This window comes from Mariniflexile sp. AS56 (assembly GCF_030552475.1).
Taxonomy (GTDB): Bacteria; Bacteroidota; Bacteroidia; order Flavobacteriales; family Flavobacteriaceae; genus Mariniflexile.
In genome coordinates this window covers 115,343-230,685 of record NZ_JAUPED010000005.1, presented here as the reverse complement: position 1 = coordinate 230,685, position 115,343 = coordinate 115,343, and the positions used below count along the sequence as shown (strand labels likewise).

The 115,343-nt window shown below is 33.2% G+C and carries 108 protein-coding genes, 1 tRNA gene and 1 riboswitch (2 of these 110 running past the window's edge); of the genes, 25 read left to right on the top strand and 84 right to left on the bottom strand.

What is annotated here, in order from left to right; all coding sequences use genetic code 11:
- Positions 1 to 627, bottom strand: partial view of a rhodanese-related sulfurtransferase gene (locus tag Q5N74_RS08385; protein WP_304388321.1) — the 5' portion only. The gene continues 447 nt to the left of window position 1, outside the view; 627 of the gene's 1,074 nt are visible here — the first part of the coding sequence; its start codon is at positions 625 to 627; its stop codon lies off the left edge, out of view.
- Between the two features lie 287 nt (positions 628 to 914).
- Here Q5N74_RS08385 and recA point away from each other — a divergent pair, with 287 nt between their 5' ends.
- The 4 genes from recA (at position 915) to Q5N74_RS08365 (ending at position 4,479) form a co-directional block, all read left to right on the top strand.
- Complete coding sequence (recA, locus tag Q5N74_RS08380) at positions 915 to 1,925, top strand: recombinase RecA (protein WP_304388320.1); 1,011 nt, start codon at positions 915 to 917, stop codon at positions 1,923 to 1,925.
- 90 nt (positions 1,926 to 2,015) lie between these two features.
- Complete coding sequence (locus Q5N74_RS08375) at positions 2,016 to 2,429, top strand: hypothetical protein (protein ID WP_304388319.1); 414 nt, start codon at positions 2,016 to 2,018, stop codon at positions 2,427 to 2,429.
- 28 nt (positions 2,430 to 2,457) lie between these two features.
- Entirely contained in the window at positions 2,458 to 3,000 is a 543-nt protein-coding gene (locus tag Q5N74_RS08370) for an RNA polymerase sigma factor (RefSeq protein WP_304388318.1), read from the top strand.
- Positions 3,001 to 4,479: a hypothetical protein gene (locus tag Q5N74_RS08365; protein WP_304388317.1), complete on the top strand. Its 1,479-nt coding sequence runs from the start codon at positions 3,001 to 3,003 to the stop codon at positions 4,477 to 4,479.
- 70 nt (positions 4,480 to 4,549) lie between these two features.
- On the opposite strand, the gene Q5N74_RS08360 is transcribed toward Q5N74_RS08365, so the two are convergent.
- Complete coding sequence (locus Q5N74_RS08360) at positions 4,550 to 5,287, bottom strand: 1-acyl-sn-glycerol-3-phosphate acyltransferase (protein ID WP_304388316.1); 738 nt, start codon at positions 5,285 to 5,287, stop codon at positions 4,550 to 4,552.
- A 118-nt stretch (positions 5,288 to 5,405) separates the two neighbouring features.
- On the opposite strand from Q5N74_RS08360, the gene trpS reads away from it, so the two are divergent.
- Positions 5,406 to 6,374 (top strand): tryptophan--tRNA ligase, encoded by a 969-nt coding sequence (gene trpS / locus Q5N74_RS08355; protein WP_304388315.1) that lies wholly within the window; start codon positions 5,406 to 5,408, stop codon positions 6,372 to 6,374.
- A gap of 113 nt (positions 6,375 to 6,487) precedes the next feature.
- Here trpS and dprA read toward each other — a convergent pair whose 3' ends face one another.
- A complete protein-coding gene (dprA, locus tag Q5N74_RS08350; protein ID WP_304388314.1) occupies positions 6,488 to 7,591 on the bottom strand; it encodes a DNA-processing protein DprA in 1,104 nt (367 codons plus the stop codon).
- A 104-nt stretch (positions 7,592 to 7,695) separates the two neighbouring features.
- Between dprA and Q5N74_RS08345 the strand changes: the two genes are divergently transcribed.
- Both Q5N74_RS08345 and Q5N74_RS08340 read left to right on the top strand, forming a co-directional pair.
- Positions 7,696 to 8,643, top strand: coding sequence for an SPOR domain-containing protein (locus Q5N74_RS08345; protein WP_304388313.1), 948 nt, complete (start codon positions 7,696 to 7,698; stop codon positions 8,641 to 8,643).
- A gap of 69 nt (positions 8,644 to 8,712) precedes the next feature.
- Positions 8,713 to 9,222, top strand: coding sequence for an acyl-CoA thioesterase (locus Q5N74_RS08340; RefSeq protein ID WP_304388312.1), 510 nt, complete (start codon positions 8,713 to 8,715; stop codon positions 9,220 to 9,222).
- 139 nt (positions 9,223 to 9,361) lie between these two features.
- Here the strand turns inward: Q5N74_RS08340 and Q5N74_RS08335 are convergent, their stop codons facing one another.
- The 22 genes from Q5N74_RS08335 to Q5N74_RS08230 form a co-directional block, all read right to left on the bottom strand.
- A complete protein-coding gene (locus Q5N74_RS08335) occupies positions 9,362 to 10,597 on the bottom strand; it encodes a murein hydrolase activator EnvC (protein ID WP_304388311.1) in 1,236 nt (411 codons plus the stop codon).
- A complete protein-coding gene (locus Q5N74_RS08330; RefSeq protein WP_304388310.1) occupies positions 10,597 to 11,364 on the bottom strand; it encodes a DUF4292 domain-containing protein in 768 nt (255 codons plus the stop codon). Before Q5N74_RS08330 ends, Q5N74_RS08335 begins: the two co-directional genes overlap by 1 nt.
- Positions 11,364 to 12,725: a lipopolysaccharide assembly protein LapB gene (locus Q5N74_RS08325; RefSeq protein WP_304388309.1), complete on the bottom strand. Its 1,362-nt coding sequence runs from the start codon at positions 12,723 to 12,725 to the stop codon at positions 11,364 to 11,366. The genes Q5N74_RS08330 and Q5N74_RS08325 overlap by 1 nt, the downstream gene beginning before the upstream one ends.
- Before the next feature lie 121 nt (positions 12,726 to 12,846).
- Positions 12,847 to 13,866, bottom strand: coding sequence for a sugar phosphate nucleotidyltransferase (locus Q5N74_RS08320; protein ID WP_304388308.1), 1,020 nt, complete (start codon positions 13,864 to 13,866; stop codon positions 12,847 to 12,849).
- 59 nt (positions 13,867 to 13,925) lie between these two features.
- Positions 13,926 to 14,360, bottom strand: coding sequence for a dUTP diphosphatase (dut, locus tag Q5N74_RS08315; RefSeq protein WP_304388307.1), 435 nt, complete (start codon positions 14,358 to 14,360; stop codon positions 13,926 to 13,928).
- Positions 14,360 to 15,820, bottom strand: a complete 1,461-nt coding sequence (locus Q5N74_RS08310; RefSeq protein ID WP_304388306.1) for an oligosaccharide flippase family protein — start codon at positions 15,818 to 15,820, stop codon at positions 14,360 to 14,362. Before Q5N74_RS08310 ends, dut begins: the two co-directional genes overlap by 1 nt.
- Positions 15,821 to 15,902: 82 nt before the next feature.
- Entirely contained in the window at positions 15,903 to 16,388 is a 486-nt protein-coding gene (locus Q5N74_RS08305) for a hypothetical protein (protein ID WP_304388305.1), read from the bottom strand.
- 119 nt (positions 16,389 to 16,507) lie between these two features.
- On the bottom strand, positions 16,508 to 17,368 hold the full coding sequence (atpG, locus tag Q5N74_RS08300) for an ATP synthase F1 subunit gamma (RefSeq protein WP_304388304.1): 861 nt from the start codon (positions 17,366 to 17,368) through the stop codon (positions 16,508 to 16,510).
- A 70-nt stretch (positions 17,369 to 17,438) separates the two neighbouring features.
- A complete protein-coding gene (gene atpA, locus Q5N74_RS08295) occupies positions 17,439 to 19,019 on the bottom strand; it encodes a F0F1 ATP synthase subunit alpha (protein WP_304388303.1) in 1,581 nt (526 codons plus the stop codon).
- A gap of 27 nt (positions 19,020 to 19,046) precedes the next feature.
- Entirely contained in the window at positions 19,047 to 19,583 is a 537-nt protein-coding gene (gene atpH / locus Q5N74_RS08290; RefSeq protein ID WP_304388302.1) for an ATP synthase F1 subunit delta, read from the bottom strand.
- A 5-nt stretch (positions 19,584 to 19,588) separates the two neighbouring features.
- Positions 19,589 to 20,089: a F0F1 ATP synthase subunit B gene (locus Q5N74_RS08285; protein WP_304388301.1), complete on the bottom strand. Its 501-nt coding sequence runs from the start codon at positions 20,087 to 20,089 to the stop codon at positions 19,589 to 19,591.
- A 98-nt stretch (positions 20,090 to 20,187) separates the two neighbouring features.
- Positions 20,188 to 20,376 (bottom strand): ATP synthase F0 subunit C, encoded by a 189-nt coding sequence (atpE, locus tag Q5N74_RS08280; protein ID WP_004569351.1) that lies wholly within the window; start codon positions 20,374 to 20,376, stop codon positions 20,188 to 20,190.
- A gap of 40 nt (positions 20,377 to 20,416) precedes the next feature.
- Entirely contained in the window at positions 20,417 to 21,541 is a 1,125-nt protein-coding gene (atpB, locus tag Q5N74_RS08275) for a F0F1 ATP synthase subunit A (protein WP_304388299.1), read from the bottom strand.
- A gap of 135 nt (positions 21,542 to 21,676) precedes the next feature.
- Positions 21,677 to 22,048 carry a DUF6168 family protein gene (locus Q5N74_RS08270; protein ID WP_304388298.1) on the bottom strand — a complete coding sequence of 124 codons (372 nt, stop codon included), beginning with the start codon at positions 22,046 to 22,048 and terminating at the stop codon, positions 21,677 to 21,679.
- A gap of 1 nt (position 22,049) precedes the next feature.
- The gene (locus tag Q5N74_RS08265; RefSeq protein WP_304388297.1) at positions 22,050 to 22,286 is read right to left on the bottom strand and encodes an AtpZ/AtpI family protein; all 237 of its coding nucleotides are present in this window, start codon (positions 22,284 to 22,286) and stop codon (positions 22,050 to 22,052) included.
- The gene (locus Q5N74_RS08260; protein ID WP_304388296.1) at positions 22,249 to 22,665 is read right to left on the bottom strand and encodes a polymer-forming cytoskeletal protein; all 417 of its coding nucleotides are present in this window, start codon (positions 22,663 to 22,665) and stop codon (positions 22,249 to 22,251) included. The genes Q5N74_RS08265 and Q5N74_RS08260 overlap by 38 nt, the downstream gene beginning before the upstream one ends.
- A 9-nt stretch (positions 22,666 to 22,674) precedes the next feature.
- Positions 22,675 to 25,239, bottom strand: a complete 2,565-nt coding sequence (locus tag Q5N74_RS08255) for a tetratricopeptide repeat protein (protein ID WP_304388295.1) — start codon at positions 25,237 to 25,239, stop codon at positions 22,675 to 22,677.
- 181 nt (positions 25,240 to 25,420) lie between these two features.
- Entirely contained in the window at positions 25,421 to 26,128 is a 708-nt protein-coding gene (locus Q5N74_RS08250; protein ID WP_304388294.1) for an ABC transporter ATP-binding protein, read from the bottom strand.
- Positions 26,129 to 26,138: 10 nt separating this feature from the next.
- Positions 26,139 to 27,617, bottom strand: a complete 1,479-nt coding sequence (locus Q5N74_RS08245; protein ID WP_304388293.1) for a DUF5687 family protein — start codon at positions 27,615 to 27,617, stop codon at positions 26,139 to 26,141.
- Positions 27,618 to 27,620: 3 nt separating this feature from the next.
- On the bottom strand, positions 27,621 to 28,025 hold the full coding sequence (locus tag Q5N74_RS08240) for a DUF2059 domain-containing protein (protein WP_304388292.1): 405 nt from the start codon (positions 28,023 to 28,025) through the stop codon (positions 27,621 to 27,623).
- 72 nt (positions 28,026 to 28,097) lie between these two features.
- A complete protein-coding gene (locus Q5N74_RS08235) occupies positions 28,098 to 28,790 on the bottom strand; it encodes a hypothetical protein (protein ID WP_304388291.1) in 693 nt (230 codons plus the stop codon).
- Positions 28,790 to 29,128, bottom strand: coding sequence for a PadR family transcriptional regulator (locus Q5N74_RS08230; RefSeq protein ID WP_304388290.1), 339 nt, complete (start codon positions 29,126 to 29,128; stop codon positions 28,790 to 28,792). The genes Q5N74_RS08235 and Q5N74_RS08230 overlap by 1 nt, the downstream gene beginning before the upstream one ends.
- Positions 29,129 to 29,240: 112 nt before the next feature.
- Here Q5N74_RS08230 and Q5N74_RS08225 point away from each other — a divergent pair, with 112 nt between their 5' ends.
- Entirely contained in the window at positions 29,241 to 30,296 is a 1,056-nt protein-coding gene (locus Q5N74_RS08225) for a ferredoxin--NADP reductase (protein ID WP_304388289.1), read from the top strand.
- A gap of 24 nt (positions 30,297 to 30,320) precedes the next feature.
- Here Q5N74_RS08225 and Q5N74_RS08220 read toward each other — a convergent pair whose 3' ends face one another.
- The gene (locus tag Q5N74_RS08220) at positions 30,321 to 31,340 is read right to left on the bottom strand and encodes a glycosyltransferase family 9 protein (RefSeq protein WP_304388288.1); all 1,020 of its coding nucleotides are present in this window, start codon (positions 31,338 to 31,340) and stop codon (positions 30,321 to 30,323) included.
- 19 nt (positions 31,341 to 31,359) lie between these two features.
- Complete coding sequence (locus tag Q5N74_RS08215; RefSeq protein WP_304388287.1) at positions 31,360 to 31,965, bottom strand: DUF4254 domain-containing protein; 606 nt, start codon at positions 31,963 to 31,965, stop codon at positions 31,360 to 31,362.
- 162 nt (positions 31,966 to 32,127) lie between these two features.
- On the opposite strand from Q5N74_RS08215, the gene upp reads away from it, so the two are divergent.
- A complete protein-coding gene (upp, locus tag Q5N74_RS08210) occupies positions 32,128 to 32,787 on the top strand; it encodes a uracil phosphoribosyltransferase (RefSeq protein ID WP_304388286.1) in 660 nt (219 codons plus the stop codon).
- On the opposite strand, the gene Q5N74_RS08205 is transcribed toward upp, so the two are convergent.
- A complete protein-coding gene (locus Q5N74_RS08205) occupies positions 32,776 to 33,699 on the bottom strand; it encodes a DUF6427 family protein (RefSeq protein WP_304388285.1) in 924 nt (307 codons plus the stop codon). The two genes, upp and Q5N74_RS08205, sit on opposite strands and share 12 nt — an antisense overlap.
- A 71-nt stretch (positions 33,700 to 33,770) precedes the next feature.
- Here Q5N74_RS08205 and Q5N74_RS08200 point away from each other — a divergent pair, with 71 nt between their 5' ends.
- Positions 33,771 to 33,998, top strand: a complete 228-nt coding sequence (locus Q5N74_RS08200; RefSeq protein ID WP_304388284.1) for a uracil phosphoribosyltransferase — start codon at positions 33,771 to 33,773, stop codon at positions 33,996 to 33,998.
- Here Q5N74_RS08200 and purD read toward each other — a convergent pair.
- A complete protein-coding gene (gene purD / locus Q5N74_RS08195) occupies positions 33,993 to 35,264 on the bottom strand; it encodes a phosphoribosylamine--glycine ligase (RefSeq protein WP_304388283.1) in 1,272 nt (423 codons plus the stop codon). The two genes, Q5N74_RS08200 and purD, sit on opposite strands and share 6 nt — an antisense overlap.
- 36 nt (positions 35,265 to 35,300) lie before the next feature.
- On the opposite strand from purD, the gene Q5N74_RS08190 reads away from it, so the two are divergent.
- Positions 35,301 to 36,662, top strand: coding sequence for a phenylacetate--CoA ligase family protein (locus Q5N74_RS08190; protein ID WP_304388282.1), 1,362 nt, complete (start codon positions 35,301 to 35,303; stop codon positions 36,660 to 36,662).
- On the opposite strand, the gene Q5N74_RS08185 is transcribed toward Q5N74_RS08190, so the two are convergent.
- Genes Q5N74_RS08185 through Q5N74_RS08170 form a run of 4 tightly spaced genes read right to left on the bottom strand, consistent with a single transcriptional unit; the run spans position 36,646 to position 41,205 of the window.
- On the bottom strand, positions 36,646 to 37,425 hold the full coding sequence (locus Q5N74_RS08185; protein ID WP_304388281.1) for a glycosyltransferase family 2 protein: 780 nt from the start codon (positions 37,423 to 37,425) through the stop codon (positions 36,646 to 36,648). The two genes, Q5N74_RS08190 and Q5N74_RS08185, sit on opposite strands and share 17 nt — an antisense overlap.
- A 9-nt stretch (positions 37,426 to 37,434) precedes the next feature.
- Positions 37,435 to 38,787, bottom strand: coding sequence for an undecaprenyl-phosphate glucose phosphotransferase (locus Q5N74_RS08180; protein ID WP_304388280.1), 1,353 nt, complete (start codon positions 38,785 to 38,787; stop codon positions 37,435 to 37,437).
- Between the two features lies 1 nt (position 38,788).
- Positions 38,789 to 39,775, bottom strand: coding sequence for a UDP-glucuronic acid decarboxylase family protein (locus tag Q5N74_RS08175; protein WP_304388279.1), 987 nt, complete (start codon positions 39,773 to 39,775; stop codon positions 38,789 to 38,791).
- Between the two features lie 26 nt (positions 39,776 to 39,801).
- Entirely contained in the window at positions 39,802 to 41,205 is a 1,404-nt protein-coding gene (locus tag Q5N74_RS08170) for a UDP-glucose 6-dehydrogenase (RefSeq protein WP_304388278.1), read from the bottom strand.
- A gap of 540 nt (positions 41,206 to 41,745) precedes the next feature.
- On the opposite strand from Q5N74_RS08170, the gene Q5N74_RS08165 reads away from it, so the two are divergent.
- Entirely contained in the window at positions 41,746 to 42,846 is a 1,101-nt protein-coding gene (locus Q5N74_RS08165; RefSeq protein WP_304388277.1) for a glycosyltransferase, read from the top strand.
- Here the strand turns inward: Q5N74_RS08165 and Q5N74_RS08160 are convergent.
- The 13 genes from Q5N74_RS08160 to Q5N74_RS08100 all read right to left on the bottom strand — a co-directional run bounded on the left by Q5N74_RS08160 (position 42,816) and on the right by Q5N74_RS08100 (position 57,250).
- Positions 42,816 to 44,099 (bottom strand): O-antigen ligase, encoded by a 1,284-nt coding sequence (locus Q5N74_RS08160; protein WP_304388276.1) that lies wholly within the window; start codon positions 44,097 to 44,099, stop codon positions 42,816 to 42,818. The genes Q5N74_RS08165 and Q5N74_RS08160 overlap by 31 nt on opposite strands.
- Positions 44,074 to 45,138 carry a hypothetical protein gene (locus Q5N74_RS08155; protein WP_304388275.1) on the bottom strand — a complete coding sequence of 355 codons (1,065 nt, stop codon included), beginning with the start codon at positions 45,136 to 45,138 and terminating at the stop codon, positions 44,074 to 44,076. The genes Q5N74_RS08160 and Q5N74_RS08155 overlap by 26 nt, the downstream gene beginning before the upstream one ends.
- Positions 45,139 to 45,311: 173 nt before the next feature.
- A complete protein-coding gene (locus tag Q5N74_RS08150) occupies positions 45,312 to 46,346 on the bottom strand; it encodes a hypothetical protein (protein WP_304388274.1) in 1,035 nt (344 codons plus the stop codon).
- Positions 46,343 to 47,638: a polysaccharide biosynthesis C-terminal domain-containing protein gene (locus Q5N74_RS08145; protein WP_304388273.1), complete on the bottom strand. Its 1,296-nt coding sequence runs from the start codon at positions 47,636 to 47,638 to the stop codon at positions 46,343 to 46,345. The genes Q5N74_RS08150 and Q5N74_RS08145 overlap by 4 nt, the downstream gene beginning before the upstream one ends.
- A gap of 15 nt (positions 47,639 to 47,653) precedes the next feature.
- Positions 47,654 to 48,784, bottom strand: coding sequence for a non-hydrolyzing UDP-N-acetylglucosamine 2-epimerase (gene wecB, locus Q5N74_RS08140; protein ID WP_304388272.1), 1,131 nt, complete (start codon positions 48,782 to 48,784; stop codon positions 47,654 to 47,656).
- Positions 48,785 to 48,835: 51 nt separating this feature from the next.
- Entirely contained in the window at positions 48,836 to 49,630 is a 795-nt protein-coding gene (rfbD, locus tag Q5N74_RS08135) for a dTDP-4-dehydrorhamnose reductase (protein ID WP_304388271.1), read from the bottom strand.
- Positions 49,631 to 49,640: 10 nt separating this feature from the next.
- Positions 49,641 to 50,186, bottom strand: a complete 546-nt coding sequence (gene rfbC / locus Q5N74_RS08130) for a dTDP-4-dehydrorhamnose 3,5-epimerase (protein ID WP_304388270.1) — start codon at positions 50,184 to 50,186, stop codon at positions 49,641 to 49,643.
- A 5-nt stretch (positions 50,187 to 50,191) separates the two neighbouring features.
- Positions 50,192 to 51,046 (bottom strand): glucose-1-phosphate thymidylyltransferase RfbA, encoded by an 855-nt coding sequence (gene rfbA / locus Q5N74_RS08125; protein ID WP_304388269.1) that lies wholly within the window; start codon positions 51,044 to 51,046, stop codon positions 50,192 to 50,194.
- Positions 51,047 to 52,102: a dTDP-glucose 4,6-dehydratase gene (gene rfbB, locus Q5N74_RS08120; RefSeq protein ID WP_304388268.1), complete on the bottom strand. Its 1,056-nt coding sequence runs from the start codon at positions 52,100 to 52,102 to the stop codon at positions 51,047 to 51,049.
- The gene (locus Q5N74_RS08115) at positions 52,092 to 53,150 is read right to left on the bottom strand and encodes a hypothetical protein (RefSeq protein WP_304388267.1); all 1,059 of its coding nucleotides are present in this window, start codon (positions 53,148 to 53,150) and stop codon (positions 52,092 to 52,094) included. The genes rfbB and Q5N74_RS08115 overlap by 11 nt, the downstream gene beginning before the upstream one ends.
- Positions 53,151 to 53,162: 12 nt before the next feature.
- Entirely contained in the window at positions 53,163 to 54,848 is a 1,686-nt protein-coding gene (locus Q5N74_RS08110) for a hypothetical protein (RefSeq protein ID WP_304388266.1), read from the bottom strand.
- Positions 54,849 to 54,886: 38 nt separating this feature from the next.
- Positions 54,887 to 56,380: a GH3 auxin-responsive promoter family protein gene (locus tag Q5N74_RS08105; RefSeq protein WP_304388265.1), complete on the bottom strand. Its 1,494-nt coding sequence runs from the start codon at positions 56,378 to 56,380 to the stop codon at positions 54,887 to 54,889.
- Complete coding sequence (locus Q5N74_RS08100) at positions 56,381 to 57,250, bottom strand: M23 family metallopeptidase (RefSeq protein WP_304388264.1); 870 nt, start codon at positions 57,248 to 57,250, stop codon at positions 56,381 to 56,383. It lies immediately after the preceding gene.
- 115 nt (positions 57,251 to 57,365) lie between these two features.
- Here Q5N74_RS08100 and Q5N74_RS08095 point away from each other — a divergent pair, with 115 nt between their 5' ends.
- Positions 57,366 to 57,551, top strand: coding sequence for a twin-arginine translocase TatA/TatE family subunit (locus tag Q5N74_RS08095; protein ID WP_304388263.1), 186 nt, complete (start codon positions 57,366 to 57,368; stop codon positions 57,549 to 57,551).
- 75 nt (positions 57,552 to 57,626) lie between these two features.
- On the opposite strand, the gene Q5N74_RS08090 is transcribed toward Q5N74_RS08095, so the two are convergent.
- The 3 genes from Q5N74_RS08090 to pgk all read right to left on the bottom strand — a co-directional run bounded on the left by Q5N74_RS08090 (position 57,627) and on the right by pgk (position 61,623).
- The gene (locus Q5N74_RS08090; RefSeq protein WP_304388262.1) at positions 57,627 to 58,634 is read right to left on the bottom strand and encodes a DUF4837 family protein; all 1,008 of its coding nucleotides are present in this window, start codon (positions 58,632 to 58,634) and stop codon (positions 57,627 to 57,629) included.
- Positions 58,635 to 58,658: 24 nt separating this feature from the next.
- Positions 58,659 to 60,203 carry a LysM peptidoglycan-binding domain-containing protein gene (locus tag Q5N74_RS08085; protein WP_304388261.1) on the bottom strand — a complete coding sequence of 515 codons (1,545 nt, stop codon included), beginning with the start codon at positions 60,201 to 60,203 and terminating at the stop codon, positions 58,659 to 58,661.
- A 232-nt stretch (positions 60,204 to 60,435) separates the two neighbouring features.
- Entirely contained in the window at positions 60,436 to 61,623 is a 1,188-nt protein-coding gene (pgk, locus tag Q5N74_RS08080) for a phosphoglycerate kinase (RefSeq protein ID WP_304388259.1), read from the bottom strand.
- A 322-nt stretch (positions 61,624 to 61,945) separates the two neighbouring features.
- Between pgk and Q5N74_RS08075 the strand changes: the two genes are divergently transcribed.
- Entirely contained in the window at positions 61,946 to 63,100 is a 1,155-nt protein-coding gene (locus tag Q5N74_RS08075) for an ATP-binding protein (protein ID WP_304388258.1), read from the top strand.
- 69 nt (positions 63,101 to 63,169) lie between these two features.
- Here the strand turns inward: Q5N74_RS08075 and Q5N74_RS08070 are convergent, their stop codons facing one another.
- The 5 genes from Q5N74_RS08070 to Q5N74_RS08050 all read right to left on the bottom strand — a co-directional run bounded on the left by Q5N74_RS08070 (position 63,170) and on the right by Q5N74_RS08050 (position 70,664).
- The gene (locus Q5N74_RS08070; RefSeq protein ID WP_304388257.1) at positions 63,170 to 63,685 is read right to left on the bottom strand and encodes an OmpH family outer membrane protein; all 516 of its coding nucleotides are present in this window, start codon (positions 63,683 to 63,685) and stop codon (positions 63,170 to 63,172) included.
- A 227-nt stretch (positions 63,686 to 63,912) separates the two neighbouring features.
- Positions 63,913 to 64,773 (bottom strand): bifunctional 2-polyprenyl-6-hydroxyphenol methylase/3-demethylubiquinol 3-O-methyltransferase UbiG, encoded by an 861-nt coding sequence (locus tag Q5N74_RS08065; RefSeq protein ID WP_304388256.1) that lies wholly within the window; start codon positions 64,771 to 64,773, stop codon positions 63,913 to 63,915.
- A gap of 130 nt (positions 64,774 to 64,903) precedes the next feature.
- Positions 64,904 to 66,775 (bottom strand): tRNA uridine-5-carboxymethylaminomethyl(34) synthesis enzyme MnmG, encoded by a 1,872-nt coding sequence (gene mnmG / locus Q5N74_RS08060; RefSeq protein ID WP_304388255.1) that lies wholly within the window; start codon positions 66,773 to 66,775, stop codon positions 64,904 to 64,906.
- Positions 66,776 to 66,859: 84 nt separating this feature from the next.
- Positions 66,860 to 67,270 carry an rRNA maturation RNase YbeY gene (ybeY, locus tag Q5N74_RS08055; protein WP_304388254.1) on the bottom strand — a complete coding sequence of 137 codons (411 nt, stop codon included), beginning with the start codon at positions 67,268 to 67,270 and terminating at the stop codon, positions 66,860 to 66,862.
- The gene (locus Q5N74_RS08050) at positions 67,263 to 70,664 is read right to left on the bottom strand and encodes a DUF4175 family protein (protein ID WP_304388253.1); all 3,402 of its coding nucleotides are present in this window, start codon (positions 70,662 to 70,664) and stop codon (positions 67,263 to 67,265) included. The genes ybeY and Q5N74_RS08050 overlap by 8 nt, the downstream gene beginning before the upstream one ends.
- Positions 70,665 to 70,820: 156 nt before the next feature.
- Here Q5N74_RS08050 and gltX point away from each other — a divergent pair, with 156 nt between their 5' ends.
- Positions 70,821 to 72,332, top strand: a complete 1,512-nt coding sequence (gene gltX, locus Q5N74_RS08045) for a glutamate--tRNA ligase (RefSeq protein ID WP_304388252.1) — start codon at positions 70,821 to 70,823, stop codon at positions 72,330 to 72,332.
- Between the two features lie 75 nt (positions 72,333 to 72,407).
- On the opposite strand, the gene Q5N74_RS08040 is transcribed toward gltX, so the two are convergent.
- The gene (locus Q5N74_RS08040) at positions 72,408 to 73,091 is read right to left on the bottom strand and encodes an outer membrane beta-barrel protein (RefSeq protein ID WP_304388251.1); all 684 of its coding nucleotides are present in this window, start codon (positions 73,089 to 73,091) and stop codon (positions 72,408 to 72,410) included.
- A gap of 78 nt (positions 73,092 to 73,169) precedes the next feature.
- Here Q5N74_RS08040 and Q5N74_RS08035 point away from each other — a divergent pair, with 78 nt between their 5' ends.
- Positions 73,170 to 74,096, top strand: coding sequence for an SPFH domain-containing protein (locus Q5N74_RS08035; protein WP_304388250.1), 927 nt, complete (start codon positions 73,170 to 73,172; stop codon positions 74,094 to 74,096).
- A gap of 55 nt (positions 74,097 to 74,151) precedes the next feature.
- On the opposite strand, the gene Q5N74_RS08030 is transcribed toward Q5N74_RS08035, so the two are convergent.
- The 6 genes from Q5N74_RS08030 to Q5N74_RS08005 form a co-directional block, all read right to left on the bottom strand.
- On the bottom strand, positions 74,152 to 74,358 hold the full coding sequence (locus Q5N74_RS08030; protein WP_304388249.1) for a hypothetical protein: 207 nt from the start codon (positions 74,356 to 74,358) through the stop codon (positions 74,152 to 74,154).
- An 81-nt stretch (positions 74,359 to 74,439) separates the two neighbouring features.
- Entirely contained in the window at positions 74,440 to 75,597 is a 1,158-nt protein-coding gene (locus Q5N74_RS08025) for a GNAT family N-acetyltransferase (protein WP_304388248.1), read from the bottom strand.
- Between the two features lie 67 nt (positions 75,598 to 75,664).
- Positions 75,665 to 76,150, bottom strand: coding sequence for a DUF1761 domain-containing protein (locus Q5N74_RS08020; protein ID WP_304388247.1), 486 nt, complete (start codon positions 76,148 to 76,150; stop codon positions 75,665 to 75,667).
- Between the two features lie 48 nt (positions 76,151 to 76,198).
- Positions 76,199 to 77,719 (bottom strand): phosphoethanolamine transferase, encoded by a 1,521-nt coding sequence (locus tag Q5N74_RS08015; protein ID WP_304388246.1) that lies wholly within the window; start codon positions 77,717 to 77,719, stop codon positions 76,199 to 76,201.
- Between the two features lie 4 nt (positions 77,720 to 77,723).
- Positions 77,724 to 78,476: a hypothetical protein gene (locus Q5N74_RS08010; RefSeq protein WP_304388245.1), complete on the bottom strand. Its 753-nt coding sequence runs from the start codon at positions 78,474 to 78,476 to the stop codon at positions 77,724 to 77,726.
- A gap of 46 nt (positions 78,477 to 78,522) precedes the next feature.
- Positions 78,523 to 80,526 (bottom strand): glutamine--tRNA ligase/YqeY domain fusion protein, encoded by a 2,004-nt coding sequence (locus Q5N74_RS08005; RefSeq protein ID WP_304388244.1) that lies wholly within the window; start codon positions 80,524 to 80,526, stop codon positions 78,523 to 78,525.
- Positions 80,527 to 80,605: 79 nt separating this feature from the next.
- On the opposite strand from Q5N74_RS08005, the gene folB reads away from it, so the two are divergent.
- Together folB and Q5N74_RS07995 are read left to right on the top strand one after the other, a co-directional pair.
- Positions 80,606 to 80,968: a dihydroneopterin aldolase gene (gene folB, locus Q5N74_RS08000; protein ID WP_304388243.1), complete on the top strand. Its 363-nt coding sequence runs from the start codon at positions 80,606 to 80,608 to the stop codon at positions 80,966 to 80,968.
- Between the two features lie 50 nt (positions 80,969 to 81,018).
- Positions 81,019 to 81,089, top strand: a tRNA-Cys gene (locus tag Q5N74_RS07995).
- Positions 81,090 to 81,124: 35 nt separating this feature from the next.
- Here the strand turns inward: Q5N74_RS07995 and Q5N74_RS07990 are convergent.
- The 3 genes from Q5N74_RS07990 to Q5N74_RS07980 form a co-directional block, all read right to left on the bottom strand.
- Positions 81,125 to 81,805 carry a LysE family translocator gene (locus tag Q5N74_RS07990; RefSeq protein WP_304388242.1) on the bottom strand — a complete coding sequence of 227 codons (681 nt, stop codon included), beginning with the start codon at positions 81,803 to 81,805 and terminating at the stop codon, positions 81,125 to 81,127.
- Between the two features lie 128 nt (positions 81,806 to 81,933).
- A complete protein-coding gene (locus Q5N74_RS07985) occupies positions 81,934 to 82,608 on the bottom strand; it encodes a head GIN domain-containing protein (RefSeq protein ID WP_304388241.1) in 675 nt (224 codons plus the stop codon).
- Between the two features lie 120 nt (positions 82,609 to 82,728).
- Positions 82,729 to 84,957, bottom strand: coding sequence for a ribonuclease R family protein (locus tag Q5N74_RS07980; protein WP_304388240.1), 2,229 nt, complete (start codon positions 84,955 to 84,957; stop codon positions 82,729 to 82,731).
- Between the two features lie 625 nt (positions 84,958 to 85,582).
- Between Q5N74_RS07980 and rpiB the strand changes: the two genes are divergently transcribed.
- From rpiB to Q5N74_RS07960, 4 genes are all read left to right on the top strand, one after another.
- Positions 85,583 to 86,017: a ribose 5-phosphate isomerase B gene (gene rpiB / locus Q5N74_RS07975; protein ID WP_304388239.1), complete on the top strand. Its 435-nt coding sequence runs from the start codon at positions 85,583 to 85,585 to the stop codon at positions 86,015 to 86,017.
- On the top strand, positions 86,018 to 86,929 hold the full coding sequence (locus Q5N74_RS07970) for a cation diffusion facilitator family transporter (RefSeq protein WP_304388238.1): 912 nt from the start codon (positions 86,018 to 86,020) through the stop codon (positions 86,927 to 86,929). It abuts the gene before it with no gap.
- Positions 86,930 to 87,036: 107 nt separating this feature from the next.
- Positions 87,037 to 87,498, top strand: a complete 462-nt coding sequence (locus Q5N74_RS07965) for a GNAT family N-acetyltransferase (RefSeq protein WP_304388237.1) — start codon at positions 87,037 to 87,039, stop codon at positions 87,496 to 87,498.
- On the top strand, positions 87,491 to 87,811 hold the full coding sequence (locus tag Q5N74_RS07960) for a hypothetical protein (RefSeq protein ID WP_304388236.1): 321 nt from the start codon (positions 87,491 to 87,493) through the stop codon (positions 87,809 to 87,811). The genes Q5N74_RS07965 and Q5N74_RS07960 overlap by 8 nt, the downstream gene beginning before the upstream one ends.
- A gap of 44 nt (positions 87,812 to 87,855) precedes the next feature.
- On the opposite strand, the gene Q5N74_RS07955 is transcribed toward Q5N74_RS07960, so the two are convergent.
- The 16 genes from Q5N74_RS07955 to Q5N74_RS07880 all read right to left on the bottom strand — a co-directional run bounded on the left by Q5N74_RS07955 (position 87,856) and on the right by Q5N74_RS07880 (position 104,871).
- Positions 87,856 to 89,265 carry a T9SS type B sorting domain-containing protein gene (locus Q5N74_RS07955; RefSeq protein WP_304388235.1) on the bottom strand — a complete coding sequence of 470 codons (1,410 nt, stop codon included), beginning with the start codon at positions 89,263 to 89,265 and terminating at the stop codon, positions 87,856 to 87,858.
- The gene (locus tag Q5N74_RS07950) at positions 89,252 to 90,106 is read right to left on the bottom strand and encodes an OmpA family protein (RefSeq protein ID WP_304388234.1); all 855 of its coding nucleotides are present in this window, start codon (positions 90,104 to 90,106) and stop codon (positions 89,252 to 89,254) included. Before Q5N74_RS07950 ends, Q5N74_RS07955 begins: the two co-directional genes overlap by 14 nt.
- 110 nt (positions 90,107 to 90,216) lie before the next feature.
- Positions 90,217 to 91,851: a S41 family peptidase gene (locus Q5N74_RS07945; protein ID WP_304388233.1), complete on the bottom strand. Its 1,635-nt coding sequence runs from the start codon at positions 91,849 to 91,851 to the stop codon at positions 90,217 to 90,219.
- 77 nt (positions 91,852 to 91,928) lie between these two features.
- Positions 91,929 to 92,333 (bottom strand): ribonuclease P protein component, encoded by a 405-nt coding sequence (gene rnpA / locus Q5N74_RS07940; RefSeq protein WP_304388232.1) that lies wholly within the window; start codon positions 92,331 to 92,333, stop codon positions 91,929 to 91,931.
- A gap of 142 nt (positions 92,334 to 92,475) precedes the next feature.
- Complete coding sequence (locus tag Q5N74_RS07935) at positions 92,476 to 92,721, bottom strand: hypothetical protein (protein ID WP_304388231.1); 246 nt, start codon at positions 92,719 to 92,721, stop codon at positions 92,476 to 92,478.
- A complete protein-coding gene (locus tag Q5N74_RS07930) occupies positions 92,718 to 93,473 on the bottom strand; it encodes an HNH endonuclease (RefSeq protein WP_304388230.1) in 756 nt (251 codons plus the stop codon). The genes Q5N74_RS07935 and Q5N74_RS07930 overlap by 4 nt, the downstream gene beginning before the upstream one ends.
- A gap of 194 nt (positions 93,474 to 93,667) precedes the next feature.
- Positions 93,668 to 94,783 (bottom strand): 2-iminoacetate synthase ThiH, encoded by a 1,116-nt coding sequence (gene thiH, locus Q5N74_RS07925; RefSeq protein ID WP_304388229.1) that lies wholly within the window; start codon positions 94,781 to 94,783, stop codon positions 93,668 to 93,670.
- A 51-nt stretch (positions 94,784 to 94,834) separates the two neighbouring features.
- Positions 94,835 to 95,605 (bottom strand): thiazole synthase, encoded by a 771-nt coding sequence (locus tag Q5N74_RS07920; RefSeq protein WP_304388228.1) that lies wholly within the window; start codon positions 95,603 to 95,605, stop codon positions 94,835 to 94,837.
- Positions 95,606 to 95,607: 2 nt separating this feature from the next.
- On the bottom strand, positions 95,608 to 96,252 hold the full coding sequence (gene thiE / locus Q5N74_RS07915) for a thiamine phosphate synthase (protein WP_304388226.1): 645 nt from the start codon (positions 96,250 to 96,252) through the stop codon (positions 95,608 to 95,610).
- A gap of 125 nt (positions 96,253 to 96,377) precedes the next feature.
- The gene (locus Q5N74_RS07910; protein WP_304388225.1) at positions 96,378 to 97,202 is read right to left on the bottom strand and encodes a hydroxymethylpyrimidine/phosphomethylpyrimidine kinase; all 825 of its coding nucleotides are present in this window, start codon (positions 97,200 to 97,202) and stop codon (positions 96,378 to 96,380) included.
- A 44-nt stretch (positions 97,203 to 97,246) separates the two neighbouring features.
- A complete protein-coding gene (locus Q5N74_RS07905; protein ID WP_304388224.1) occupies positions 97,247 to 97,834 on the bottom strand; it encodes a thiamine phosphate synthase in 588 nt (195 codons plus the stop codon).
- Positions 97,835 to 97,919: 85 nt separating this feature from the next.
- Positions 97,920 to 99,779, bottom strand: coding sequence for a phosphomethylpyrimidine synthase ThiC (thiC, locus tag Q5N74_RS07900; protein ID WP_304388223.1), 1,860 nt, complete (start codon positions 99,777 to 99,779; stop codon positions 97,920 to 97,922).
- A gap of 76 nt (positions 99,780 to 99,855) precedes the next feature.
- Positions 99,856 to 100,059, bottom strand: a complete 204-nt coding sequence (thiS, locus tag Q5N74_RS07895) for a sulfur carrier protein ThiS (protein WP_304388221.1) — start codon at positions 100,057 to 100,059, stop codon at positions 99,856 to 99,858.
- A gap of 112 nt (positions 100,060 to 100,171) precedes the next feature.
- A riboswitch (TPP riboswitch) is annotated at positions 100,172 to 100,270 on the bottom strand.
- Positions 100,271 to 100,400: 130 nt separating this feature from the next.
- Positions 100,401 to 102,230 (bottom strand): M1 family metallopeptidase, encoded by a 1,830-nt coding sequence (locus Q5N74_RS07890; protein WP_304388220.1) that lies wholly within the window; start codon positions 102,228 to 102,230, stop codon positions 100,401 to 100,403.
- Between the two features lie 144 nt (positions 102,231 to 102,374).
- Complete coding sequence (locus tag Q5N74_RS07885) at positions 102,375 to 103,982, bottom strand: S8 family peptidase (RefSeq protein ID WP_304388219.1); 1,608 nt, start codon at positions 103,980 to 103,982, stop codon at positions 102,375 to 102,377.
- Between the two features lie 28 nt (positions 103,983 to 104,010).
- The gene (locus Q5N74_RS07880; protein WP_304388218.1) at positions 104,011 to 104,871 is read right to left on the bottom strand and encodes an MBL fold metallo-hydrolase; all 861 of its coding nucleotides are present in this window, start codon (positions 104,869 to 104,871) and stop codon (positions 104,011 to 104,013) included.
- 184 nt (positions 104,872 to 105,055) lie between these two features.
- On the opposite strand from Q5N74_RS07880, the gene Q5N74_RS07875 reads away from it, so the two are divergent.
- Together Q5N74_RS07875 and Q5N74_RS07870 are read left to right on the top strand one after the other, a co-directional pair.
- On the top strand, positions 105,056 to 105,394 hold the full coding sequence (locus tag Q5N74_RS07875; protein ID WP_369686020.1) for a DUF202 domain-containing protein: 339 nt from the start codon (positions 105,056 to 105,058) through the stop codon (positions 105,392 to 105,394).
- 30 nt (positions 105,395 to 105,424) lie between these two features.
- Complete coding sequence (locus Q5N74_RS07870; protein WP_304388216.1) at positions 105,425 to 107,200, top strand: SLC13 family permease; 1,776 nt, start codon at positions 105,425 to 105,427, stop codon at positions 107,198 to 107,200.
- A 27-nt stretch (positions 107,201 to 107,227) separates the two neighbouring features.
- Here Q5N74_RS07870 and Q5N74_RS07865 read toward each other — a convergent pair whose 3' ends face one another.
- Positions 107,228 to 109,432 carry a SulP family inorganic anion transporter gene (locus tag Q5N74_RS07865; RefSeq protein ID WP_304388214.1) on the bottom strand — a complete coding sequence of 735 codons (2,205 nt, stop codon included), beginning with the start codon at positions 109,430 to 109,432 and terminating at the stop codon, positions 107,228 to 107,230.
- Entirely contained in the window at positions 109,429 to 110,277 is an 849-nt protein-coding gene (locus Q5N74_RS07860; RefSeq protein WP_304388213.1) for a universal stress protein, read from the bottom strand. Before Q5N74_RS07860 ends, Q5N74_RS07865 begins: the two co-directional genes overlap by 4 nt.
- Before the next feature lie 191 nt (positions 110,278 to 110,468).
- Between Q5N74_RS07860 and Q5N74_RS07855 the strand changes: the two genes are divergently transcribed.
- Positions 110,469 to 112,310 carry a sodium:proton antiporter gene (locus Q5N74_RS07855; RefSeq protein ID WP_304388212.1) on the top strand — a complete coding sequence of 614 codons (1,842 nt, stop codon included), beginning with the start codon at positions 110,469 to 110,471 and terminating at the stop codon, positions 112,308 to 112,310.
- A gap of 5 nt (positions 112,311 to 112,315) precedes the next feature.
- Here the strand turns inward: Q5N74_RS07855 and Q5N74_RS07850 are convergent, their stop codons facing one another.
- Together Q5N74_RS07850 and glgB are read right to left on the bottom strand one after the other, a co-directional pair.
- Positions 112,316 to 114,718, bottom strand: coding sequence for a glycoside hydrolase family 31 protein (locus Q5N74_RS07850; protein ID WP_304388211.1), 2,403 nt, complete (start codon positions 114,716 to 114,718; stop codon positions 112,316 to 112,318).
- 142 nt (positions 114,719 to 114,860) lie between these two features.
- Positions 114,861 to 115,343: the end of a 1,4-alpha-glucan branching protein GlgB gene (glgB, locus tag Q5N74_RS07845; RefSeq protein ID WP_304388210.1), read on the bottom strand. Its footprint extends 1,425 nt past the window's final position; the window shows 483 of its 1,908 coding nt (coding positions 1,426-1,908); the start codon falls outside the window, past its right edge; its stop codon occupies positions 114,861 to 114,863.

Genomic DNA, 115,343 nt, shown 5'->3' with positions numbered 1-115,343 from the left:
ACTGGCTTTTTCGCAACGTATACCGCCTGTGCAGTACATCACTAAGTTTTTATCTTCTTTGTGATCTTTTAAATCTGCTTCAATAATATCTAAAGAATCTCTAAAGGTATCCACATCTGGAGTTATCGCATTTTTAAAATGACCTATTTCACTTTCGTAATGGTTACGCATATCAACCAAAACGGTATTTTCATCTTCTATATATTTATTAAAATCGTCTGCCGCCAAATGAACGCCTTTATTGGTCACATCAAACGTATCATCGTTTAAACCATCGGCCACAATTTTATTGCGCACTTTTACTTTAAGTTTTAAAAATGATTTATTGTCTTGCTCTACAGCAATATTTAACCGGATACCGTTTAAAAAGTCAATGCTATCTAAATGCGTTTTAAATTCGTTAAAACGATCGGCAGGCAAAGAGAGTTGCCCATTAATACCTTCGTGAGCGACATAAATTCGACCCAATACCTCTAAAGCATCCCAGGTTAAAAATAAATGGTCTCTAAAAATTTGAGGATTTTCAATGTTAGCGTACTGGTAAAAAGAAAGAGTTAAACGTTGTTTTCCCGCTTGATCGATTAATTCGGCTCTTTCCTTCGCGCTTAATTTATTGTACAGTTGCATGCTATACTAATGTTTTAAGTTAAAGATTATTTTATCATGCAAAAGTACAATTTTTAAAAAAACTAGCACACTAATCACAAAAAAAGCGCCCGTTTTATAAACAGGCGCTTTAAAGAATAGTTCGAGTTAGTCTACTTTAAAAGTATTCTTAAGATTAGTTTCATAGCAAAATCTTTCCTCTATTTATTAGTAGATGCAAAATGTTCATAAAGGTTGCGTCATAAAATTGTATGATGACGAAACTTATACTATTTTAGCATCCATTACTTCAGAAAATAAAAATAAAAATGAGCAGCGAAAAAGAAGCTAAATTAAAAGCACTAAAACTTACATTAGATAAATTAGACAAGGCCTACGGAAAAGGTACTGTAATGAAAATGAGCGACAAAGCAGTTGTTGATGTAGACGCTATTTCATCGGGTTCTCTTGGTTTAGATATAGCCTTAGGCGTTGGTGGTTACCCACGTGGACGTGTTATTGAAATTTACGGACCAGAATCTTCGGGTAAAACAACCCTAACCTTACATGCTATTGCTGAAGCACAAAAAGCCGGTGGTATTGCCGCTTTTATTGACGCTGAGCATGCTTTTGATAGATTTTATGCTGAAAAATTAGGCGTTGATTTAGACAACCTAATTATGTCGCAACCAGATAATGGAGAGCAAGCCCTAGAAATTGCCGATAATTTAATTCGCTCTGGCGCTATTGATATTGTTGTAATCGATTCAGTAGCAGCCTTAACACCAAAAAGTGAAATTGAAGGTGAAATGGGAGATTCTAAAATGGGATTACACGCACGTTTAATGTCGCAAGCCCTAAGAAAACTTACTGCTTCTATTAGTAAAACAAACTGTACGGTTATATTTATTAACCAATTACGTGAAAAAATTGGTGTTATGTTTGGTAACCCAGAAACAACAACGGGTGGTAACGCCTTAAAGTTTTACGCGTCTGTTCGATTAGATATTCGTCGTTCAACTCAAATAAAAGAAACCGATGGAAATGTTACTGGTAACAAAACCCGTGTAAAAGTGGTTAAAAACAAAGTAGCCCCACCTTTTAAAATGGCTGAGTTCGACATTATGTACGGAGAAGGTATTAGTAAAGTAGGTGAAGTTTTAGACATCGCTGTTGAAAATGAAATCGTTAAAAAAAGCGGTTCATGGTTTAGCTATGAAGACACCAAACTAGGTCAAGGTCGAGATGCTGTAAAGGCCCTTATAAAAGACAATCCAGAACTTATGGAAGAGCTCGAAGGCAAGGTTAGGAAACTAGCCAAAGCAGCTTCAGAAGCTTAATAATTTTAAAAATCCCGATTTATCGGGATTTTTTAGTTTTAATACGCAACCTTTTAGCTGGCAACGTATCTATAAAGTAAAAACTATTTTATGAAAAAGTTAATCGCCCTAAGTTTAGCTTTAGTTTTACTTGTTTCTTGTAGTATAGACAACGACAACCACAGTAACTATAGCTTTGAAGTTTTACCCGTAGAGAGTGTTGATATACCTAGTGAATTTGTGCTAGGAGAAACATACCCGATTACGGTAACGTATTTAAAACCCACAACGTGTCATGTTTTTAGAGAATTTTATTATTCTAAGAATTTAAACGAGCGTACAGTGGCACCTATAACATTAGTTTATGAAAATGATAATTGCGAAACTTTGGAAAATGTTTCAGAAGACGCTACTTTTAACTTTATAGTTACTAGTAACGGCTCTTACATATTCAAGTTTTGGCAAGGTGAAGACGAAAATGGAGAAGACCAGTACTTAATTATTGAAGTACCCGTTGTAGAATAAATTAAGTGTTAACTAATACGTATTTAAATTGAGTTTGAATCAACTCATAGAAAATTGTAAAAGAAATGATGCTAAAGCACAAAGTGAATTGTACAAACTCTTTTCGAGTAAACTTTTCTCTGTGTGCTTGAAGTATTCAAGAAACTATGCGGAAGCGGAAGACAACCTGCAAGACGCCTTTATAACAATTTTCAAAAAAATTGAACAGTACAAAAACAAGGGTTCTTTTGAAGGCTGGCTAAAACGAGTTACCATAAATACCGTTTTACAACAATATAGAAAAGAAAAGGTTTTTGAAATTATAAATGAAAACATTGTTGATGATGTTGAATTAGATATTGATGAAGACACGCTTTCCATCGACTATCTTTTACGCATTATTCAAGAATTACCAGATAGATACCGATTGGTTTTTAACCTATATGTATTAGATGGTTATTCACATAAAGAAATAGCAAATATGCTAGATATTAATATAGGTACATCAAAATCCAACTTAGCACGAGCGAGACAAATTTTGAAGCATACCATTGAAGATTATAAATCTTCACAAAGTTTACAATCATTATAAATGAGTGATAAAAAACATATAGACCGGTTATTTCAAGAAAACTTCAAAGATTTTGAAGCGACGCCCAGTGACGCCGTATGGAAAAACATAGAAGCCGAACTTAACCCAGACAAGAAAAAACGCCGCATCATCCCGATATGGTGGCGTTATGCTGGAGTTGCAGCATTACTCGCATTGCTTTTAACCGTGGGTAGTAGCTATTTTTTTAATGAAGGAAGCACAAACCCGATACAAGTTGTAGACACTGAAGACTCACAGAATAGAGGCGCCAACACGCCCGATTCAAACACTTCTGAAATTGCTATTGAAAATTCAATTGAAACTAAAATCAATTTAGAAAATGATTCTCAAAAGGAAACTACTGTGGCAGCAAACAAAACACACGTTTCTCAAAAATCAAAACTAGCAAACACAACAACTTCAAACAATAAAAACCAAAACACGCTACAAACAGGTTTCGCTTCCAACAAAAAGTTGAATATAAGAAGCAGATTAACAACCCCTAATAACACTGCTGTTGCATCTGTTTCCGAAGACAAGAACAAATCAACAGAATCGTCTGTGGCTCATAATTCTGAAATTAAAGAAACAGCTGCTCAAAACGAAGGCTTAATCCCTTCTGACAAAGCAAAAGAATTAATCAATAACACGTCAAAAGACAACACAACTATTGCTCTAACAGAAGACAAGGAAAAAACCTCGTTAACTATAGAAGAAGCTTTAGACGCCAAAAAAGATATAATTGAAACCGAAAGTAACACCAATAAATGGCGCATTACCCCCAATGCTGCGCCTGTTTATTTTAATAGTTTAGGCGAAGGGTCTTCCATAGACCCTCAGTTTAACACCAACTCTAAAACAGGTGAAGTTAATATGAGCTATGGTGTGAGCGCTAGTTATGTAATTAACAACAAACTCAAATTACGTTCGGGTGTTAATAAAGTTAATTTAGGCTATAACACGAATAATGTGGTACTTTATCAAGCGGTTGGAATAAGTTCTAGCACAAGAGCCATACCAAACATAAACGCGAGTACAACCAATGCAAGTGCCGATAATGTTTCCGTTATTAGTGGGGAAACTTTTGCGGGTAGACCTGAGTCTTTCGCGACAACCAACAGTTCCATCAATCAGGCTTTAGGCTATATTGAAGTACCTTTAGAAATTCAGTACGCTTTAGTTAGCCGCAAATTGGGTGTTAATGTTATTGGTGGTTTTAGCTCCTTCTTTTTAAGTGATAACAAAATATATTCTGAGTCTGAAACAGGGCAATCAACCTACTTAGGTGAGGCTAACAATATAAATAATGTAAGTTATAGTGCGAATTTTGGCGTTGGTTTCAACTACCAAGTATCTAAAAAAATAGATTTGAATTTAGAACCGATGTTTAAATATCAAATTAATACGTTTAATAATACTTCTGGTAACTTTACACCTTTTTTTATAGGTGTTTACACCGGGTTTGCCATAAAGTTCTAGGTTTTTGGTTTGAGCCAAATAGTACACAGAATTAACATAAAATACAAACGGCTCTCACAGGGCCGTTTTTTTATGTATTAAAAGTTTCTAGCTGCTTAAAAATGATGGTTTTTGCTTTTTCATTTAAACTCTTGGTATCCTTAACAGTTAACCCCTCTGTTACTAGAAACTCATGAATTTTCACGCGCATTTTCCCTGGACCACCGCTAAAGAAGGTATAAGACAATCGCTTTTTATTATCTCCAAAAGTTATTGGTACAATGGGAATTTGGTGATTAATAGCTAACCTAAAAGCACCATCTTTAAATTCATCTAAAATAATATGTTCTTCGGGCACACCACCTTCTGGAAAAATACAAATACTCACTCCTGTTTTTAATCGTTTTTGCGCTCTTAAAAAAACAGCTTGCCTACTTTTAGCCGAACTTCTATCCACCAAAATACAGGTACGTTTATAGAAAAATCCAAATAAGGGGATTTTAGTCAGTTCTTTTTTTCCAACAAAAACAAACGGGTTTTTTACTGAAACCAACATGAGCATAATATCTGCCATCGAAGTATGGTTGGCAACAAACATATAACTTTTGCTTTTTTCTGGTGTTTGTTCGCTTTCAACTTTCCAACGAAAGCCCATACCAATTAAAATCACCTTCGCCCAAATACGAGCCAATTTAAAAAAGTAGGGATACCACGATTCCTTTAAAATAGAAACCAAAAGTATAGGAAACATTATAAGTATTGGCAATGCTACAAGTATGTAGAACCAAATACGGTACAAAATCCAGAATAGATATTTAAATAACTTCATCGCGACCAAAAATACATAATAGTATTGAGCAATTCTATTAAAAAAATTACCTTTGTGGCTGTTGAAATTTTAGGATTATTAATTAAAAATAGATTCCCACCCGCGTGGGAATGACAAGATGGCAAGAATACTTACAGGCATACAAAGTACAGGAACACCACATTTAGGAAACATTTTAGGCGCCTTGATGCCAGCAATAAAAATGGCTAACAGCCCTGAAAATGAATCGTTTTTATTCATTGCCAACTTACATACTTTAACGCAAATTAAAGATGCCCAAACATTAAGGCAAAACACCTATTCTGTCGCTGCTACTTGGTTGGCTTTTGGTTTAGATATTGAAAAAACAGTATTTTACAGACAGAGTGATGTACCACAAACTACCGAGTTGACTTGGTATTTAAGCTGTTTTTTTCCTTATCAACGTTTAACATTAGCGCATAGTTTTAAGGATAAAGCAGATCGATTGGAAGATGTGAACACAGGTTTATTCTCCTACCCCATGCTTATGGCTGCGGATATTTTATTGTATGATGCTGAAATAATTCCGGTTGGGAAAGACCAATTACAACATATTGAAATGACCCGTGATGTCGCTTCTCGTTTTCATGCCAAAATGGGAGAGACTTTTGTTATTCCTGAAGGAAAGGTGGAAGAAAACATCATGTTAATTCCGGGAACCGATGGTGAAAAAATGAGTAAAAGTAGAGACAACACCATCAATATATTCTTAGCCGATAAAAAACTACGCAAGCAAATAATGACTATTCAAACGGATAGCACTCCACTTGAAGACGCAAAAGACTGGAGCACTTGCAACTGTTTTTCAATTTATAAATTATTAGCAAGCGACGAGCAAATTGAAACCATGAAAGCCAATTATGAAAACGGTAATTACGGTTACGGTCACGCTAAACAAGCTTTGTTTGAATTAATTGTTGAAAAATTTGCTGTACAACGTGAACGCTATTCATATTACATGAACAACTTAGAAGAAGTTGATAAAGCTTTGGCTTTAGGTGCTGAAAAAGCAAAATTGGTTGCTAATGGGGTGTTGAAACGCGTTCGTGTGAAGGTTGGGTATTAGCCAATTCCTGCAAAATCAGGAATCTTATTAATTGGAGTATAAAAACAAAAGTTAAGGGAACACATTAATACACAATAGTTTCTTCTCTTGAGATTCCTGCTTTCGCAGGAATTTTAGATAACTTCAAACAACTTCCCTGGTAAAGGTCTAATAACCCCTTTTAATTCCATATTCAGCAACACGCTGGCTACTTTAAAAATAGGCAAATTGCAATTAATGGCAATCATATCCAATTGCTGTTTTTCGTTGTCTTTTAAATGGCTGTAAATTAGTTTCTCGGTGGCATCCAACTCAACAAATAATTGTTTTTGTATGGCTGGTTTCTTTTCATCTTCCAACTGCCAATTTAAAATATAAGGCACATCTAGCGCCGTGGTTATCATATGCGCTTTTTGGTGTTTTATTAAATTATTGCAGCCTGCACTTTGTGAATCATTAATTCTACCTGGCACAGCAAACACATCACGGTTATACGAATTGGCAATATCGGCAGTGACCAAGCTTCCGCCTTTTTCAGCAGATTCAATAACAATAGTAGCTTCGCTCACGCCTGCAATAACTCGGTTTCGTTTTAAAAAATTATTTCTATCAAAGGTAGCGGTACTCCAAAAATCAGTAAAAAAACCACCGTTCTTCTCCACATCCACCATATACTTTTTATGCACAGCTGGGTAAATTTGATTCAGTCCATGAGCCAAACAGCCTATAGTTTGTAGATTATGCTTTAAAGCTGCTTTATGCGCTGTAATATCGGTTCCATACGCAAAGCCAGAAACTATAAGCGGGTTATAAATGGCAAGTTTTTCTACCAATTCCTCACAAAAAGCGATGCCATTCGTGGTGATTTTTCTAGCACCTACAATACTAATAATACGTTGCTGTTTTAAGTTGATATTCCCTGTTTGAAATAACAAAATAGGGCCATCAATACAATGCTTCAGTTTTTCAGGGTAATCGCCTTCTTCAAAATACAAAACCTTAATATTATTTTCTGTAATAAAAGACATTTCCTTTTCAGCTTCCTTTAAATGGTGCGCTTTAAACAATTCGCTTAGAATAACGCTGCCAATACCATCAATTTTTAGTAAGTTTTGCTTCTTTTCTTTTAAAACAGCCTCGGCCGTTCCGCAGTGAGAAATAAGTCGTTTAGCCGTAATGTCGCCAATATTTGGCACATGTTGCAAGGCTAAGGTGTAAAGCAAATCATTTTCGCCCATTGTATCCTATTGATTTTGAAGCTGCAATAAAAGAATTTTTACGATGTTAATAAATAGTTCTTTCTAAATTTTATCTAAATGTATTATTTTTTAACTTTGTTACTATGCAATTAGAAACCTACATAAGCGATTTACTCTATAGATATGAGTGTGTTACCATTCCTGAGTTTGGTGCATTTTTAACGCAACGTACATCTGCAACGATTGATGATGCTACGAATAGCTTTTATCCACCTAAAAAAACGGTGTCGTTTAATGAGCAAATTCAAAAAAACGATGGGTTATTGGCACATTATATTGCCGATGTGGAAAAAATACCTTTTGAGGTTGCTAATGAAAAGATTGCAAAACGTGTTAATAGCATCAAATCGTTTTTAACACAAGGTGAAACCATTACTTTTAAAAATATTGGTGACATCACTTTTAATGGTGAAGGTAAAATTTTATTCGAACCTATTTATCAGCTTAATTATTTAACCGATTCTTTTGGTTTATCTCAATTAGTATCGCCAAAAGTAACTCGCGAAGCTTATAAAACAGAAGTTGAAGCGATTGAAAAAGTAATTCCATTAACAATTACTCCTGAAAGACGTAAATCGAAGCCGTATTTCAAATACGCTGCCGTGGCTTTAATAGCCTTAACTTTAGGCGGATTGGTGTCTTCTAAATATTATATCGACCAAATTGAGCAACACAATCAAATCGCTCAAGAACAAGCATTCCAACAATTGGATGCTAAGATCGAACAAGCTACTTTTAGTTTGAATCCGCTTCCTGCTGTTACTTTAAATGTGTCTAAACAATCTGGTAATTACCACGTGGTTGCTGGTGCTTTTAGAGTTGAAGATAACTGCGAACAAATTGTGAACCAGTTAAAAGAAGCTGGCTTTAACGCAAGAACCATTGGTGAAAACAAATATGGTTTACACCAAGTTGTTTATGGTAGTTATGAAACTGGAGAAGAGGCTTTAAAAGTATTACGCGATGTTAGAAATAACGACAACAAAGATGCGTGGTTATTGATTAAAGATCTTAACGTCGCTGCAGAATAATTATATCCTAAAAGCACATTCTAAATTATAAAATCGTTTTACCTTTGCGACATAAATAAACATGTTGTAATGCAAATAAAAACACCCGAACAATCTAAAACGATTCTTACCGATATGGTTTTACCTGGTGAAACCAACCCTTTAAACAACCTTTTTGGTGGCGAATTATTAGCACGCATGGACCGAGCAGCGAGTATTGCTGCCAGACGCCATAGCAGACGTATTGTTGTTACAGCATCTGTAAACCACGTTGCTTTTAACAAAGCAGTGCCTTTAGGCAGTGTAGTAACGGTAGAAGCTAAAGTATCGCGTGCTTTCAAAACATCGATGGAAGTATTTATTGATGTTTGGATTGAAGACAGAGAATCTGGTGAGCGTACTAAGGCTAACGAAGGTATTTACACCTTTGTAGCAGTAAGCGAAACCGGCAGCCCTATTGCCGTACCAGAAATACTTCCTGAAACCGATTTAGAAAAAGAACGTTTTGTGGCTGCGTTGCGCCGCAAACAACTCAGTTTATTACTGTCTGGTAAAATCAAACCTAGTGAAGCGGTAGAATTAAAAGCTTTGTTTGAATAGGTCTTGAATAAGCACAAATTATCCTTTTAATACAGCCCATTCTAAAAAACAGATAAAACCGTCATTACGAACGCAATGAAACAACCTGTTTATAGATTACAATAACTTTTACAATAAGATTCCTGCTTTGGCAGGAATTTTACATTTTAAACACCCAAGATGCCGGGTTTTCAGTAGCTGTTCCTTTTGAAATTGAAAAACTTAAAATGGTTTCGCCGTTTGACCCATTGGTAAACACCTCACCAATAACTTGTTTGGTAGTTACTTTATCGCCTTCCTTCACATAAACCTCCGATAAGTTTTTATATAAAGTCAAGTAATCACCGTGACGTATCATTACAATCGGGTTTACGTTTTTCAATTTAAGTACGGCACTTACTTCGCCATTAAAAACAGCAAGTACTTTCGATCCTTTTTCGGTAGCAATTCTAACACCATTACTTTTAATGGTTAATGAGTTATCTATAGGATGCGGCTGTGTACCATAACCAAGCGTAACATAGCCCTTTTCAACAGGCCAAGGCAGTTTACCTTTATTGGCTACAAAATTTGCAGCTAGAACCTTTTCTTCTGGAGTTAACGCAAATCCAGAAGAACTTTTTGTAGTGGTAGCACCCGATTTTTTATTCGATTTCGCAATCGCTTCTTTAATTATTCGGTCTATTTCAGCATCAATTCTATCTGCCTCTTGTTGTTTTTGCTTTATTTGAGCGGCATAAACAGACAGATTCTTTTTAATTGCTTTCATTAAATCTTCATGCTGCTTACGCTCTGCTTCCAATGTTTTTTGGACTTCTCTATTCTCAGCAATTAGTTTTTTCTTAGTTTCTTGTTGTTTTAATAAGTCTAGATTCGTGGCTTGCAATTCAGCTGTTTTTAGCTTAATTGTTTCCCCTTGTTCTTTTTGGTGGTCTGTATATTGCTTCATATACTGCAAACGTTTATAGGCTTGTTTAAAATCGTTGGCCGAAAGCAAGAACATGATCCTGCTTTGCTGATTTTTGCTTTTATAAGACTTCACCATCATAGCAGCGTAATCTGCCTTTAAAACCTTTAATTCATCTCTTAAACCCGTTATTTTCCTTTGGTTGTAATTGATATCGCGGGTAATTAAATTCGCTTGTTGGTTGGTAACCTTAATCAACTTATCCAACACAGTTATTTTATGTTTGAAATCTTGAATTAATGTTAATTGCGACTTCTCCTTACTCTGGTTTTCGGCACGTAATTTGGCGATTTTTTGAATCTCTAAACGAAGTTCTTGCCTGCGTGCCTCCAATTCCTGCTGTTTAGCACTTTGAGAAAACGCAAAAACACTACAAAACAAGAAGCTAAGTAGAATGACTATTTTAAATGGTTGGTTATTTTGTAACATTAAAGTTTTATTTCTTTAAAACCTGAGGGTATTTTATAAGGGAAACTTAAGTCTTCATTTAAAGTAATGCCTTTAAACTCTAAATCTATAACAGTTTCATTCGTGGCTTCTACAGCAATAACTTTGATGCGCTCTGGCAAAGTTTGTTTTTCAACTTCCTGAAAAGTTAAATAATCTATTTGCAAATGCCTCAACTCTTTGGGTTGCGATACTTGTTGTGATTTTATTTTAAAATGAACAGGATCTAACAAAAAGAAAATTTCAAACAATTCGCGTTGTTGTTTCGGTTTTAATATATAAGAATCGCTCGTTACCGAAGCTTCATAAGCACTCGCATTTAAATTAAAGATAGCCTCACCAAATAATAAATTTTGAACCTTTTGGAAATCTAATTCCGTGCCCAACAAATTACTTAAATACTGGTAATCACCTTCAAAATAAGTATTATCTAGCTTATTGTAGAAGCTCACCTTCTCTGGTGTAATAAGTGCTTTTACTACTGAAAACATAGCACTAATCCACAATACTTCATCTTTTTTAGCTCTAAAATTTACGGTATATGATTGCTCTTTACCATCTTGAGCGTATGTGATTTTAAGTCTAGATTGCAGTGTTTTAAAATCTGGAATGCTTTTAGCATTTTCTTTTAACAGCTGTTTAGTACTTAAATTTAAATTGGCTTCACCACCACCAACGGTTTTGGAGGCTTTACAATTGCATACCAATAAAACTAAAAAAAATAAAACGATGCGCTTAAGTAAATTCATTAATTTGAGGTTTCTAATTTTTTTGCTTTATCACTAAACGTTTTTGCTTTAGCCGTATTGTTTAACGCGGCATAAGCGATACTTAATTGTTTATAAAAATCAATTTCCATTTTAGAGTCATCTATTATAAAATCCAATCCCATTTCTAAAACATCAACCGCTTTTTGGGGTTGATTTAATTGATTTAAAGCCACGCCTTGAATTAAATAAAATAAGGGTTGTGCTGGGTATTTTTGAAGCACTTCACCACTCTTTTTCTCTGCTGCATTAAACTTTTGCAAATCTATGTAAAGTAACAATACGTTTCGAAGCACATTAAAATTTTCTGTATCCATTTTTAAGGCTGCTTCAAAATACTCTAAAGCCTTTATCTTATTGCTTTTAGATAAATAAAACTGCCCAAGTTCCATTAGTGTTTTACTATCATTGTTGGCGCCAACCAAGCTAGTAGCCTCTACTAAATCGGCTTCGTACTGCGGATTATTACCCACAAACTGAACAAAATCTGTAAGCACCTTAAGTTTTGCTTCCGGTTTTATTTCAGGGCTTTTAACCACAATTTTCATGGATTCAATCGCTTTTTGGGCATCGTTATCATCCAAATAAAACTTATATAAGGCTAAATGCACAATTTGGGAATTCGGACTTATTTTCAACAATTCTTTAGCCGTTTCAAAAGCTTTTTCCTTTTCGTTGTTTTCGCTGTAGCGGAAAATAAGTTGCAAGTAATTAGACTCTTTATCCGGATTGTCTTCAACCCGCGATTCCAAGTTTTTAATTTGGTCTTTTTTACGACCAGTAGCTACATAAATTTGATTACGCATAAAATCGCGTGCCACCGAAATACCAAATTCAGCATCCAAAACATCTAAAATTTTCAAAGCATCTTTATATTCCTTGGTTTTCACATACAAGGCGGCTAAGTTCTCTTTATAATCTGGATGAAATTTCACCAGTTGCTTAACCGTTTTAATGGCTTTATCAAACTCACTCTGTTCCATGTAAAACGAATAAAGCGCATCTAAAAACCACTCGTTTTCAGGCTCTTTACTAACTGCTTTTTTAAACGCATCTTCCGCTGCTCCAAAATTCTTGAGTTGGTTGTAATTTTTACCCAATTCAAAATAGAGCACAGGCACCGAATTATCTAATTCAATACATTTTAAAAGTGCCTCTACAGACCGGTCGTAATTCTCAATGCCTTTTTGGGTTAACGCGTCATAGAACAGTTCTTGAAACTTGTCTTCAACCACACCTAAATCATCATCAGGCTTTTTATTAAAATCCACCTGTGCATAACTCATCTGCGGAACTATAAAAAGTCCGAAAAGGAGAATGACTATGTAGATTTTATACTTCATATAAGCTTGATGTCCAAGCATTTTAATTGGGCGTTACAAAAAGGGTCGGACTTTTCGCTATTGTTTAGCAAATAGGTGTTTCCAACTAATTAATTGTGAAATTCCTGCCTTCGCAGGAATCCTATTCTAAAACAGAATAATCACCAATACTAACACTGGTAAATTTCCCATCAAATTTCACATGATTACCAATCATCGCTTCATCTAAATTGGCGTTTTTGATGCTTGTATTTGTTTGTATTAAACTATTTTTTATAATTGAATTTTCAACAACACTATTATCTCCAATAGATACATTAGGACCAACTGTGCTATTTTTAAGCACCACGTTTTCGCCAATAAAACAAGGCTCAATAATATTTGAATCTGTTAATTTTGCTGATGTTGCAACCAATTGTTCCTCGCCATCTGCTTTTAAAAAGCCTAACATTCGCGCATTAGTTTCTACAGTTATGGCTTTGTTACCGCAATCCATCCACTCATCAACAGTACCTGTTTTAAAAACTTTACCGTCGGCCATCATGCGTTTTATACCATCGTTTATTTGGTACTCGCCTCCATTGGTAACGTTTTCATCTAAAATTTGTTGTAGTTTTCCTTTTAAAACCGCCACATCTTTAAAGTAATAAATACCAATTACGGCTTGATCACTTACAAAGTTTTCTGGCTTTTCAACTAACTCTACAATCTCTTTATTTGCGTTTAACTTAACAACCCCGTAAGCTTCTGGATTTTCGACTTGTTTGGTCCAAATAACACTATCGGCTGTTGGGTCTAAATCAAATTCTGCTTTTATCAACGTATCAGCATAAGCAATCACTGCAGGCCCTGATAAAGATGGTTTTGCACACATAATAGCGTGCCCAGTACCTAATGGTAAGTCTTGGCGGTATATAGATGCTTTTGCGCCTAAATCGGTCGCTAATTTTTTTAAACTCTCAACCACATCATCACCAAAAAAGGCCGGATCACCTAAAACAAAAGCGATTTCTTCAATAGGTTGCTTTAATACTTTAGCAATATCTTTTACCAAACGGTGTACGATGGGTTGACCTGCAACAGGAATTAAAGGTTTTGGTACGGTTAAACTGTGTGGGCGCAGACGAGAACCGCGTCCTGCCATTGGTACTATTATTTTCATTTTATTGAGTTTATTTGTTATTCGTTTATTCAACTAATAACATTTTTTTTAAATTTTCTTTATTTCGTTCCCGTACTCCCAAAACCGCCTTCTCCTCGAGCCGTTTCAGAAAGTTCTTCTACAGAAATCCATTCGGCACGATCGTGTTTTGCAATCACTAATTGTGCTATACGTTCACCATTTTCTATAGCGAAATCTTCATTTGAAAGGTTTACTAAAATCACTCCTATTTCGCCTCTATAATCGGCATCAATAGTTCCTGGTGCATTTAAAACGGTAACACCTCTTTTGGCTGCCAAACCACTACGCGGACGTACTTGTGCTTCGAAACCAATTGGTAATTCTATGAACAAGCCAGTACCAACGATACTACGCTCTAAAGGTTTTAATGTTTTTGATTCTGATAAGTTAGCTCGTAAATCCATTCCTGCTGATGCCTCCGTTTCATAATGGGGCAATGCGTGATTGGATTTGTTTATAATTTTAATGTTCATTATTTTTTAAATATCTTTTTTAATTCGTTTTTTTCTGAAACAAAAACAATGCCCAAAAATACAATTAACATAGAAATTCCAACCATATAATTGGCTCTAAATTGATAAAACGACACCACAGATAAGCCTATAGAAAGTGTTAAATACATGCCTATTTTCTTTAGATTGTAAGGTATGGGATAATATTTTCTTCCGTAATAATATGACAAAAGCACCATAATGGCATAGGCCGCTAAAGTGGCTACTGCAGACGCTTTATAGCTATAGGCTTTTATAAACATGAAGTTAATAACTAAAGTAACAACGGCGCCTGCTATAGAAATATAAGCTCCGAATTTTGTTTTGTCTGTAATTTTATACCAAACAGATAAATTGTGATAAATACCTAAGCAGAAGTTAGCAATTAATATAATTGGCACCACCCACATAGCTTCCCAATAAGCTTCACTTCGCACAATTATTGGTTTTAAAACATCGGCAAAAACCACAACAAAAAGCAATATTACTGACCCAAAAGCCACAAAAAATTCTAATATTTTTGCGTAGTTCTTTTGAGGATTTTCGCTTTTAGCATGACTAAAAAAGAAAGGTTCTATGCCTAAGCGATATGCCGTTGCAAAAAGCGTCATAAACAATGAAATTTTATAACAGGCTGCATACATACCAATATCTGTTTCGGCGACATTGGCGGGTAGTAATTCTTTTAATAAAATTCTATCGAAGGTTTCATTTATAGAAAACGCAACACCGGCAACCAATACAGGAAAGGCGTATCGCATCATGGTTTTCCATAAATCTGTATTAAATACATATTTTATTTTAAGATAAAACGATGACATTAATAACAACGTAACTCCACTTGCCACTAAATTGGCTATAAAAATATAACTGATTTCAAAATTAGGCTTATATATGGATTCAAAAACAGAACCGTTTACCGCCAATTTTTTCAAAGCTAAAAGGAAGAATAAATTCAAACCAATATTAATAACCACATTACAAATCTTAATAACCGCATAACGCATAGGGCGCTGTGTCGCTCTTAACCATGCAAAAGGTATAATAACTAACGCATCAAAAAGAAGAATCCAAATAACAAGATTGATGTATTTAACATGAATATCTATGTACCCAGCTATTTCATTTTGAAAAATTAAAGCTAAAATGAAAAACCCAAATGAAGATATTATAAGAGATATGGCCGATGTACCAATAACGGCATCTTTATCTTCATCCTTATTGAAAAACCTAAAAAAGGCAGTTTCTAAGCCATAAGCTAGAACAACATTAAACAGAACGAAATAGGAGAAAATGATATTAATTTTACCATATTCAGCCACCGATGATAAAACCCCTTTCGTAGTATAAAGAGGCACTAATATAAAGCTAAGCATTCTAGGAAGCACAGTGGCCAACCCGTAAATAAAAGTCTGCTTAAATAATGTTTTGAGTCCGCTCAAGGATTACTTTTTTGTCTTGCTAAAAATACGTTTTTAGCCAATGCAAAGCAAAGATAAATTATTGGTTCTTAGGTGATGTTCCTTAAAATTCTGTTGCTTCTTTTTTATGGATGGGCTGAATTTTAAAATACTTGACTGTATCCCCTATTTTATAGCTTATGATACAGGCATCATCTTCTAAATAAAAACGTGGTTTGTCGGGTATTTGCGGGATTTTATTACCATACTCCGCATACGGGTCGCTACTCATAATAAAGGCCATTTTTTTAAAGGTTTCAGATTTGAATTGTCCAACATACATGTTTTCATTTATATACTCTAATTCCGTCTGCTTTCCGCGAAAATAAACACTGTCCAGCGTTATATGAGTTAGCTTATTTTCAATTTGAATATAAATATGAACGCCAGAATCGACTCCTTTTACATTTCCAGGCGCATCTTGATAATACACTTCATCTATCTCAAAAGGCACATGTGCTTCAAAAGGTTTCGTTGTTGCGCATTTTGAAAATGTCATCATGACAACGAACATGCAAACTAAATAAAGCAGTGTTTTGGAAAATTTCATATTTAAATGTATTGATATTGTAATGATAGTATTTCAAAAGTAATGCCATAAAAAAACCCCACTATAAAGTGAGGTTTGATATTATATGAGATACTGAAAAATCTCAGTTAAACCATTTACTAGTTATTCAATGCTTCAGCACCACCAACAATCTCAAGAATTTCATTAGTAATAGAAGCTTGACGTGCTTTATTGTAAGTTAATTTAAGCTGATTTCTTAGATCTGTTGCATTATCTGTCGCTTTATGCATCGCAGTCATACGTGCACCGTGTTCGCTAGCGAAAGAGTCTCTAATGCCTTTGTACAATTGTGTTTTTAATGACTTTGGAATTAATTGTTCTACAATTTCAATTTTTGAAGGTTCAAAAATATAATCTAAAACTACATTTGAATCACTTTTAACTGGTACAATTGGTAAAAATTGTTCTGTAGTTACAATTTGCGTTGCAGCATTTTTAAACTTGTTATAAACAACTTCAATTTTATCGAATTCGCCTGCAACAAATTTAGCCATTAACATTTCAGCTATTTCAGCAACATTATCAAAGGTTAAATCGTCATAAATAGCACTTTTATTCGAAATAATTTTGTTTGTCTTTTTAAAAGCATCATTTGCCTTTTTTCCAATAGTTAAATAAGAAACCTCTTGGTTGGCGTAAGTTTTAGATGTTAATCTACTAACTTCTTTTATAATGTTTGAATTAAAAGCACCTGCTAAACCTCTATTAGAAGTAACAGCAACTATTAAAACTTTCTTTACTTCACGTTGCTCAGAATATACGCTTCCCGAATCTGCATCTAAAGTGGCACTTAAACTTTGTAAAAGTTCGGTTAACTTATCTGCATAAGGACGCATTGCTGTAATAGCATCTTGTGCTTTCTTTAACTTTGCAGCCGATACCATTTTCATGGCACTTGTGATCTGCATGGTAGAAGACACCGATGTTATTCTGTTACGTATTTCTTTTAAATTTGCCATGTTTAAAGTTATGAGTTATGAGTGTTAAGTTATGAGTGCGAACACTCATAACTCGAAACCCTGAACTTTTTTATGCTTTATATTTTCCTGATAATTCTTTAGCTACACTTGTTAAAGCATCTGTAACTTCATCAGTTAATTTACCTGCTTTTAAAAGCGCTAATATATTGCTATGTTTTGCTTTTAAAAATTCGATATAATCTCTTTCAAATTCTTTTACTTTCTCAACAGGCACATCTCTTAATAAGTTTTTAGACCCTGCATAAATGATAGCTACTTGATCTTCAACAGTAAAAGGATCATTTTGAGCTTGTTTTAAAATTTCAACGTTACGTCTTCCTTTTTCAATTACATTTAAAGTAACGGCATCTAAATCTGAACCGAACTTAGCAAACGCTTCTAATTCACGGAATTGCGCTTGGTCTAATTTTAAAGTACCTGCTACTTTTTTCATTGATTTAATCTGTGCATTACCACCAACACGAGATACAGAAATACCTACGTTAATTGCTGGACGTACACCAGAGTTAAATAAATCTCCATCTAAGAAGATTTGCCCATCTGTAATAGAAATTACGTTTGTTGGGATATATGCTGATACGTCACCTGCTTGAGTTTCAATAATTGGCAACGCTGTTAACGAACCACCACCTTTTACAATCGATTTTAACGATTCAGGAAGGTCGTTCATGTTTCTAGCAATCTCATCATTGTTAATTACTTTTGCAGAACGCTCTAATAAACGAGAGTGTAAGTAGAAAACATCTCCTGGATACGCCTCACGTCCTGGTGGACGACGTAATAATAAAGATACCTCACGGTATGCAACTGCTTGTTTAGATAAATCATCAAACACGATTAATGCTGGACGACCTGTATCTCTAAAATACTCTCCAATAGATGCTCCAGTAAACGGTGCATATACTTGCATTGCTGCAGGATCAGATGCGTTTGCTGCCACGATAGTTGTATAGGCTAAAGCACCTTTTTCTTCTAACGTTTTTGCGATTAAAGCTACTGTTGATGCTTTTTGACCAACGGCAACATATATACAATATACAGGCTCACCTGCATCGTAAAATTCTTTTTGATTTAAGATAGTGTCAATACAAACCGCTGTTTTACCAGTTTGACGGTCACCAATAACCAACTCACGTTGACCACGACCTACAGGAATCATCGCATCGATAGATTTGATACCTGTTTGTAATGGTTCAGTAACTGGCTCACGGAAAATAACTCCAGGCGCTTTACGCTCTAAAGGCATCTCATAAGTTTTACCAGCAATAGGACCTTTACCATCAATTGGGTTTCCTAATGTATCTACAACACGTCCAACAATACCTTCTCCAACATTGATAGAAGCGATACGACCTGTACGTTTTACTATAGAACCTTCTTTAACTCCTTTAGAAACTCCTAATAATACGATACCTACGTTATCTTCTTCAAGATTAAGTACGATACCTTCTAAACCACCTTCGAATTCTACTAACTCCCCATATTGGGCGTTAGACAATCCGTAAGCACGTACAATACCATCACCTACAGTTAATACAGTTCCAACCTCATCCAATGAAGCGCTTGCTTCAAAACCAGATAATTGTTGTTTTAAGATTGCTGATATTTCAGCCGGTTTTACTTCTGCCATCTTATTATTTATTTAGATATAAATATCTTAGTTTAATGTGAATTCTTTTTTTAATTTACTTAATTGATTTGCGATACTAGCATTATATTGTAAATCGCCAATTCGTAAAATGAAGCCTCCTAAAATGCTTTCATCTACAATGCTTTGTACTTCAATATCTTTACCTGTAAGCTCTTTTGCTTTTGCTAATACTTTTTGTTTTAAAGCATCGGTTAAAGCAATCGCTGTTGTTACCGTAGCAACCTCGATACCTCTAGATGTATCAAATAATTGGTTATACTTAACAGCAACATCTGCTATCATCGTAATTCTATTATTTACCACTAAAGTATCAATTAAGCCTAAAGTTGTTTTATCTGCGTTTTTAAAAACCTCTAATAATACAGATTTTTTCAATGAAGCGCTTAATACAGGACTTTGAAGCGCATCGCTTAAGTCTTTATTTTCTGCAATGGTACTAGCAATTAGCTTCATTTCTTCATTAACAGCCTCGGCTGTATTTCTATCTGATGCTAAACTTAATACTGCTTTTGCGTAACGTATTGCTGCTCTTGCTCCCGCCATCTTTTTTAGTTTAATTTAGCTTCACTTAACATAGACTCAACCAATTTAACTTGTTTGTCTTTGTTAGATAATTCTTCGCGTATTACTTTCTCTGCAATATCAATAGATAAATTTGCTACTTGTAATTTTAATTCTGCTATAGCTGCATTCTTTTCAGATTCGATAGATGCTTGTGCTTGAGCTACTATTTTACTAGCTTCTTCTTTAGCCTCTGTTTTAGCATCCTCAACCATTTTATTTTTCATATCGCGTGCCTCTTTTAACATGGCTTCGCGTTCTGCTCTAGCTTCTTTTAACAACTTTTCGTTTTCAGAATTCAGATTTTGCATTTCTAATCGTGCCTTTTCTGCTGAAACTAAAGCGTTCTTAATTCCTTCTTCGCGATTTTGTAAAGAATCTAAAATAGGTTTCCATGCAAACTTGCGCATTAATAGGATTAAGATCACAAGAATAATGGCTTGCATGATGAATAAGCCTACCGAAAAATCATTTAATAACGTTTCCATTTAATATAGATTACTTGATAACTAGTGTTTAATTTTTTTAAAACAGTTTCTGCAACCAACCGTTGCAGAAACTTGTTTCTTTGTTTTTTAGGAAATTCTTATTTCCCTAAGATTAATGCACCGAATGCTAAACCTTCTAATAAGGCACCGATGATGATCATCGCAGTTTGGATTTTACCAGCTGCTTCAGGTTGACGAGCAATACCTTCCATTGCTTTTCCTCCAATTTGACCTAAACCGATTCCTCCACCGATTACGATTAATCCTGCTCCAATTAAATTGTACATACTAATTTGGTTTTATAAATATTAATTAAACAAATTCTTATTAATGATGGTCATGCTCTTCAACAGCCATACCTATAAATAACGATGATAACATCGTGAAAATAAATGCTTGTAAAAAGGCTACTAAAATTTCAATAACCGATATAAATAATGCTAATACTAGCGACATTCCTGTTGATGCTACTGGACCAAAGGCTTGTTTCATAGTAATCATTAAAGCAATTAAGCTCATTACCACAAAGTGACCTGCCGTCATGTTTGCAAATAAACGAACTAATAATGAGAAAGGCTTAATAAGCACAAACCCAACTAATTCAATAACTGCTAATATTGGGCGTAATATTACAGGTACTCCTGGCATCCATAAAGTGTGTTTCCAGAAATCTTTACTCGCACTAACCATATATATAACCATGGTAAATACCGCTAAACATGCTGTTACTGCAATTTGTCCTGTTACATTAAAACCTATTGGTGTTAAACCTAATAAATTTAAAATCCAGATAAAGAAAAATACAGTTAATAGGAAACCCATAAACTTTCTATATTTCTTCTCCCCAATATTTGGACGTGCAATTTCGTCACGCACATAAATAACTAAAGGCTCTAAAACACGACCAAATCCTGTTGGAATAGCGCCTTTCTTATAACCTCTTGCTAATGCCGTGAAACCTAATAACATTAAAAAACCAGCTAACAACATACCAAATACACTTTTAGTAATAGAAAAATCTAATACTTTATGTGCGTTTGTTGGGTGATGTGCTTCATCAAAATCAATCGATGATGCGCCAGCTTCTAATTCGTATATTTTACTGTGAAGTTTCACTAAACTAACTTCATCCTTCTCAACAATAACTTGAGCGTTATCATCATGATGAAATTCTGAAGACATAAATGCTTTTAAACCATTACTTGTCCAAACAATAACAGGCAAAGGAAAACTAAAGTGGGTTCCTGATGCGTTATCTGTAAAAAAGTGAAAATCGTGAGAATCTTTTAAGTGATGAGCAATGTATTCTCTAATTTCTTCTGGTGAATCAACTAACTCCCCTTTTCCATGGGTTTCTTGTTTATGATCCCCTTCATTAGCTAAGCTAGAAAAAGAAGTCACCATTAAAACTAAAACTGCAATTAACTTGATAGATTTTTTTGCTACCATCATATCTTTATTAACTAATGAAATTATGCTCTTAAAAATTTTGTGCAAATGTACACAATAATTTAAAAACCCAAACCCTTTTTTTAGTTAGTTTTTTCGACGGTTTTAATTGCGCCTTTTTTAATGAATAAAACTTAACTATTTACTGTTTAATAACTTTGCTACGGCCACAGCCTCAACTATTAAAAACAAAAACAAAGGAATAACCAAAGCGACCCGTTCTGCCATTAATAATTGTTCTTTAGCAAAAACTGCTTGTTGAAAAACGATTACGAAAGCGCCAATTTTAAAAAACATGGCCATTAAGTACGCGTAACCTGCTTGGTTAGGCAGTTTACTTGCTATAAGTTCTAAAATAAAATAGACCAAAATAGCCGATACAACATGAAACAAATACACGTAAAAAAGCGAAAAACTTAAATCGTGAGCATTAAAATAAGTGTGTAAATTAAATGAAATAGCAAATAGCGCCATTACAATTAAAACAAACCCAATAATTCTTTTATACATTCTAATTATCTTTATTGGTGATTTTTAAAACCTGAAAAATCACCGAAAACATGGCCAAAAAAACAGCTGCTAAAGTAACAATCTTATAGTACAACTGGTTTTGATTGTTAAATTTCACATCCAACCACTCCCCTAATTTACTACCTAAATAGATAGTTAAGCCCATTTGTATGGCTATAGAAGTAAACCTAATATATTTATTAAGCGGTTTTCTCTGTTCCTTTTCCTTGTTGTCCACCTTTATTCATTTCTTTTACAGATCCCTTCATAATACACGACACATTAAAATTAGCACCAGGTTCTACTGCTAATTTTCCGGCTACCACTTCCCCATCTATTTCTGCTGATGCTTTCAAGGTTAACGTTCCAGACAAAGTTAACTTTCCTGAAAATTTACCCTCAAAATAAGCGTCTGTTCCTTGTAAAGTTCCTTTTATTACTCCAGATTTTCCAACAACAACTTTACCCGATGTCACTATATTCCCTTCCAAAGTACCATCTATTCTAAAATCGCCTTCGCTGGTAAAATCGCCCACTATTTTAGTGCCTTGTGAAATGATATTCTGACTTGACAAGCCTTCGATATGCTGTTTATCTTTTTTATTATCTGAAAACATAATGCTATATTATTTAGAATTAGAGTCTGTATTTAAATATGCATCCAAATTTTTATGCATTTGAATGATTTGATAATTTGCAGATGTTATTGCAAAATAAGGTTCTTTAATTTTTTTCTTATCTTCTTTAGTAAGCAACTGGTTGAATGTTTTAGCCACCTGTGCATTTCTTAACCCATGAACAACTACTAATGTGGTGTTTGGATTATACGCATCAACCGATGATTTTAAGCTATAATACTTTATATTTTTCAATACCGTATCTAATATTTTTTGAAAATCGGTCACTTGTTTTGGCTTCGGGTTTTCAAATTTAAAAACCACTTTATGATTATTAGCTACACTATCATTTTCCTTTATAAAATCAGAACTTGCCAATTTAGGTAAAACATTCGTTTCTATATTTTGAGCTTGTTTTCCTTCTGGCGTGTTGGCAAAAGTAATAGCAACATAGTTAATCGCTTCTTTATAAGCTTCTAAACCATACAATCGGCCAGTTGCAGTTGCTTTTAGTAATTCTAACTTCGATACAATAGGTTCACCGTCAAAAGTGGTGATGTATTCTTCACTTTTAGAAATAACCTCAGCATAGGCCTGGCTCTCATACTGTTCATACAGCACTTCATACAAGCTTTCAGGACTGTTTTCGTCCTTTTCTGAAGCTGAATCTGGATTGTTTAGAATAGTAGCATAGCGAGACTCTGGGTAGTTTGCAATAATGTCTGCTTTTGCAATAGATGCTTCTGAATTTTCACCCAAAAGCTCATAAATTTTGTACAAATTATATTTTGAAGGCAAGATTAAACGCGCTTCAGGGTTGCTACTTAGTAAGTTATTAAATTTACTTTTTGCTAAAGCGTATTCCTTAAATTTCTCTTTATAAATCAATCCTAACTGATAGTAAGCATAATTTCTATCTTTAGAAAGACTGTCTATTTCTTTAACTTCGGAAGGGATTTTAGAAATATAAAATTGCGGATCGAATAATTCATCTTCAGAAGCTGTAACAACACTATTATTGGTAGATGCGCTACCCGTTACCCCTGAATTTAATTTACTAGACCATCGCCAATTATCTTCCATTGGGCGATCGCCCCAAATTTTTACAAACTCATTTTTACCATAAGCCACTGTGGTAGGGTTATAAAAATAAAACATAGCTGCTTGGGTTGGCGCACCCATACGAGGACCTGGGCTACCAATAGGATTATTAACAGTCGCTAAACCCGTATTACGTTCAGCAGCTTCGGCTTTTTCCTTTTCTTCTTCTGCTCTAATTTTTAGTTTCTCAATAAAAACTTCAAAATAAGCAATACGTTCCGCTTCAAGTAAACGCACTAAATTTAAAATGCTATCGTTTACTTGAGCGATAGTTTCATAATAAATAACATCTTCTAAATTATCGCGTTTACGCTTAATGATGCGATACGGTTTTGAATTTAAAACCAAATTAGTCATGGTGCTATCGTAATAATTTCCTGCTTTCTCGTAAACAGAAGCATCAAAATTCATATCACCTAGAATTTCGTAATTCTTAGCTTTTAAAATGCGGTCTTGAGAATTGGTTCGTAAGGATTTATTGAAGTATGCAATGGCTAATGAATCGGAAGCATTATGTAAAAAATACGTGGCTTTTTGATGGTAAATTTTATCTAAAAACGGACGGTTTTCTCTGTTTTCTTCCAATTCGGTGATTAATTCTAATAACTCAAATTTGTTGCCCTTACCGTAATCGAAATTTTTAATTTTTTCGATATGTGCACCAATCATATAAATTCGAGGCGTTCTACGGTTTAGTTCAATAACCTGATCGAAAGCTAAATTCGCGCTGTCTTTTTTGCCTAATTCATTATATAATTGTCCTTGAATGAATTTGTAACGGCCGCGTTCGTCACCCTTTTTCGTTGCTTTTGAAGCAATTTCAAGTTGAGTAATCGCACTATCAACAGATTTTGTGTTTAAATACGCTTGTGCCAACATGGAAGTAGCATCGGCTAAATCTTGATCCTTTAATTCCTCTTGTTTTAATAAACGTTTTAAATTTTGGATAGCAAGCTCATCATTATCCAAACGAATGTTTGTTTTTTCACGCCAAATTTTAGCTTGGTTTATTTTATCGCTGGCTGGATATTTGTAAAGAATGTAATTAAACGCCTCTAAAGCAGGCACAAAACGTTGATCGAAATATCTAGATTTCCCTAAAAGCAAATACGCTTCATCTATTTGTGGGTTCTTCTCTTTCCCGTTAATAGTAATGCTATGCTTTTGAATGGCTTTTACCGCTTTCTCTTCAGCTGTATTGAAGTTTTCGTTTTTAGATTGACCAGGAAGCACCACCTCTTCCGAGATTTGCATACGTTCTATGGGTAAAACATCCCAATAATTATCAGAATATCCATCGTTTAAACTGGTTCTTCCCGCTTCCAAGGCATTGTAACCATTATAAAGCGCATTAAATTCTGCTGTAACAGCATGGAAATTTCGGCTAATGAATTTGTCCTTTTTTCGGGAACAACTTACTAACAACAAAACAGAACAGGCAATAACGAAGGTTGCTTTAAAAGATATTTTCAATGCTGGCATTTTTAGTCTAAATAATAACTATAAACTCGTGCTTATATTATGTATAAGCAGGTAAAAATAAGCATCTTTTTCGATTAACCCATAAAATGACAGAACTTTTGGACGAAGTGTGATTCTTAGGTACGGCTTAAACTAAAACATTTTGACCCTTCCATGTGCAACTAATAAAAAACTAAACTATTTCTACACCTGAAAAATGAGCCTCTAATTCTTTTAAAGTGGCAGCATTAGTAGCTAAATCTTTCACAATTTCACCTTTTTCTAGTACTACAATACGCTCGCAAACATCGGTTACGTGCATTAAATCATGACTAGAAACCAATACGGTTACGCCTTGTTTTTCAGCTAAATCTTTAATGATGCCTTTAAGGCGAATTTGGGTTGTTGGATCTAAATTAGCAAAAGGTTCATCCAGAATAATAACTTCCGGATTGCCTATTAAGGCAGCAACAATACCAACTTTCTTTTGGTTCCCTTTACTTAAATCGCGTAAATATTTTTTCTGGTTTAGAATTTCGCCATGGAAAAAATCTTCAAATTGAGCCACTAATTTATCAACGTCTGCTCTATTTTGGTTGCGTAATTCACCAATAAAATAAAAATATTCTTCCGGTGTTAAATACCCAATTAAAAAACTTTCATCAATAAAAGAAGATGTAAAAGGTTTCCAATCTTCACTTTCATTCACTTGTATACCGTTGTTTACAATACAACCTGTTGTGGGTAAAATTAAATCGAGAAGCAAACTAAAATAGGTTGTTTTACCGGCACCATTGTTACCTACTAAACCAAAGCTTTGCCCTTTTGGAATTTCTAAAGATGCAATGTTTAAAACTAAATTACTACTATATTTTTTTGATAAGTTTGAAGTTACTATCATGATGTTTTTTTTAGTTGTTTTGATTGAAAGCATCAATCATTTTATATTTTGATTGTAGATACTTGGCTGTAATACCTTTCATTAGTTTTTGATGTAATACTATACCTAAAACACCCAGTATTCCTAAAACCAAACAAGCTATTTCAAAACCAATTAAAAAATAAAATAAGGCAAATATTCCCATCGGGATAATTAATAAGGGGATACCAATAAGCCATTGCACCGCTCCGGTACCTTGATAATTAAAGGCTGCTTTTTGGCTTAAATCTATCTTTTTTCTATTAAACGAGCCGCCGTATAAAATAACATGGGTATTAACACCCACATTATATATGGCTGCGACAAAATGTGCCAATAAAATTTCCCAACCAAAAAAGACATAAGGAATACCTAAAACAAATAATATAACAACACTAAGCGCCATTAAGGTGAATTTAGACTGTAAGTATTGCTCGTATTTAATATTCTGGCTCATGAGTAGTTTATAGTAACCACTATCCCAAGCAGGAATAAATTGTCCGAAATTGATTAAAAAAATACCTGTTGAGAATATACCAATGAATGCAAAAAACCAGGGCATGCCTTGATACGTTGGCTGTGGGTAAAAAAACAAACCATAGAGCAAGCCAATTAACACCATCCAAACCGATGATTTGGTTCGTTTGTTACGCCAAATTAGTTTTAAATCTAGCTGCATAAACGGGGCAATGTCTCCAAAATTCTTTGTCCAATCTAAATTTGAAGCTTGAATTTCCTTTACCTTTTCTTTTAAACCACTGTCTAAAAACAGTTTTTTTCTTAATAATTTAAAGTTTATAATATAAAGTCCTATTAAAATTAAAACGGGAATTACGATTAAAACAGGCGTATTATAAATAGCATTAAAGCCATTTGCGAAAATTTGAGTAAATGAAATAACATCAAAATAATTAAGCACAAATAAACCTCCAGCAATGCTTATAATGGGCAAAAAGGACAATTCTATTTCGGTTGAAAAACTTTCAATAATAAAATTTAGAAAATTAATGATAAGGGTTGCTAGCATTAAAGTAAGCATCCAACTTATAACCGAAAGTATAGGATAGCCCTCCACCATTAACGTAATACCAAATGGAATAACTGCAAAAAGTGGTAGAAAGTTGAAAAACGACGTTACCGATTTTCCTAAAACATAATTTACAATTTTGCTCCTTTTCACTGGCACAACCAACAAAGGTTTCACCACCATCATAGGTAGCTTCTGAAAGAAAAACCTAAAGACTAAATCGCCAATAACCCAGTAAAATAAAACACTATTTACAATTGTTAAAGGATCTTTATCTGGAAATGTTTTTTTAAGCCCAGGATATAAAACAACACCCATGCCTAAAAATATAGCAATAAAATAAAGTGATAAAAACCCCATAAGTATTTTTATTGCCAGACCCTTGCCAAAGCTTGCCGACCTAAAAAAAGATTTCCACTCTAAACTTAAAAAGTTTTTAATCATATTCTATTCGTTATATTTTTGAGCTATTTGACTCACTTCCATACCCCAAGACTGCCCGAAGGTCATCGCTTTTTGGGTTAATCCTAATTGTTTTTTGGCTAATTTTTTTCCCAAATCAGTATGATAAAAATCCACTAGTTCCTTAATTTCATTTTGAGTAAACTCTTCCATGTATAAATCGGCAATTTTACCATACAAACCATCTAATGTGGCCATGGCTTCTTTAGTATAGGCTTCTTTATTGGCTTCTGTAACCTGAAACCCTATTTGAGCAATAGCGCCATCAAACGCAGCACCTGCACCCGTTAATTTAATAAACTCGATGGTTTCTGTTTTAAATTGAGACGTTTCTTGAGCTTGAGTTGCAACCGCTACTAAAAACATACATGCTAATACTAATTTTTTCATTTGATGGATTTTTATAGTTAATTATTAGATTATAATTGGTTAGTAATACTTTTCGCGAATTTGTTACAAAATTTACAAAAACTTGTACTCTGGATGCTCTTTAGAAAACTTCGCTTTCAGTTTCGGTGAAACTACTTTAATAGATACGTAAAGCAATAAACTGTAAATTACTAAACATCCTGAAAAAGACAAAATAGCTAAAGCATCCCATTGTTTATCAAAATTAATAATAGGCATATAAATACCTATATTTAACAAGTGAACAAAGCCTCCTAATTGTGTAATAACGTTCTCAAACAACCATTTTTTACCGGTTTTTTTCTGAATCTTTTTTAATTTGACTCCTTCTTTACCTAAAAAAATGGAATAATAAAACAAAACACCAACCATAAGACCTACCGCAACATAGCTCGTATTTTCGATTAATTGAAGTATTTTAAAAAGTGCCCAAACACTAAAAAAGGTTAAAATTATTTTAGGGAATTTAAAATATTCTTTTAAACAATTCCAGACTTCTTTTCTATAATATTTCTCTAAAGCACTTGTTTTTTCCTCTACTATTTCAGAAAAACCAAAAACACCAAATTTTTTAAATTCGATTTTTAAAGCATCATCAAAGGTAAGGTTTGGTTTTTCTTCCCACTGTTCTTCTATTCCATTTGCAAGATGGTCTACCAATTCGGTTTGTACGTCATACCATTCTACGAAATGTTTCTTCGTAAAATTGTAAAGTGCTTCTATTTCTAGTTCTGTTAATCGTTGCATTAATCGAATCTTAATTTCGGCGTTACCAATGCTTGCATTGTTTTAATATAAGTCTCTAAATCTGCGAGTTTAACTGCTGTTTCCTTGGTACCATCTGGTGTTAGTTTATAATATTTTCTTAATCTATTATCAACTTTCATAACTTCAACGTCCAATAACCCGTCAGCTTCTAATTTGTGTAAGGATGGATACAAAGCGCCCTCAGTAATTTTAAGTTCTCCTTTCGTGAGTTCCTTTACTTTCTGTGTAATCTCATACCCATACATTTTATCATTTTCATTTAATAGTTTCAAAATGATGGTTGTTAAACTCCCTTTATATAAATTTGAATTTCCCATAACAATCAAATATATACATAATTTTCTTATGCATATAAAGCTTATGTAATTATTTTTAAGTAATTATGTCATAAAATCTAAAGGCTTCATTATTTTTGTAAAAAATTTATACATGTCATCATTCCACAAACTTTCGATTAAAAATATAAAAAAAGAGGCCAATAAAGCGATAAGCATTGCTTTTAATGTGCCGGAAAATCTTAAATCTGTTTTTTCTTTTAAAGCAGGACAATACATTACTTTAAAAGCAACCCTTAACAATAATGAGGTGCGACGCGATTATTCTATTTGTGCATCTCCAAAAAGCGGCGAACTTCAAATTGCCGTCAAAGAGGTTAAAGATGGTACTTTTTCAGCCTATGCAAATAATGATTTAAAGGTTGGAGACACCATGGAAGTAGGACCTCCAAAAGGGCGTTTTGTTTTCCAACCTAACGATTCTAAAACCAAAAATATAGCCGCATTTGCTGCAGGAAGTGGTATTACACCTATTTTAAGTATTATAAAATGTGCTTTAGAAGAAGAAGTTCACAGCAAAGTTATTCTGGTTTACGGAAACAAGTCTGCTGAAGATACTATGTTTTCAAATGAACTTTTAGAACTTCAACATGCCTATAAAGACCGTTTTTCGATTCAATTTGTATTCAGTCAACAAGATAAAGACGATTCTATTTTTGGCCGTATTGAAAAAAGCACCGTTAATTATGTGATGCTAAACAAGCATAAACATGTAGAAGTTGATGCTTTTTATCTATGCGGACCTGAAGCCATGATTCACACCGTAAAAGATGTGTTAACAGGTAATGGCATTGAAACAGACCGCATTCACTTTGAGCTTTTTAAAGCAGCAAAACCTGTTGAAATAGAAGAACAAGCAACGCCATCTGGAAAAACAACCATTACTGTTACCGTAGACGATGAAACGACTACTTTTGAAATGTCTCAAAAACAAACGGTTCTTGAAGCTGCTTTGGATGAAGATATTGATGCGCCATACTCATGTCAAGGTGGTATTTGCAGTAGCTGTTTAGCACGTTTAAAAGAAGGCGAAGTAAGCATGCGCCAAAACAATATTTTAACCGAAAGCGAAGTAGCAGAAGGCTTAATACTTACCTGCCAAGCACACCCTACAACTCCAAACGTTGTTGTAGATTATGATGATGTTTAATCCCCTCTACCCAATAGAAAGAAACTAAACAATAGACTTAATTTTTTCAATAATAGCTTCCGGAGGTATACTTCTGGAAGCTTCTTTATAATTTTCTGGATATTTATTTCCGTAAACGGAAGTTGGAATTTGTGGAAACTGGTTTCTATCTGCCAAAAGTGCATAATCTGTTGGTTGGTTAAATGGCGCAAAACCAGCAAACGGATGCGTTACACCCCAAACAGTCACAACCTTTATCCCTAACATAGCTGCTATATGCGCATTACCAGAATCCATAGAGAGCATCACTTCTAAGTTTGAAATAAGATCTAACTCTTCATCAAGCGATAACTTTCCTGCGACACTTACAACATTTCCAAAGGAAGTTTCAAGTTCATTTAAAATGGCTATTTCTTTTTGTCCGCCGCCAAATAACACCACTTTATAATCTTTGGAAAGCGCTTCAATAACCCCTTCCATACCATCTAACGGATACATCTTACCTTCATGGGCCGCAAAGGGCGCTATACCTATTTGTTTTATTGAATCAGAACCTAATAGAGCCTGAGTCTTCTTATTTAAACTTGATTTTTTAGGAAAGTATGGGTTTGACACATCAATTTTAAACCCAAAGGTTTCAAAAACATCAATATAACGTTGATGTGTTGTTTTAAGTTGTTGAAAATTTTCACCAGAAACTAAAGCCTTTTTTTCGGTTCTGCCTTTATCAATTTGAACTGTTTTAATTCCGAAGAAAAACACTTTTAAAATAGAGCTTCGTAGCACATTATGCAAATCGGCAACAGCGTCAATTCCCAAACGCCTTAATTCTTTTGAAAGTTTATAAAGTCCTAAAACACCCTTATGCTCCGCTTTAAGATTCGCAGCATACACAGAAACATTATCTAAATCTCTAAAAAAAGGCGCAAAAAAACCTCTAGTTAAAACAGTTACTTTTACTGAAGGATGTTGTTCTGTAAACGCCCTTAATACAGGCACCGACATCGCGACATCGCCCATAGCAGACAACCGAATAACAAGTATGTGTTTGGGTAAATTTGCCATGTAAACTTAAAAATACTGATTACTTTTGCCCTCTTAAAACAGGGTTAAGTTCATCATCATTATACATTTTCATTTGCTTGTAAACTTTCATGTATTTATCACCTTTTTCAATATCACTAAGTAGTGTATCAATAGCTGTACTTAAATCTACACGTTGCTCTAATAAAATATCTAGCTTTGTTTGGCAAGCAGTACGGTGTGCATCAGAAGCATCTACACGCGTTGCCTCTTCATTCATATGGTACACTTTCAAAGCTAAAATTGACAATCTATCAACACCCCAAGCAGGACTTTCTGTGTTTATGGTTGCATTTTCTTTAGCTGTTACATGCTTGTATTCCCCTAAAAAATAGCTGTCAATATATTCGACCATATCGGTTCTGTCTTGGTTTGAAGCATCAATTTTACGCTTTAAGGTTAAAGCTGCAACAGGGTCTATTTGTGGATCGCGAATAATATCTTCATAATGCCATTGTACGGTATCAATCCAACATTTTCTATACAGTAAATGTTCCAACAAACTACTTTCTGGATAAGGGTTTTCAAACGGCTGATCGACCGTATTAATTACGTGATATTTTCCAATAACGTCTTGAAATATTTTGTTGGCTTTACTTGTGAACATAATAAGATAGTTTTATGATTACAAACCTACAAAATTAAAACATAAATAATAGCCTTTCTACGATTGTTGGTTTACAAGTTTCATATATTAAATTGGATTAGATACCCGAAAATATAAGCCGAATTAACTAACTTTATCCTTCATATAGAATTATTGAACACTATGCATATTCATCATATTTCCGAACAAAACTCAGTTCTAAACACTTTCATTTCTGAAATTAGAGATGTTTCTAAACAAAAAGACCGCATGCGTTTTCGACGAAACATTGAACGTATTGGTGAAATTTTGGGTTATGAAATGAGTAAAACTTTAACTTACAAACCCATTTCTGTAGAAACACCTTTAGGAAATTCTTCCATAAACTCTTTAGAAAATGATATTGTTTTATGTTCCATTTTAAGAGCTGGAGTACCACTACACAACGGCTTATTAAATTATTTTGATACCGCTGAAAACGCCTTTATTTCAGCATACAGACATCATAAAAATAACCCTGAAGACTTTGAAATTATTGTGGAATATTTAGCGTGTCCCGACTTAGAAGGTAAAACGCTTGTTTTGGCCGACCCGATGCTAGCTACCGGACAATCGATGGTTGCTACCTTTGAGGCTTTAAAACCTTTCGGAACACCTAAAGCCATCCATTTAGTGAGTGTTATTGGTGCACAACAAGGTGTGAATTTTGTTGGGACCCACTTTGACGCTTCTACACATTTATGGATCGCGACCATAGATGAGAATTTAAACGAGAAAGGCTATATTGTTCCTGGTTTAGGCGACGCAGGTGATTTATCTTTTGGTGAAAAGTTACAGAGATAATAGTACAAAAGGTATAATTATTAAAACGGCCAAAAAGACTTCTTTAAACCACTTATCTTCTACAATCTCTATATAATTAGTGATAATAATAGCTAGTGGCGCAAATAAAAACAAAAACTCACTTCCGTTTTTTTGAGGTGCCAGCAATATGATTACAAATGAAAGGATAGCAGCAATAACTACGATTTTGAATGATGCTCGCAGTCCTTTTTTCTTCTTTTTTATACTCTGTAAGTAAAAAAATGAAGACCAAATACCGAAGGAAAACAACATGGTAATACCTACTAAATACCGTGTTGAATTGTAAGAGCTAAAATCGTAACTAACATCGCGTGATGATTTAAATATTTCAAAAAAATCGTCATAAACAACAACCGATACGCCTACTGCAATGCTAAAAATAGTTGCTGCTCCCATAAATGGAATTAGCCAATGTCTAATATTATTATCTGAATAAAAAATCAAACTAAAAAGGAAGGCTATAAAGAAAAGTACCGACCAAAAATAAAATAATGAAGCAATTGCAATACATAAAGCGGCATCAAACAATTTGCTTTTTATATTTTTTTGAGAACGCAAACTCATGATTTTTCTAAGCCCCAATAGCACAAACAGATTAGAAACAAGAATATTTGTATTGCTCGTAGTTTGAACAATAGCCAACAAAAACAAGCTGAATAACAGTATTTCGTAGTTATTTTCTTGAGTTAAACTGTTCTTAGTAATAATAAAATTAAATACTAAAATAGTAACAATACAAATACTAAATACCGCCAATTGTTTCGCAACAAACGTGGTAGTTAAGGGTTCTATCATTAAATGAGTTCTAGCCGTTAAAAAAGCTAAAACCGTAATAAAAAGAACAATGATAAAATTTATTGGCTTAGATTTATTAAAAATGCTTGTTATCATTAACTGTTTTTGTATTTTTGCTTGGTAAATATACTAACTAAAGCTGGTTAGAAAACAATAAATAGTACGACATGAAAGATTTATTTTACGCTATACAGGATTTATTTGTAAACGTCCTTTTCAAACCTATGGATGCTTTAAGAGCTCTAGAACTTGAAAACTGGTTTGCTGCAAGCACCATTTCTTGGATTTTTGTTATCATCGGGTTTGCCGCTATGGTTTACTGGATGAAACAACTTAAATCATTTAATGATAATAACGAAGAAGATAAAAGTATTTCTTCGCATTCATTTCTATAAATCGAATCCAATATCTTTACGATAATTCATCTTATCAAAATGTAGTTTTTCTATACTTTGATAAGATTTTTTTATGGCCTCTTGGTACGTATTTCCATAAGATGTTATTGCCATAACACGACCTCCTGTTGTTAGCACTTTACCATCTTGTAACTGTGCACCTGCATGAAAAGGGATAGAATCTGTAATAGCATTAATACCTGTTATTTCTTTACCTTTTTCATAAGCTTCTGGGTAACCTCCAGACACCAACATAATAGTTGTTGCTGCACGTTCGTCAATTTCTATATTAATTTTGTCTAAAGTCCCGTTTGCCATCGCTTGAAGAATTTCAACAAAATCGTTTTTAAGTCTTGGTAATACTACTTCAGTTTCTGGATCTCCCATACGCACATTATACTCAATAACTTTCGGGTCGTTTCCAACTTTAATAAGGCCAATAAATACAAAACCTACATATGGTAAGTTGTCTTTTTTAAATCCACTAATGGTTGGTTTTACAATGCGTTCTTCAATTTTACTAAGAAACTCATCGGTAGCAAATGGCACTGGAGACACGGCGCCCATACCTCCTGTATTTAAACCTGTATCACCTTCGCCAATACGTTTATAATCTTTAGCTGTTGGTAATATTTTATAATTTTCACCATCGGTAAGCACAAAACAACTTAACTCGATACCGTCTAAAAATTCTTCAATAACAACTTTGTTACTTGCTTCTCCAAATTTAGCATCTACTAACATGCTTTTTAATTCAGCTTTAGCTTCATCTAAATCATTTAAAATAACCACTCCTTTACCTGCTGCCAACCCATCTGCTTTTAAAACGTATGGTGCATTTAAGGTTTCTAAAAAGGTGTAACCTTTTTCAACGGTTTCTTTAGTGAAACTTTCATAAGCAGCCGTTGGAATGTTGTGTCTGTATAAAAACTCTTTAGCAAATTCTTTACTTCCTTCTAATTCGGCAGCTACTTTTTGTGGTCCAATAACAGACACATGCTTTATGGCATCATCATTTAGAAAAAAGTCATGTACCCCTTGTACCAACGGGTCTTCTGGCCCTACCACAACCATATCAATACTTTCATTTAAAACTAATTCTTTTATAGCCTCAAAATCGGTTACTCCAATATTTACATTAGTCGCTATATTTGCTGTTCCTGAGTTTCCAGGAGCTACAAATATGTTTTTACATAATGGGCTTTGTGCTATTTTCCAAGCAAAAGTATGTTCTCTTCCGCCAGAACCAAGAATTAGAATGTTCATTGTATTGTTTTAAATTGAAATGCAAAAATAAAATTAATGACACGAATTCACGAATATTTTTTATTTACTTTACAAAAATTATGTTTTAGTTTGAATTTGTTCCATATTTCGTTAAAAATTAATGGTTTTCCTATTAAAAAGGCACAGGCCGTTTTGAAAACTATTCAGAAGCAAACCCCTAGCGAGTTTGAAACTTCTATTGAAACTAAAAAACAGGACATCGTTGCTTTTCACTTAAAACATAACTCGTTTTACAAAAGCTTCGCAAAAGGTGCTAACCCAGAAGATTGGACTAGCATTCCGGTAATGAGCAAACGGCACTTGCAACAACCTTTAAAGGAGCGACTTTCCGACGGATTCCATCTAAAAAACATCTATATAAATAAAACCTCTGGATCTTCTGGCAACCCGTTTATTTTTGCAAAAGACAAATTTTGTCATGCACTTACTTGGGCTGGTTTTATTGACAGGTATAGTTGGTTTCATTTAGATTTTAACACGTCGAAACAAGCACGGTTTTACGGCATTCCTTTAAACAAAACAGGATATTATAAAGAACGCCTGAAGGATTTTTTAAGCAAACGCTATCGGTTTTCGGTTTTCGATTTAAGCGATGCGCAATTTGAAAAGAACCTCATCAAATTCAAAACCACTAAGTTCGGTTATATTAATGGCTATACCAGTTCCATTGTTCAGTTTGCTAAATATCTGAATGATAAAAATTTGGTATTGGAAACCATTTGCCCAACATTAAAAGCATGTATTGTTACTTCCGAAATGCTTTTTGAAAATGATAAAACCCTATTAGAAACACACCTCGGAATCCCCATTATTAATGAATATGGTGCTGCCGAATTGGGTTTAATCGCTTTCCAAAACACCAAAAACGAATGGATTGTAAACAACGAAGATTTGTTTGTTGAAATTTTAGATGAACACAATCAGGTTTTACCTTTTGGTGAAGAAGGACGCGTGGTGATAACATCTCTTTACAATAAAGCGCATCCATTTATACGCTATGATTTAGGAGATATTGGAAAGCTATCAAAATCGAGCACATCCATTAAACCTGTTTTAGAAACTTTAATTGGTAGAACTAACGATATTGTAAAATTACCAAGCGGAAAAAAAGCTGCAGGTTTAACCTTTTACTACGTTACAAAAACCGTAATTGAAGATGATAATAACGTGAAAGAGTTTATTATTGAGCAACTGAAGCTCGATAGTTTTAAAATAAGTTATGTGAGTCGTGATGAACTATCAGAAGAAAAACTAGCTTCCATAAAAAATGCGATCACTACCTATTTAGAGCCCAATTTAAAAGTTTTGTTTGAAAGGAAAGGCGCTTTGAAACGCTCTAATAGAGGAAAACTAAAACAGTTTAAATCTTACTTATAGAAACTACTTGTTTCGATTTCACGAAGAAATGTTCGAATAGAAAAACAAGTATATAATACACCGATTTTAAAGTTGAAAACCCCAAGCCCTTTTTATACACCCAGTAATTATGTTTTAAAAGATTAATTTTGTTCGCAGACATGGAATCTTTTCTAACCCGATAGTAAGCTAGCGATTCCGCTATCCCTTTAGCTGGTTTCCCAGACTTTTTTACAGCCAACAACCACAACAACCAATCTTGACGCTTGCGCAGGTTAGGAGCTTTTATTTTACCTAACCCGTTAACATTATACATTCCCGTTAAGTTACCAATGTAATTACTCTTTAAAAAATTTTTATACGTAAGTTCGGGTAATGCTTTTATTAATTTGTTAAGCGGTTTTCCCAATTCATCTATTTGCTCGTAGCTACTAAAACAAACATCACTATTTTGAGCTTGCATAAACTCGATTTGAGTTTTGAGTTTATTGGGCTTCCATAAATCATCGGCATCTAGAAATGCAATATACTGTCCTTTTGCTGCTTCAATACCTATGTTTCTGGAAATAGCTGCTCCTAAATTCATATCATTTCTAAACAGTTTTATGTTTGGGTATCTAGAAATGAAATCATTAACTATATCAATCGTTTTATCGTTAGAACAATCGTCTATTAACAACAACTCCCAATTGGTATACGTTTGGTTGATAACACTGTTTATGGTTTCTGAAATATAAGCTTCAGAATTAAACATGGGCGTTATGATAGAAACTAGAGGCTTCAAAGTGAATAATTAATATGCTTTCTCCTCGCCCTTTATTGCATTTATAAAGGTTTGAACCATGATTTTTAAATCTAGCCAAAGCGACCAGTTTTCAATATAAAAGATATCGTACTTCACTCTACTTATAATGTCATTATCGGTTTCTACTTCGCCCCTAAAACCACTTACTTGTGCTAATCCTGTAATTCCTGGTTTAACAAAGTGACGCACCATAAATTTATCTATTCTTTGAGCATACATGTTTGTATGACTAACCATATGAGGGCGAGGTCCCACAACAGACATATCACCAAACAATACATTGTAAAACTGAGGCAACTCATCAATACTCGTTTTTCTAATAAAAGCACCAATTTTAGTAATTCTCAAATCCCCTTTTGTAGCTTGGTGTAAATGAGCATCCTTATTAGGAGTCATAGACCTAAATTTAAAACAATCAAATTCTTGATAATTAAATCCATTTCTAGACTGTTTGAAGAAAACTGGGCCTTTTGATTCTAGTTTTATTAAAATTGCTAGTATAGGAGTAAGCCACGACAAAACAAAAACAATTATAAATGAGGCAAACAACACATCAAAAATTCGTTTTAAAATTTGGTTAAAAGATTCTTGCAGAGGTATTGTTCTTAAAGATAAGATAGGAATGTAATCGTAATACTCATATTTTAATTTTTTAGAAAAAATATCTTTATTATCAGGAATAAACTTAAGTTCCCTTAAATTGTTATCGGCAAAATCAATTAACCTATTTATTTGTTTGTTTGACAACTCGGAAACAGAAAAATATATTTCATCTATATCATTATCAATTATGTAATCATAACATTTTTCAAGTGAAAAATTTTCTTGATTAATGCTAAATTGAGCCATAAATTTATATCCAAAATCTAATCTTGTATTGAAGGTTTTAATTAATTGTCTTGATTTTTCATTTCCACCAATTACAATAACCTTTCTTGTATTTCCTCTTAAAACTGTTCGGTATTTTTTTAACAAGAAGGTCGTTGTGAATTTAAAAACACAAATAATAAAAAAAGCAAATATTAAATAATTAACCAAAGCTAGTCTACTAATTATTGGCTGTTTAAAAAAGCCTATATATGCATATAAAATTATAGCAAAAAACATCATTTGTCTAAACAAAAGCGGAATAATATGGATGATTCTTGTATGCCTTTGCACTTCATAAAAGTGATTTTTAAAGGCGATAACTATCCATGCCAATGATATATATAGACAAAAGACATATATATTGTTTAAGTTTATTTCAAACAAAAAAACAACAACGTTAATGATGATTAAATCAATAAAGCCAAATAATGGTTTTATTAAGCCTGAGTATCTCCCTTGTTTATAATTCAATTTATTTTTTTATGTGTTGTTTAAAATCTTTATGTTCACTTTTATAAAGCTCTTCTGCTGTTAAATTTTTAAAGTAGTTGAAGGTAATTTTTAAACCTTCATTTCTATCTACTCTTGGCTCCCAATTTAATAGTTTTTTTGCTAAAGTTATGTCGGGTTGTCGTTGTAAAGGATCGTCTTGTGGCAATTCCTTAAAAACTATTTTTTGATTTGTTCCTGTTAATTTAATTATTTCTTCAGCAAAATCCTTAATAGATATTTCATGTGGATTTCCAATATTTACTGGTAATGCATAGTCACTTAAAAGTAGCCTGTAAATTCCTTCAACTTGGTCATCAATATAACAAAAAGAACGTGTTTGAGAACCATTTCCAAAGATAGTTAAATCTTCACCTCTTAACGCTTGCCCCATAAATGCGGGTATAACTCTTCCATCATTCAATCTCATTCTAGGGCCGTAAGTGTTAAATATCCGAACAATACGTGTTTCTATCCCATGAAACCTGTGGTATGCCATGGTTATTGATTCTTGAAAGCGTTTGGCCTCATCATAAACACCTCTTGGCCCAATAGTATTTACATTTCCATAATAATCTTCGGTTTGTGGATGTACTAATGGATCTCCATAAACTTCAGATGTTGAGGCTATAAGTATTCTTGCTTTTTTAGCCTTCGCTAACCCCAATAAATTGTGTGTTCCTAACGAACCAACTTTTAAGGTTTGAATAGGTATTTTTAAATAATCTATAGGGCTTGCTGGAGAGGCAAAATGTAGAACATAATCTAAATCACCATCAATTTTCACAAATTCGGTTACATCATGCTCTATAAACTCAAAACTTGAGTTGTTATCTAAATGAGATATATTTTTTTTATCGCCTGTAATGAAATTATCCATTCCAATTACATAAAACCCTTCTTTTATAAATCTATCACATAAATGAGATCCTAAAAAACCTGCTGCACCTGTTATTAATATTTTATTCACTTAATCCTTTTTTTTTAAAGCTTAAATTAAAGTTTAGTACCGCTTCCAATTCTATAACATATAAATCCGATTTTTTCTAAAGTTTTTATATCTAAAACTCCTCTTCCATCGAAAACAAATGCGGGCTTGTTCATTTGCTTATAAATTTTCTCCCAATCATAAGTTTGAAATTCATCCCATTCTGTCAAAACAGCAATAGCATGCGAATTATTACAAGCTTCATATGGTTCTTTATTAACTTTTAACAACTCCCTATTTTCTTTTGAACTACGCGAATTTAAATAATCTAAATCTGCATAAATTCTGTCTTCACTTACTTTAGGATCAAACACAGAAATATAAGCTTGCTCACTTAGTAAGTTATCGGCTATTTTAATCGCCGCCGATTCTCTAGTGTCATTAGTATCTTTTTTAAATGCCCAACCAAGAAAAGTAATTTTCTTTCCAGATACGGTATTATATAGTTTACTTACAATATAGTCGGAAAAACGTTGTTTTTGATGCTCATTAATCAAAACAACTTGTTCCCAGTAATCTGCCACTTCATTTAATCCATAACTTTTAGCTATATAAACTAAATTGAGTATATCTTTTTGAAAACAAGACCCTCCAAAACCTACTGATGCTTTAAGAAATTTAGGTCCAATTCTACTATCCATCCCTATGGCTCTTGCCACTTCATTTATGTCTGCCCCTGTTTTTTCACAAATTTCAGACATTGCATTAATAGAAGAAACACGCTGTGCTAAAAAGGCGTTTGCAGTAAGTTTAGATAGTTCAGAAGACCAAACGTTTGTTGTAAGTATTTTTTCTGAAGGCACCCAATTTTTATAGATATCTACTAATGCCTGAATTGCATTTTGTCCTTCTTGTGTGGTATCTCCACCAACAAGTATTCTGTCTGGGCTTAAAAGGTCATCTACAGCTGTTCCTTCAGCTAAAAACTCAGGATTAGATAAAATTTGAAACTGAACACCATTACCTGTATGGTCTAAAATATTTTTTATAGCTGATGCTGTCCTAACAGGTAAGGTTGACTTTTCAACCACAATTTTATCCTGCTTAGAGACTTTAGCTATTTGTCGAGCACATAATTCTATAAACTTTAAATCGGCAGCCATACCTTTTCCTTTGCCATAGGTTTTTGTAGGTGTGTTAACCGAAATAAAAATCATTTCAGCCTCATCAATTGCTTTTTCAATATCCGTTGAAAAAAAAAGATTTCGACCTCTGGCTTCTTTAACAATTTTATCCAATCCAGGTTCAAAAACTGGAAGTTTAGTTAAATCATTATCATTCCAAGCATTAATTCTAGCCTCATTAATATCAACTACAGTTACTTTTATATGAGGGCATTTTTGCGCTATAACAGCCATTGTTGGTCCGCCAACGTACCCAGCACCTATGCAACAGATGTTTTTTATTTTCATTTAAATCTAATTATATCTTCTTTTTGATTTTCTTTAGAAAAACCATCAATTACTTTAATTTATTTACAATTTGAGTTTCTTTTACAAACATAGTTATAATATTAACCTCCATTTTAAAAACCTCAAATTGAGCAATTGCATTCAATTTCAAACAATTATATACGCTTTAAATATTGAATTTCATCTTAGAAACTATTAATTTAAAACCATAAGGTTTTGCTTTATTGAACACGGCCTAAACACTTTTTTTTCCGAAATCCAACACCTATCATGCCAAGTTTATAATATGATACTCATTTAGGCATTTAAAATTGACGGAACTTTCTATTTAATCTGTTATATAAATATCTTCTCAACAAATATTTAGCTAAATATGTTGCATTTATTCCAGTAACACCTGTGATTATGGCCTTTTTTATTGATGTGTTTTTTTAAAACTTTAATTCTACCGGCAATCAAAGTCCAAAGTACGAGAAAATAATTGTGTTTTTCATATTAATTGATGAACTTCGCTTCAAAATTAGGACTAATTTTTTTATTATGGAAAAAATAAAAGTAGTACACGTTGTAGAAGCTTTGGGAGGTGGGGTCTATACCTACTTTAAAGCCTTATCTTTCTTTTTTGGCAACATCGACAAGGAAGTAGAAACATTCATAATTTACAGCGGCAATAGAGGCGAAATTAATCCTTCGAAAATCAAAGAAGAATTTTCTTCAAACATCAAGCTCATAGAAATACCTATGGTTAGAGATTTTTCTATCACAAAAGATATAAAAGCTACTATACAATTAACAAAAACCCTTAAATATATTAATGCAGACGTTGTGCATCTACACTCCTCCAAAGCTGGAGTTTTAGGTAGGATATCTTTGTCTTTTTTAAAGAATAAAAAAAACGTTTACTATACGCCACATGGATACTCCTTCATAAGAACAGATATTTCAACATTCAAAAAGAACATTTACAAATTTATTGAATCTAAAATGAATTATTTTTTCGGAGCAACAACTGTTGCTTGTGGAGATACTGAATTCGAAATTGCTAGTGAGATTGGGAAATCAAAATTAATAAGGAATGGGGTTAATATAAAAAACATTGCTAAACACTATAAACAACCCCAAAACGAAAAATTAACTATTGGTATCGTTGGAAGAATAACTGAGGCTAGAAACCCACAACTTTTTAACAATATAGCGTTAAAATACAAAGACTTCAATTTTATATGGATTGGCGATGGCAATCTGAGAAAAGAAATTACAGCTCCTAATATTAAAATTACTGGGTGGTTATTTAATGAAACAGAGGTTTTAAAACACCTAAGTTCTATAGACGTATATATGCAAACATCTTTATGGGAAGGCCTGCCTATAGCCATATTAGAGGCAATGGCTTTAAAAAAACCTATTATTGCTACAAACATTATAGGAAACAAAGACATCGTTCTTCATAATGAGACTGGTTTTCTTTTTGAAAAAATAGATGATAAACTTGACGAATACTTTAATGCTTTAGAAAATGAAAACACCCGTATAAGAATGGGCGAAAATGGCTTAAAACGTTGTAAAAGTGTATTTGATATTAACAAAAATTTCAATAATTTGTACTTACTCTATAAAGAAGATTTGTCGTTTTCTAAATAATAACAAGCAAAAATAGAGGCCCAAAACCCACTAAACACAATTCCGTGAAACAGAATCAAGAAATCATCTGTTAAATTAGATAAAGTAAAAATTAAGAATAGACCCAGAATAATTGAGTTTTTTTTCACAAAACCAATGTATCCTATCGTTAGTAAATACAGCAGAACCCCAAGAAAACCAAATATTCCAAACCTTAAAGTAGAATCTAAAAACTGATTATGTACAGGAAATTTATATTTGTACAGAAACATTTGATTTGTTTGTCTGTAATATTCAAATAATTCATTTTTACTATCAGCTGATCCAACTCCTAACAAAAGATTTTTTTTAGATAATTCCCATGAAGAATTCCAAATAGACAATCGTGTAACTAAGGAGTTAAACACTTCTACTTCAGGTTTTTCAATTAAATCCAATTTATTTATCTTATCCATATGTACAAGAGTAACATCAAAGTACTTAACCTTCATATATGGGTTTTTCTGAATATAAAGGTAAAACGTCCCTAAACCAATTGTAATACTTACTAGAAAAATTAGAATAGTTTTATATAAATTATACTTTATAATAACTTCATAAAAGAACACAATGGCAACACCAACAAGCGTGGTACCAAGTGCCATTCGTGTATTTACAAACAAAACAAAAAAGAAGCTTAATAGCCCCAACAACACGTTAAAGATAAGTTTTACATTATTTTTATTTTTTAACGAATTTAAAACAAACCAAAAACAACATACAGCTATAAATGCTAAATGCATATTTAAAACAGGTGCATGCATTCCAAAACTTTTGGCAAACTCATAACCTACTTCCCACAGCTCTTGACCTTTTAAATACACATCAAAAAACTTAGGAGAAATAATCATAAATCCAACAAACAAAATCAACATTAAAGTTAAAGTTGTAAATACGTAGGAATCTATTATTTTATAAAGATTAATTCTATTTCTATTCCCTATTATGCACAGAGGTAAGAGTAGTAAGGACACTGTTTTTTCAGCAGTTTTCAAACCTTCATATAAAGAACTATTATTCCAAAAGAATAATAGTTCCAATAAAAAAGGAGAAGAAATACACAGGATTAAAATAAATGCCTTTTTTGTAAAATGTAATCTTTTAAAAAAAAATAAATTAAAAACAACAAACAGGATCATAATCCAGGTGCATAATACCCTGAAAAATATAGTGGAAATTATTAAAACAATAAAAATATTAATTATTTCACTAAACCTTTTTTCTGAAAGAATCATAATACAATACAAAATATATTAATGGAAAAACCCCAATTTTATGACGAATGGCAGAACCTAGATCAGGCTCGAAAACCCCTTGCACAATAAAAAAGGAAAACAATACGTAAAAAGCCCATAATTCATAATTATCATTTACACCTTGTCTTAAACATTTACCATAACGCCAAAATAATATTACAAATAATAATAGTTGCCATATAACAAAAACTATTATCTGTGGAGACAATAAGTGCTTTAAGCCGTTTAGAGGGAAGTTTACTGAAAAAAAGCCGTAAACTATACCAAATGACTCTCCGTACCATGTATCGACAGATATTGGAGAAACAATGGCTGAATTCGTCGCTGTATCTCCTGAAATTCTTAGTTCATTAAGATCTTCTCTTGTTTTTTGAGAAATGAATTTTCCTTTTACGGCTCCATAGCTCAAGGACATTACTATTACCATGGCTAAACCATAAAAAATGGTAGCCACTTTTTTATTTTTGAAACTTATTTTACTGGTTATAAAAAAAACAATACCAACTATTGCAATTAGCAAGTAATATGGTCTAAAAAAATAACTAAATACTAATAATAAAATAAAAACAAAGAAAACCGTTGTTTTATATCCTCGCTTTTTTTGCTGAATCAACCTAACTATAATATATATATATATATAATTTAAAAACTCTTTACTAGGCATTGATAGAAAAATAGCTATCATAAAAACACCTAAATACACTAGAAAATTTTTCACGGTTAGTTTATCAAACCGTTCTGGAATTCCTAAATTGTATACCATAGCCATTGCAATAATATATTGAATTAGCCCTATAAGAATAAAATGAAAATGCCTGAGGCCAGTAACATTATAAAACCAAATGGTAAAAGGATAACTCCCCACCAAACCAATTTCATTGTATTTATCGTATATTATGGTTTTGGTATCGTTGTAAAAATGCCCTGGTAATACGTAATAGCTAAGTATAGAAACAAAAAAACCGGATAATGTTATTAGAAAAAAAACAAAGACAGAATTTTTAACTTTAAGAATCATTTTTTGATGTTTTCTTTATTTATAATTATAAAATCTTCATTGATTTTTTCGAAAATTCAAGGGTTTTAGTATTTTATATATAATCATTACTGATTATCTTCTAATAAGCCCTAAAACAACTATATGACCAAAAAAACAATTCAAATTGAAATAAAATGGGATATATTTGACTTTTAGCTATTCGGAAAAACATTCTTATCTATAAATTCCTTTTTAACCTTATTAATGTTAAAATCATCATCATAATAGCCAGCGAAATTATTTTTACAATTATCATAAAAATCATTGTAATCAATAATCAAATCATCGTGTTCAATTATTTTATTTGATATTTCAATTAAATCTTCATTTGCAGAAGTTTTAATTTCATAATCTCCTAAATTCAAATTCTCACTAAATGAGTCGATAACATTTGTATAAATAGGCATTAACCCTACAGATAAATACGTGTTCATCTTAGTAGGCGTTGCTACATTATTAATAATATGGTCTTCTCTTAAAATAAAACCATATTTATGTTTACTTAATTCTTGTTCTAAATCTTTAAGCTCAACATAAAAAACATCATAGTTTTTTATCCCAAGTTCTTTAATCTGGGCTTCAGCAACTTCTACTTCCTTTGTTAGGATGGTTAAAAAGGCATTCTTATTCTTAAGCTCTATTTCCTTATATAAACTAATAGTTTTTTCAAAACACTGCCAGGAATAAAGGCTCCCCGCATAAACAAAAGTGGATTTTGGTTTTAAGGATAAGTCGAAATACTCTTTCAGTAAATTTTTATTATAACAAGGGATTATAGTATAATTTTTTTTATTGTAGGAATGCTTTTCTTTTAAATATTTTTGCATCCTTTCAGACACAAAGAGGTTATAAAAACTTTTTCTTATAGTTATTTTTTCAACTATATTATATAAGTTATAAATGATATAAGCTTTAATACTATAATTATTAAGCATTAAATATTCTTCGGGTCCAACCCCTTGGAACCACATAATTATTTTAGCCTTTCTGTTTTTTCTATAAATATCAATAAAATCCCTAACTCTTATTGTAAATATGTAGTCCGAGGATGTTATTTCAAAATTATTTTCTGCAAACTGTATGACTTCAATGTTTTCCTCAACAAAAGCTTTTCTTATCAAGTTCACATAATACTCGGTGGCATCATTTATTGATTTTGTTGGTAAATAAAATATAACTCGCATCATAAAAAACTTAATTTTATTTTGTCTTTTCTATATACATATACCACAACGCATATGTTCCAAAAAATAACAGTGAAAGTAAAAGTGAAAGCAGCGCCATTAATTCCATATTTAGGAATTAAAATAAGGTTTAATATTATATTAATTATTAAAGACACTATTAAAATAGCTTGATATACCTTAGCTCTGCCTGTCATGTTTAAATATACAGGAACTACACCAAAAGCAGAAGTAAATAGTTGGGAAATGATTAAGATATAAAAAGTATCTTTTATTACTATATATTCGCTTCCAAAAGCTAGTAATATTGGCTTTATAAAAATAACCATTCCTAAGGCTAGAAAGACATTAATCAAAAACACTTTTTTAGCTAAATCGGCTACTGTATTTTGTAGACTACTAGTTTTACGCAATGAATATAATTCAGCAATTTCTGGCGATACATTTATATTAAAACTAATAATGATTATTGATAAAATTGTTATGAGCTTTACAGCTATGGCATAATATGCAACGTAATCGTTTCCAAAGTGTTTTTTTAGTAAAAATACATCAACACTTAGCAGCAAAAACATTATAAAACTACTAAATCCCATAGGCCAAGATATTCTAATAATATCTTTAGCCTTATACCCTTGCTCATGTTTTGTACTTACCATATTATTAAATTGGTATAGCACAGCTAACTGAGAGCATAAAAATAGCACAACAAAGCCATAAACATAATATTCAGAAATACTTAAATAGGACGGATATTTTATTTGAAGAAAAATCCCTATGCCTAAAGGAACATACTTAAAAATATTTCTAAATAATTCTGAAAGAACGGTTTTATCTAATGCCCTAAGAGTTTCAGAATTAAAAAGTGTAATCACATAAAAGATTAAACATATGAAACTTTTTAGAATAATATCATAAAACGAATCTTCAAAAAATGCATTGACGTTCTCTTTTGTGAAAAACAAAAAGAATAAAAAGACTAAAACTAATGATAATACACTTACTATTTTTAATATTGAATAATATACTTTCTTGATAGATGAAAAGCTACCTAAGGCCTTTAATTTGCCCGAAAAGTAAATTATTGAAACATCCGTGCCTAATAAGCAAATACTTCCTGTAACCAGTAAAAAAACACGAATAAACTCGTATTCTCCAACAACTGAAGGAGGAAAGTTATTTGTCATTAAAAATGATATACCAAATAAAAACAAAACACCAAATCCTCTTAAAGCAAGTGTAAATATTGTTTGCGTATAAGCATGCTGCTTTAAAGCTTTTATTAGTTTTTTCATTAAGTAATTCCTCTATTAACCTAAAAGATGATTTACAATTTGCTTACAAGCACTTCCATCTCCATATGGATTATGCAACATGCTCATAGAGTTGTACACTTCTTTATCCTTTAATAATCTTAGTGCCTCATAAATAATTTTACTTGGGTTTGTGCCTACAAGTAAAACCGTACCTGCTTCAACAGCTTCTGGTCTTTCGGTTGTTTCTCGCATTACCAATACTGGCTTGCCTAAACTAGGGGCTTCTTCTTGTACACCACCACTATCTGTTATAATTAGGTATGATTTTTCCATTAACCAAACAAATGATGGATATGAAAGTGGAGAAATTAATTTTATGTTTTCAATATTTCCCAATAACTCATATACAGGCTTTTGAACATTAGGGTTTAGATGAACAGGATAAATAATTTGGCAATCTGGGTATTCTATCGCTATCTGTTTCAATGCTTCACAGATGTTTATAAAGCCTTGACCATGATTTTCTCTTCTATGTCCAGTTACAAGAATAATCTTTTTATTTAACTCTACCAGTTCTTTTAAACCTTCTATTTCCTTATCTATAAAGTTATTAGAGTTCACCTTCTTCACACTATAAAGTAAAGCATCAATAACGGTATTACCTGTAACTAAAATATTAGCTTCTTTTTTATTTTCAAGTAATAGATTTTGCTTAGAAGTTAAGGTAGGCGAAAAATGAATATTTGTAACAACACCAGTAACCGTTCTATTCATTTCTTCTGGAAATGGAGATTGCATGTTATATGTTCTTAATCCTGCTTCGACATGACAAATTTGAGCCCCAAAATAAAAACCTGCAATACTTGTTGCCATAGTAGTCGTGGTATCTCCATGAACAAAAACATAATCGGGCTTAAAATCTTCCAATACGGGTTTTAAATTGGAAATTATATCGGATGTTAAAGAATATAAATTTTGATTTGGTTTCATAAGATCCAAATCGTAATCTGCGTGAATATCAAAAAAATTTAATACCTGATCTAACATTTCTCTATGTTGAGCAGTAACACAAACTTTCGTCTCAAAACTAGTTGAGTTTTTTTCAAACTCTTTAACTAATGGCGCCATTTTAATGGCTTCAGGTCTTGTGCCAAAAACAATTAATATTCTTTTTCTTTCTTTCATACTAAATTAATCTTGCTATTTCTAATTTGGTCTGCAGTTGCCAATTATTAGTTAATTGTTCTTTAAAACAGAATTTATTGGTCGCTTTGCAAAAGTACGATAGTTATTACTTAACACAATGTTTATTTTTTTTAATAAATTGTTTTCGATCAAAATTTGCTGAGCAAAATCATACCATGTCATTGCTTTTTCATCACAAAAATGATGAATTCCAAAGTTACTATTTCTCTTCATTATTATTTGATAGATAAACTCTGCTAAACTAACCGTGTTTGTTGGACACCCTTTTTGCTCATCTGTTATAAAAAGTTCTTTTTCAAATTTCGCTTTTTCAAGTATCGATTTATAGAAGTTTTTGCCATACTTTTTGCTGTATAGCCACGATGTTCTTATTATAAAATAATTATTTATAGTATTTTGTATATATTGTTCTCCTAGCAATTTAGATTTACCATATTCGTTTATTGGGTTTGGAGAATCGGTTACCTCATATGGTTCACTTTTTTCACCATCAAAAACATAATCGGTTGATATATGAATTAATACCGTATTATTATTTTTGCATGCTTCTGCTAAATTTTTAACAGCCTCTGCATTTACTTTATAAGCAGTATCGGGTGTTTTCTCTGCTTGTTCCACGTTGGTATATGCGGCACAATTTATACAATAGTCAAATTGATTTTCATTAAAAAACAACTTGACTTCTTTTGGTTCTGTGATGTTTAAAACCTCTTTTGATACAAAAGTAAACTCCAAATTAACATCATTCTTAGAATATAATTCTTCAATTGTTTTTCCTAATTGACCTTTAGCACCTGTGACTAATATGCTTCTTGTTTTTTTCATAAAAAAGAAATTAAATTTCTAACGTTTTAAATGTTGGAAGTATTAAATCTTTTTCTGAAATGATGAGTTTATCCTTTGGAAAACTCCAGTCTATTTGTAAATTTTCGTCATTGTATATGATGCCTCCTTCTGATTCTTTATTATAAAAATTATCACATTTATATGAAAATATAGTATGATCTTCTAAAACCACAAAACCATGAGCAAAACCTCGTGGGACATACAATTGTTGTCTATTTTGGTCATCAAGTATTAATGAATAATGTTTCCCGAATGTTGGTGATCCTTCTCGAATATCTACACACACATCTAAAACTTTGCCCTTTATAACTTGTACTAATTTAGCTTGAGCATAGGCTCCTTTTTGAAAATGCAACCCTCTTAAAACTCCTTTTGATGATTTAGATTGATTGTCTTGAACAAAATCTGCAACTATTCCTGCCTCTTTCTCAAACACGTTTTTATTGAAGCTCTCAAAAAAGTAGCCTCTTTCATCTTCAAACACTTTGGGTGTTATTACAAAACAGCCTCCTAAATATGTTTCTTCAACTGTCATAATTTTTATAATTGTTGAAGGTATTCGCCGTAACCACTTTTAAGTAATGGTTGTGCTAGTTCATGTAATTGAATCTTATTTATGTAGCCCATTTTATAAGCTACTTCTTCTATACAACCAATTTTTTGTCCTTGACGCTCTTCTATGACTTGTACAAACTGTGAAGCTTGCATAAGTGATGTAAAGGTACCTGTATCTAACCAAGCAGTTCCCTTGTCTAAAATTTGAACTTTTAATTGTCCTAGCTTTAAATATACTTTATTAACATCGGTAATTTCCAACTCACCGCGCTTACTTGGTTTTATGTTTTTTGCTATTTCAACTACCGAATTATCGTAAAAATAAATTCCAGGAACGGCAAAATTCGACTTTGGCTTTTCAGGTTTCTCTTCAATAGAGGTTACTTTATTTTGAGCGTCAAATTCCACCACGCCATAACGTTGTGGGTCTTGAACATGGTATGCAAATATAACGCCCCCTTGAGGGTTCATGGAGGCTTGTAAAGTGCCTTCTAGTCCAGAGCCATAAAATATATTGTCGCCTAAAATAAGAGCCACATTATCAGTCCCTATAAACGACTCCCCTATTAAAAATGCCTCTGCTAATCCATTTGGCTGTTCTTGAACAGCATATTCAAAAGTACATCCGTAATCTTTACCGTCCCCTAAAAGTTCTTTAAACCTCGGTGTATCTTTTGATGTTGAAATTATTAATATTTCGTTTATTCCTGCAGACATTAATGTTGTTAGGGGATAATAAATCATGGGCTTATCATAAATAGGCATAAGTTGCTTACTTACCACTTTAGTAAGTGGGTGTAACCGTGTACCCGAGCCTCCTGCTAATATGATTCCTTTCATTTAATTCCTATATTGTTTCTGATAATAGGATTGGTAATCTCCACTTGTAACACTTTGTAACCATGCTTCATTACTTAAATACCAATCAATCGTTTTATTTAGTCCTTCTTCAAACGTTACAGATGGTTTCCATCCTAACTCCTTATTAATTTTTGACGCATCAATAGCGTATCTTAAATCATGCCCAGGACGATCTTTCACATAGGTTATTAGCTTCCCTGACGTTCCTTTTACTCTTTCTAGTTTCTGGTCCATTTGTTGGCATAATAACGTCACTAAATCGATGTTTTTCCACTCATTAAAACCACCAATGTTATAGGTTTCATGCTTTTTTCCTTCATGAAAAACTAAATCAATAGCAACAGCATGATCTTTAACGTATAACCAGTCTCTAGTATAATTTCCATCGTCATATACAGGCAATGGTTTATTATTGATAATGTTGTTAATGAATAATGGAATCAATTTTTCTGGAAACTGATTTTGGCCATAGTTGTTAGAACAATTTGTTATAACATACGGCATCCCATAAGTTTCACCATAAGCCCTCACAAAGTGATCTGAACTTGCTTTAGAAGCTGAATATGGTGAATTTGGGTCATAAGAGGTGATCTCTGTAAACAATCCTGTTTCTCCTAAGGTTCCATAAACTTCATCGGTGCTAATATGGTAAAACAGTTTATTTTCAAAATTGTCTTTCCAAGTATTCTTAAAAGCATTTAAAAGAACCATGGTGCCAATAACATTTGTTTTTACAAATACCAAGGGATCTTCAATAGATCTGTCCACATGTGATTCTGCTGCCAAATGAATAATAGAATCAAATTTATAATCCTGAAATAATTGATTTATAAAAACTTCATCCGTAATATCACCTTTTATAAAGGTATAGTTAGCCTTATTCTCAATAACTTTTAAACTTTCTAAATTACCGGCATAGGTAAGCGCATCCAAATTAAAAATATGATAATTTGGATACTTTTCTACAAATAGCCTTACGACGTGAGAACCAATAAATCCTGCTCCTCCGGTAACTAAGACATTCTTATCCTTCATAGCTTTTAGCAAACCTTACAAATCTTACTCCTAAAAAAAGAATACATAAAACGACAAATGCTATGAATGGAAAAATCAGAGAATACTTCATAAATATCGTTTGGTATTTTGCCCCTACATCTTGAAAACTAGAGATAGTATCAAAAAACACATCTTCCTCTACCTTTTGAGATTCAAGAGCACTTAATTCTTGCTGTAATTCTATTTGTTTTTCCAGCAATTCATATTCTCTTGTTTTAGTTTTTTCGTTTAAAATAACCCCATCTTTAGATGACACCAAATGACCAGAATTATCTGATTTTGATTCTAATTCCATGACGTTTATATACACTCTTTTCAATGAATCAACGTCTTTCAAAGAAATCAATACGCGTTCCTTTTCAATCGTAATTAAAGAATCTCGTTTTTGCATTTTCTTCTTAGAATAGGTATTGGTAAACGTAGAGTTTAACCCCTCTTCTAACGACCTGAAAATATCCTTCTTAGTAGATGTTACATTTATTTCAAAAATTTCTCCTGAAAAAATACTTCTATTTTTAACATAATCTTCAAAACTAATATCTTGTGCCCTTACACTATCAATAGATCTTACAAATTCATCATACTGAACAATTCTATCGTTTTCTGTCTCTGGCCCCGGGTTAATTTCAAAGTTTATTATTTCCCCTGCATCTTTTAAATCAATGCCGAATAACTCTTTAAGTTGTTTATGGTCTTTTTCTCTAATTAGGGCGTTATAGTAATTAATATTAGTCACCAATTGATATTTAGAATCAAAATATGGCTTAACTAGCATTTGAGATTTATAAATTACAGGGCTTTTTTTCTCGAGTACAAGCCCTATAATGGCAGAGACCACTAAGGTTAAAACTATAATTTTATAATTATCTAAAACAGCCTTTATAGAAAAAATTATAACTGAAAAAACAGCCTTAAAAATACTTCCAACAAACTTAAACAACCTATCAAAAGCATCCCCAATAAGTTTAAATATCTGCCCTAAATCTACTTCTTCAGATTGTTGTGGTTTTTGTAAATCGTTACTCATTAAAATTTATTATTAATTAAATATTTGTTCTATTATTTTTCTTGTTATTAAATACGTTGGTTTTACGCCTGTGGTTCCTAAACCTCCAGAGGCTAATGTAGCACCCGTTTCTAATGGGTTGTCACTCGCGTAATAGGCATATCTCACTTTAACATCTGGCCCAATGCTGCCTCTTACTTTAGAGGCCGCTTGTATGGCTTTTTGATAATGTGCGCCCTCCATTTCTAATCCAATAACACGCCAGGTAGAATTGTAAAAGAATTTTAAAATATCTTTATTTTGAAGCGAGGTTCCTAGAACGGTAATCATGGTTCCTTCATATACATCTACCCCGTGTCCTTCTAAATCTTGTTTTGAAAGTTCGTTTACAAATGGATAATTATCGGCTGTTCCTTCAAAAATATGAGCTGTAGGAATCATGATATCTCCTTTTCCTCCTTCTAAAATTCCTGCTTTCCCCATTATGGAAATAGAATCGATGTTCATATGAATTTTACTTCCCTTAGCCTTATAAGGTTTTAATAATTCATCTATGGTTTCATAAGCTTGTTCTCCAAAAGCATAATCCATCACCAAAATAACAGGTTTTTCAGAGGCTATTTTGGCATCTTTAATAGGAACATCCAATTTGGAAACATCTAACTTACTCGTATCAAAAATTTGAACATCTATTTTTGTACCCGAAGCATCCTCGATATAAATCATGCCTTTTTGTAACGCTTCCTTGGTTACTTTATTTCGCAAATCATTATTCTCTTTCTTGCTTAAAGACTCATAAACACCATAAATATCTTTTGATGCCGACGTTTTCAAAGCTGAAGGCGCAAAAAGCGTATTCATGACACTGTGCATGTTAGCACTAATAATATGAATTGGTCTTTCTAATAAATCATTCTTATATAGAACTTCCTTAATGGTATTTGCCCAAATTTCTCCGTGAATATGGTGCCCTAAGCGTTCTCTTAAAACAGGACTAAATGTTACTGTTCGTTTGTTATTATTTATTTGCTCTTCAATGGCCAATTTACCCAACCAATACACAATGTGTAATAAACGTTCGGGTTTTGTTGGTGTCGAAAAATCAGCATAAACTGCTCTTAACTCATCAAACGTACGTCCTAAAATATTCGCTGTATGAGTTATAGCAATTTCGCGTTCTGTTTGTGTTAATTTTGTTTTTGATAAGACTGCTTTTTCTAGCTTAACCCAATCTCTGGTTGTCGCACCACTTTCATCAATTAAAACACGATTACTAATTTTATGCGATTCAATAAAAATGAAGGTAATATGCGTTAAAATATCATAGATTTCAGAGCGTCCGCGTGTAATCTCAATGTTCATTTGCTCTGCATCAATTCTGTAGCAGTTACGTCTTCTTTTTTCTGGAATAATAGGCTTGAAATGGGAATTTGAGTACCCTTCGTCACTTGTTAAATTAATAAAAGTACACTCTTCAATGCCTACAGGAAGTCTATCAATTACATAAAGTAAGCCTTCTAATTCGGCTTTTTCTTCGCCTACAGAACCATAAATTTCTGGTCGTAAAAGCAATAATGCTTGTCGAAGCGTTTCACCCGAAATACCCATTGGTTTATAAAAACCTCTATTAAACAAATGACGCATAGTAACATACATTCGCTCGATGGCATTCGAGCTTTCTTGGGCTCTTGTTCTTTCGTGATGTTTTTTGTTACTCATACTCTTTTTTTAACGTGGCAAATATACTACTATTTGGTTTAAATTACCTGCGGAAAACCCTCAACTATTTTCCGGTCGTTGGACAACCTTGGTAGCTTATTTTGACCGCCCAATTTCCCAATAGATTTCATATACTCTTGAAAACCGTCCTTTTTCACCTTCGTGATTTTAAGAGGTTGTAAAACATTACCTTTAATTAAATCGAAATAATAACTGTTTTGTCCTTGAAGAGATGCATCTATTTTTTTAGCTAAAGCTGAAATATCATCCGGTTCATTTTCAAATTCTACAAACCATTCGTGATAAGGCAAACCTTCTTTTGGGTTAATTTGAGGAGCGACCGTGAATTCTGAAACACGAACATTGGTACCCAATACGGCTTCTTGCATGGCCTGCTCAACTTCTTTTCCTATTACGTGCTCACCAAAGGCTGAAATAAAATGTTTGATACGTCCAGACACGATAACACGGTATGGTTTTGTACAAGTAAACTCGACCGTATCACCAATATTATAAGCCCAAAGACCCGCGTTTGTTGAAATAATCATCACATAATTAACGCCCTTTTCAACATCTTTAATCGTGATTCGTTTTGGGTTTTCATTGAAAAATTCATCTGCTTTAATAAACTCATAAAACATTCCTGAATTCAACTGAAGTAGCATCCCGCGTTCATTCTGTTTATCTTGAAAGGCAAAAAAACCTTCACTTGCCGGATACAACTCAATGCTATCTACTTTACGACCAATGAGGTTCTCAAATTTAGCACGGTACGGCTCGTAATTTACTCCTCCAAAAATGAAGAGGTTGAAGTTTTTAAAAACATCTCCCACCTTCTTTCCTGTCTTTTGCTGAATTTTTTCAAAATACATCTGCACCCACGACGGAATACCAGAAATAATAGTCATATCCTGCGGAAGCGTTTCTTCAACAATCGCATCTACTTTCGTTTCCCAATCTTCTATACAATTAGTTTTCCAAGAAGGTAATCGATTCTTTTGAAGATACTTAGGCACATAATGCGCCACAATACCAGAAAGCCGCCCTAATTGAACGCCGTTTTGTTCTTTAAGAATGGGACTTCCTTGAAGAAAAATCATTTTACCATCTACAAATTTGCTGTTTCCGGTTTCGTATATATACAGTAAAATAGCATTTTTGGCAGCATCAACATGGTAAGGCATGCTGTCTTTAGTTATTGGAATGTATTTAGAGCCCGAAGTGGTACCCGATGTTTTTGCAAAATAAGCAGGCTTTCCTCTCCAAAGAATATTCTTTTCACCAGCAACCACGCGTTCCACATAAGGTTTTAAATCTTCATAATCTCTTATAGGCACCCGTTTTGCAAAATCCTCGTAGGTATTGATACTTATAAAATCGTGATCCTTCCCAAACTCAGTACCAGCGGCATCTGAAATTAAATTTCGAAACACTTTTTCTTGGGTTTCCAATGGCTTATTAGCCCACTTTTGAATTTTGTAATGCACCCGTTTTGCAAAAGGTTTTGCTAAAGCTGATTTTATTGATATCATCTATTTAAAATCTATAAAGTTTGTTGGGTTTATGGGGTAACCATCATTCCAAAGTTCAAAATGCAAGTGCGGTCCTGTAGACAACTCTCCTGTATTTCCTGCTGTTGCTATCACTTCACCCGCTTTAACTAAATCGCCTTGAGTTTTTGTTAATGCAGAGTTGTGTTTATACACTGAAATTAATCCATAACTATGTTCAATAATAACCACATATCCTGTGGTTGCCGTCCATTCTGCAAAAATAACAATTCCGTCGGCCGTTGCTTTTATTGGCGTGCCTTTTGCAACAACAACATCAACCGCAAAATGCTTATTTTTTACATTATACGTCTCACTTATGGTACCATTCACTGGCGGAAATAATATAAAGTTAGATGCCGATGTTGCCGACTCAAACAAGTTATATTTATCCTCCTTATCCACTTTTTGCCTTAAAATAGAATCTTCTGCCGTTGGTTTTAAATTTACCTCGCTCGCTTCTAATTTCACCGCTTGAATAATAGAATCTCTAGAAAAATCTAACGAGCTCACTTCCCCTTGTAAAACCTTTTTTATTGACGCATAATATCGATCGTTAAGGGTTATTACTTGCAGTAATGAATCTGTTTTATAATTTAATTCGGTTGCTCTTTTCTTTAATGAAGCCGAAGAATACCCGGGTATATACTCCCGTAAGGTAGTGAATGCAATTAGCATAGTAGTACCAGCAATTAAAATAATGGCTGTTAATGAGGCTAAAACAAACACATTTAAACGTGTAAGCTTGATAGATAAGCGTTCTTCAAAGGTATGCTCGTTAAGAATTACCAAGCGGTACTTATCGAGTAACTTTCGTTTTATCCTTCTTTTTTCGGGTTTCTTTGTGTTCATCTTAAAACAAAATTAAATAAAAATATGGCAAGACTGGTTGCTTTATACTAAAGTTATACTCAAAACGAATTTATTAAACTTTAATTATTAACTTTGCACTATAAAATTAGTAATTATGATTTCATTAAGCATATATTTTGGAATGATTGGTCCAATGCAAATTGCACTAATTGTGGTAATTGTTTTATTATTATTTGGAGGTAAGAAAATCCCTGAATTAATGAGAGGACTAGGAAGCGGCATTAAAGAATTTAAAGATGCTAGTAAGGAAGACGATAAAAAGGAAGACGATAAAAAATAATTCACCTTCTTTTGAATATAAAACAAAAAGACCAACACATGTGTTGGTCTTTTTGTTTTTACTACTTTATGAAATCTAATTAATTTTAACCGATTTAATAATAGCTTCTAGCTCTAACATATAATCACGCTTTTCCACCGACGGTGCAAAGGCAAAACCTTCAACAAACACCCATCTTTTATTAATTTTATCTTCAATAGCATAATTAATAAAGGGGCCACCCATAAAATCTGCTTTTAAATCCCACAATCCTTTAGTTTGAATTGCAGGTTTATTATCTACAATCGTTTCAAATATATACGGAGCATAAGAATCTTCTGTTGTCAAATATGATTCTATTTTATCACCATCCGCTTTTATTATGCCATCTTGTCTTCCTTTAATAAAAACTTTTCCAATAGAGTCTCTTAACTTTACTATTTGGTTTACTAAACTATCGTTTCGTTTAATGGCTGAATATGGCACTTCAAAAATCATTAAATTAGTAGTTCCTGTGGTTATATCTTTTCTAATCCAAAAGAAATTATCGGTCTCTTTAGTTATCCGATAAGCCGATGGAAATTGAATCGTTAAGCCTAATTTCTTTTGTATTGAGGTGAAATTATGAGGCGATTTAGCCATTTGTCTTTGTCTCTCCTCAATTTCTTCATTTTTAAATGTTTCAACTATTTTCTTAGCATTTTCATTAATAACATCAATTAGAGCTTCCCTAGATTTTCCTTTAATAACAATTACTTTTTGAGGTTGTGCATATACATTTTTAGAAATTTCCATGCCAGCATCCTTATCCACTACAATCTCTAAAACGGTTCTGTTTTTGGTTACAAAGCCTGAAAAAACAGATGGTGGAATTTGATTGATGGTGAAAATGGGTTCATCTTGCGGCAAGCCATAAATAGGTGCTGCGAGTACGTTTCTAATAACATCACCTACACTACCGTCCCACAATTCATTATCTATAACAACAGATACATTATTGAAAGTCCCAGATGAATCTAAAAGCATTTTATCATTGGATGATTTTTTATCACCGCATGACACAAATAGAGTTAATAAAATTGCTGAAAAAAGAATATTGCGCATAATTTAATTACGTTTTAAGGAACTTTAACTCTTCGAAACTTTAAGTTTCATTCCTGGTTTTAATTTACTACCACTAATACCGTTCCAATCTTTAATATTTTGAACAGAAACTCCAGGAAATTTTTGTGAGATGCTCCACAACGAGTCTCCACTTCGTACCGTATAGGTTTTTGAACTACTAGAAATAGCTTTAGAAGTTGTTGTTTTTTTAGATGAAGATGATACAGATCCTGACGAATTTCGTGGATAAATAGTTAAACGTTGACCAATTTTTAAATTGTTACTGCGCAAACCGTTCCACTTTTTAATATCACTTACACGAACGCTGTATTTTCTAGCAATTAAACCTAAATATTCACCAGACCGTACACGGTGGGTTGATTTAGTATCCGAAGAGAAAAGCTGAGGCATTTGTTTCTCACGTTTATCAAACTCTGCTTTAGCTAATGTATAAATTTCATCTTCGTTGCTTACAAAGTCTCCAATAACTGTTCTGGGTAAACGTAGAATATAATTTTCTCCTTTTACGTAAGGAATAATATCTAATTTATAAGAAGGGTTTAAAAACTGAAGTTCTTCCATATCAACACCCGTTGCTTCATACACTTGGTCGAGTGTAATCATTTGTCTCACACGAATGGTATCCGTTTCAAAATAAGCAACTTCAGGTTTTGGTTTTGTAAAGCCATGTTCTTCAGCATATTCAAAAATATACATGGTTGCTAAAAATGCTGGTAAATAGCCCGCTGTTTCTCGTGGTAAATTATGCCTGATGTTCCAATAATTTTGGTAACCACCAGAACGACGAATGGCTTTGGTAACATTACCAGGTCCTGAATTATAAGCCGCTAGCGCCAAATCCCAGTCACCAAAAATCTCATAAAGCTTAGATAAATATTTGGCTGCCGCTTCGGTAGATTTTATAGGGTCACTACGCTCATCAACATAACTACTCACATCTAGACCGTACATTTTTCCTGTACTGTACATAAATTGCCATAAACCTGTGGCACCTACGCGCGATTTTGCACGTGGTTTCAAAGCCGATTCTACAATTGCTAAGTACTTAATTTCTAAAGGAATATCGTAATTATCTAATTCACGTTCGAACATAGGAAAATAAAAACCGCTTAAATTCATAAGCTTTTGCATGCTTCCCTTTCTCCTTTTTAAATAGGATTTAATAACACTTTCTAAACCTGGGTTATACTCGACATTGAAGGGTGTTTTAGAGTTTAATTCAGCCAATCTAGTTTTCAATAATTCCGTTGAAAGCTCTGGATAATCAACTTCTTCAAAAGTTAGTTCGGTAACGGAATTATAAATAGTATCATAAAGTGAATTGCTATACAACTCTTCCAACCATTTTTTATCAAACTCGGCCACTGCTAAATCTTCTTCAACTTTTTGAAGTAATAGGCTGTCTTTTTGTGTTTTAATATGTTTTAAATCATTCTTTTTCTTCTTCTTGACAACAACCGAATCTTGCATCGGAATTGAATCTTGCATTTGTGAAAAGCTCATCGCTACATTACAAAGTGCTACTGCTATAAAAAATCTAAACGTCATAAATCTATCCATTTGGGTTGTATTGAACGATATTCGGGCTAAAATCGTATTTTTTAACTTAAAATAAAAACTTAATTTCATTTCTGTAATGTAATACTTACAAATATAATACATAAAGTATATTTTTATCGGAATTATAGCCTTATACAAACTAAAAAACCACAAATACCAGAATGAATATTAACACCCAAGTATTTGTGGCTAAATGTATTAGCTTAATTTTAAAAAAACCTTATTCTAAAATTGCAGCTATTCCAGGTAATACAATACCCTCTAAACTTTCTAACATAGCACCACCACCGGTACTTACGTAACTTACTTTATTTTCAAAACCAAATTGTTTTACAGCTGCAACAGAATCTCCTCCTCCAACAAGAGAGAAAGCACCATTTTTAGTAGCTTCTGCAATAGAGTTTCCTAATTCAATAGTTCCGCCTGCAAAACTTTCCATTTCAAACACACCTAATGGTCCGTTCCAAAGAATCGTTTTACACTGCATTACCACATCATGAAATTGTTTTCTAGATTTTGGTCCTGCATCAACACCTTCCCAACCATCAGGAATCGCATTAATATCTACTATTTGTTTATTAGCATCGTTACTAAAAGCATCAGCAGCAATAACATCAACAGGAATATGTACTTGTACGTTTTTAGCTTTGGCTTGTTTTAAAATTTCTAATGCTAATTCTTGCTTATCATCTTCACAAATAGAGTTTCCAATTTTACCACCTTGCGCTTTAATAAAGGTAAATGCCATTCCACCACCAATTATTAAGTGATCTACAGCATCTAAAATATTTTCAATAATTGTGATTTTTGAAGATACTTTAGCACCACCAAGTACCGCTAAAACTGGTTTTTCACCTGTTTTTAAAACTTTATCAATACTTTCAATTTCTTGAGCTAGTAAATAACCAAAACATTTGCTGCTTGGGAAAAACTGAGCAACAATCGTGGTAGATGCATGTGCTCTGTGAGCAGTTCCAAAAGCATCATTCACATAAATATCACCTAATTTTGATAATTTTTCAGCGAATGCTTTATCTCCAGCTTCTTCTTCTTTGTGAAAACGTAGATTTTCTAATAATAAAATTTCACCGGGTTGTAAGTTCGCAACAGCAGTTTCTGCTTTTTCACCAACACATTCGTTAACAAACTTCACTTCAACACCTAAAATACTTTCAACTTCTTTTACAATGTTCACTAATGAAAATTGCTCTTGAACGCCTTTCGGACGTCCTAAATGAGACATTAAAATACAGCTTCCACCATCTTCTAATATTTTAATAATAGTTGGTTTTGCAGATACAATTCTAGTAGAATCTGTAACTTCAAACTTATCATTTAAAGGCACATTAAAGTCTACACGGATTAATGCTTTTTTGTTTTTGAAATTAAAATCGTTAAGCGTTTTCATTTATATATATTTTATTTTTTTAAGTATTTGATTTACAAAAGTAACTAATTAAAAACAGCTACAAAACCTGTTTTTAAACGAAAACGATGTAGCTGGAATATTTTTTTAACAAGTCTAGTTTTAAAGCTTAAACTAGGCTCCTTCAACAATAACATCCTTTTGATTTACTTAAAAATAAACTTAATTCAAACAGACTATTCAATTAAACGTTAGTTTTCAGTCTTAGCAGAAATAACAAAAGTAAAAACCACACCTCTTTTACAAGCATCTAAATCCAAAATTTGAGTTTTAACATGTTATAAAATTTATGTACGTTTGTTACATGCAATTCACAGATATTCTTGGTCAAGAACACCTTAAAAACCATTTAACACAAAGTGTTGATAATGGGCGAATTCCCCACGCACAATTATTTGTGGGACCCGAAGGTAGCGGTACCTTACCCATGGCTATTGCTTACGCGCAATATATATTGTGCAGCAACACCAATGCTGATAATAATTCTGGCAACGAGGCTTGTAACCTAAAATTTAAGAATGTATCGCATCCCGATTTGCATTTTGCATTTCCGGTTACAACCAGCGATAAAGCTAAAAGTCACCCCGTTTCCAGCCATTATCTCGAAGAGTGGCGCCAACTTTTAAAGGAACAACCTTACGGTAATTTATTTGATTGGTATAAGTTACTTGGAGTCGATAACAAACAAGGCCAAATTGGAGTTGATGAAGCACAAGATATTGTAAAAGCCCTGGCTTTAAAAGCCTACGAAGGCGGATATAAAGTGATGCTTATTTGGATGGCTGAAAAAATGAATACAGCCAGTGCCAACAAACTTTTAAAGCTTATTGAAGAGCCACCAAATAAAACTATTTTCCTTTTAATAGCTGAAGATGAAGAGCAGATTATTAACACCATACGTTCGCGTTGCCAAGTGTTGCATTTCCCGCCTTTGGCTGAAGATGTTATTAAGGACGCTTTAATTAAACAATACAGTTTAGAGGTTTCTGTAGCTACTAAAATCGCTCACCAATCCAATGGTAATTATAATAAAGCCTGTGATTTGGTATATCAAGATTCTGAAGATTTACAGTTTGAAACCTGGTTTATTTTCTGGATTAGAAGTGCTTTTAAAGCAAAAGGTAATAAAGCAGCCATTCACGATTTAATTTCTTGGAGTGAAGACATTGCTAAAACGGGTAGAGAAACCCAAAAACAATTTCTAAGTTTCTGCTTAGACTTTTTTAGACAAGCCTTATTACTTAATTATAATGCGACCGATTTGGTTTTCTTTGAACCAAAAACAGAAAAATTTAAGCTCGAAAATTTCGCTCCCTATATACACGGTAATAACATTATGGATATTAGCAACGAACTGCAAGATGCTATATACCATATTGAACGTAACGGAAATTCTAAGATAATTTTAACCGATTTATCTATAAAACTCACGCGGTTATTACATAAAAAACCGGACTAGTTATAAAACAAAAGGCCCTGAAAAACTTAATTTTCAGGGCCTTTTTGTTTACTATAAATAAGCTTAGTACTATTTTTTGTACTCTTTATTTAAGCCTTCTAAGATCTCTTTTGTTAAATCTTTGTCTTCTGCACCATACATTACTGTAGCAGCTGCATCGCTTGTTCCTAAAATATACGTATAACCGTTACTTTTTCCGTATTCCTTAACATGCTTTTTAACTTTACTAATTACAGAATCAATTTCTGTTTGAAAGTTTTCTTGCAATTCTTGTTGTTCCATTTGCATTTTTTGTTGAAGCAATTGTTGTTTCTTTTGCAAACCAGCCATTAATTCTTGAGCTTTCGCTTGAGATGCTTTTTGAGCGCTTAATTGTGTTTCTTGAACTTCTAATTGAAACTCTTGACCAACACTATCCGCTTTCTTTCTAAAAGCTTCTTCTTTGGTTTGAAATTTTGCTTCAATATCTTTTTTCTCTTGATAATCGTTTATAACCGTTCCGTTATCTACAAATCCAATTTTTGCTTGTTCTTGGCAAGAAGTAAATGCCAACATCAACGCTGCTGCGTAAACTATATTTTTCATTTGTTTAATTTTATAACACGAGCAAAAGTAGTAAAGTAAACTATATTTAAACTAGAAATTTGTTTGATTTTGATGTATAACTAAAATTTATGATAAATAATTAAAACTATAAAGGTTTACTATCAAAAATAAGCCTCATAAATAAACTGAGATAGATTTATAAAAATTCGGCTGGTGTTTGTGTGTTTTCAATATAAAACAACCTTTAAAACGCCTTAAAATCAATTTTAACTATTTTTAATGACATAAATTAGTGAAGAAACCTCTTTTGTTGATAAAGATTTCAAGTTTGATACCAAACCTACCCAGAAGCCTCTTAAAAAATTCATTTTGCCCTTTTTATACTTTTCTGAAAGAAGGCTTACATAAAATGCATCAAAATACATTGGTTTCGTTTTCACAACTTCCATAGAAACTTTAGAAACTAATTTTGAAATGGACGGTTTATTAAAATGCCATAAATGTCTTGGCACATCAAAAGCAGCCCAAAACTCTTTATAATACGTGGCATCATAACTTTTATAATTTGGCACTGCAATTATTAAAGTCCCATTTGGTTTTAATAATTTTTTAAAAATTTGAATGTGTTCTTCTAAATTTGGAAGGTGTTCTAATACATGCCAAAGCGTAATTACGTCAAAACTTTTAGCTTCCAATTTTAAAAGTTCTTCTATTTCATAAACCGCTTGATTTGTTTTTTTATTAGCAAGTGCCCTAGCCTCTTCATTAGGCTCTATTCCAGAAACTGTCCAATGCTTCTTTTGGGCTGTTTGTAAAAAATCGCCTGTACCACAACCAACATCTAAAAGTGTTTTATCTGTAGATTCAAAACTATTTATAAGCTTCAGTTTTTGTTTTAAAGAGATGCTTCTAACCAAGTGGTAAACATTTTCAAAAACATTTCGCTTTGAATCTGTATGCGAAATATAATCTTCACTCTTATAATAATCGGGCAAGGTTTCTGAAGATGGTTGGGGTCTGGTTTCTAAAAAACCATACTCAAGGTTTTCAACCAAATTGAATAATTCTTGAGAAACAGAATGATCTTTTACTTTTAAAAATTGATTTTTTGAGTTTTCCTTTACCATAACTTACCTCTGTTTTTTTAAGAAATACGTGATTTTTTTAATAAAAAAAGTACGTTCCACGTGGAACGTACTTAAAATATTTAGTGCTTAATTGAATTGAAACATACAATAATTTTGTTTCCACAGGAGTTTAACGTCCCATATAAACCAACAATACTGAAATATCATTTGGAGAAACCCCACTAATTCTGGATGCCTGGGACACCGTTGCTGGTTGGATTTTTTTAAGTTTCTCACGTGCTTCAAAACTCATAGATTTGATTTGTGAATAATCAAAATTCTCTGGAATCTTAACATATTCTAACCTCGTTAGTTTATCAGCATTATTCTTTTCTTTAGAAATATATCCTGAATACTTTACTTGAATTTCTGTTTGCTCTATAACTTCCCTATCTAAATCATGTTCTTGAATATAACTTTCAACCTCTTCAAATTGACGCATATCATCGATGGTGATATTAGGTCTAGAAAATATTTTAAACATCTTATCAGACTGTCTAATTGCAGCAGATTCTTTTACCTCTAAAACAGGGTTTGCATGTTCTGGCTTCACACTTGTATCAGCAAAAAACTTAACAAACTTTTCTGCTTCATCATGTTTCTGTTCCATTCTTCGCAAACGTTTTTCACTAGCTAAACCTATATCAAAACCTTTTGGAGTTAATCTAATATCTGCATTATCTTGACGCAACAAGGTTCTATACTCTGCACGTGACGTAAACATTCTATAAGGTTCCTCAGTCCCCTTAGTTATTAAATCATCTATTAAAACACCTATATAAGCCTCGTCTCTTTTTAATATTAAAGCCTCTTTTTCTTGAACTTTCAAACTCGCATTAATACCAGCCATTAAACCTTGAGCCGCTGCTTCCTCATATCCCGTAGTTCCATTAATCTGTCCAGCAAAATACAAACCTTCCACAGCCTTTGTTTCTAAAGTATGCTTTAACTGCGTTGGTGGAAAATAATCGTATTCTATCGCATAACCTGGTCTAAAAAACTTGACATTCTCAAAACCAATTACAGAACGTAATGCTTTAAACTGAACATCTTCTGGCAAAGATGTAGAGAAGCCATTCACATAAACCTCACAAGTATTCCACCCCTCAGGTTCTACAAATAACTGGTGTCTATCTTTATCAGCAAAACGATTAATTTTATCCTCAATAGACGGGCAATATCTAGGTCCTAAACTTTTAATTCGACCATTAAACATAGGCGATCTATCAAAGCCTTCACGAAGTAAATCGTGTACTAATTCACTAGTATAGGTCATGTGACATGAACGTTGATTTTCCAATGGCTTCGTAGTATCTAAGAAAGAAAATTTCTCAGGATTTACATCACCAGGTTGTTCTACCATTTTAGAAAAATCCAAAGAACGACCATCAACTCGAGGTGGTGTTCCCGTTTTCATTCTGCCAGATTCAAAACCTAAACTTACTAATTGTTCCGTAATACCAGTTGCCGCTTTCTCTCCTGCCCTACCGCCGCCGAAATTTTTATTACCAATATGTATCAATCCATTCAAGAAAGTCCCGTTAGTTAACACGACTGTCTTTCCTTTAATTTCTAAACCCAAAGATGTTTTTACACCAACCACTTTACCTTGTTCTACAACCAAACCAGAAACCATTTCTTGATAGAAATCAAGGTTAGGTGTACCTTCCAAAAGCAATCTCCAATCCTCTGCAAAACGCATACGGTCGCTTTGAACTCTTGGACTCCACATAGCAGGTCCTTTAGATTTATTCAACATCTTAAACTGAATTGCAGAGGTGTCAGAAACAATACCACTGTATCCTCCAAGCGCATCAATTTCGCGAACAATCTGTCCTTTTGCAATACCACCCATACATGGGTTACAAGACATTTGCGCAATGTTTTGTAGGTTCATTGTAATAAGCAATGTTTTACTTCCCATATTGGCAGCAGAGGCAGCAGCTTCACTTCCTGCATGACCTGCACCAACAACTATAACATCATAAACATCATTAAACATAACTTTTTTTATTAGATTGTTCCACGTGGAACATTAACCTTATTTTAATTTTCAGTTTGCAAATATACACTGATTTGCCAAATATTAAACCAACTGGCTTAGGTAGTGGTTCTCCTTTTCACGCATCAACTTAGCATCACTATCCGTCTTATCTTTATAGCCACAATAATGCAACACACCATGAACCATTACGCGTTGTAATTCTTCTTCTAAGGACACCTTAAAATCTACAGCATTATCTGCTACTCTTTCAATAGATATATAAACATCACCCTGAATGGTTTTTCCAATCGAGTAATCAAAACTAATAACATCTGTAAGCGTGTCATGATTTAAGAATTCTACATTCAATTTGTGTAAATATTCATCGTCACAAAATATATAATTCACCTCTTCCAAAACACATTTCTCATCGGTGATAACACCTTTTATCCAATCAGATAATTGCTCCTCATTACCTAATGAGAATGTTGTTTCGTAATTAAAACTAATCATTGCTTTCCTTAAAATATGTTTGAACTTTCTTTTTGTAAACTGGCTGCAAAGGTAGTATTTGTTTATTCAATATTTCAGTAGTATTAAAATATTGCTTAGCGGTTGGAATTTGAGTATTAATATCATTACCATAATCGCCTTTATTAGTTTTAGATTCACGCTTATTATCTTCCCCCTGTTGTAAGGCAGCATTCTCCATTTTTAATAATTGATGCTTTAAATCCATCATCTTCTGGAGTGTTTGATTGGTAAAACCTTTGTTCAATAAATCTAATTCCACTTCTTCCATTTTTCTTAACAAAGATCCCGCATTACCTAACTTCCCCTCTTTAGCCAACTTCTCTTCTAATGCATTTCGCAACTCTAGTTGCTCCTGATAAATTTGATATAACAAACCATTCAATTCCTCATTACCACCTTCGCCTTCACCTCCGCTTTTAGTACCGTCCTTACCTGGTTCTTTTTTATCACCACTCTTTCCTTTATCACCATCTTTTCCCTTTTCACCTTCCTTACCTTTTTCACCCTCCTTCTTACCTTCTCCTTCACTTTTTGGCTGACCTTCTTTACCTTTCTTCATGCCCGACTCCATCATTTTATTAAGTTCTTCTTGACTCATAATTATATCAGGAAGTTGCATCTCTCCTTTCCCTCCTTTACCCATCGACATACTTAAGTTCTCCTGCATATTATCTAACACATCACTTAAATAATTAGCTAAATTATTAGTAGCCGTAATAGCAAATTGCTGTTTAGAAAGTCCGTTATAAATTTGATTTTCGGCAAATAATTCTAAAGCCTTATCTATGTTATAATACACATCTGTAATTTGTTTATTCACATCTTCAGACAACTTGGGTTGACGTAAAGACAAGGCAAACAAACTATCATCAACATGTTCAAAATGTTCACGCAAATTGTTTTGTTTCTTTAATAAAGATGCATACTCATTATTACTTTCCTCAATTGCTTGAAAGCGGTTCATTAGCTTTTCCTGATCAAATGAAAACAAAACGAGATTATCTAAAATTTGGCGAAGCATGTCCACATCTTCCTGCAATTGTTCACCTCCACCAGCTTGCATGGCACCTTGCATTTGTTCACTCAATTTCTTCATCTTCTCAGCAGCCTTCTTCTGATTTTTTTGAGCATTTTTCTGATTCTCATTTTTGTCTGAAGCCTTCTCTTTTTTACCTAATTCATCAGCTGCTTTTTCCTGATCTTTTTTAATTTCATTTTCAGCCAATTTATCCTGAGGTACTTTAATAGGTTTCTTTAACGCATCTCCTTCTTTCTTTAAATCTTCCAATTGTTTTTGGAATTCTTCAAAAATAGTATTCAATTCATCTTGCTTTTCCTTGGTGTTTTTTTCCTCTTTCTCGTTGGCTAATTTTTTTTGTTCCTCAGCAAGTTGTTCCAAATCATCCTTAAGCGATTCCAACTTTTTTTCGACATAAAAGCGCCTGGTTAATTCCAGTAACTGTTCCAAGCTTCGTTTCTTATTCTTATTCTGTTTCGCCAATTCATCCAGCTTTTGGGTAAGCGCTTCTTTATTTATTTTTTCTTGAAGTTTCTGCAATTCATCTAACAGTTTCTCATCTTGTTTTAACTGTTCATCATTCTCATCTAAACGCTTTTTCAAATCTTCTTTAAAGGCATCTTTTTCCTGATCGTCCTTTTGAAATTCCTTTAAATTTTCGTTAAGCTTTTTGTTGAAATTTTTCATCATTTCATCTTGCTGCTTTTGACGTTTCAGAAAGTTTTCTAATTTCTTTTTATCATTAAAATTAAGGTTGGATTTTTCTTTTTGAGTTTTAGACAACTGTTCTAATTGTTTCTCTTGCTCATCAAACTTTTTCAAAGATTTATTTAAGTCTTTGATAGATTCACTCTGGGCATTCAGTTGTTTTGTTGCTTCCCCATCTTTAGTTCTCTTTCTATAGGAGAACACATTACTTTTTACGCTTTTATACTTATTAACTTGATCATTATCAAATACTTGAAAATACAATTCATAAGAAACACCTTCCTGAATGGCCAAATTATTAGGAAATGCCGTGATAAACTCTGCAATGGTCGAATTTGCAATAGAAATAGTTTCCGTTTTCTTTTCCAATTCATTATCCGAAGGATAATAAACCAACTGTAACTTATTAAAACCATAATCGTCACTTACCTGACCATGAAAATAAAGAGTCTGCAAATCCAAACTATCTCTTTTCACTTTTAAGTTAATAACAGGAAATTCGTCTTTAACAACATTCAAATTGAACGATAGAGTTTCATAATCTTTTAAGTTTTTATTACTCGTACTTAAACTATAATTTAGATTATTATAAACGCGTTTGGAACTTTCAAAAAGTCCGTCTTTAAGAAAGGAAAAATTAATAGTGTCTTTAGCAAAAAACTGCACCTGATTGGTCGCTTTAGTTTTAAGACGCCAGGTAATATAAGTCCCTTCTGGAACAACAGCATTCCCTGTACTTTTTAAAGTTTCATTTTTCTTTTTGGTATACTTCGGGTAATTCAATTCCATTTCAAAACTTAATAACGATGGTACTTCTACAACATAGATAGTATAAGGTTTTGAAGTGACTGTATTGGAAGTTAGTTGAAACTCTATACTTTCTTTAGGTTGTGTAAATACATATTCAAACTCACCTACTCCCGTTTGTTTTAAAAAATAAGTTTCATTGTTATAAATTATTTCAGCATTTTCTGGAATGACGGATCCAGCCGTTTTTACAAGCAATTTAAAATCTTTAGTCTCTATGGCATTTAAATTAGTATTCACCACAAAAAACTGAAACGGTGCTGGTGCCTCATAAGCCGTTTTGTAATGTACCACCCGGTTTAAACTGTCACTAAACCAACGGCTATTTCCAAACAAAAAAGTTAATACCAAAATTAAAACAGGAATAGCTGCGTACTTTAAATACTGAACATTCTTTTTAAAATTTACAGCCAACTTAAAAGGAATAGGATTGAGCTCTAAAGATTTTTGTTCGATACTCGCTACCAGTAATTCAGACTGTGATGTACTTTGATGAAGTTGTAATACATTTAACAATTTATCATTCACCTCTGGAAAATGTAAACCAATTATTCTAGAAGCATCTTCATAATTAATTCCTTTTTGAAGTTTAAATAATTTGGCCAATGGGATAAAAATAAACATAACAAGTAAACCCAATTCTACCAAAACAAACAGCCAAAACAACATGGTACGTGCTGCCGTATTAAGCCATAATACATGTTCAATAAATAAGGTTAACAAAAAATACAAGACACCAATCGCAAAAAATAGAATGGCACCTTTTAGCAATTCATTCGTATAATAACGTCTAATAAATGCTTCTAATTTGGTTTGTATGTTTTTAAAATTATTTGGCATGTGTGTAGATTCCCTATTTGCTTGGGAATGGCAAATTTAATGGTTTATTCAATATTCTCTTGAAGCCTAATATAATAACCTACTAAACTACAATTTTATTTAGTACAGTGTTTATAATAATGTGTTAATTGTATCTTTGCAACAAAATTACAAAACATGACCCAGAAAGTTCGTGTGCGCTTTGCACCTAGCCCAACAGGACCCCTACATATTGGTGGTGTTCGTACGGCATTATTCAACTATTTATTTGCTAAAAAATATAACGGAACCTTTGTTTTAAGAATTGAAGACACCGACCAAAACCGTTATGTTGAAGGTGCAGAACAATATATAATTGATGCCTTAAACTGGTGCGGAATTCCTTTTGATGAAGGTATTAATAAAAACGAAACCTTTGGCCCTTACCGCCAAAGTGAACGTAAACATTTATACAAGCAATATGCTGATGAATTAATTGCAAGCGGTAATGCTTATTATGCTTTTGACAGCTCTGAAGATTTAGATTTTCATAGAAACGATCACGAAGCGAATGGTAAAACCTTTATTTACAACTGGCACAACCGCTTAAAATTAAGTAATTCTTTATCGCTTAGCGCGGAAGAAGTAAAAGCAAAATTAGATGCTGGCAACGATTATGTGATCCGCTTTAAATCACCTCAAGATGAAACATTACATTTAAAAGATATTATTCGTGGCGACATAAAAATTGACACCAATGTTTTAGATGATAAAGTTTTATTTAAAAGTGATGGGATGCCAACCTACCATTTAGCGAATATTGTAGACGACCATTTAATGGAAATTACCCACGTAATTCGTGGTGAAGAATGGTTACCTTCTTTAGCGTTACACTACCAATTATATAAAGCCTTTGGTTGGGAGTCTCCAGAATTTGCACATTTACCACTTATTTTAAAACCTACCGGAAAAGGGAAATTAAGTAAACGTGATGGTGATAAATTAGGCTTTCCTGTATTTCCTTTACAATGGACAGATCCTGTATCAGAAGAAGTTTCTAGAGGTTATAAACAAGATGGTTATTTTCCAGAAGCCATGATTAATTTCTTAGCATTTCTAGGTTGGAACCCAGGAACAGAGCAAGAAATTTTCAATTTAGACGAACTTATAAATGCTTTTGATTTAGAACGTGTTAATAAGTCTGGTGCGCGTTTCGACCCAGATAAAATTAAATGGTTTAACCACCATTATATGCAAGAGCAAAATAATGATGATTTAGCAGAAGCTTTCAAAAACAAACATTCAGAACTAGCGGATATTGATGTGAATTACATCGCCCTAGTTGTTGGCATGATAAAAGAACGCGCAACATTTATTTCAGATTTTTGGGATATGAGTGCATACTTCTTCACAGCTCCTACTAGTTATGATGAAAAAGCCTCTAAAAAAGCATTTAAAGAGGGTACAAAGGATCTTTTATTAGAAGTGGTAACAATCATTAACTCTATTGAGGATTTTAGCGCAGAAACGCTTCAAAACGAAATCAAAACTTGGATTACTACCAATAATATTGGTTTTGGTCCAGTGATGATGCCTTTACGTTTAGCACTCGTTGGTGCTTTACAAGGCCCAGATGTATTTGATATTATGTTTATGATTGGAAAAACGGAAAGTGTGAAACGTATAGAAAAAGCAATATCTACTTTATAAAAACATTGATTTTTTAATATTAAATATAGTTTACGCCGAAGTTTAATTACTTCGGCGTAATTTTTTTAATAAGGTTTAAAACGACACTTTTGCTCCTAAAACCAACATGTTTTGGTTTCCTTTAAAACGTGCATCTCCACCAGTAGTATCTAAATCTTGGTTTTCAAGTTTCTTCAAAATATTTGTTAAGCCATAAATATATTGCGCTTTCAACTTAAAATTTCTAAAACCAACTGAAGCACCAACGGCTCCATTAAAATTAAATTGAGAAATTTCACTTATAGCTTCCGCAGATAGATTAGCATATTTATCGATATAATAGTTTTCTTTATCTCTATCTTTTAATTCCATTTTGCTATTGTATTGTAACATCGGTCCTAAATCGATTGTAAAATGATCTGGAATAACTTTAATATGCATTAACAAAGCGACTTGAGCAGCAAACAATTTATAATCAATAAACTCGCTATTCCCTAAAACAGCTTCTGGTCTGGCTGAAATTCCAATAGCACTTTCTGATAATTGCATACCAAAACTTACGTTGTACCATCTATGTGGAATATCGACCGTGGCATCAAATCCTCCCAAAAAACCTTCGCCTTGCTTGGTTATAAAATTATCGGTGGTAATATCAAGTTTGGTAATAGCTCCTGTAATACTTATACCGTTAGAAATTCTATAATTTCCTTTTTGTGCAAAAGATTTTGTAACGAAACATAGCATTAGGGTTACTAATAATATAAGTTGTAGTTTTTTCATAGTATTTTTAATATTAAATGAACAAATATAACTTAATTTAGTAATTAGAATTTTCTAACAATTTTAAATCATTTTTTTATGAGCTTTTACCTTATTCCCTTTATTCTATTCGCATTCGTCATTTTATTTTCGTCCTTCTTTACGGTTAAGCAACAATCAGCAGCCATAATAGAACGTTTCGGAAAATTTTTAAGTATTCGTCAATCTGGCTTACAATTAAAAATACCAATAGTTGATAAAGTAGCTGGCCGTTTAAGTTTAAAAATTCAACAATTAGATGTTATTGTTGAAACTAAAACTAAAGATGATGTGTTTGTGAAACTAAAAGTATCTGTTCAATATAAAGTAATAAGAGACAAAGTTGAAGATGCTTTTTACAAACTAGATTATCCGCACGATCAAATAACAAGTTATGTATTTGATGTAGTACGTGCCGAAGTTCCTAAAATGATTTTAGATGATGTTTTCTTGAAAAAAGATGACATTGCCATTGCCGTTAAAACAGAATTAAATGATGCCATGATGGAATATGGTTATGATATTATTAAAACTTTGGTAACAGATATAGACCCTGACGCCCAAGTAAAAGAAGCCATGAACCGTATTAATGCAGCCGATAGGGAAAAAACTGCCGCACAATACGAAGGTGATGCTGCACGTATTTTAATTGTTGAAAAAGCAAAAGCCGAGGCAGAAAGTAAACGTTTACAAGGACAAGGTATTGCCGACCAACGTCGCGAAATTGCACGTGGTTTAGAAGAATCTGTTTTAGTATTAAACAAAGTTGGTATAAACTCGCAAGAAGCCTCTGCATTAATTGTGGTAACTCAACATTACGATACCCTTCAATCTATTGGTCAACATACTAATAGTAACTTAATTTTAATGCCTAATTCGCCACAAGCGGGTAGTAATATGCTAAACGAAATGCTTGCAAGTTTTACAGCAAGTAATCAAATTGGTGAAGCTATGAAAGAAGCTAAAGAGAAAAAGAAAAAAGAATAGACTTATAAAAAACTCACGAAAAAGCCTCATAAATTAAATGTTTATGAGGCTTTTTTTATGGGTGCTCTTCTTTATACTTTTCAAGTACCGTTCTCAAAGCTTCTAAATATTTTTCCAATGAAACATCATCAATATGTAAACGACCTTCATTTGGAATCGTTATAGGGTTTTCGTCTAAAAATTGATACAATTCAGGATAACTTGTTTCAATTTCGAGCGTAATTTTCGATATTTCAAAAAGTAGTTTAGACTTCAAATTCATGACAACTCTTTTTGTAAAATAATACGTAATTTACTGAAATAAAATAAGTTATAAAAATAAACAAATTAATTTCTATAAGTTTCAACTAAGAAATGGATGGCGTTCCTCCCACTCTTGTTTCGGATTCATCAATCCAAAAATTTGTTTTAAAATAGCATTCAAAATAAGATTGCTATGTTTTATATAAACAACCATAGCTTCTGGTTTAGCACCTACAGAACTTTTAATTTCCATTGCTGTTCTTGCGTAAACAACTGTTTTAAAATTATTACTAATTCCAAATTCTAACATGCTATACAGCATATTTAAATACAACTGGTTTTTATACTGATGCACTTCATCATAGCCTAAAAAATAAGTTTCAAGATGATTTTCATTTTCTATCAAAGTAAAGAAACCAATAAGTTCTTCATTCAAATAATAGCCAAAAACTCTAAACCTGTTTTCTAATTGAAGTTTTAAATTATAAAAATGGTTATCTGGTAGTATGAAGGTATTAAATTTAGCATTGTTAGAAACATTTAAATATAAGGCATGTAACTTACTAGAATACGCCTTAACAGCCTCTAAACTTAGTTCTGAGCATCTAATACCATTTAACTTGTTTCGCGCCGTTTTATAGCGCCTTTTATATTTTTTGTTAAGTGCCATCGTATAATCAGTAAAGCTTAACCAATTTGGATCTAGCTTCAAAACCATATTAGGTTGCACTTTCACTTTGTGTAATTTGTTTTCACTAAAAAAATCAGTTTCTAAATGAATCGCATCATCCAAAAAATAATCTTTAAACATGATGGCGCGTATGGTTTTATTTTGATTGGTTTTGATATGCTTTTTAATGTAATTTAAAGCTTGATTCACCAATTTAAAATAGTTGGTTTGAGAAATATTTTCCTTTTGAAAAAACACACCATGTTGACCGGTATGCGTCAAGTTACCAACTACCAAAATATTTCCTTTCAATATTTTTGAAATGACATCGCGGAAAAATTCCTTTAAACAAGAAACGTTTATGGTTCTAAACATATCTTTCAAGTACAACTGCACACGTTGTACAACAGCAACACCTACTAAAACATCTTCATTAAAAATACCCACATAAAAAAATTGAATGTTATTGGGTGATGCATTTTCAAGCGCTTTAAAGTAGGCCGTTTGTAAAAAAATATCATGCGCAACAACAGCATCCCATGACTTTGGGAGATTGGCAACCGAATGATAAATTTTAAAAGACTTCAAAATATAGAATAAAAAAGACCGAAGTTAAACACTTCAGTCTTTAATTTATTTAAATGTTTACAAAAGTTTATTTCCAAGCACAAATAATACCACCCATAATACCCAGTGTTACAATCCAATATCCGCTATTAATAAAAATATATTTAGCACTTTTTCTTTCAAATAAAGCATTCGTACCTAAAATAGGTAAAGCAAAGAAAATACCCGCCATAACACCATGTAAAACACCATGTTTGAAGGTTCTAAAATCATTACCATAATCACTCATAAAATCGGAATAGGACTGCAAAGCAACACTAGAATCACCTCCAACCAAACTTAAAGCGCCTGCTTGGTGAATAACAAGGTTTTCCAATATAAAACCAATCATAAAGGCAAAAAGAAGTGCTAAAGCAAAAATTTTAGCCATGTTAGCCCCTTTCATACTTTCTTCAGTCATGCCTGCTTCTTGCATCCAAGCTTTTCCAAATACTTTAGGGTTATACCAAATAAATCCAACAACAAGTGCTGAAACTGCAGCAAGCAAAATAGCACTCAGGTTTACAAAATCCATAATATTAATTAGTTAGTAGTTATAGGTTAAAGATAAATAAAAATTATTTTAGTTTTTCGTATAAAATATACTCAGCTCCTTATTATAATTAAAATTATCATTGTCAATCAAATCCACAAGGCTGTGAAACAATAAATCTGTTGATAATTCTCGTTCCTTATTTTTATTTAATGCTTCTACTTTATTTGGATAAACAGTTTTAAAACTATTAGAATACCAAACCATCATACCTGGATTGGTTAATGCCTCTGTGTGTGAATGCAACCACTTGCCATTTTCACCCAAAGATTCTCCATGATCTGATAAATAAACCAACACCGTTGGTATATTATTAGTTTCTAATTTATTGATTAGTGTATTTAAAAAATAGTCTAAATATAAAATAGTATTATCATACGAGTTTATAATTTGTTCATTACTCAAGGATGGGATATATTTACTATCAATAACTGGTTTGAACTTTCTAAATGCATCTGTATATTTATCTTCATACCACCAATGACTTCCAATCATATGGATGGTATACAAACCATTTATTTCCCTTTTAAAAAGCTTATTAAACTCATTTAATAATTCTAAATCGTGTTTTTTGCCAATATTCCAATAAGATTTAAATTTATCAATAATAACAACGTCCTTATTCGTATTTACAATTTGTTCATAACTAGGTTCTAATAATTGGTTACCTATCCAAACAGTAGGTATTTCTAGAGCGTTAAAAAGGCTAAAGACCGACCGAACGGAGTCGTTTTTATTACTATAAATACTTTTATCTGTTAATATACATGGAAGACTTAAAGCGGTGTTCGTTTTGTTAGTATAAACGGTTTTAAAACTTATTAAATTTTGTCTTTTAGAAAGTAGTGGTGTTGTTTCCCTATTGTAACCATTTAAACCTAAATGATCTGCTCGTAACGACTCTCCTAAAACAAATACTATATTTAATTTATTGAAATTTTTAGTATCTGTAATTTTAATAGTTTGTTTTAACGGAATATCAACTTTAATAAAATACTCATTTAAAGCATAAAAAAATGAATACGGTAATTTGGATTCTAAACTCCTAGTTCTTTCATTGTTTACCAAAAAGTATAAGACTAACAATAAACAACTCAAAGGAAAAAATAGCTTAATACCTTGCTTCGGTTTTATCGATTTATAATATTTATGAATACCCCACAATACTATGGTGCTGCATACTAAAAAAAGGATAAATTGAACAGTTATAAGATCTTTAATAATATACGGCTTAGTAGTAACAGAGGCATCAATAAGGGCTGAAGACATTGAAATATTAATACTATAAGTCCAATAACCTACAACACTTAAAATTATGAATAACGTAGAAAAAACTACTTTAAAAATAACTCTAGACAGCGTTAAAAAATAAATAATACTAGCAAAAGTTCCCTGTACAATACATAAATGCAGAAAGTACATTAGTTTGCCTTTTAAATTATTCAAGGGAATATAATAATACGAAGAAAGTGTAACAAAAAGCGCAAAAATAATATTTACAACTAAATTAAAAATAATAATTTCTTTATACTTATTTATAAACTGCTTCATTTAATTAACGATTTCCTTTTAAGGCCTTATAATGCACTAAAACCACTTTAACAGCATCATCTTTTAAAAGTCTTCTAGTTAATAAAAAGTCTATATTTACTGGCCATACTAAATCCCAAATATACTTTGGTGTATTAGGAAAATGTTCACGTAGAATATCATAATCTTTATGACTCGAGGATATCGCTATATTTGGTTGATTAGCTAAAACATTTTTGATATTAGAAATGTCACTATTCAACTCTACATTGTTTTTTTTGTAAAGAAAATAAGGAAGGTAGTAACACGATTTGAAGCCACTTTTAGTGAAAATTGGTAAGGCTTCTGGAAACCTCGTTTCTATTAAAACATTTTGGTGAGGAATATTTCTGGCATCTAAAATTTTAAGTAATTTTAATAAAATTTTTTCTGAATTTTCTGAATTCAAATTTTTTATATCGAGCCAAATACCTTTTAAATCATCAATATTTTCAATACTATTGATACAATCCTCAAATTTTAAATTATAAGACTTGGATGGAGCATGATAAACATCAAAAAAATCATGATCCTCTATGTAAACCAAATCCAACTCTACCCCATTAAAATAGCTTAAAGCAGAATTTAATTTTTCCACACTATTTGTTCTGTGTGCCCAAATTTTATGGTAATACCCTAAAAAATCCAGTTTATACGGACTATAACTATAAATAAATATAAGCACCATAAATGAAAAAAATAATTTTAAAAGTATTCTAACCAACTTATATTTTTTCATATTTCTAGTACTGTAAAACTTAAATAAAGCCCACTAACATTGAATGCTAAATAGCCTGAGTTTCCGCAACCAACAATTCATTAGAATCTTCCAAACCTTTATTAATAAATTCAGAAATATCTGTGTTTTTATCAAGTCCGTTTTTAATCAAAATACCTAAAGTAATCATGGTGGCAATACGCGTTCCTACTTTTTTAGCAGCGGTATTAAAAAGTGGTTGTAATTCATCATAACTCACATCTTTAGCAAGTTCTTGAATTTCAGACTTTACTTTTAATTGCTTCGCTTCTGGTAAATTGGTGTATTTTTTTCCTAATTGCTGAATCACATCAATAGCTTTACGCTTGGGTTGTGTGTTCGGTTTATTTTGATTAACCGGTTTATTATCGGTTTTTTGAGTAGCTACTTGTTTGGACCAATTATCTCTTAAGCCTACTGTTTTATTAAATATTAATTTACTAGTAGAGGAGTCTTTATCTACATTAAAATACCCCAACCTTTGAAATTGGAACCTCTCTCCTACTTGAGCTTCTAACAAACTTGGTTCTACAAAAGCATCAATGATTTTTAAAGAATCTGTATTCAAAAATTCCATAAAATCTTTGTCTTGATGGCTGTCTGGTGCTTCGTCCTTAAACAAACGATCGTACTCTCTAACTTCCACTTTAATAGCATGTTTTATAGATACCCAATGTAAAGTACCTTTTACTTTTTTAGATGTATCTTCAGAATAAGTACAGTGTATTTCTGTAATATGACCCTCCGCATCCTTTTCAACAGATTCAGCTTTAATTATATAGGCATTTTTAAGTCGCACTTCGCCACCTAATTTTAGTCTAAAAAACTTATTACCAGCAACTTCTTTAAAATCTTCCTTTTCAATATATAATTCACGTGAAAAAGGTACTTTTCTAAAACCAGCACTATCATCTTCTTGGTTGTTTTCCGCTTCTAGCCATTCTTCTTTATCTTCTGGATAATTAGTAATAACCAATTTAATAGGGTCTAAAACCGCCATAACGCGGGGTGCTGTTTTGTTTAGGTCTTCACGAATACAAAACTCTAAAAGAGATACATCAATAATATTATCACGTTTAGCAACACCAACAGTATCTACAAATTTTCTTAATGCATTTGGGGTATACCCTCTACGACGCAAACCAGAAATAGTTGGCATACGTGGGTCGTCCCAACCGTTTACAATACCATCTTCAACCAATTTAAGTAGCTTACGCTTACTCATAATGGTATAACTTAAATTTAAACGTGCAAATTCACGTTGTTTTGGTCTTACCAAACTAGGTTCTGTTACTTGATCTAAAAACCAATCGTACAGTTCTCTGTGAGGTTTAAATTCTAAAGAACATAAGGAATGTGACACTTGTTCTATATAATCACTTTCACCATGTGTCCAATCGTACATGGGGTAAATACACCAATCATTGGCAGTTCTATGGTGGTGTTTCTTTAAAATACGATACATAATAGGGTCACGCATCAACATATTAGGGTGTTGCATGTCTATTTTAGCACGTAAAATATGTTCACCTTCATTAAATTCGCCCGCTTTCATACGTTCAAATAAATCTAAATTTTCTGCAACGGTTCTATTTCTAAAAGGACCATCTACACCAGGTTGTGTTGGGGTTCCTTTCTGTTCTGCCATCGCTTCACTCGATTGTGAATCTATATATGCTTTGCCTTCTTCAATAAAAAGTACGGCCCAATCGTATAATTGTTGAAAGTAATCAGAAGAAAACACTTCTTTATCCCACTTATAACCTAACCATGCTACATCTTCTTTTATAGCATCTACATATTCTTGCTCTTCTTTTGCAGGGTTGGTATCATCAAAACGAAGGTTAACTGGTGCGTTATATCTTTCACCCAAACCAAAACTAATACCAATAGCTTTAGTATGGCCAATGTGTAAATACCCATTTGGTTCTGGCGGAAAACGAAAACGCAAGTTGTTTTTTGGCATGCCATTTGCCAAATCTTCTTCAATAATTTGCTCTAAAAAGTTAAGTGATTTTCTTTCTTCAGACATAAAAATGTATCGCAATAGGTAATTAAACAAAAAATATTGTGTAAAATTAGGTAATTTTGCCGACTTAAAACGACCTAACATGGGAATTATAAAAGTTGAAAATATTCGTGTATTTGCGCACCACGGATGCTTAGAAGAAGAAACAAAAATAGGAAGTGAATACCGTGTAGATTTACAAATAAAAGCCAATTTAAAAACCTCTTCAAAAACAGACAATCTTGTTGATACTGTGGATTATGTGTTTCTAAATAGAATTATAAAAGAAGAAATGGCGCTTCCATCAAAGCTACTTGAAACCGTTTCAAAACGTATTTTAGATAGAATTTTTGATGAAAATATACAGGTGAAAAAAGCAACTGTTTGGGTTAGTAAAATAAACCCACCCATAGGTGGCGATGTAGAAAAAGTGACTATAAAAATGACAGATAAACGTAAAAAGTGATTTTAACTATTGGAAATTGCTAATTTTTTTTACATTTGCACCATCAATAAGGTGTCGTGGCCGAGTGGCTAGGCTCAGCTCTGCAAAAGCTGCTACAGCGGTTCGAATCCGCTCGACACCTCAAAGAAAGCTTCTGGTTTATACTAGAAGCTTTTTTTATTTTATAGGGCTTATCTTTTCTAGCCTTTCTTTTAAAAGTTCTTTTTCTTTTGGAAAGAAGCCTTGAATTAAAAGTAAACATCCAAAACCTAATATCACTAGAGCAATTATCTTTTTTGTTTTAAAGATAATACGTGGTGTTAATCTATTTTTTAACCTCTTAGCTATAAGTATTTTAATTAAATCTACTAAGAAATAAACAATCAAAATAGTGCTTAAAAATACTATTACCCCATCTTCTGATTTGGTTAAGGAATTACCTAATACAATAAATGCGACCCAACCAATTAATACCCCAATATTTATAAAATTAAGAAGAAAACCTTTTAAAAATAACTTACCATAGCCTTTTTTAATTTCCACTTTGTGATACTCTTTAACGATGTTTCGGAAGGATTTAGAAGTTTTTAAAAAGGAAATAAAACCATAAATAACTAATAAGGCACCTCCAAAAACTAAAAAATTAGGATCGTCTTTAATTTTATCTAACAGTTTATTGGTGCTAAAAAAAGCAACAAGAATAAAAAATATATCGGCGAGCATCACGCCACAATCAAAGATTAAAGCACTTTTAAAGCCTTTGGTGGCACTGGTTTCAAGAAGAACAAAAAATACGGGCCCTATGGTAAAAGCTAGAATAATTCCGAAGGGAATGGCCGCTAAAATATCATCAAACATAATATATGTGAGGGTTTATTACAAAGTAAAGAAATATTTTAAAACTTTAAGACTTCTTTTAAACCCTAATTAAAAACAAAAACCCACTGCAAGCAGTGGGTTTTTAATAATTTTTATTTGGTTTTAGCTTAATCCACACGTTTAATGCGTCCACCTAAAACGGTACTTTCATTAACTGTTTCTGGGTTTCCGTAAATAAATACATCGCCTCCAGCTCTTACTTTCACATCTACTAATTTAGATGCTTTAACATAAGCTTCACCTCCAGCATTGATAGAAACATCTGTTTTAGTAGTTTCTAAAGTATCACCTCTAAAAATACCACCTGTAAACAAAGCTACTTTTTGTGATTGTGATGTACCTGTTGCTTTCACCTTACCTCCTGTAATAGCTTTAACAATGGTATAATTAACATCTAGAGCTACATCTATACTTGCGCCCTCTTGTGCTCTTAAATCGATCTCAAATTGCTTGATGGTCTCTTTTGCGAATACTTTAGAACCTTCATTTACATCAATAATATCTAAAACCGTATAATACAAAGTTACTTTTGTGTTATTCCCATCAAAAATTTCTTCTAAATTCATTTTTATTTTTAAGGTTCCATTTTTGTTATTTATAACAACATTCTCATTGTTTTGACCTGAAATAATAACCTTATTTTCATTTGATTTTATTAATTCAACTTCTATTAAATCGTAAACCTTCAGTTCTTTAAATTCTCCAATACTTTTCTCAATTGTTTTTTGAGCCATAGCTACTCCAGAGATTAGAATTGCTACAAATAGGATGATTTTTTTCATATACTTTTTTAATTGTTTTTTACTAAAACGTGAATAATCAATAATTATTCCGCAGTTTATTTTTTTTAGCAAAATTTTATAATTTGTTACCTTTTTTAAAAAATACCTTGGATTTAAAGGCTATTCATTTTTTCCAATTAAAGTGAAATCAAGATGTTTTTTAACTAAATCTGTATTCTTAACTTTTACAATAACTTCATCACCTAACTGATACATGGTTTTTGTGTTTCTTCCAATCACAGCAAACTGTTCTTGATCGAAGGCATAATGATCATCTTTCATATCACGCACACTTACCATCCCTTCACATTTGTTTTCTATAATTTCAACATAAATTCCCCAATCTGTAACACCAGAAATAACCCCTGCAAAATTTTCATCTTTATGATCTTGCATGAATTTAATTTGCATGTATTTAATAGAATCACGTTCTGCTTTGGTTGCTAAGTTTTCCATATTACTGGAATGCTTACACTTTTCTTCGTAAATAGCTTCGTTGGCAGATTTACCACCATCTAAATAATGTTGTAACAAACGGTGCGCCATCACATCTGGATAACGACGAATTGGCGATGTAAAATGACTGTAATAATCAAAAGCCAAACCATAATGTCCAATATTATGGGTGGTATATTCGGCCTTACTCATCGTTCTAATGGTTAAGGTATCAACTAAATTTTGTTCCTTTTTACCATTCACATCTTTTAATAAACTATTAAGTGATGCTGATGTTGTTTTACGGTCTTTAAAATTTAATTTATAACCAAAACGAGATACAATACCTTGTAAATTAGCAAGTTTACTCTCATCTGGTTCATCATGTACTCGATATACAAACGTTTGTTTTGGAGATTGTTTACCAACAAATTCAGATACTTTTCGGTTGGCTAATAACATAAATTCTTCAATTAATTTATTAGCATCTTTACTTGTTTTAAAGAACACACCTACTGGGTTAGCGTTTTCATCTAAATTGAATTTAACTTCCACTTTATCAAAAGAGATCGCACCAGAACTCATACGTTTATTACGCATTTTTTTAGCTAACTCATCCATTTTTAAAATGGCTTGTGCTATTTCTGGAGCAGTATTATATGCTGTATCAGTTAAAGAAACTTCTTGAGGAATCGTGGTATCTATTTTATCAAGTTGAGAAATTTCATCTGGTTTTAAACCAATATTATTTTCAATAACTGCTTGCGCTTCTTCATAAGCAAAACGTGCATCACTATAAGTCACAGTTCTACCGAACCATTCGTTTTTAATTTCACATTTATCATTCATTTGAAATACCGCAGAAAAAGTAAATTTTTCTTCATGCGGACGTAATGAACAGGCATTATTCGATAATATTTCTGGTAACATAGGTACTACTCTATCTACTAAATACACAGAAGTTGCACGCTCGTAAGCTTCATCATCTAAAACAGTACCTTCTTGTAAATAATGCGATACATCGGCAATGTGCACACCTATTTCGTATAAACCGTTCTTTAAAATTTTAAAAGATAAGGCATCATCAAAATCTTTCGCATCTTTTGGATCTATCGTAAACGTTAAATCTTTACGCATATCACGACGTTTCGCAATTTCTTCTTTGGTAATAGTCGTATCTATATTATTTGCAAATTCTTCTACTTCATGCGGAAACTCGTAAGGCAAGCCATACTCCGCTAAAATAGAATGGATTTCGGTGTTATGATCGCCTGGTTTACCCAGAACTTGAATCACTTTACCATAAGGTGAATCGGCTTTTTCTGGCCAATCTTCTAGTTTTACCAATACTTTATCGCCGTCTTCAGCTTTTAAAGTTTTATTGATAGGTACAAAAATATCTTTGTACATTTTATTACTATCGGCAATTACAAAAGCATATTTATCATGCAATTGTATCACACCTACATATTCACTTTTATCGCGTTTTAAAACTTGTGTTATTTCACCTTCTAACTTACCACGATGGCGACGTTTGTAAACATAAAATTCTACTTCATCACCATTCAAGGCTTTATTAACGTTATTGGAAGCGATGAACACATCATCTTCAAAATCGTCACAAATAATATAACCGTTTCCTTTAGACGCTAAATCTAAAATACCGGTATGGTATTCAGTGTTAATAACCGCTTTGAACTTGCCTCTTTCTACTTCTTCAACTTCTTTTTTAACAGCAAGTTCTGCTAATTTTTTTATAATTTGATTTCTACTACTAGCATCATTTACATCTAGTTTAGCAGCAATTTGTTTATAATTAAAACTTTGGTTTCTATCTTTTTTTAAAATACTTAAAATAGTATTTGTAAGGTTGGAAATGCCTTTTTTGGATTTTCCGTTTTTCTTTCTTGTCATGTAATTTTTGTAATCATTTTCTATTTCCTAAGATACAGGAAATTGTTTTATTAAATAGCAATATATTAGGAGAAGTATTTGCTATTTCTTTTAGCAAAGTTACAATTTTAATATTAAAGCATATTTTTTTAATGTTAAGCTACCTTAAATTGTAGTTATCCACATTATATACTATATATATATTTTCTTTTTAAAATTTAAAAAATTAAATGATTGTTATTATAGTTTGTTAATAGCGGTATAACTTTATTAAGTTTTATTTTGATTACATTGTATTTACATTCTATTAATACGAAGTTAACATGTTATATTACTTTAAAAGCTTCATTTTTAAGGATTTTAAATTTTCTATAAACAGTTGTTAACAACTTTGAAATACTGTTAATTATTAATAAGATTTTTAAAAACACTGTTTATAGACTTCAATTTTTAAGCTAATAACATTGCTAAAAAAAGTGAGTTAAATTTTAGGATATATACTTTCTGTTTTTGATTGGAAAAATAAATGGATTTTCAATTTTATTCTTTTAAAATTCTATCAACACTTATTAACAAGTAATGAATATAGTAATACACATTGTTTATAATTGCTACCTTTGTATAAAGATACCCTAATATATATATAATGAAAATTTCTATAGGAAACGACCACGCAGGAACGGATTATAAATTTGCTATTACAAAACACTTAGAATCAAAAGGTTATACTGTTAATAACTATGGTACTGATAATAGTGATAGCGTAGATTATGCCGATTTTGTGCACCCAGTTGCTACCGATGTTGAAACTAATAAAGCCGATTTTGGAATTTTAATTTGTGGAAGTGCTAATGGTGTTGCCATGACAGCTAACAAGCATCAAAAAATTCGTGCCGGTTTATGTTGGAACAAAGAAATTGTACATCTTATACGTAGCCATAACAATGCGAACATTTTATGTATTCCTGCAAGGTTTACGGCAGTACAACAAGTTATTGAAATGGTTGATGTTTTTTTAAACACAGAATTTGAAGGTGGCCGTCACCAAACACGCATCGATAAAATTCCGGTATCTTGTTAAATGAGTCATTCTCATTCGCATACACATTCTCATAATGAGTTAAAAGGTAGTAATCTTTTAATTTCTATTTTTTTAAACATTCTTATTACAGCTGCACAAGTTGTAGGCGGCTTAGTATCTGGTAGTTTAGCCCTTTTAAGCGATGCACTTCATAATTTTAGCGATGTTATTTCTTTGGTTGTTAGTTATATAGCTAATAGACTTGCTGGAAAAGAAGCTTCTATTCACAGAACCTTTGGTTATAAACGTGCTGAAATTTTAGCAGCATTTATTAACGCTGCTACCTTAATAATAGTCGCTGTCCTTTTAATAATAGAAGCTGTTAAACGTTTTGATAATCCTGAAACTATTAACTCGGGCTTAGTTATTTGGTTATCGGTGTTAGGTATTTTGGCGAATGGCCTAAGTGTTCTTTTACTTAAAAAAGATGCGAGCAATAATATTAACATGCGCAGTGCTTATTTACACTTATTAACAGATATGTTAGCAAGTGTTGCCGTGCTTATTGGTGGCTTATTAATGAAGTTTTATCAACTTTTTTGGGTAGATAGTTTACTTACCTTTTTAATAGCACTTTATTTAATTTGGGTGGGGTATGATTTGTTAAAAACATCTACCAAAATGCTCATGTTATTTACACCAGAACATATTAGTATTAAAGAGGTGGTGCGTTTGGTGAATGAATTACCTAAAGTTAAAAAATTACACCACGTACATATTTGGAACTTAAGTGATAACGAGCTGCATTTAGAAGCCCATTTAGATTTAAATGAAGATGTTTCTATTACCGAATTTGATACCGTTTTACAAGCCATTGAAAGCCTTTTACATGAAGAATTTAATATAAACCACATCACCATTCAACCGGAGTTTAATAAAAACGACTCTAAAGAAGTGATTGTACAAGATTAGTTATAAACCGTTATTACGAGTAAAACGAAGTAATCTCTTCTATTTTAGTTTTAAAAATAATAACTTCAGTTATACGTACTTCGTACAGACTATTGAATAATATTGTTATGATACATACCCAAGTAAAAACATTTTCAGAGTTAACAACTCAAGAGTTATATAATATTTTACAACTTCGTAGTGAAGTTTTTGTAGTCGAGCAAGATTGTGTGTATCAAGATATTGACGGGAAAGACCAAAAAGCATGGCATGTATTAGGTATTAAAGATGAAAAAATAGTGGCCTATACACGTATTTTTAAAGCTGGCGATTATTTTGAACATGCCAGTATTGGTCGTGTGGTTATTGCAAAAAACCAACGTGCTTTTAAATATGGTTACGATTTAATGAAGGCCTCTGTAGAAGTTGTTGAAACCTATTTTAAGGCGAAAACCATTCAAATTTCCGCGCAAGCGCATTTAAAATCATTTTATAATAACTGTGGTTTTGTTGAATTTGGAGATGAATATTTGGAGGATAATATTCCGCATATTGCGATGTTAGCAACAATTATTACTGAAAGTGAATAAACTCGACTACATCATATCACTAAGAGTAAAAGGATTATCCAAAGAAGCAATAATCAAAGAAATGGATGCAAAAGGGTTTGATGAATTTGAGATTAAATATTATTTAAAAAAATCTGATGAAATCCATTTGAATCAATTATTGAATAATAAACTATCAAAATCTCATAGTAAATCTACTCGTTTTTTTAAAACAGTTATTCTAATAATTAGCCTCTTACTTTTGTTGGTAGTTTTTTATGGACACGCAACAATAGGTCTTATTGGACTGTTTTTATTTTGGAGTTTAGTAAAGTTTAGTTCTTATGGAAGATAATATTTCTCATATTGCGATGTTGTACTTAAGTAACTAGTTTTTATTCAACGTTTTAAAACAAAATGCCCCGTAATGGTTTCACCTGTATGTAAAGTTATTGCGTACCAATAATCATTAGTTTCTAGAAGTTTTCCATTAAAAATTCCGTTCCAACCGCTGGTGTTTGCTGGTAAGTATTTTAAAAGTTTCCCATACCTATTATAAATAGCAATATTTTTAATGCTATTATTAAAATCTTGAACCTTCCAAACATCGTGTACGCCATCGTTATTTGGGGTGAAATATTTAGGAATATAATAGGCTTCCGAAGTTATTAACACAGTAAAATTACTTTCATTCGTAGCACAAACCGATTCATTATAAATATAAATAGTTTGGGAGGTGTTTATGTTTTCACCTGGAAATAAAGGCGTTCCTTGGCCTCCAGTTTCAGTAAAGTAATTTCCATAAGTTAGTCCAGGTAAAGTGTATAAGGTGTTGGTTATCACACTTTCTAACCTGTCAATATTTACAAAATTACTGCATTGATCTTGGTTAGATACATAATTTGAAAAACCTGCAGGCAACCAATTAGTGTGAGTTCCCGTTGGGTTATCAACAACCACACAATTTAGGTTTAAATTAGAACTAAAATTTACCGTAGCATTGCTGTTGTTGGTGTTTTTTACATTCAATTCACACAATTGGTTGTTGCTGCAATCTAAAAATATTAGGGATTTGTTGTTCGATACATCTAAGGCAGTCAATGCATTAAACTGGCAATATAGCGTGTTTAGAGAGTTATTAACATTTACATTTAAAGTTGTTAATTGGTTATTTTCACAAGATAAATAAGAGAGGTTTAAGTTGTTACTAACATCTAAATTTGAAATTAAATTAGTACCACATTGAAACCTACTCAAGGTGGTGTTTTTTGAAACATCTAGCGTACTGATGTTGTTATTATCGCAGACCAAAACATTTAATTTGGTATTGTTGGACGTGTTTAAACTACTTAAATTATTATCCCAACACACCAAAGAAATCAATTCCGTTTGGTTATTAACATTCAGGTTGGATAGTATATTACTAAAACACCATAAAATTTTCAAATCTGTAAGAAGACTTAAATTTATAGTTGGTATTTGATTGTTATAAATGTATAATTCCTTTAAACTGGTATTATTAGAAACATTTAAACTTGTTAATAAGTTCACCGAACAATCCAACATTTGTAAAGCGGTAAAAGCTTCAATACCTGTAAGGTCTAAAATATTTTTTCCAGCAACATCTAAATTGGTAATGGTATTAATATTAGCCGTTGGCACCAAGCCATTTATAGGTGCGGTATCTAAACCAATGTCTATTAAAACTTGTTCAAAATTAGGATCGGGAATGGCGGTATTTTGCGCCGATGTAATGACACTAGTAAGCGTTAAAAAAAGGCCGTATATAAGCGTTTTATTTAACCACATAGGTGATAACTATTTCTACACGTCTGTCTAGTTTTGGGTCGCCACCAAGCGGAAATTTTCTACGCAGTCCAATATGGCGCATACGTCGTTTATCAACTCCTTTTTTTATGAAGTAATCATAAATGTATTTGGCACGCGTTTCAGATAGGTTACGAAGTTTTGTTTTTCTATCTATCGCATCTCTACTATTTTGTGTACAGCATACATGGCCTTGTATGGTAAAATAAACACCTTTTCGTTCTACTAAAACTTCGGCAATATTTTCTAACACTTTTTTAGATTCGGGCATAATTTGGCTATACCCTGTTTTGAATAAAATATTTTCGAACACTATTTTATCACCCACTTTAAGCTCGCCTTTTAAGCGTTCATGCGCCTCTTTTTTCTCAGGGGTTTCCACCTTTACTTCGGGTGTAACTTCTACAACTACAGGTGGTTTTGGTTTGACTATAATTTCAACTTTACGGTTTAAACCTCGTATTTTAATTAGGTTTTTTTCTTCAACAATTTTTAATAAAATTTTACCTTTTCCGTCCACATTCGTTATTAAATCTTCGCTAATTTCATTGTTAGAAAAAACGGTTTTAATAGCATTGGCACGTTGTTGCGATAGTTTAAGGTTATAAGAATCGGCGCCCACATCATCACAAAAACCAAAAATGGAAATAGATTCTATATCAATATCCGAAAGGTTTGAAATAAAAAGTAATAAGCGGCTTTCTTCCGTAGAAATAATGTTGTAGTTATCGGTATCAAAATAAACTTCATGAGTGAGTTCTTTTTGAGAAAACACAAAAACAGATTGAAAAAGTATGAATAAAAATACCAGTTGTTTGGTCATAAAGTAGAAATTGAACAGTATCTAAATATACTGTTTTTAATGAATTTTGATGAACACCGATACTCTTTTAAGTTTAAAAACCCTTACAAGCGGTTGAAAAACAACATATTTTACTTTAAGTAGCTTAAATAGCTAGTTTGATTTCCTAAAATTTCGGTGGCTTTTTTAATTTCAGAATCGTGTATTTTGTAATAATCATACAAACCTTCGCGGTACACATAACGTTTTACAATGTCTTCTGTTAATAACTCTAACAAATAGGTTTTATTTTCATCTATAACGCTAATTTTCGACTTATTTAAATTGGAAATAAGCGTGTTAAAGTCGGTTTTAATGTTATCATCCAAATCATCATTTTTTGCGGCTTCAAAAGCTTTATTTAAAGCTTTTTCAGTTTCGGTTTCAAATGAGAATTTATTGGTCTTTAAAAAGCCTTTAAAATTTAAAAAATCGCTGTCGGTTAATTTCAGGCTGTTAATATCTTTAATAGTGTGGTTGTAATAGTAATTGGTAGCGTAATTAAAAACCAAATCGTTATTAACAATGGCGTTTATAATGGACGCATTTTTAGAGGCATTAAAACTCACATCGGGAAATACACCGCCACCATCAAACACTTTTCTACCGTTTTTGGTTTTAAACTCGTTGTAGTTTTCTTGTTTTACACGCACAGCTTCGCCTTTATCATTTCTATGCCAATAATCCAGCGCTTGTATGCATCTACCAGATGGTGTATAATAACGAGAAATAGTAATTTTTACCTGCGTACCATACACCAGTTCTTTAGGGCGTTGTACCAGACCTTTACCAAAACTTCTAGATCCTACAATTACGGCGCGGTCTAAATCTTGTAAAGAACCCGAAACAATTTCACTGGCCGATGCGCTACCGCCATCAATTAAAATAACCAAAGGTATTTCGGTATCAATCGGGTCGTTTTGGGTGTAATAGGTTTTGTTGTATTTTTTAACTTTAGATTTGGTTGTAACCACCAACTGCCCTTTAGGCACAAATAAATTTACAATGTTAATAGCCTCGTTAAGCAAGCCGCCTGGGTTGCCACGTAAATCTAATATAATACGTTCGGCACCTTGGGCTTTTAAATCGCGGAGTGCATAATTGGTTTCTGCCGATGCTTTATTGTTAAAACGACTCAATACAATATAACCTGTTTTGGTATTGACCATCGAGAAATGTGGTACCGCTTTAATCTCAACTTCAGCACGTTTTATAGTAGCTATTTGGGTTTTACCTTGGCGTTTGTAAGTTACCTCTACCGGTGTATCTGTAGCGCCTTTAAGCAGTTCGCCAGCATCTTCTTTGTAAGTCGAAATTAGGGTGTTGCCTACTTTTATAATTTCGTCGCCCGCTTTTAAACCTGCTTTATCTGCCGGATAGTTTTTATAAGGTTCAACAATAATTAATTTATCTTTTTGTGTTTTTACTTTCGCACCAATGCCTGTATAATCGCCGGTATTGTTAATTCTAGCAGCTTCTACATCCTGTTCGTTCATAAAATTAGTGTAGGGATCTAAATTGGCCAACATGCTTTTTATAGCGGTATCCATAAGGTCGCCCGGGTTGGTTTCGTCTACATAATTCATGTTGAGTTCTTTAAAAAGCGTGGTGAATATTTCTATTTGTTTAGCTATTTCAAAAAAGTCGTTTTTAAAAGCGGTGGTCGATAGAAACAACACACTCGCTAAAACCGGAATTAGTATTCTTTTTTTAAGTAATTTTTTCATCTGTTAAGATTTATTATTTTAAAAAGGCGAGATGCTATACTTTTATTAACAGGGTTGTTGTTAACACAAGGACTTGCTTATGCGATGTCATCACCTTGTAATTTTTCAGTTTCAGAAACCTTTTTTAAAAACTTACCAAAAAGGTGACTCATACGTGCTTCCAGTTGGGTTAAGTTGGGTTTTTCTTTGCCAATGTACAAAATCATAAACGCATATTGCGTTGTCATGTTGTTAAAATAGCTGGCTTTATTTAAGCGATAAACCTCTCGCATTAACCGTTTTATACGGTTTCTATCAACGGCGGTTTTAAAATTTCGTTTACTAACCGAAACGCCTGTTTTAGCCACAATTGCCTCATCGAACGTGGTTGGTAAATACACCAAACGCAACGGAAATGCCGAAACCGATTGCCCATTGGCAAACATTTGTTCGATAAGCTTTTTGCTTTTAAGTTTTTCTTTTTGACTGTATGTGAATTTCAACTTTTTTGCTTTAAAAGCCAAAGGTAATGAAATTAAAAAATGATAACGTTTTAAGACGCTATTTTAGTGTTTGGGGGTATGAAAGGGTTTTTGTTTTGGTTGGGTGTTTTTAGAATTTTATAGTAGTCATAACTTTTAGTAATTATGAAATTTTTACGTTTAATAAAAAGTTATCAAGATCAGTTTCTGTACTAAAATGAATAAAAGAATCCGATTTATTTTGGAAGAAGTTTATCAAATCTAAATGGTTTTCAAAAACTCTAAAAGAGTTTCCTTCATAATTATAAATGAAGAAAACTTTACTTAAATTTTCTTTAGAAACCACAGTCGTTTCCAAGGTTTTAGAAGCTCTTAAATATTCTGTATTAATGGTTTGGAGGGTATTCATTTTATAAAAATATTTTGAAAATGATAATCTAAAAATTCTTTTTTCGGTAAAAACCTTTCTGGTTTTGTGATATTTTGATTCTCATGCTTTATAAAAAAATCATTAACAGCTTTATCTTTTGAATAACTACTGAAGTATTTTGAAACTCTTATTTTGAAATCTGGTGTCACAGTTATAAATCCTTTATCAAAAGCTTTGTCATGAATTGAATTTAAGCATAACCCGTTATGTGGATTTGTCCTATTATTTTTATCTTTTGACCAAGGAATTATATGGCTAGCTACTAAAAACTCAGGAATTGATAGCCCCGTTATACAGCACTTAATGTTGTAAGAAGATAAAATAGCGCTTCTAAAAAAGCTTTGATTTATTCTAGTTTTTATGGTAGTTTCTCTTTCTTTTCCTTCTGGTAAATTTTCTAAATTGATTTCTTTAACTTCTTTGTTCTGGAATTTAGCAATTAATTCTTCGCTTTCAAAAGCCAATTCATCCCAATTTCCATTGAATTCATTCCAAACTTCTTCTTCAAGTTTACTACCATTTACTAAACCTGTAATACCTTGTTTTTTCAATTCAGGATCAAGTCTTCCAAAATTTCCAATTTTCATATTTAATGCAGACGGAGACCTTCCAATTATGTTTGCATATTTTATTACAGTAGGATTGGATTTACTGCTGTTTTTAAAAGGTATTTTGCAATACACATTAAATGCTACAATTGTTTCTTCTTTTGTCCAATTGTTTTTTGCCATTATGCTGCAATATTTTTTAAATCAAAAGAGTCAATTGTTCTTACCTTATTTATTTTCATAACTGATTATTAGAATAATATTTAAATGCAAGATAGGAAGACTTCAGTAAATATTAATATCGAAAATCTTAACTTTTAAATCATAGTATTATTTCAAAAATAATAACCCAATCAAACTTGTTGTACTACCCTATTTCAATTCCAATTATTAGCCCAATCTTTCCAAACGGGTTCTAAACCTGTGTTTGTTAACATGTTTGCAATGGCTTCGGTAGAGCGTTCATCTGAAATTTCGAACTGTTCTAAAGTCTGTGGGTCTACGGCGTAACCGCCTGGGTTGGTTTTAGATTCGGCACTTATTGAGGTGATGCCTAAATGCACAATGTTGTTTCTAAAAGTTTCACTTTCGCGGGTGCTCATGGATAATTCGACGTCTTCATCTAGCAACCGAAACGCGCAAATGGTTTGTACCAAATGGGAGTCGGTCATTTCTACTTTGGGTTCTAAGCCGCCACTGTGCGGTCGCAACCTTGGGAATGAGATGGAGTACTTTGTTTTCCAATAGGTTTTTTGTAAATATTTTAGATGCATGGCGGTGAAAAAACTATCGGCGCGCCAATCTTCCAAACCAAACAAAGCACCCAAGCCTATTTTATGAACGCCCGCTTTACCTAAACGATCTGCCGTATCTAAACGGTAATCAAAATTCGACTTTTTACCTTTTGGGTGGTGTTTTTTATAGGCATCGCGGTGGTAGGTTTCTTGATATACCAAAACAGCGTATAGGTTGGCTTCCATTAATTCCTCATACGCATCTTGGTCTAAAGGTTGCACCTCTATGGTGATGTTTGAAAACTGATTTTTAATCAATTCCATGGCATGTTTTATGTACGGAACACCCACTGTTTTATTGGCTTCACCCGTAACAAGTAAAATATGATCGTAACCCTTAGATTTTAAAAAGGCGACTTCTTTTAAAATTTCGGTATCGGTTAAGGTTCTGCGTGGTATTTTATTGGTCATGCTAAACCCGCAATAGGTACAAATGTTTTGGCATTCGTTTGATAAGTACATGGGCACATACATTTGCATGGTGTTTCCAAAACGCTTTTTGGTTATGGCCTTACTTAACTGCGCCATTTGTTCTAAAAATGGGGCTGCTGCCGGAGAAATTAATGCTTTAAAATCTTCTAAATCGCGTTTGTTTTTGGAAAGCGCCTGTTCAACATCTTGGGCCGTTTTCGCATGGATGCTCGCCAGGGTGTCGTTCCAATTGTAGGTGTCGAATAGGGTTTGGAATGTTTTATGCATTGAGGAGTTGAGGGGTTTAGGAGTTGGTTTCTAAAATTAGAACCGTGTTTATTAATTTAAAAAACGTGTTAAGGGGCTGCTGGCTTCGGCATGTTTTTTAATGCTGGCTAATTTGGCATTATAGGCCATTCTGCCGGCTTCTACAGCCAGTTTAAAAGCCTTAGCCATCATAACTGGATTTTGCGAAACAGCGATGGCTGTGTTTACCAAAACGGCATCGGCTCCTAATTCCATGGCATAGGCGGCGTGCGACGGACTTCCTATTCCTGCATCTACAATAACGGGCACGTTGCTTTGTTCGATGATGATTTCTAAAAAGTCGACTGTTTTAATGCCTTTATTAGTGCCAATGGGCGCTCCTAAAGGCATAACACACTGTGCGCCTACATCTTCAAGTCTTTTACACAAAACAGGGTCTGCGTGTATATATGGCATCACTACAAAACCAAGTTTTACTAATGCTTCTGTAGCTTTCAACGTTTCTATAGGGTCTGGTAATAAATATTTGGGGTCTGGATGAATTTCTAATTTAATCCAATTGGTTTCCAAAGCTTCACGCGCTAGTTGTGCAGCAAAAACAGCTTCTTTCGCATCGCGAACGCCCGATGTGTTTGGAAGTAAATTCACGTTGGGGCGTAAAATACTTTGCAGCATTTTATCTTGTTCATTATCCATATCAACGCGTTTTAATGCCACCGTAATTAACTCACTTTCTGAGGCGATTAAAGCTTCAGACATGAGTTGATTGGAGCTAAATTTTCCTGTTCCTGTAAACAATCTAGAACCAAACGTTTTATCTGCAATTTTTAAAATATCGTTCATTTTTATTTGAAGGTATGACGTTGTTCTTCCGTAGAAGAGGCTTTTAGCAATTCGTTAAATGTTCTTATTTTATTGAAATCATGGGTAATTTCACCAGAAACGGCCACTCCAGATATACCAGTTTCGAGTATGGCTGTCACATCTTCCAAAGTAATACCGCCAACACCAATAATGGGCGTCTCGGTTTTTAAAGCGTCTATAATAGCTGCGTAACCGTTTAAACCCAAAACCGGACTTAAATGTTCCTTTGTTGTTGTAAATTTAAAGGGTCCCAAACCAATATAATCGACTTGTTTTTCAATAAGTGCTTCACAATCTTGCAGCGTATTTGCTGTACCGCCAATAATTTGCCAGGTATATAAATGCTTTCTAGCAATACTTGGGCAAATGTCTGTTTTTCCCAAATGCACACCATCTGCTTTAACTTCTTTGGCTATTTTGTAATGGTCGTTAATAATCAATCTGGTTTGAAAATGAGACGTGATGTCTCGAACTTCTTTGGCCAGCTTTAAAATCTTTTTTTCTGAAACATTTTTTAAACGAAGTTGCACCAATTCGGCTCCAGAAGTACAGGCTTTTTGAATGTTATCGAGATGTTCTTTTGGAGTGCTTCCTTGCGATATATAATGTAGTTTTGGTATGATCATTTTATTTAATTTTAAGAATTGTAAAATTTAAGTAGTTAAGAATTATAGGAGATAGGGATTTGAGTTGATTAGAATGTTGCGGCAATAGGCGTTTAGCATTTTGCTTACTTCGTTGATTAAATCGTTTAGTTTTTTATACTCATTTGTTTAAATTCTGAACTACTATAATTATGGGTTCCTAATAAACTCGTGTTTGAATTTAAAAACCTTTCGGTGTAATCTTTTGCAAATTTTGAGGCGTCTTCCAAATTTTGTTCTAGTAAAATATGGCTCGCCAAAGCGGATGCTAACACGCAGCCACTTCCGTGTTTTTCTGAAATATTTTCTACTTTTGGCGGAATATTTACCATGACTATTTTACTGTAATATAAGGTATCCCAGCCTTTTTTGTCGGTTCTGTGTCCGCCTTTTAGGTAGATATTTGTTAAACTGCTGATGTGTTCTACCGTTTCTTGAATATCTAAATTTGGATATAAAAGCTTTATTTCTTCGTAATTGGGTGTTATAATGAAACACTGTGCCCAAATTTTATCTAATAAATCTTGATTTTCGTTGGTATGAAAATCAAAACCTGCAGTGGCTTTAATAATGGGGTCTAAAACTATTTTTACCTCGGAATTTAAAGCGTGTAATGCATCAAGTACCAATGATAAAACATCCCAAGATTGCATGATGCCTATTTTAACCACGGAAATTTCAAAACGTTCAAAAAGTGTTTCTATTTGCGAAATAATAACGTCTGTTGATATCCATTCACAGTGTTTAAAATCGATGTCATTTTGAACGGTCACAGCGGTACAAACCGATAAACCATATAAACCGTGGGCTTCAAATGTTTTAATATCTGAAGTAATACCAGCACCAGAACTTGGGTCCAATCCCGCAATAGATAAAATATAATTATCAATTTGCAATGAAGAATTAGCTATATATATGTTGGTATTAGGCATTCGGTTTCTATAAATTATTTGTTTTCATTTTTAATTATTCCTTATTAATTAAAAAAAGCGTTCATTTTTTTAAAGTTTTCAACAGGGGTTTCACTATTCCAAATACCTCCTAAAACGCCCACACCTTTAAATCCTAATTTCTTGAATTCAGTCAAATTTTCTGCTGTAACACCGCCCATGCCAATAATGGTTTTATCGATATGGTTCACATCAAAACCTCTTCCTTCATAACCCTCTTTGGAAATAGATGAAAATACCGGACTTAGTAAATGATAATCAAACTCAAAATAGCATTCCTCTATGGCTTCGGGTTCATGAAATGAGGAGCTTATTGTTTTGCCATACATGTTCAAATTTTTAAAATACTGTCCCGGATTATCGATGTTGTCTATGCGTTTTTGTTCTTGAAAATGAATGCCTCTTAAATTGAATTCATTAATTAACTCATGAAAGTAATGCGTCACAATTCTTTGGTGATACTGCGGGTCTATTTGGTTTAAATATGCCGCATGTTCCGCATAGTTTTTATGTGGTTTTCTAAAATGATAGTATTGTAAACCAGCTTGAAATAACTGGTTAAGTAATTCCATTTCATTGGGAACATCATTTTCGGGGGCTATTACTATAAGCATAGATAATTAACAATTAAAAATTAACAAGCAGCAAGGTACGCAGATTTGAATGATAGTGCTGCGTACATGGCCAATTGAAAAGGGATTATAGGTATACTTCAGACCCTTTGTCTTTAAACTCTTTCGATTTTTCTTCGAAACCTTTTGCAATTACTTCGTTGTCTACAATATCATTTGCAGCAGCAAAATCTCTAACTTCTTGTGATATTTTCATGGAACAGAATTTGGGTCCGCACATAGAACAGAAATGGGCAATTTTGGCGCCATCTGCAGGTAGGGTCTCGTCATGGTATTCCAAAGCACGTTCGGGATCTAAACCTAAATTGAATTGATCTTCCCAACGGAATTCGAAACGTGCCATACTCAAGGCATTATCGCGATGTTGCGAACCGGGGTGGCCTTTAGCTAAATCGGCTGCATGTGCCGCTAATTTATAGGTCACTACGCCTACACGTACATCTTCTTTATTTGGCAAGCCTAAGTGTTCTTTTGGTGTAACATAGCACAACATGGCACAACCAAACCAACCAATCATGGCGGCTCCAATGCCCGATGTAATGTGGTCGTAACCTGGAGCAATATCGGTAGTTAAAGGCCCTAAAGTATAGAAAGGCGCTTCATCACAGACTTCAATTTGCTTTTCCATATTTTCTTTAATCATATGCATAGGCACATGACCAGGACCTTCAATAAAACACTGTACTTCGTGCTTGCGGGCTATTTTTGTTAGCTCACCTAAAGTTTCTAATTCTGCAAACTGCGCTTCATCATTCGCATCGGCAATAGAACCTGGGCGTAAACCATCACCTAAAGAGAATGCCACATCGTATTGTTTCAAAATGTCGCAAATATCTTCAAAATGTGTGTATAAGAAACTTTCTTTATGGTGCGCTAAACACCACTTGGCCATAATAGAACCTCCACGAGATACTATTCCAGTTACTCGTTTTGCCGTCATAGGCACATAACGTAGCAAGACGCCTGCGTGAATGGTGAAATAATCGACTCCTTGCTCTGCCTGTTCTATTAAGGTATCACGGAAAATCTCCCAAGTTAAATCTTCTGCAACCCCATTAACTTTTTCTAAAGCTTGATAAATAGGCACCGTTCCTACGGGAACTGGCGAGTTACGGATAATCCACTCGCGGGTTTCATGTATGTTTTGTCCGGTAGATAAATCCATGATATTATCGGCACCCCAACGGCAGGCCCAAACAGCTTTTTCTACCTCTTCTTCAATAGATGAAGTTGTGGCAGAATTTCCAATATTGGCGTTTATTTTTACTAGGAAGTTTCTACCTAAAATCATAGGTTCTGCTTCGGGGTGGTTGATGTTTGATGGAATGACCGCACGACCTCTTGCGACTTCAGAACGAACAAATTCGGGGGTGATTTTATCTGGAATGGATGCTCCAAAATGCTCGCCTTTGTGTTGCTTTCTAATTTCGGTCATTTCATCAATGCGTTGGTTTTCCCGAATGGCGATATATTCCATTTCTGGCGTAATAATGCCTTTTTTAGCGTAGTGTAATTGGGTTACGTTGTGTCCTTTTTTAGCACGTAAAGGCTTTTTTAAAAGTGAAAAACGCATGTGGTCTAAACTTTTATCATTTAAGCGCTCGTTGCAGTATTTCGATGTAAAAGCATCTAGTTGCTCTACATCGTCACGATCTAAAATCCATTGTTCTTTAATGCGTTCAATACCATTGTGCACATGGATGTTTTTGTTTGGGTCGGTGTAAGGTCCCGATGTATCGTACACCGTAACAGGTTCGTTCGGCTTTAATATGCCTGTTAAAGAATCTTTGGTGTCGCTCAAAGAAATTTCACGCATGGCCACTTTAATTTGTGGATGCAATTTTCCTTGTACATAGATTTTTTTTGAATTCGGAAAAGGCTTTCTAGTAATTTGGCCTTCTTTGGGTGCGGTGTCTTTACTTTTCATTTTTTATCGTTTTGCAGTTAGCAATGAGTGATTATTTTTATGCTCATAGCGGAAGGCTAATAGCTAGAGATTTCTATTAACCGCCTTGAGTGGCTTGAATAATTAATACGGTATCATTTGGTTTGAAGGTGGCCGTTTCCCATTTTGAATGTGAAATAATTTCAGCATTTATAGCAACAGCAATGCCTGTAGTAGGCGATTTAATTTGGTGCAGTAGCTGTAAAACATTGAGATGTGCATCAACGTCTAGCGAACGATTGTTTAGGTGAATGGTTATCATTTACAATACATTTTAGTTATTGTAAACTGTAAAGACAGAGAATATACTTTGAAAAAAAAGACACTTCTAGAAAAGGAGTGCTTCATGAAAAGGTTTGCCAGCGTATATTACAATACACTATTCAACTTTTCCCTTCGACGGTACTAACCGCATCAGGTTCAAAGGGTCTTTCTCAGTTCTAATTCATTTTAGAACACCCCTAAAGTTTACGTAGCGAATGTATTAAAAAAAGTAAAGCAAGCAGATGATTTTTACAAATTTTTGAAAAGTAAGCACATAAAAAAGGCTCCTTTAGTTAGTAAAGAAGCCTTTTTTAGTATTTAGAAATGTAAGTTGAACCCTTATTTTTTATTATTGTCTTTTTTAATATCTGCCATTAAATTTTTTGGATCTATTTCTACGCTTTTTACTTCTTTTTTAGTTGAAAACGTATAGGTAGGATATGCCCATGCCCAATCTTTTATAAGGGTGGCTTTGGTTGGTTTTTCACCACGCATCATTTGTAATGGAATGTAAAAATCTTCCGTATTACCATCGGTATAAGTAACGGTTACATCAATAGGCATCGGCATTAAGCCAATACGTTCTAAAGTAATGTTGTTGCCTTCAATGGTTTTTACGCCATAATCGATGGTGTTCGTGGTTTGTGCAAAATCTGTTAAATACCAATCCAATTCTAAACCAGAAACTTTTTCCGCAGAACGAATAATATCTATGGGTGTTGGGTGTTTAAAAGCAAAGTCTTTAAAGTATTTTTTAATGGTTTCTTTTAAGTGTTCTTCGCCAATAACATAGCCTAATTGTGCTAAAAATACAGCACCTTTACTATAAGCTGAAATGCCATAGGCTTGGTTAAATTGGTAACGGTCTGCATAGGTAGTAAGGGGTTGCTCTTTCCCTGACTTTGCTAAAGAGATATAGCCTTTATAAGAATCTTCATTAGGGTTTTCTTTGCCCTCATTCATAACCTCGTTCATAGCTAAATCGCTTATGTAACTGGTAAATCCTTCATCCATCCACTCGTGCTTAGCTTCATTGGTGGCTAATAAAAATTGGAACCAGGTATGTGCCAATTCGTGCGCTGTAACGCCCACTAAACTACCATAACTGCGCTCTCCTGTAATTAAGGTACACATAGCGTATTCCATACCACCATCGCCACCTTGTATCACCGAATATTGTTTGTAAGGATACATACCAATATGATTGCTGAAATAATGCATAAGTTCAACCGTTTTTGGTTGCATTTTTTTCCAGCGCTCTTTTTGCTCGTTGCTTAACGAGTTTTTATAGAAAAAATGAAGCATCGGGCCATTAGGCACTTGCATGGTATCGTGAATATAATTAGGATCTGCAGCCCAAGTAAAATCGTGGACATTAGGTGCTACAAAATGCCAAGTTAATTTATCTGTATTTGGACGATTAACGGTTGCTGTTTCGTAGCCATAACCAATCTCATTCGGGTTTTGTAAGTAGCCACTACCACCAATAATATAGTTTTTATCGATATTAATTTTCACATCAAAATCGCCCCAAACACCATGAAATTCACGACCAATATAAGGGTCGGCATGCCAACCTTCAAAATCGTATTCTGCTAGTTTTGGGTACCATTGTGCCATAGAAAGTGCAACACCTTCTTTATTGTTTCTTCCTGAACGACGAATTTGTGCAGGTACTTGACCATCAAAATCCATTTCAAACGTAACGCTTTCACCTGGTTGGATGGGTTTTGCTAAAGCAACTTCTAAAACGGTACCTACGGTTTCATGTTTTAAAGACTTACCATTTTGTTTTAACGAGTTTACTTTTATATACCCAATTTCGTTAGGTTTTAGCTTGCCTATGCGGTTCCCTACTCGAGAGTCTGGATCGGCAATAGTTTGTGAGCGTATGTCCATTTCACTACCTGGTTGAAAGGCATTAAAATATAAATGGTAATACACACGATTTAAAACATCGGGTGAATTATTGGTGTATACTAAGGTTTGTTGCCCTTTGTATTGATAGGTATTTACATCCATATCAATAGCCATTTTATAATCGACGTGTTGTTGCCAATACGTAGACGTTGTTGGGGTTTGAGGAGTTGTAGGAGTTAGAGCCGTTTGTGCACTATTACAAGACCAGAACACCAAAACGCTTAAGGCAGATATAAGAAACTGTTTCATTTGTGTTGTTTTTATAAATGGATTAAAAAAATAAGGCAGTCTAAAAGGTGAATTCAATTCCCTGTAAAGTCTGCCTTATTTTCAATAGGTTATTTGTTTTTAGAACCAACCTATTATTTATTTTTTTGAAGCTTTTGGTTTGTCTTAGATAGACATTTTAGCAGCTAAAATTAAGGCATTATACGCGTTTACCATTTTACCAGACTTCGATAAATCTGCAAAAGGTTTTACGTTATTTGTATCGCCACCAACTACTACTTTGGTTTTAATAGCTAAACCAGACTCCATAATAACTTGTTTTACTTGAGCTGCCGTTAAATTCGGGTAATACGAACGTATTAAGGCTGCTACACCAGCCACCGCAGGTGCTGCCATAGAAGTACCTCCTTTGGTATCGTATTCGTTTTCTGGGGTTGTAGAATATACTTTAGCACCTGGGGCAAATACATCAACATTTTGTTTTCCGTAGTTAGAAAAACCAGCCACAATATTAGATCCGTATTTAGGTTCTAAAGCCCCTACTCTAATATACGAGTTTGAAACTTCTACGCCATTTACATTATCATCTGGAAAATTACTTTCAACATCCACATTTTCACTATCGTTTCCTGCAGCATGTACAAATACGACATCTTTATCGCTTGCATATTTTATAGCATCACGTACCCAATCACTATGTGTTGAAAAACTTTTTCCGAAGCTACCGTTAATTACTGTGGCTCCATTATCAACCGCATAACGAATGGATAAAGCAACATCTTTATCATACTCATCACCGTTTGGTACGGTTCTAACACTCATAATTTTCACATTATTTGCAACGCCATTAGCGCCTTTACCGTTGTTACGTTCTGCAGCAATAATACCCGCAACGTGTGTACCATGACTTTCACTTTTCTTCACAGGTTTTACATTGCCATTCCCGTAAAATTTGGAATTCAAATTATTTGGATCGTCACCATTAACGCGGCCTTTAAAAGTTTTGTTAAGGTTATAATTTAAACGGTCGTTAAAACTTTCTAGACCATCGTTTAATTCCTTTTTAGCATCGGCAAGCGAGTCCATACCATTCCCGTACATGTATTTTGCTATTTGAATGGCTTTGTTTAAATCGGCATCTTCTGTTTTTATGGCAGTAACTTCTGCTTTTGTATAGTCCTTTTTACCTAAATGTTTTGCTAAAGCAGCATCAGCTTCTACAATTTGCTGTAATACTTGCTCGTAATTGGTTTTAAGGCCTACATATTTTTGGTATTCAGCATCATAAAGTTTTTGAGCTTTAGCGTAATCTGGGTGATTGGTATCGCCACTAGCCAAAATACGCACGTATTCTAACTGCTCGTTATAACCATCACCTAAAAAATTCCAACCATGTACATCGTCTATATAGCCATTGTTGTCATCGTCTTTTCCGTTGTTTGGAATTTCACCTTTGTTAGTCCAAATCACATTGTTTAAATCTTCATGATCTATGTCGATACCAGAATCGATAACAGCTACAATAACGGTATTTCCTTTTTTGTTTTTGATAAGCTCGGTATACGCTTTATCAACACTCATTCCAGGAATGGTGTCTTTCACTAAATCTAAATGTCCCCAATTATGTTTTTCAATTTCAGTTAATTCTGAAACTTTTAAAGGAGAACTATCAATGTTTTCAAGAGGTGTTGAAAGGATACTGGCTGTTCCTCCACAGCCTGAAAATAATACGGCTACAACAGCCGATAGCATTATTGTTTTAATTGTTTTCATTTGTTTGTATTTTGAATTAGTCACTTTTTTATTGGAAAATATCTTGAGAAGTAAAGATGTCTTTTAAACGGACTCCTTTTTCAGTATTGGTTACGGTAATAATTTCATTGTGGGCATCATGTTCTAAAAATAAATAATAGTTATTAGATGCTGCGATATTAAGGAATTTTTCTTTTTCCGTTAAGGTTAAAAGCGGTCTGGTATCATAACCCATCACATAAGGTAATGGTAAATGGCCTGCTGTTGGTAGTAAATCGGCCATAAAGGCGATGGTTTTATTTTTGTATTTAATTAGCGGAATCATTTGCTTATCGGTATGCCCATCTGCAAAAAAGATATCGAAACCTAACTCGGAATTTAGAAGCATATCACCTGAAGGCACTGTGGTAAATTGAAGTTGACCACTATCCTGCATAGGTAAAATGTTTTCTTTTAAAAACGAAGCCTTTTCACGACTATTGGGCTGGGTTGCCCAGTGCCAATGGTCTTTATTGCTCCAAAACTTAGCGTTTTTAAAAGCAGGTTCGTAGCCCGTTTTATTAGAATTCCAATTAATACAACCGCCGCAGTGGTCGAAATGTAAGTGGGTCATAAAAACATCTGTAATATCATCGCGATGAAACCCGTGTTTTTTAAGCGAGCCATCTAGCGTGTGGTCTCCCCAAAGGTGGTAATAACCATAAAATTTACTAGATTGTTTGGTGCCCATACCTGTATCGATTAATATAAGTCTATTACCGTCTTCTATAAGTAAACAGCGGGCTGTAAGGTCAATCATGTTATTGGCGTCGGCAGGATTGGTGCTTTGCCACAAGGCTTTTGGTACAACGCCAAACATAGCGCCACCATCTAATTTAAAGTTTCCTGCGTTTATTGGGTATAGGTTCATGTAGGGATTCTATAAGAAAAATGTGCTGCAAATTACTAAAAACGTAATTGATAAGTTGAAAATCATTAAATTTATTAGAGTTTTTTAACATTTACTTAGAATAGTTTAAATATATATTCTTTGAAACCTTTAAAAATTCAACTAGATTTATAAAAATAATTTAAAAATTTGAACGAATCAAACTATGGAAACGCCAATAAAATTAAAGAAAATGAAACTATTACGGTTTGGGCGTGACTTTAAACCTGATGAACAAATTATTTTAAGAGATTATCTTGCTATCGAGCGCACCCGGTTGGCTAACGAGCGTACCTTGCTGTCTTACATTCGGTCTTCGCTTTATTTATTATTGGGTGGTATTGCTTTTTTTCAGCTTAAAAATTTTCCGAATTTCAGATATCTCGCTTTTGTGTCTCTTTTTTTCAGTGCTCTTTTTTTTGTGATAGGAATCTATCGATTTATGCTTCTTAAGAAAAGTTTAAAAAGGTTATACTATATGTCTGAAAACAAAAAAGTGGACTGATTAGCTTAAATAATTTATCCCAAAGAAGTTATGAGCATCGATTTGATTATTACATTTTGCATTATTTTAGTGGGTGTTTTTCTTTTTGTAAAAGATTATTTTTCAATTGATACCACTTCCATTCTTATCATGGCGCTGTTTATTGTTGCGGGTGTATTAAACCCTGAAGAAGGTTTTTCAGGATTTAACCATCCAGCGACCCTAACTTTGGGCTGCATTTTTGTAGTAAGTGGCGGTGTTTTTAATTCGGGTGTTCTTAATGGTTTAAGCGACCATATTATTAAACTTGCCAAAATTCATTATGTGGTGGCGCTTAGTGTGTTTTGTATTATTACAGCGGTATTTTCAGCCTTTATAAATGATACGGCGGTTGTTGCATTAATGCTTCCCATTGCCTTAACGGTGTGTAGAGAAACCAATATTAGTCCTGGAAAATTATTAATGCCTATATCATTTGCGGCACTTTTTGGAGGCACATGTACCCTTATAGGAACTTCAACTAATATTTTGGTGAGTAGTTATGCTAAAAAATATGGACTAGAAGAATTCGGAATGTTTGAATTTAGTGGGGCAGCGGCTTGCTTACTTGTTATTGGATTTTTATATATATTTTTAGTTGCGCCTTTTTTACTTCCGAAGCGTAAAGAGGAAGATGATGCGCTTAGCAAAAAGGTAGAAGAATACATTACAGAAGTGGTTATTGAAGCTGGATGCCCTGATATTAATAAAGCCATTGTGAATTCTAAATTGGTTTTAGATTTTAATGTAAATATCTTGTCTGTGAGACGAGAAGATGGCCTGAGGTATGAATTAGGGCCCGAAACCATTCTTCTAAAAGATGATATTTTAAAAGTGGTTTTACCACCGCACACGGTTCATAAACTATTAGATGTTAAAGGGTATAAGGTAAAAGGAAGTACACTCGCTAATAAAACTGATATTAATTCAGATGGGTATAATGTCTATGAAGTTATTATTCCATTTGGTTCTAGTTTGGCGGAAGGTTCTCTAAAATCCATGCGATTTAATAGGCGTTACAATATGTCTGTCTTGGCAATTCGCCAACGTGGTGAAATTTTATTTGATAAATTATCATCAATAAAATTAATGGAAGGCGATATGCTTTTGGTTTTAGGGAAGAAGGATGATGTGCGAAACTTAGAGGAGAAAAAACTAGCGGTGATGCTTTCTGAATATCAGAAGAACAAAATTAATTTTAAAAAAGCTATACCCGCGGTTTTAATAGGGATTGGCGTTGTTTTAGCGGCCTCACTAAATATCACCTCTATTTTAATAGCTGCGATGGTAGGCGCCTTACTCATGGTTTTAACTAAAATATTAAAACCTATAGAAGCCTATAATGCTGTAGAATGGAAAGTTATTTTTATGATGGCCGGTGTACTTTCTATGGGAACAGCTTTGGAAAAAACAGGAGGCGCTAAGTTAATTGCAGATTTTATACAAAATACCTTGGGGCAATACAACCCACACATCACGTTGAGTTTATTGTATTTGGTGACTTTTATTTCCACAAACCTTATTTCTAGTAAAGCGACGGCAGCCTTGTTAACACCTGTTGTTATTAGCTTAGCGGCGATTATGGAGGTGAGTGAGCGTCCTTTTTTAGTAGCTGTTATGTTTGCCTGTTCATTAACCTTTATGACGCCTATGAGCTACCCAACAAACACCATGGTGTATGCGCCCGGAAATTATAAATTCAACGATTTTTTACGTGTAGGAACCCCTTTAAATTTAATTATTTGGGTAGCAGCTTCTTTTATTATTCCTTACTTTTTCCCTTTTTAGTTTCTGCATTTATTAGGAAATTAAGGTTCAACTCTCTTTAGAAACCACTTCGTTTAAACGCTTTCCGAAGTCGAAAAGTGCTTTTATTTCTTTAATACTCGCCAAACGCTCTTTGCCGAATACGAGTAAACTTTCGCCATTAGATTCGACGTGGTAGTAAGGGTTGCTTTCAAAAAAGTGAGTGATTTCATCTGTGAAAAAACGCGTTATTTCAGCTTCATTATCACCTAACAAATAAAATCTTTCTGAGAAATCACTGTGGTTTTGAATAGGAATATCTTTAAACCCAGCAAAGGCATATACTTTTTCTAAAAACCCTTCACGATCTAATGTAAATTCAGGAATAGATTTTTTTAAATTGATATGAAGCATCGTGGTTCTAATCACCTCTTTAGCAATAAATTCACCTTCAGAAAATTCAATATCAAACAAAGAGATAGCCTTCTTTTTATAGGTTAAAACATTGTAGATATGATCGATGTTTTTAGTGTTGAAAAACAAGAAGTTATTTAAAAAATCGGTGTCGTTTTGATTTTTAGGATGGTAGCTTAATGCATAATCATGCGCTAAACTTTCCATGTTGGTCTGGCGACGTGTTAGGTTGTTTTTAATGATTTTTGGCACCGGAAGTAGGCGTCTTAATGCAAATGGGTGTTTAGAGTCTGTATCGTGCATATCTAAGCCAATAACATCGAAATGGCCACCACGTTTTTTGAACAATTCTTGATAGCGGTTTATGTTTTCCATCACCGTATCATCTACAAAACTACATAACGAAAAATCGACAATAACATCTTGATTTTCTGGAACAGCATCTAGTTTGTCTTTCAGTTTATAATAATTTAAAAAACTACAAAAATGCTTAACACTTATATAATAATTGTGTTGCCCTTCGCTTTCGTGATACATTAAAACATTGGGTTTTAATACGTTTCTGGCAAACAACGAAATGTTTTTATTTACGATGATATGAATAATAAGTGTGGCAAAAACACCAGCTAAAATACCTGTTATTAAACCTACTTTTAGGGTGACTAGAAGCGTTATAAAAAAGATGATGAGCTGTTCTTTTCCTATAAAAAATATTTTTCTTATCACATTGGGCGATGCCAATTTATAACCTGTAAATACTAAGATAGCCATAAGTGCTGTTAGCGGTATTCGGGTTAATTGGGTGCTGAACAAAACGATGAATAAGACCAAAAATGTGGCATGAAAAAAGTTGGAAGACCGGTTGCTAGCACCATTATTTACGTTAACCGAACTACGCGCAATAACGGTAACCACATTAAGACCGCCTAAAAATCCACTCACAACGGTGGCAAGACCTAAGGCCTTCAGGTCTTTGTTTACGTTCGAACGTCTTTTTTCAGTATCCAACTTATCAACCGCTTTAATACTTAATAGCGACTCAATACTTGCTATCAGGGTAATGGCAAATACGCTTCCCCAAAAAGGAAGGCTACCAATACGTGAAAAATTAGGTAAATGAATATCTTCTATGATATTTTGAATGCTAGGAATTCCAGAAATCATGTATTGTTTTGCAATGGGATTTTCTTGATGCAGCACCAATTCAAAATAGTAACTAAAGCCTATAGACAAAATAACAATCCACATAGGGGCGGGGATAAGCTGCAAATATTTGTTTCTAACTTTAGAGTAAAACATCATAATAGCCAAACCTAAAACACCTGCTAATGCGGCGTAAATAAGTCCTTCATTTTTATAATGTAAAGCATCGTTTATGGTTACTGGAATTTCAAAAAGATAGTCGAGCGTATCTTCTCGTTTAATTTTATGAGCAAACATGATGTGAAACTGCTTCCCGAGAATGATAAGTCCGATAGCTGCAAGCATACCTTGTATGGCAGATGATGGAAAAAAATCGGATAATTTTCCCATTCTAAAAACACCAAGAAGCACGATTAATACACCAGAGCATATAATGGCAGCGTAAGCACTTTCTAGGCCTAAGGTTGTAATAGCGACTAAAAGAACGCCTACCATACCATTTCCAGGACCTGTAATGGTGACGTGACTACCTCCAAAAAGAGCTACGATAATACCACCTACAATGGCTGTTATAATGCCCGAAATTGGTGGGGCATCACTAGCCATAGCCAAACCTAAACCTAAGGGTAAGGCAATAAGACTCACCACAAAACCAGAAAATATGTTTTTGGGTATGGATCTAAAAAAATCTTTTAAGTTATTTTTTTTAGGGCTCATTGAAGGATTAATACATCGGTTGGTAATTCGGTTAAAATATGTTCGATATCATGAGGAAACAAACGGTCCCAAAAAGTCATTTTACTTGGGGCATTCATTACCAATAAATCGGCACGAGAAATTTGGGCATAATGGCCAATAGAATAGCCTTGTTTACCAAAAATGGGCTGTGTTTTTACAACAATATTTTCGGTATACTCTTGCGGGATATCTTTAATTATATCTTTTATTCTAGAATCTTCTCTAAGTTTAATACGTTCTTTTGCAATATTGGCGCGACGTAATGATGCATCGTCGTCCACTTTTATCTTAATTTGGTCTTGTTTTATTTCTTCTACTACCGTTATTTTTTCGGCGTGTAATTTTTTAGCAACATAAAAAGCCGATGCGATGGTTTGTTGAGTTTTAGGGTCTTCCAAGCCATTTACAACAATGTGTTGGCAACGCACGCGTTCAACAGACGGTTTTACCAACAATAAAATAGAACACTTTGCTTTTCTTGTTATTTTTCTAGCAATAGAGCCCACATAATATTTAATAAAGCGTTCGCGTTGAACAGCTCCTAAAATTAACAAGTCTATGTTATGTTCTTCTGTGGCATTTAAAATAACATCTTCTGGTTTCCCTAGTTTAAAAACAACTTCAAAATTTAGATTATCTTTTTTAAAAGAAGATAAAATTATTTTAAGGGCTTTTACCTTATCTTCTGAAGCTGTACCCACATGAATTAAAAATAATTTCGAATCAAAAAAAAGGGCAAGTCTAGCAGCTTCAAATAGGTTTGCTTTCAAGTTGGGCGAAAACGCCACACCAATTCCAATACTGTTAAATGGTTTTAAAGACACTTTTGTGTAATTTGTTTCTAAAAGTTGAAAGATAACATTTTTTAAAAAAATCAGACAATTATTAAAAAAAATTAGGAAAAAAAGGACTGTTTATAGTGATTTCACCCATAAAAATTTAAGATCCGGAGCATATAAAGTTAGGAAATACCCCGTTTTTATTTAAATTAGGCTTTTATAACAAATTCGAATTTATGATAGAATTAGCAGGAATTATAATTTTAGGGATTTTAGCACAGTGGGTTGCATGGAAGTTTAAAATTCCAGCCATTTTGCCATTAATCTTAATTGGGTTGTTAGTGGGGCCCGTTTCAGAATTTATTTCGGAAGATGGTACCAAATGGATTGAACCTATTTGGAATGGTGAAGAAGGCCTTTTTCCGGGAGAAAGTTTATTTTATTTTGTGTCTTTAGCCATAAGTATCATTTTATTTGAAGGTGGTTTAACCTTACGATTGAGTGAGATTAAAAATGTGGGCCCTATTATTTCTAAATTAATTACTCTAGGCTCGTTGGCTACCTTTTTTGGTGCGGCGATTGCTGCTCATTATATTTTTCACTTAACCTGGGAAATATCTTATCTATTTTCAGCCTTAATTATAGTAACCGGACCAACAGTGATTACACCCATTTTAAGGAACATTCCCTTGAAAAAGGATGTATCTGCCGTATTGAAGTGGGAGGGTATCTTAATAGACCCTATTGGTGCCTTAGTAGCGGTTCTTGTATTCGAGTTTATTAGCGTTGGTGGCGGTGGTGCGTTTACCAAAACAGCTTTAATTGAGTTTGGTAAAATTGTATTATTTGGTTCGACCTTCGGATTTACCTTTGCTCATGCCTTGAATTTTTCTATAAATAAAAAATTAATTCCTCACTATCTGCTAAATGTGTTCGCATTGGCTACTGTTTTAGGTGTCTTTGTATTGTCTGACGCTTTTGCACACGAGTCTGGATTATTGGCGGTTGTTGTTATGGGAATGGTGCTAGGAAACTCGAAATCGCCTTATTTAAAAGAACTTCTTTATTTTAAAGAATCGTTAAGCGTGCTACTGATATCTATTTTATTTATTCTGCTAGCCGCTAATATTAATATTGAAGACCTTTTACTGGTTTATAATTGGAACTCGGTGATGCTATTTGCTGTTGTGGTGTTTTTAATTAGACCGGTTGGTGTATTTGTTAGTACCTTTAAATCGTCTTTAAAATTTAATGAAAAGGTGTTTATTAGTTGGGTAGGACCTCGGGGAATTGTGGCTGCAGGTATTGCTTCTTTATTTGGCTTAAAGCTTTCTAAAAATGGGATTGTTGATGCGGAATATATTACACCACTTGTATTCATGATTGTGTTGGGTACCGTTTTATTGAATGCAACTACGGCGAGACCCTTTGCTAAATTAATAGGCGTTTTTTTAAAGCGTTCTGAAGGTATTTTAATTGTTGGTGCGTCTCATTTTTCAAGATTGATAGCGCAGTATTTAGAGGAAAATGGCAGGCATGTGGTTTTAATTGATAGCAATCAAACGAATATTAAATTGGCTTTAAAAGCGGGACTTGAAGCTATGGATACGGATATATATTCGGATAATCTAGCAGATAATATAGAACTTAATGATGTTGGCTTTTTAATGGCTATGACAGGGAGTGCTGATATTAACCAATATGCTATTAATAAATTTTCGAGTCAGTTTGGTGAAAGTGGTACTTTTCGTTTGATTAGTATTGAAGAAATGCAAAACCCAGAGAAAACTCCGAAGGAAGGCTTATTTTCGCTTACCGATGGTTATTTTTCACTTACGGAAGTGGCTAGAAATAACCCTAAAATTCATGAAATTGAATTGAATGATCGCGCACATTATGAAGAGTTAATTGAAATTTCTAATAACGATTCCGAGATTATTCCTTTATTAGTAAAAGATAAAGCAGGTGTTTTAGAGATTATCTCTTCTAACAATAAGGCTATGAATAAAATAGAAAAAGGCTTCCAATTAGTATATCTTGGAAAGCCTTTTTCTAGTAAAATTAAGCAGGATGTTTAAAGCGTTTATGCTATAACATGAAGCTCTGTAAATTCTTTACTAACAACAATGGTGTTTTCACCATCCAGTTTTACATCTTCAAAAATAACCTCTTCATTATCAATTTTAAGTTTAGAGATTCTAAATGGTAAGCCGTGGAATCTAATTTTTAAAGTGTCATAAGGCGTTATGTATTTACCAGATTTAAACTGCTGAATTATAACGCTGTTTTTCTTACCAACTAGTTTAAAGTCTCTAAGGCTGTATCTCCCTTTAATGTAATCATACCCATCATGAGCATCTTCAAAAACTTGTGAAGTATCTTCCCCATGTTTGTAATAAACATCCAGTATAAGCTCTTCAATCTTTTTCTCACCTACATATTGTTGGATAGGGTATTTAGGTATGATAGAACCTTCTTTAATAAAGATAGGCATGCTGTCTAAATCAGCATCAACCCAAAGTTCTTGACCTCCTTCAAATACTTCATCATCCCAGATACTGTACCAATTTCCAACAGGGAAATACATACGTCTTCCTTTAGCGTTTGGTTCTGTAATAGGGCAAGCTAATATTTTTTCACCACAAATAAACTCATCGTTTCTATAGTGGGTATGTGCATCAGCTTGATCAAATAATACAAGCGATTTTAATATAGGCACACCTTCATTAGCGTATCTCCAAAATGCGGTGTATAAGTATGGTAATAATTCGTATCTAATTTCGATAAACTTTCGGACAATGTTCGTAATGTTAGTTCCAAAAGCCCAAGGTTCTTGATCACCGTGGTCTCCAGAAGAGTGTGTTCTACAGAACGGGTGGAAAATACCTAACTGAATCCAACGTGCGTATAATTCGCCATTTGGTTGTTCAGCAAAACCACCAATATCAGACCCAATAAATGAAAATCCAGACATACACATACGTTGTGCTTGAATGTTGGCAATGGTTAAATGTTCCCAACTTGCCACGTTATCACCCGTCCAACTAGACGTATAACGTTGTGTACCAGAATAAGCCGCTCTTGTAATTACAAAAGGTCTTTTTGGATATGCGAATTTTTTAAGTCCTTGGTACGTAGCGCGAGCCATTTGCATACCGTAAACGTTGTGTGCTTTTCTATGACTACATTGGTTGCCATCATAATCGTGTCTTACATCATTTGGGAAGGTTTTTCCAGGAACATCCATAACAGCAGGTTCGTTCATGTCATTCCACACACCTTTAACACCTATGTCTTCAACTAGTTCCTTAAATAAATCGGACCACCATTCACGAACTTCTGGGTTTGTAAAGTCTGGGAAATAACACTCTCCAGGCCATACTTTACCTTTCATGTAAGGACCATCGGCACGTTTACAGAAATAATCTTTATCCATACCTTCTTGGTAAACCGAATACTCTTTATCGATTTTAATACCTGGATCGATAATTACGATGGTTTTAAACCCATCATCAGCCAGTTCTTTTACCATTCTTTTAGGGTCTGGGAAGTGTTCCTTACTCCATGTAAAGCATCTAAAGCCTTCCATATAATCAATATCCAAATAAATGGCATCACATGGTATTTGTAGTTCTCTAAACTTACTGGTAATTTCTTTTACTTTAGATTCTGGGTAGTAACTCCATTTACATTGGTGGTATCCTAAAGTCCATAAAGCAGGTAATTCGTGTGGTTTTCCTGTTAAATCTGTATAAATAGAAACAACGTCGGTCATTTGTGGTCCGTAAATGAAATAATAATTCATTTCGCCACCTTGTGCCCAAAAACTAGTGATGTTTCTACGTTCGCTACAAAAGTCGAAAAAGGTACGGAAGGTATTGTCAAAAAAGATTCCGTATGATTTTTTATGGTGTAGACCTGTATAAAACGGAATGGCTTTATAAATAGGGTCTGTGTTTTTTCCGTATGCGTAAGAATCTGTTACCCAGTTTTCAAAACGTTTTCCTTTCAGGTTATTATCAACGGGTTTATCACCTAAACCGTAATAACTTTCACCTTCTTGAGATGTTTTAGACATTTTTACAATATCGCCACCAAACTCATAACTTTCTTCCCAATGAAAACCTAATTCATCTTCACAAATAAGGGTTTTGTCTTTGGCATCGTAAAGTGCCGTTCTCATGTCGACTTTAGAGACATGGCAAATAAGTTTTGAAGTGGTAATGATGTATTTATCAGTATCCTCGGTTACATCTAGAAAATTATACCCTCTACTGGCATATTTTGTAATGGCATATGAGAAATCTTTTTCAAAAACTCCAGTCGTTGTATATCGAAACCTTAAAACACTATCTCGTTGTACTGTGATTTGAAGCACGACATTATTCTCAGCAGTGAATGATAAAGTGTCTAGGTTTTTTTGGTAAGAAATTATTTTAGAAGGAAATAGGTTTCCCTTATATTCTAATTCGGTGTTTAATATCATAAAATTAAAGCTATTATTTAATTAAAGCGAAAATACTAAATTTCAGGCATGTAAATACCTTGTTATTACTAAAAAACACTTGAAATATTACGTAAAATGTAATATTATCAAGTGTTCATTTAATAAACCTTAATGTGTGGTGTTATTTAAATTTAAAAATAGTGACAGCCAATGGTGGTAACGTAATTTCTGCTGAAAAATCTTTACCGTTCCAAGGTTGTTTTTTAATAGTTATTTCTTTTTTGTTGGAAATATTACTACCTCCAAATTCTTTAGAATCACTATTAAATACCTCTATAAGTTTTCCTTTTACAGGCACTCCTATTTTATATTTATCTCTAGTATCGGGCGTTAAATTGCAAACTACAATCACATTGTCTTCTGCTACTTTCCCTTTTCTTATGTATGAGATCACACAATTTTCATGATCATCATAACTAATCCATTCGAAACCTTCTCCTGAAAATCCTTTTTCAAATAGGGCAGGAGTTGATTTATAGAACCCGTTTAGTGCTTTGAAATACTGCTGAAAGCTTTTGTGTGGTTCATATTCTAGTAAATTCCAATCCAAACTTTCTTCAAAATTCCATTCGTTATATTGTGCAAATTCACCACCCATAAACAG

What these genes read in the sequence shown, in the direction of transcription:
- Q5N74_RS08110 (WP_304388266.1), bottom strand. Translation starts at nt 54,848, where the DNA reads ATGAGTAACAAAAAACATCACGAAAGAACAAGAGCCCAAGAAAGCTCG.
- Q5N74_RS08245 (WP_304388293.1), bottom strand. Translation starts at nt 27,617, where the DNA reads ATGATTAAAAACTTTTTAAGTTTAGAGTGGAAATCTTTTTTTAGGTCG.
- gltX (WP_304388252.1), top strand. Translation starts at nt 70,821, where the DNA reads ATGACCCAGAAAGTTCGTGTGCGCTTTGCACCTAGCCCAACAGGACCC.
- Q5N74_RS07970 (WP_304388238.1), top strand. Translation starts at nt 86,018, where the DNA reads ATGAGTCATTCTCATTCGCATACACATTCTCATAATGAGTTAAAAGGT.
- Q5N74_RS07905 (WP_304388224.1), bottom strand. Translation starts at nt 97,834, where the DNA reads ATGCTTATAGTAATAGCCCCCGAAAATGATGTTCCCAATGAAATGGAA.
- Q5N74_RS07945 (WP_304388233.1), bottom strand. Translation starts at nt 91,851, where the DNA reads ATGAAAAAATTACTTAAAAAAAGAATACTAATTCCGGTTTTAGCGAGT.
- Q5N74_RS08335 (WP_304388311.1), bottom strand. Translation starts at nt 10,597, where the DNA reads ATGTTACAAAATAACCAACCATTTAAAATAGTCATTCTACTTAGCTTC.
- Q5N74_RS08250 (WP_304388294.1), bottom strand. Translation starts at nt 26,128, where the DNA reads ATGATAGTAACTTCAAACTTATCAAAAAAATATAGTAGTAATTTAGTT.
- Q5N74_RS08285 (WP_304388301.1), bottom strand. Translation starts at nt 20,089, where the DNA reads ATGGAAACGTTATTAAATGATTTTTCGGTAGGCTTATTCATCATGCAA.
- Q5N74_RS08365 (WP_304388317.1), top strand. Translation starts at nt 3,001, where the DNA reads ATGAGTGATAAAAAACATATAGACCGGTTATTTCAAGAAAACTTCAAA.
- Q5N74_RS08105 (WP_304388265.1), bottom strand. Translation starts at nt 56,380, where the DNA reads ATGATATCAATAAAATCAGCTTTAGCAAAACCTTTTGCAAAACGGGTG.
- trpS (WP_304388315.1), top strand. Translation starts at nt 5,406, where the DNA reads ATGGCAAGAATACTTACAGGCATACAAAGTACAGGAACACCACATTTA.
- Q5N74_RS08170 (WP_304388278.1), bottom strand. Translation starts at nt 41,205, where the DNA reads ATGAAAATAAAAAACATCTGTTGCATAGGTGCTGGGTACGTTGGCGGA.
- Q5N74_RS08075 (WP_304388258.1), top strand. Translation starts at nt 61,946, where the DNA reads ATGCAATTCACAGATATTCTTGGTCAAGAACACCTTAAAAACCATTTA.
- atpB (WP_304388299.1), bottom strand. Translation starts at nt 21,541, where the DNA reads ATGATGGTAGCAAAAAAATCTATCAAGTTAATTGCAGTTTTAGTTTTA.
- Q5N74_RS07920 (WP_304388228.1), bottom strand. Translation starts at nt 95,605, where the DNA reads ATGAACGATATTTTAAAAATTGCAGATAAAACGTTTGGTTCTAGATTG.
- Q5N74_RS08205 (WP_304388285.1), bottom strand. Translation starts at nt 33,699, where the DNA reads ATGATAACAAGCATTTTTAATAAATCTAAGCCAATAAATTTTATCATT.
- Q5N74_RS08115 (WP_304388267.1), bottom strand. Translation starts at nt 53,150, where the DNA reads ATGAGTAACGATTTACAAAAACCACAACAATCTGAAGAAGTAGATTTA.
- Q5N74_RS08325 (WP_304388309.1), bottom strand. Translation starts at nt 12,725, where the DNA reads ATGAAGTATAAAATCTACATAGTCATTCTCCTTTTCGGACTTTTTATA.
- Q5N74_RS08050 (WP_304388253.1), bottom strand. Translation starts at nt 70,664, where the DNA reads ATGCCAAATAATTTTAAAAACATACAAACCAAATTAGAAGCATTTATT.
- atpE (WP_004569351.1), bottom strand. Translation starts at nt 20,376, where the DNA reads ATGTACAATTTAATTGGAGCAGGATTAATCGTAATCGGTGGAGGAATC.
- Q5N74_RS07875 (WP_369686020.1), top strand. Translation starts at nt 105,056, where the DNA reads ATGGAAACGCCAATAAAATTAAAGAAAATGAAACTATTACGGTTTGGG.
- rfbB (WP_304388268.1), bottom strand. Translation starts at nt 52,102, where the DNA reads ATGAAGGATAAGAATGTCTTAGTTACCGGAGGAGCAGGATTTATTGGT.
- Q5N74_RS08035 (WP_304388250.1), top strand. Translation starts at nt 73,170, where the DNA reads ATGAGCTTTTACCTTATTCCCTTTATTCTATTCGCATTCGTCATTTTA.
- Q5N74_RS07965 (WP_304388237.1), top strand. Translation starts at nt 87,037, where the DNA reads ATGATACATACCCAAGTAAAAACATTTTCAGAGTTAACAACTCAAGAG.
- thiS (WP_304388221.1), bottom strand. Translation starts at nt 100,059, where the DNA reads ATGATAACCATTCACCTAAACAATCGTTCGCTAGACGTTGATGCACAT.
- Q5N74_RS08040 (WP_304388251.1), bottom strand. Translation starts at nt 73,091, where the DNA reads ATGAAAAAACTACAACTTATATTATTAGTAACCCTAATGCTATGTTTC.
- thiC (WP_304388223.1), bottom strand. Translation starts at nt 99,779, where the DNA reads ATGAAAAGTAAAGACACCGCACCCAAAGAAGGCCAAATTACTAGAAAG.
- thiH (WP_304388229.1), bottom strand. Translation starts at nt 94,783, where the DNA reads ATGCATAAAACATTCCAAACCCTATTCGACACCTACAATTGGAACGAC.
- purD (WP_304388283.1), bottom strand. Translation starts at nt 35,264, where the DNA reads ATGAACATTCTAATTCTTGGTTCTGGCGGAAGAGAACATACTTTTGCT.
- Q5N74_RS08260 (WP_304388296.1), bottom strand. Translation starts at nt 22,665, where the DNA reads ATGTTTTCAGATAATAAAAAAGATAAACAGCATATCGAAGGCTTGTCA.
- Q5N74_RS07850 (WP_304388211.1), bottom strand. Translation starts at nt 114,718, where the DNA reads ATGATATTAAACACCGAATTAGAATATAAGGGAAACCTATTTCCTTCT.
- Q5N74_RS08215 (WP_304388287.1), bottom strand. Translation starts at nt 31,965, where the DNA reads ATGTTCACAAGTAAAGCCAACAAAATATTTCAAGACGTTATTGGAAAA.
- dut (WP_304388307.1), bottom strand. Translation starts at nt 14,360, where the DNA reads ATGAACATTAAAATTATAAACAAATCCAATCACGCATTGCCCCATTAT.
- Q5N74_RS07880 (WP_304388218.1), bottom strand. Translation starts at nt 104,871, where the DNA reads ATGAACCTATACCCAATAAACGCAGGAAACTTTAAATTAGATGGTGGC.
- Q5N74_RS08320 (WP_304388308.1), bottom strand. Translation starts at nt 13,866, where the DNA reads ATGAAAATAATAGTACCAATGGCAGGACGCGGTTCTCGTCTGCGCCCA.
- Q5N74_RS08070 (WP_304388257.1), bottom strand. Translation starts at nt 63,685, where the DNA reads ATGAAAAATATAGTTTACGCAGCAGCGTTGATGTTGGCATTTACTTCT.
- Q5N74_RS08240 (WP_304388292.1), bottom strand. Translation starts at nt 28,025, where the DNA reads ATGAAAAAATTAGTATTAGCATGTATGTTTTTAGTAGCGGTTGCAACT.
- rfbD (WP_304388271.1), bottom strand. Translation starts at nt 49,630, where the DNA reads ATGAAAAAAACAAGAAGCATATTAGTCACAGGTGCTAAAGGTCAATTA.
- Q5N74_RS07950 (WP_304388234.1), bottom strand. Translation starts at nt 90,106, where the DNA reads ATGACCAAACAACTGGTATTTTTATTCATACTTTTTCAATCTGTTTTT.
- Q5N74_RS07990 (WP_304388242.1), bottom strand. Translation starts at nt 81,805, where the DNA reads ATGTTTGATGATATTTTAGCGGCCATTCCCTTCGGAATTATTCTAGCT.
- Q5N74_RS07955 (WP_304388235.1), bottom strand. Translation starts at nt 89,265, where the DNA reads ATGTGGTTAAATAAAACGCTTATATACGGCCTTTTTTTAACGCTTACT.
- Q5N74_RS08010 (WP_304388245.1), bottom strand. Translation starts at nt 78,476, where the DNA reads ATGAAAAAATATAAGTTGGTTAGAATACTTTTAAAATTATTTTTTTCA.
- Q5N74_RS08020 (WP_304388247.1), bottom strand. Translation starts at nt 76,150, where the DNA reads ATGGATTTTGTAAACCTGAGTGCTATTTTGCTTGCTGCAGTTTCAGCA.
- Q5N74_RS07930 (WP_304388230.1), bottom strand. Translation starts at nt 93,473, where the DNA reads ATGGCAAAAAACAATTGGACAAAAGAAGAAACAATTGTAGCATTTAAT.
- Q5N74_RS08360 (WP_304388316.1), bottom strand. Translation starts at nt 5,287, where the DNA reads ATGAAGTTATTTAAATATCTATTCTGGATTTTGTACCGTATTTGGTTC.
- upp (WP_304388286.1), top strand. Translation starts at nt 32,128, where the DNA reads ATGCATATTCATCATATTTCCGAACAAAACTCAGTTCTAAACACTTTC.
- Q5N74_RS08375 (WP_304388319.1), top strand. Translation starts at nt 2,016, where the DNA reads ATGAAAAAGTTAATCGCCCTAAGTTTAGCTTTAGTTTTACTTGTTTCT.
- recA (WP_304388320.1), top strand. Translation starts at nt 915, where the DNA reads ATGAGCAGCGAAAAAGAAGCTAAATTAAAAGCACTAAAACTTACATTA.
- Q5N74_RS08090 (WP_304388262.1), bottom strand. Translation starts at nt 58,634, where the DNA reads ATGCGCAATATTCTTTTTTCAGCAATTTTATTAACTCTATTTGTGTCA.
- Q5N74_RS07855 (WP_304388212.1), top strand. Translation starts at nt 110,469, where the DNA reads ATGATAGAATTAGCAGGAATTATAATTTTAGGGATTTTAGCACAGTGG.
- pgk (WP_304388259.1), bottom strand. Translation starts at nt 61,623, where the DNA reads ATGAAAACGCTTAACGATTTTAATTTCAAAAACAAAAAAGCATTAATC.
- Q5N74_RS07980 (WP_304388240.1), bottom strand. Translation starts at nt 84,957, where the DNA reads ATGACAAGAAAGAAAAACGGAAAATCCAAAAAAGGCATTTCCAACCTT.
- Q5N74_RS07870 (WP_304388216.1), top strand. Translation starts at nt 105,425, where the DNA reads ATGAGCATCGATTTGATTATTACATTTTGCATTATTTTAGTGGGTGTT.
- thiE (WP_304388226.1), bottom strand. Translation starts at nt 96,252, where the DNA reads ATGATCATACCAAAACTACATTATATATCGCAAGGAAGCACTCCAAAA.
- Q5N74_RS08085 (WP_304388261.1), bottom strand. Translation starts at nt 60,203, where the DNA reads ATGACGTTTAGATTTTTTATAGCAGTAGCACTTTGTAATGTAGCGATG.
- Q5N74_RS08015 (WP_304388246.1), bottom strand. Translation starts at nt 77,719, where the DNA reads ATGAAGCAGTTTATAAATAAGTATAAAGAAATTATTATTTTTAATTTA.
- Q5N74_RS08160 (WP_304388276.1), bottom strand. Translation starts at nt 44,099, where the DNA reads ATGATTCTTTCAGAAAAAAGGTTTAGTGAAATAATTAATATTTTTATT.
- Q5N74_RS08225 (WP_304388289.1), top strand. Translation starts at nt 29,241, where the DNA reads ATGTCATCATTCCACAAACTTTCGATTAAAAATATAAAAAAAGAGGCC.
- Q5N74_RS08200 (WP_304388284.1), top strand. Translation starts at nt 33,771, where the DNA reads ATGAAAGATTTATTTTACGCTATACAGGATTTATTTGTAAACGTCCTT.
- ybeY (WP_304388254.1), bottom strand. Translation starts at nt 67,270, where the DNA reads ATGATTAGTTTTAATTACGAAACAACATTCTCATTAGGTAATGAGGAG.
- Q5N74_RS08150 (WP_304388274.1), bottom strand. Translation starts at nt 46,346, where the DNA reads ATGATGCGAGTTATATTTTATTTACCAACAAAATCAATAAATGATGCC.
- wecB (WP_304388272.1), bottom strand. Translation starts at nt 48,784, where the DNA reads ATGAAAGAAAGAAAAAGAATATTAATTGTTTTTGGCACAAGACCTGAA.
- Q5N74_RS08230 (WP_304388290.1), bottom strand. Translation starts at nt 29,128, where the DNA reads ATGGGAAATTCAAATTTATATAAAGGGAGTTTAACAACCATCATTTTG.
- atpA (WP_304388303.1), bottom strand. Translation starts at nt 19,019, where the DNA reads ATGGCAGAAGTAAAACCGGCTGAAATATCAGCAATCTTAAAACAACAA.
- atpH (WP_304388302.1), bottom strand. Translation starts at nt 19,583, where the DNA reads ATGGCGGGAGCAAGAGCAGCAATACGTTACGCAAAAGCAGTATTAAGT.
- atpG (WP_304388304.1), bottom strand. Translation starts at nt 17,368, where the DNA reads ATGGCAAATTTAAAAGAAATACGTAACAGAATAACATCGGTGTCTTCT.
- Q5N74_RS08155 (WP_304388275.1), bottom strand. Translation starts at nt 45,138, where the DNA reads ATGATTCTTAAAGTTAAAAATTCTGTCTTTGTTTTTTTTCTAATAACA.
- Q5N74_RS07985 (WP_304388241.1), bottom strand. Translation starts at nt 82,608, where the DNA reads ATGAAAAAAATCATCCTATTTGTAGCAATTCTAATCTCTGGAGTAGCT.
- Q5N74_RS08220 (WP_304388288.1), bottom strand. Translation starts at nt 31,340, where the DNA reads ATGGCAAATTTACCCAAACACATACTTGTTATTCGGTTGTCTGCTATG.
- Q5N74_RS08235 (WP_304388291.1), bottom strand. Translation starts at nt 28,790, where the DNA reads ATGCAACGATTAACAGAACTAGAAATAGAAGCACTTTACAATTTTACG.
- Q5N74_RS08145 (WP_304388273.1), bottom strand. Translation starts at nt 47,638, where the DNA reads ATGAAAAAACTAATAAAAGCTTTAAAGCAGCATGCTTATACGCAAACA.
- Q5N74_RS08165 (WP_304388277.1), top strand. Translation starts at nt 41,746, where the DNA reads ATGGAAAAAATAAAAGTAGTACACGTTGTAGAAGCTTTGGGAGGTGGG.
- rpiB (WP_304388239.1), top strand. Translation starts at nt 85,583, where the DNA reads ATGAAAATTTCTATAGGAAACGACCACGCAGGAACGGATTATAAATTT.
- Q5N74_RS08330 (WP_304388310.1), bottom strand. Translation starts at nt 11,364, where the DNA reads ATGAATTTACTTAAGCGCATCGTTTTATTTTTTTTAGTTTTATTGGTA.
- dprA (WP_304388314.1), bottom strand. Translation starts at nt 7,591, where the DNA reads ATGGGCGAAAATGATTTGCTTTACACCTTAGCCTTGCAACATGTGCCA.
- Q5N74_RS07890 (WP_304388220.1), bottom strand. Translation starts at nt 102,230, where the DNA reads ATGAAACAGTTTCTTATATCTGCCTTAAGCGTTTTGGTGTTCTGGTCT.
- Q5N74_RS08305 (WP_304388305.1), bottom strand. Translation starts at nt 16,388, where the DNA reads ATGAAATTTTCCAAAACACTGCTTTATTTAGTTTGCATGTTCGTTGTC.
- Q5N74_RS08190 (WP_304388282.1), top strand. Translation starts at nt 35,301, where the DNA reads ATGACACGAATTCACGAATATTTTTTATTTACTTTACAAAAATTATGT.
- Q5N74_RS07865 (WP_304388214.1), bottom strand. Translation starts at nt 109,432, where the DNA reads ATGAGCCCTAAAAAAAATAACTTAAAAGATTTTTTTAGATCCATACCC.
- Q5N74_RS08270 (WP_304388298.1), bottom strand. Translation starts at nt 22,048, where the DNA reads ATGTATAAAAGAATTATTGGGTTTGTTTTAATTGTAATGGCGCTATTT.
- Q5N74_RS07910 (WP_304388225.1), bottom strand. Translation starts at nt 97,202, where the DNA reads ATGCCTAATACCAACATATATATAGCTAATTCTTCATTGCAAATTGAT.
- Q5N74_RS08345 (WP_304388313.1), top strand. Translation starts at nt 7,696, where the DNA reads ATGCAATTAGAAACCTACATAAGCGATTTACTCTATAGATATGAGTGT.
- Q5N74_RS08095 (WP_304388263.1), top strand. Translation starts at nt 57,366, where the DNA reads ATGATTTCATTAAGCATATATTTTGGAATGATTGGTCCAATGCAAATT.
- rfbC (WP_304388270.1), bottom strand. Translation starts at nt 50,186, where the DNA reads ATGACAGTTGAAGAAACATATTTAGGAGGCTGTTTTGTAATAACACCC.
- Q5N74_RS08100 (WP_304388264.1), bottom strand. Translation starts at nt 57,250, where the DNA reads ATGAACACAAAGAAACCCGAAAAAAGAAGGATAAAACGAAAGTTACTC.
- folB (WP_304388243.1), top strand. Translation starts at nt 80,606, where the DNA reads ATGGGAATTATAAAAGTTGAAAATATTCGTGTATTTGCGCACCACGGA.
- rfbA (WP_304388269.1), bottom strand. Translation starts at nt 51,046, where the DNA reads ATGAAAGGAATCATATTAGCAGGAGGCTCGGGTACACGGTTACACCCA.
- Q5N74_RS08005 (WP_304388244.1), bottom strand. Translation starts at nt 80,526, where the DNA reads ATGTCTGAAGAAAGAAAATCACTTAACTTTTTAGAGCAAATTATTGAA.
- mnmG (WP_304388255.1), bottom strand. Translation starts at nt 66,775, where the DNA reads ATGTTTAATGATGTTTATGATGTTATAGTTGTTGGTGCAGGTCATGCA.
- Q5N74_RS07935 (WP_304388231.1), bottom strand. Translation starts at nt 92,721, where the DNA reads ATGAATACCCTCCAAACCATTAATACAGAATATTTAAGAGCTTCTAAA.
- Q5N74_RS08065 (WP_304388256.1), bottom strand. Translation starts at nt 64,773, where the DNA reads ATGGTAAAGGAAAACTCAAAAAATCAATTTTTAAAAGTAAAAGATCAT.
- Q5N74_RS08030 (WP_304388249.1), bottom strand. Translation starts at nt 74,358, where the DNA reads ATGAATTTGAAGTCTAAACTACTTTTTGAAATATCGAAAATTACGCTC.
- Q5N74_RS07885 (WP_304388219.1), bottom strand. Translation starts at nt 103,982, where the DNA reads ATGAAAACAATTAAAACAATAATGCTATCGGCTGTTGTAGCCGTATTA.
- Q5N74_RS08340 (WP_304388312.1), top strand. Translation starts at nt 8,713, where the DNA reads ATGCAAATAAAAACACCCGAACAATCTAAAACGATTCTTACCGATATG.